The 115,343-nt window shown below is 43.9% G+C and carries 88 protein-coding genes, 8 tRNA genes, 3 rRNA genes and 1 pseudogene (2 of these 100 cut by a window edge); 35 read left to right on the top strand and 65 right to left on the bottom strand.

Features of this window, described 5'->3' with window-relative positions; genetic code table 11:
• The 14 genes and pseudogenes from EAE30_RS05865 to rfbB form a co-directional block, all read right to left on the bottom strand.
• Window positions 1–873: the 5' portion of a glycosyltransferase family 4 protein gene (locus EAE30_RS05865; RefSeq protein WP_123015144.1), read on the bottom strand. Its footprint begins 255 nt before the window's first position; 873 of the gene's 1,128 nt are visible here — the first part of the coding sequence; the start codon lies at window positions 871–873; its stop codon lies beyond the left edge, outside the window.
• Complete coding sequence (locus EAE30_RS05860) at window positions 870–2,138, bottom strand: hypothetical protein (RefSeq protein ID WP_123015143.1); 1,269 nt, start codon at window positions 2,136–2,138, stop codon at window positions 870–872. Before EAE30_RS05860 ends, EAE30_RS05865 begins: the two co-directional genes overlap by 4 nt.
• Window positions 2,139–2,626: 488 nt before the next feature.
• On the bottom strand, window positions 2,627–3,565 hold the full coding sequence (locus EAE30_RS05855; protein WP_123015142.1) for a hypothetical protein: 939 nt from the start codon (window positions 3,563–3,565) through the stop codon (window positions 2,627–2,629).
• Window positions 3,566–3,570: 5 nt separating this feature from the next.
• Complete coding sequence (locus EAE30_RS05850) at window positions 3,571–4,383, bottom strand: hypothetical protein (RefSeq protein WP_164711804.1); 813 nt, start codon at window positions 4,381–4,383, stop codon at window positions 3,571–3,573.
• Entirely contained in the window at window positions 4,380–5,654 is a 1,275-nt protein-coding gene (locus EAE30_RS05845; protein ID WP_123015140.1) for a lipopolysaccharide biosynthesis protein, read from the bottom strand. The genes EAE30_RS05850 and EAE30_RS05845 overlap by 4 nt, the downstream gene beginning before the upstream one ends.
• Before the next feature lie 60 nt (window positions 5,655–5,714).
• Window positions 5,715–7,886 carry a polysaccharide biosynthesis tyrosine autokinase gene (locus tag EAE30_RS05840; RefSeq protein ID WP_123015139.1) on the bottom strand — a complete coding sequence of 724 codons (2,172 nt, stop codon included), beginning with the start codon at window positions 7,884–7,886 and terminating at the stop codon, window positions 5,715–5,717.
• Window positions 7,887–7,902: 16 nt separating this feature from the next.
• Entirely contained in the window at window positions 7,903–8,343 is a 441-nt protein-coding gene (locus tag EAE30_RS05835; RefSeq protein WP_123015138.1) for an arsenate reductase/protein-tyrosine-phosphatase family protein, read from the bottom strand.
• A gap of 18 nt (window positions 8,344–8,361) precedes the next feature.
• A pseudogene (locus EAE30_RS05830) lies at window positions 8,362–9,513 on the bottom strand (polysaccharide export protein).
• Window positions 9,514–9,759: 246 nt separating this feature from the next.
• Window positions 9,760–10,707 (bottom strand): IS30 family transposase, encoded by a 948-nt coding sequence (locus EAE30_RS05825; RefSeq protein ID WP_123014135.1) that lies wholly within the window; start codon window positions 10,705–10,707, stop codon window positions 9,760–9,762.
• Between the two features lie 366 nt (window positions 10,708–11,073).
• On the bottom strand, window positions 11,074–12,021 hold the full coding sequence (locus EAE30_RS05820; protein WP_123014709.1) for an IS30 family transposase: 948 nt from the start codon (window positions 12,019–12,021) through the stop codon (window positions 11,074–11,076).
• 166 nt (window positions 12,022–12,187) lie between these two features.
• On the bottom strand, window positions 12,188–12,739 hold the full coding sequence (rfbC, locus tag EAE30_RS05815; RefSeq protein ID WP_123015137.1) for a dTDP-4-dehydrorhamnose 3,5-epimerase: 552 nt from the start codon (window positions 12,737–12,739) through the stop codon (window positions 12,188–12,190).
• Window positions 12,740–12,751: 12 nt separating this feature from the next.
• The gene (gene rfbD / locus EAE30_RS05810) at window positions 12,752–13,630 is read right to left on the bottom strand and encodes a dTDP-4-dehydrorhamnose reductase (RefSeq protein WP_123015136.1); all 879 of its coding nucleotides are present in this window, start codon (window positions 13,628–13,630) and stop codon (window positions 12,752–12,754) included.
• Window positions 13,627–14,517 carry a glucose-1-phosphate thymidylyltransferase RfbA gene (gene rfbA, locus EAE30_RS05805; protein ID WP_123015135.1) on the bottom strand — a complete coding sequence of 297 codons (891 nt, stop codon included), beginning with the start codon at window positions 14,515–14,517 and terminating at the stop codon, window positions 13,627–13,629. The genes rfbD and rfbA overlap by 4 nt, the downstream gene beginning before the upstream one ends.
• Window positions 14,518–14,532: 15 nt before the next feature.
• Entirely contained in the window at window positions 14,533–15,600 is a 1,068-nt protein-coding gene (gene rfbB / locus EAE30_RS05800) for a dTDP-glucose 4,6-dehydratase (RefSeq protein WP_123015134.1), read from the bottom strand.
• A 223-nt stretch (window positions 15,601–15,823) separates the two neighbouring features.
• On the opposite strand from rfbB, the gene EAE30_RS05795 reads away from it, so the two are divergent.
• From EAE30_RS05795 to EAE30_RS05765, 7 genes are all read left to right on the top strand, one after another.
• Window positions 15,824–16,771 carry an IS30 family transposase gene (locus tag EAE30_RS05795; protein WP_123015133.1) on the top strand — a complete coding sequence of 316 codons (948 nt, stop codon included), beginning with the start codon at window positions 15,824–15,826 and terminating at the stop codon, window positions 16,769–16,771.
• A gap of 194 nt (window positions 16,772–16,965) precedes the next feature.
• On the top strand, window positions 16,966–17,907 hold the full coding sequence (rfaD, locus tag EAE30_RS05790) for an ADP-glyceromanno-heptose 6-epimerase (RefSeq protein WP_123015132.1): 942 nt from the start codon (window positions 16,966–16,968) through the stop codon (window positions 17,905–17,907).
• Window positions 17,908–17,952: 45 nt separating this feature from the next.
• Window positions 17,953–19,119 (top strand): nucleotide sugar dehydrogenase, encoded by a 1,167-nt coding sequence (locus EAE30_RS05785; protein ID WP_123015131.1) that lies wholly within the window; start codon window positions 17,953–17,955, stop codon window positions 19,117–19,119.
• Window positions 19,120–19,358: 239 nt separating this feature from the next.
• Window positions 19,359–20,369, top strand: coding sequence for a lauroyl-Kdo(2)-lipid IV(A) myristoyltransferase (lpxM, locus tag EAE30_RS05780; protein WP_123015130.1), 1,011 nt, complete (start codon window positions 19,359–19,361; stop codon window positions 20,367–20,369).
• Window positions 20,362–21,384: a lipopolysaccharide heptosyltransferase II gene (gene waaF, locus EAE30_RS05775; protein WP_123015129.1), complete on the top strand. Its 1,023-nt coding sequence runs from the start codon at window positions 20,362–20,364 to the stop codon at window positions 21,382–21,384. The genes lpxM and waaF overlap by 8 nt, the downstream gene beginning before the upstream one ends.
• A complete protein-coding gene (locus EAE30_RS05770) occupies window positions 21,381–22,733 on the top strand; it encodes an O-antigen ligase family protein (protein WP_123015128.1) in 1,353 nt (450 codons plus the stop codon). The genes waaF and EAE30_RS05770 overlap by 4 nt, the downstream gene beginning before the upstream one ends.
• A complete protein-coding gene (locus tag EAE30_RS05765) occupies window positions 22,730–23,914 on the top strand; it encodes a glycosyltransferase (RefSeq protein ID WP_123015127.1) in 1,185 nt (394 codons plus the stop codon). Before EAE30_RS05770 ends, EAE30_RS05765 begins: the two co-directional genes overlap by 4 nt.
• A 58-nt stretch (window positions 23,915–23,972) precedes the next feature.
• Here the strand turns inward: EAE30_RS05765 and EAE30_RS05760 are convergent, their stop codons facing one another.
• The 3 genes from EAE30_RS05760 to EAE30_RS05750 form a co-directional block, all read right to left on the bottom strand.
• Window positions 23,973–25,271, bottom strand: a complete 1,299-nt coding sequence (locus EAE30_RS05760) for a PIG-L family deacetylase (RefSeq protein WP_123015126.1) — start codon at window positions 25,269–25,271, stop codon at window positions 23,973–23,975.
• Window positions 25,258–26,532, bottom strand: a complete 1,275-nt coding sequence (gene waaA / locus EAE30_RS05755) for a lipid IV(A) 3-deoxy-D-manno-octulosonic acid transferase (RefSeq protein ID WP_199287073.1) — start codon at window positions 26,530–26,532, stop codon at window positions 25,258–25,260. The genes EAE30_RS05760 and waaA overlap by 14 nt, the downstream gene beginning before the upstream one ends.
• 137 nt (window positions 26,533–26,669) lie before the next feature.
• Window positions 26,670–27,386, bottom strand: coding sequence for a 3-deoxy-D-manno-octulosonic acid kinase (locus EAE30_RS05750; RefSeq protein WP_199287072.1), 717 nt, complete (start codon window positions 27,384–27,386; stop codon window positions 26,670–26,672).
• Between the two features lie 312 nt (window positions 27,387–27,698).
• Here EAE30_RS05750 and EAE30_RS05745 point away from each other — a divergent pair, with 312 nt between their 5' ends.
• The 4 genes from EAE30_RS05745 (at window position 27,699) to coaD (ending at window position 31,124) form a co-directional block, all read left to right on the top strand.
• Window positions 27,699–28,754, top strand: coding sequence for a glycosyltransferase family 9 protein (locus EAE30_RS05745; protein WP_123015125.1), 1,056 nt, complete (start codon window positions 27,699–27,701; stop codon window positions 28,752–28,754).
• Between the two features lie 62 nt (window positions 28,755–28,816).
• Complete coding sequence (locus tag EAE30_RS05740; RefSeq protein WP_123015124.1) at window positions 28,817–29,599, top strand: glycosyltransferase family 2 protein; 783 nt, start codon at window positions 28,817–28,819, stop codon at window positions 29,597–29,599.
• Window positions 29,600–29,604: 5 nt separating this feature from the next.
• A complete protein-coding gene (locus EAE30_RS05735) occupies window positions 29,605–30,642 on the top strand; it encodes a glycosyltransferase family 4 protein (RefSeq protein ID WP_123017268.1) in 1,038 nt (345 codons plus the stop codon).
• Window positions 30,639–31,124: a pantetheine-phosphate adenylyltransferase gene (gene coaD, locus EAE30_RS05730; RefSeq protein WP_123015123.1), complete on the top strand. Its 486-nt coding sequence runs from the start codon at window positions 30,639–30,641 to the stop codon at window positions 31,122–31,124. Before EAE30_RS05735 ends, coaD begins: the two co-directional genes overlap by 4 nt.
• Before the next feature lie 102 nt (window positions 31,125–31,226).
• Here coaD and EAE30_RS05725 read toward each other — a convergent pair whose 3' ends face one another.
• The 7 genes from EAE30_RS05725 to radC (EAE30_RS05695) all read right to left on the bottom strand — a co-directional run bounded on the left by EAE30_RS05725 (window position 31,227) and on the right by radC (EAE30_RS05695) (window position 36,429).
• Window positions 31,227–32,294, bottom strand: coding sequence for a capsular polysaccharide synthesis protein (locus EAE30_RS05725; RefSeq protein ID WP_164711803.1), 1,068 nt, complete (start codon window positions 32,292–32,294; stop codon window positions 31,227–31,229).
• 55 nt (window positions 32,295–32,349) lie between these two features.
• Window positions 32,350–33,270: a glycosyltransferase family 8 protein gene (locus EAE30_RS05720; protein ID WP_123015121.1), complete on the bottom strand. Its 921-nt coding sequence runs from the start codon at window positions 33,268–33,270 to the stop codon at window positions 32,350–32,352.
• 71 nt (window positions 33,271–33,341) lie between these two features.
• On the bottom strand, window positions 33,342–34,151 hold the full coding sequence (gene mutM / locus EAE30_RS05715; RefSeq protein WP_123015120.1) for a bifunctional DNA-formamidopyrimidine glycosylase/DNA-(apurinic or apyrimidinic site) lyase: 810 nt from the start codon (window positions 34,149–34,151) through the stop codon (window positions 33,342–33,344).
• Between the two features lie 22 nt (window positions 34,152–34,173).
• Complete coding sequence (locus tag EAE30_RS05710) at window positions 34,174–34,683, bottom strand: hypothetical protein (protein ID WP_123015119.1); 510 nt, start codon at window positions 34,681–34,683, stop codon at window positions 34,174–34,176.
• Window positions 34,684–34,839: 156 nt separating this feature from the next.
• A complete protein-coding gene (gene rpmG / locus EAE30_RS05705) occupies window positions 34,840–35,007 on the bottom strand; it encodes a 50S ribosomal protein L33 (RefSeq protein WP_077313877.1) in 168 nt (55 codons plus the stop codon).
• A gap of 13 nt (window positions 35,008–35,020) precedes the next feature.
• Entirely contained in the window at window positions 35,021–35,257 is a 237-nt protein-coding gene (rpmB, locus tag EAE30_RS05700) for a 50S ribosomal protein L28 (protein ID WP_077313878.1), read from the bottom strand.
• 497 nt (window positions 35,258–35,754) lie between these two features.
• Window positions 35,755–36,429 (bottom strand): RadC family protein, encoded by a 675-nt coding sequence (gene radC / locus EAE30_RS05695; RefSeq protein WP_123015118.1) that lies wholly within the window; start codon window positions 36,427–36,429, stop codon window positions 35,755–35,757.
• 231 nt (window positions 36,430–36,660) lie between these two features.
• Here radC (EAE30_RS05695) and coaBC point away from each other — a divergent pair, with 231 nt between their 5' ends.
• The 3 genes from coaBC to lpxL all read left to right on the top strand — a co-directional run bounded on the left by coaBC (window position 36,661) and on the right by lpxL (window position 39,509).
• Window positions 36,661–37,860 (top strand): bifunctional phosphopantothenoylcysteine decarboxylase/phosphopantothenate--cysteine ligase CoaBC, encoded by a 1,200-nt coding sequence (coaBC, locus tag EAE30_RS05690; RefSeq protein ID WP_123015117.1) that lies wholly within the window; start codon window positions 36,661–36,663, stop codon window positions 37,858–37,860.
• Between the two features lie 99 nt (window positions 37,861–37,959).
• A complete protein-coding gene (slmA, locus tag EAE30_RS05685) occupies window positions 37,960–38,550 on the top strand; it encodes a nucleoid occlusion factor SlmA (protein WP_123015116.1) in 591 nt (196 codons plus the stop codon).
• A 5-nt stretch (window positions 38,551–38,555) separates the two neighbouring features.
• Window positions 38,556–39,509, top strand: a complete 954-nt coding sequence (lpxL, locus tag EAE30_RS05680) for an LpxL/LpxP family Kdo(2)-lipid IV(A) lauroyl/palmitoleoyl acyltransferase (protein ID WP_123015115.1) — start codon at window positions 38,556–38,558, stop codon at window positions 39,507–39,509.
• Between the two features lie 139 nt (window positions 39,510–39,648).
• Here the strand turns inward: lpxL and pyrE are convergent, their stop codons facing one another.
• Both pyrE and rph read right to left on the bottom strand, forming a co-directional pair.
• Window positions 39,649–40,296, bottom strand: a complete 648-nt coding sequence (gene pyrE, locus EAE30_RS05675; protein ID WP_123015114.1) for an orotate phosphoribosyltransferase — start codon at window positions 40,294–40,296, stop codon at window positions 39,649–39,651.
• Between the two features lie 134 nt (window positions 40,297–40,430).
• On the bottom strand, window positions 40,431–41,147 hold the full coding sequence (rph, locus tag EAE30_RS05670; RefSeq protein WP_123015113.1) for a ribonuclease PH: 717 nt from the start codon (window positions 41,145–41,147) through the stop codon (window positions 40,431–40,433).
• Window positions 41,148–41,352: 205 nt separating this feature from the next.
• On the opposite strand from rph, the gene EAE30_RS05665 reads away from it, so the two are divergent.
• Both EAE30_RS05665 and EAE30_RS05660 read left to right on the top strand, forming a co-directional pair.
• Window positions 41,353–42,219: a YicC/YloC family endoribonuclease gene (locus EAE30_RS05665; RefSeq protein WP_123015112.1), complete on the top strand. Its 867-nt coding sequence runs from the start codon at window positions 41,353–41,355 to the stop codon at window positions 42,217–42,219.
• A 203-nt stretch (window positions 42,220–42,422) separates the two neighbouring features.
• Entirely contained in the window at window positions 42,423–43,640 is a 1,218-nt protein-coding gene (locus EAE30_RS05660) for a tyrosine-type recombinase/integrase (RefSeq protein ID WP_086597672.1), read from the top strand.
• Between the two features lie 83 nt (window positions 43,641–43,723).
• Here the strand turns inward: EAE30_RS05660 and darG are convergent, their stop codons facing one another.
• The 9 genes from darG to EAE30_RS05615 all read right to left on the bottom strand — a co-directional run bounded on the left by darG (window position 43,724) and on the right by EAE30_RS05615 (window position 56,604).
• Complete coding sequence (gene darG, locus EAE30_RS05655) at window positions 43,724–44,791, bottom strand: type II toxin-antitoxin system antitoxin DNA ADP-ribosyl glycohydrolase DarG (protein WP_123015111.1); 1,068 nt, start codon at window positions 44,789–44,791, stop codon at window positions 43,724–43,726.
• An 8-nt stretch (window positions 44,792–44,799) separates the two neighbouring features.
• Window positions 44,800–45,408, bottom strand: coding sequence for a type II toxin-antitoxin system toxin DNA ADP-ribosyl transferase DarT (gene darT / locus EAE30_RS05650; protein WP_086597670.1), 609 nt, complete (start codon window positions 45,406–45,408; stop codon window positions 44,800–44,802).
• A 30-nt stretch (window positions 45,409–45,438) separates the two neighbouring features.
• Complete coding sequence (locus tag EAE30_RS05645) at window positions 45,439–48,186, bottom strand: phospholipase D-like domain-containing anti-phage protein (RefSeq protein ID WP_123015110.1); 2,748 nt, start codon at window positions 48,184–48,186, stop codon at window positions 45,439–45,441.
• 40 nt (window positions 48,187–48,226) lie between these two features.
• Window positions 48,227–51,229: an anti-phage-associated DUF1156 domain-containing protein gene (locus EAE30_RS05640; RefSeq protein ID WP_123015109.1), complete on the bottom strand. Its 3,003-nt coding sequence runs from the start codon at window positions 51,227–51,229 to the stop codon at window positions 48,227–48,229.
• Between the two features lie 98 nt (window positions 51,230–51,327).
• Window positions 51,328–52,410, bottom strand: a complete 1,083-nt coding sequence (locus EAE30_RS05635) for an anti-phage-associated DUF3780 domain-containing protein (RefSeq protein WP_123015108.1) — start codon at window positions 52,408–52,410, stop codon at window positions 51,328–51,330.
• 39 nt (window positions 52,411–52,449) lie between these two features.
• Window positions 52,450–55,575, bottom strand: a complete 3,126-nt coding sequence (locus tag EAE30_RS05630) for an anti-phage-associated DUF499 domain-containing protein (protein WP_123015107.1) — start codon at window positions 55,573–55,575, stop codon at window positions 52,450–52,452.
• Window positions 55,572–55,769: a type II toxin-antitoxin system antitoxin gene (locus EAE30_RS05625; protein WP_086597665.1), complete on the bottom strand. Its 198-nt coding sequence runs from the start codon at window positions 55,767–55,769 to the stop codon at window positions 55,572–55,574. The genes EAE30_RS05630 and EAE30_RS05625 overlap by 4 nt, the downstream gene beginning before the upstream one ends.
• Window positions 55,770–55,802: 33 nt before the next feature.
• Entirely contained in the window at window positions 55,803–56,006 is a 204-nt protein-coding gene (locus EAE30_RS05620; RefSeq protein WP_086597664.1) for a helix-turn-helix transcriptional regulator, read from the bottom strand.
• Between the two features lie 160 nt (window positions 56,007–56,166).
• A complete protein-coding gene (locus EAE30_RS05615) occupies window positions 56,167–56,604 on the bottom strand; it encodes an RNase H family protein (RefSeq protein WP_123015106.1) in 438 nt (145 codons plus the stop codon).
• Between the two features lie 228 nt (window positions 56,605–56,832).
• Between EAE30_RS05615 and radC (EAE30_RS05610) the strand changes: the two genes are divergently transcribed.
• The 5 genes from radC (EAE30_RS05610) to EAE30_RS05590 all read left to right on the top strand — a co-directional run bounded on the left by radC (EAE30_RS05610) (window position 56,833) and on the right by EAE30_RS05590 (window position 59,557).
• On the top strand, window positions 56,833–57,309 hold the full coding sequence (radC, locus tag EAE30_RS05610; RefSeq protein WP_123015105.1) for a RadC family protein: 477 nt from the start codon (window positions 56,833–56,835) through the stop codon (window positions 57,307–57,309).
• Window positions 57,306–57,731: a DUF2787 family protein gene (locus EAE30_RS05605; RefSeq protein ID WP_123015104.1), complete on the top strand. Its 426-nt coding sequence runs from the start codon at window positions 57,306–57,308 to the stop codon at window positions 57,729–57,731. The genes radC (EAE30_RS05610) and EAE30_RS05605 overlap by 4 nt, the downstream gene beginning before the upstream one ends.
• A 26-nt stretch (window positions 57,732–57,757) precedes the next feature.
• On the top strand, window positions 57,758–58,186 hold the full coding sequence (locus tag EAE30_RS05600; RefSeq protein ID WP_123015103.1) for a DUF2787 family protein: 429 nt from the start codon (window positions 57,758–57,760) through the stop codon (window positions 58,184–58,186).
• 208 nt (window positions 58,187–58,394) lie between these two features.
• A complete protein-coding gene (locus EAE30_RS05595; protein WP_123015102.1) occupies window positions 58,395–58,955 on the top strand; it encodes a tyrosine-type recombinase/integrase in 561 nt (186 codons plus the stop codon).
• A 101-nt stretch (window positions 58,956–59,056) separates the two neighbouring features.
• Entirely contained in the window at window positions 59,057–59,557 is a 501-nt protein-coding gene (locus EAE30_RS05590; protein ID WP_123015101.1) for a lecithin retinol acyltransferase family protein, read from the top strand.
• Window positions 59,558–59,613: 56 nt separating this feature from the next.
• Here the strand turns inward: EAE30_RS05590 and EAE30_RS05585 are convergent, their stop codons facing one another.
• A complete protein-coding gene (locus EAE30_RS05585; protein WP_123015100.1) occupies window positions 59,614–60,276 on the bottom strand; it encodes an inovirus Gp2 family protein in 663 nt (220 codons plus the stop codon).
• Window positions 60,277–60,676: 400 nt separating this feature from the next.
• Between EAE30_RS05585 and EAE30_RS05580 the strand changes: the two genes are divergently transcribed.
• Window positions 60,677–61,645, top strand: a complete 969-nt coding sequence (locus EAE30_RS05580; RefSeq protein WP_123015099.1) for a hypothetical protein — start codon at window positions 60,677–60,679, stop codon at window positions 61,643–61,645.
• A gap of 223 nt (window positions 61,646–61,868) precedes the next feature.
• Here EAE30_RS05580 and EAE30_RS05575 read toward each other — a convergent pair whose 3' ends face one another.
• The 3 genes from EAE30_RS05575 to EAE30_RS05565 all read right to left on the bottom strand — a co-directional run bounded on the left by EAE30_RS05575 (window position 61,869) and on the right by EAE30_RS05565 (window position 66,911).
• The gene (locus EAE30_RS05575) at window positions 61,869–63,761 is read right to left on the bottom strand and encodes an ATP-dependent nuclease (RefSeq protein ID WP_123015098.1); all 1,893 of its coding nucleotides are present in this window, start codon (window positions 63,759–63,761) and stop codon (window positions 61,869–61,871) included.
• 262 nt (window positions 63,762–64,023) lie between these two features.
• The gene (locus EAE30_RS05570; protein WP_123015097.1) at window positions 64,024–65,637 is read right to left on the bottom strand and encodes a TIGR02391 family protein; all 1,614 of its coding nucleotides are present in this window, start codon (window positions 65,635–65,637) and stop codon (window positions 64,024–64,026) included.
• A gap of 95 nt (window positions 65,638–65,732) precedes the next feature.
• Window positions 65,733–66,911: a DNA cytosine methyltransferase gene (locus EAE30_RS05565; RefSeq protein ID WP_123017267.1), complete on the bottom strand. Its 1,179-nt coding sequence runs from the start codon at window positions 66,909–66,911 to the stop codon at window positions 65,733–65,735.
• Window positions 66,912–67,864: 953 nt separating this feature from the next.
• On the opposite strand from EAE30_RS05565, the gene EAE30_RS05555 reads away from it, so the two are divergent.
• Both EAE30_RS05555 and EAE30_RS05550 read left to right on the top strand, forming a co-directional pair.
• Window positions 67,865–68,239: a diacylglycerol kinase gene (locus EAE30_RS05555; RefSeq protein WP_123015095.1), complete on the top strand. Its 375-nt coding sequence runs from the start codon at window positions 67,865–67,867 to the stop codon at window positions 68,237–68,239.
• Complete coding sequence (locus EAE30_RS05550) at window positions 68,227–70,179, top strand: LTA synthase family protein (RefSeq protein WP_123015094.1); 1,953 nt, start codon at window positions 68,227–68,229, stop codon at window positions 70,177–70,179. The genes EAE30_RS05555 and EAE30_RS05550 overlap by 13 nt, the downstream gene beginning before the upstream one ends.
• 76 nt (window positions 70,180–70,255) lie before the next feature.
• Here the strand turns inward: EAE30_RS05550 and EAE30_RS05545 are convergent, their stop codons facing one another.
• The 4 genes from EAE30_RS05545 to uvrD form a co-directional block, all read right to left on the bottom strand.
• Window positions 70,256–71,005, bottom strand: a complete 750-nt coding sequence (locus tag EAE30_RS05545; RefSeq protein ID WP_164711802.1) for an EAL domain-containing protein — start codon at window positions 71,003–71,005, stop codon at window positions 70,256–70,258.
• A 292-nt stretch (window positions 71,006–71,297) separates the two neighbouring features.
• Window positions 71,298–71,594, bottom strand: coding sequence for a DUF3630 family protein (locus EAE30_RS05540; protein ID WP_123015092.1), 297 nt, complete (start codon window positions 71,592–71,594; stop codon window positions 71,298–71,300).
• Window positions 71,587–73,425 carry an ATP-dependent DNA helicase RecQ gene (recQ, locus tag EAE30_RS05535; protein ID WP_123015091.1) on the bottom strand — a complete coding sequence of 613 codons (1,839 nt, stop codon included), beginning with the start codon at window positions 73,423–73,425 and terminating at the stop codon, window positions 71,587–71,589. Before recQ ends, EAE30_RS05540 begins: the two co-directional genes overlap by 8 nt.
• 1,060 nt (window positions 73,426–74,485) lie before the next feature.
• Window positions 74,486–76,660 (bottom strand): DNA helicase II, encoded by a 2,175-nt coding sequence (uvrD, locus tag EAE30_RS05525; protein WP_123015090.1) that lies wholly within the window; start codon window positions 76,658–76,660, stop codon window positions 74,486–74,488.
• 337 nt (window positions 76,661–76,997) lie between these two features.
• Between uvrD and EAE30_RS19135 the strand changes: the two genes are divergently transcribed.
• Complete coding sequence (locus EAE30_RS19135) at window positions 76,998–79,298, top strand: phosphatase PAP2 family protein (RefSeq protein WP_123015089.1); 2,301 nt, start codon at window positions 76,998–77,000, stop codon at window positions 79,296–79,298.
• A 94-nt stretch (window positions 79,299–79,392) separates the two neighbouring features.
• Here the strand turns inward: EAE30_RS19135 and prlC are convergent, their stop codons facing one another.
• The gene (gene prlC / locus EAE30_RS05515) at window positions 79,393–81,435 is read right to left on the bottom strand and encodes an oligopeptidase A (protein WP_123015088.1); all 2,043 of its coding nucleotides are present in this window, start codon (window positions 81,433–81,435) and stop codon (window positions 79,393–79,395) included.
• Between the two features lie 208 nt (window positions 81,436–81,643).
• Between prlC and EAE30_RS05510 the strand changes: the two genes are divergently transcribed.
• A complete protein-coding gene (locus tag EAE30_RS05510; protein ID WP_123015087.1) occupies window positions 81,644–82,480 on the top strand; it encodes a 23S rRNA (adenine(2030)-N(6))-methyltransferase RlmJ in 837 nt (278 codons plus the stop codon).
• A gap of 140 nt (window positions 82,481–82,620) precedes the next feature.
• Window positions 82,621–83,976, top strand: a complete 1,356-nt coding sequence (gene gorA, locus EAE30_RS05505) for a glutathione-disulfide reductase (RefSeq protein WP_123015086.1) — start codon at window positions 82,621–82,623, stop codon at window positions 83,974–83,976.
• A 60-nt stretch (window positions 83,977–84,036) separates the two neighbouring features.
• Here gorA and EAE30_RS05500 read toward each other — a convergent pair whose 3' ends face one another.
• Window positions 84,037–85,380, bottom strand: coding sequence for a sigma-54 interaction domain-containing protein (locus tag EAE30_RS05500; RefSeq protein ID WP_123015085.1), 1,344 nt, complete (start codon window positions 85,378–85,380; stop codon window positions 84,037–84,039).
• 397 nt (window positions 85,381–85,777) lie between these two features.
• Here EAE30_RS05500 and EAE30_RS05495 point away from each other — a divergent pair, with 397 nt between their 5' ends.
• The 3 genes from EAE30_RS05495 to EAE30_RS05485 all read left to right on the top strand — a co-directional run bounded on the left by EAE30_RS05495 (window position 85,778) and on the right by EAE30_RS05485 (window position 88,701).
• A complete protein-coding gene (locus tag EAE30_RS05495) occupies window positions 85,778–86,329 on the top strand; it encodes a BON domain-containing protein (protein ID WP_123015084.1) in 552 nt (183 codons plus the stop codon).
• Window positions 86,330–86,490: 161 nt separating this feature from the next.
• Complete coding sequence (locus tag EAE30_RS05490) at window positions 86,491–86,928, top strand: hemerythrin domain-containing protein (protein WP_123015083.1); 438 nt, start codon at window positions 86,491–86,493, stop codon at window positions 86,926–86,928.
• 126 nt (window positions 86,929–87,054) lie between these two features.
• Entirely contained in the window at window positions 87,055–88,701 is a 1,647-nt protein-coding gene (locus EAE30_RS05485) for a diacylglycerol kinase family protein (protein WP_123015082.1), read from the top strand.
• Between the two features lie 128 nt (window positions 88,702–88,829).
• Here the strand turns inward: EAE30_RS05485 and EAE30_RS05480 are convergent, their stop codons facing one another.
• A complete protein-coding gene (locus EAE30_RS05480) occupies window positions 88,830–89,228 on the bottom strand; it encodes a hypothetical protein (protein ID WP_123015081.1) in 399 nt (132 codons plus the stop codon).
• Window positions 89,229–90,074: 846 nt separating this feature from the next.
• Between EAE30_RS05480 and EAE30_RS05470 the strand changes: the two genes are divergently transcribed.
• Genes EAE30_RS05470 through EAE30_RS05460 form a run of 3 tightly spaced genes read left to right on the top strand, consistent with a single transcriptional unit; the run spans window position 90,075 to window position 95,841 of the window.
• Complete coding sequence (locus EAE30_RS05470; protein WP_123015079.1) at window positions 90,075–91,232, top strand: efflux RND transporter periplasmic adaptor subunit; 1,158 nt, start codon at window positions 90,075–90,077, stop codon at window positions 91,230–91,232.
• 12 nt (window positions 91,233–91,244) lie between these two features.
• Window positions 91,245–94,400, top strand: coding sequence for an efflux RND transporter permease subunit (locus EAE30_RS05465; protein WP_123015078.1), 3,156 nt, complete (start codon window positions 91,245–91,247; stop codon window positions 94,398–94,400).
• On the top strand, window positions 94,390–95,841 hold the full coding sequence (locus tag EAE30_RS05460) for an efflux transporter outer membrane subunit (protein ID WP_164711801.1): 1,452 nt from the start codon (window positions 94,390–94,392) through the stop codon (window positions 95,839–95,841). The genes EAE30_RS05465 and EAE30_RS05460 overlap by 11 nt, the downstream gene beginning before the upstream one ends.
• 95 nt (window positions 95,842–95,936) lie before the next feature.
• Here the strand turns inward: EAE30_RS05460 and EAE30_RS05455 are convergent, their stop codons facing one another.
• From EAE30_RS05455 to rep, 11 genes are all read right to left on the bottom strand, one after another.
• Window positions 95,937–96,836, bottom strand: coding sequence for an SPOR domain-containing protein (locus tag EAE30_RS05455; protein ID WP_241967711.1), 900 nt, complete (start codon window positions 96,834–96,836; stop codon window positions 95,937–95,939).
• A gap of 135 nt (window positions 96,837–96,971) precedes the next feature.
• A complete protein-coding gene (locus tag EAE30_RS05450; protein WP_123015075.1) occupies window positions 96,972–97,910 on the bottom strand; it encodes an ABC transporter permease in 939 nt (312 codons plus the stop codon).
• Window positions 97,911–97,912: 2 nt separating this feature from the next.
• On the bottom strand, window positions 97,913–98,890 hold the full coding sequence (locus EAE30_RS05445; protein WP_123015074.1) for an ABC transporter permease: 978 nt from the start codon (window positions 98,888–98,890) through the stop codon (window positions 97,913–97,915).
• A 157-nt stretch (window positions 98,891–99,047) separates the two neighbouring features.
• Complete coding sequence (locus EAE30_RS05440; RefSeq protein ID WP_123015073.1) at window positions 99,048–100,610, bottom strand: ABC transporter substrate-binding protein; 1,563 nt, start codon at window positions 100,608–100,610, stop codon at window positions 99,048–99,050.
• 64 nt (window positions 100,611–100,674) lie between these two features.
• Complete coding sequence (locus EAE30_RS05435; protein WP_123015072.1) at window positions 100,675–102,387, bottom strand: ABC transporter ATP-binding protein; 1,713 nt, start codon at window positions 102,385–102,387, stop codon at window positions 100,675–100,677.
• A gap of 597 nt (window positions 102,388–102,984) precedes the next feature.
• A tRNA-Pro gene (locus EAE30_RS05430) sits at window positions 102,985–103,061 on the bottom strand.
• Between the two features lie 49 nt (window positions 103,062–103,110).
• A tRNA-His gene (locus tag EAE30_RS05425) sits at window positions 103,111–103,186 on the bottom strand.
• A 71-nt stretch (window positions 103,187–103,257) separates the two neighbouring features.
• Window positions 103,258–103,334, bottom strand: a tRNA-Pro gene (locus tag EAE30_RS05420).
• Window positions 103,335–103,381: 47 nt separating this feature from the next.
• Window positions 103,382–103,457 (bottom strand) — tRNA-His (locus EAE30_RS05415).
• 33 nt (window positions 103,458–103,490) lie between these two features.
• Window positions 103,491–103,567 (bottom strand) — tRNA-Arg (locus EAE30_RS05410).
• Window positions 103,568–103,797: 230 nt separating this feature from the next.
• Window positions 103,798–105,813, bottom strand: coding sequence for a DNA helicase Rep (gene rep, locus EAE30_RS05405; RefSeq protein ID WP_123015071.1), 2,016 nt, complete (start codon window positions 105,811–105,813; stop codon window positions 103,798–103,800).
• A gap of 198 nt (window positions 105,814–106,011) precedes the next feature.
• Here rep and ubiK point away from each other — a divergent pair, with 198 nt between their 5' ends.
• Window positions 106,012–106,278, top strand: coding sequence for a ubiquinone biosynthesis accessory factor UbiK (gene ubiK / locus EAE30_RS05400; protein WP_123015070.1), 267 nt, complete (start codon window positions 106,012–106,014; stop codon window positions 106,276–106,278).
• A 90-nt stretch (window positions 106,279–106,368) separates the two neighbouring features.
• On the opposite strand, the gene ilvC is transcribed toward ubiK, so the two are convergent.
• Window positions 106,369–107,853, bottom strand: a complete 1,485-nt coding sequence (gene ilvC / locus EAE30_RS05395; RefSeq protein ID WP_123015069.1) for a ketol-acid reductoisomerase — start codon at window positions 107,851–107,853, stop codon at window positions 106,369–106,371.
• A gap of 139 nt (window positions 107,854–107,992) precedes the next feature.
• Between ilvC and ilvY the strand changes: the two genes are divergently transcribed.
• On the top strand, window positions 107,993–108,886 hold the full coding sequence (ilvY, locus tag EAE30_RS05390; protein WP_123015068.1) for an HTH-type transcriptional activator IlvY: 894 nt from the start codon (window positions 107,993–107,995) through the stop codon (window positions 108,884–108,886).
• 163 nt (window positions 108,887–109,049) lie between these two features.
• Here ilvY and EAE30_RS05385 read toward each other — a convergent pair whose 3' ends face one another.
• The 7 genes from EAE30_RS05385 to EAE30_RS05355 form a co-directional block, all read right to left on the bottom strand.
• On the bottom strand, window positions 109,050–110,588 hold the full coding sequence (locus EAE30_RS05385; protein ID WP_123017266.1) for a phospholipase D family protein: 1,539 nt from the start codon (window positions 110,586–110,588) through the stop codon (window positions 109,050–109,052).
• Window positions 110,589–111,009: 421 nt separating this feature from the next.
• A tRNA-Ser gene (locus EAE30_RS05380) sits at window positions 111,010–111,100 on the bottom strand.
• Window positions 111,101–111,146: 46 nt separating this feature from the next.
• Window positions 111,147–111,262 (bottom strand): 5S ribosomal RNA (gene rrf, locus EAE30_RS05375).
• A 131-nt stretch (window positions 111,263–111,393) separates the two neighbouring features.
• Window positions 111,394–114,285, bottom strand: a 23S ribosomal RNA gene (locus EAE30_RS05370).
• A gap of 344 nt (window positions 114,286–114,629) precedes the next feature.
• Window positions 114,630–114,705, bottom strand: a tRNA-Ala gene (locus EAE30_RS05365).
• A gap of 90 nt (window positions 114,706–114,795) precedes the next feature.
• A tRNA-Ile gene (locus EAE30_RS05360) sits at window positions 114,796–114,872 on the bottom strand.
• Window positions 114,873–114,941: 69 nt separating this feature from the next.
• A 16S ribosomal RNA gene (locus tag EAE30_RS05355) occupies window positions 114,942–115,343 on the bottom strand (it continues 1,142 nt past the right edge of the window).
• The 16S, 23S and 5S rRNA genes sit together here with 3 tRNA genes alongside, the layout of an rRNA operon.

The following is a 115,343-nucleotide window of genomic DNA, read 5'->3' as shown; positions in this document are numbered from 1 at the left end:
TAGCAGTACTTGTCCAAATGGTTCATATATAGATGATAGACAGAATACATCACATAACTGATAATACTTTTCTGGTGTTTTAGTTGATGGCTTTATAATAACTTTATTAGATACTGCGTATTCTTCTATAAGAGACTGATATTTTTCTTTTAAATATCCATCACCTACTAATAGTAGTGAAAAATCATCAGGTGTATATGACATCGCTTTAATTAAAACTTCAAAATTTTTCACATCGACAAATCGGCCTAAACCTAGTATATATTTTTTATCTACATCTAAACTTAGCTCTTCTCTTAATGCAATAATCTCTTCTTTATTTTTTTGAAAGAATCTTTTATCGTCTACACCAGGATTAATCTTTGTCATATGATAATTTGAACCAATTATACTTTCTATTTGTAATTTCATTGAATCACTAAATACAAATAACTCTGAACACCTAAATGCTAAACCTTGAATAGTCATATTAAAACGGTACTTTAGCTTTGATCTTAGTGATAGAGATTTCTCTCTAATATTTTGATATTTATATACACCAGGAACAATATATTTGATATTTTTAAACTTTAACAGTTTTAGTACAATAGCTAATACATGATGCCTACAAATTACTAGTTCATATTCATTCTCTAAACTTTTTATTAATCGATAAGCATTATAAACATATGTACCTCCTCCACTTGATTTATATCTATAAATATTAGCACCGAATAGTTTTTCAGCTGGTTCAGTCTCGATAGTTAAGGCAGTAACTATATCAACATGCCAACCTTCATTCGACAACTCTTCAGCAATGCTTCGGAGAGAATTTTCTACACCACCTATATTTGGATAAAATGATGTATTTAAAAGTAGAGCTTTTCTTTTCATGTTGTATTCTCTTCGTAATCTAAATTTATTCTTTCCTTAAAAGAATAATATATTGATATGCCTAAAGACAGAGCAAGTGTATTAACTAGTGCCCCCTTTGAAACTTCAATAGATAATGAGCTAATCTGTGTGAAAAACAATGATATTAACCATAATGGTGTGATCAATAAAAGATTACAATCATTATAGTGTTTTCGTTTTGTATATATATATAATTTATAAGAGTTAAATAAAACATATAAAAAACATAATCCTATAAATAATATACCTATAAATCCATATCGGTATAGAATAGTAACAAACCAAGATTCTAAAAGGACTCCTCTACCTAAACCCACACCAACAAAATAGTTGTTTTTTAATACGGTATTTAGAGTCATCATTACTTGATCTATACGTAGCTGTAACGTATTTGAATTACTAGTATCGTAGAAAAGGTCATATAACGTTCGAACTAAATTACCCGAATAATTTTCATTTAAATAAAGAATAAAGTCTAATAAATATGAATATATTATTGATATACAGCATAATAAAGAAATTAAGATAAATACTTTATTCTTTGCTTTTAACTGAAAAAACCAAAACATGAATATCACGCAGAATGCTGATGCAACTCCAGTCTTTGATTGAGCCATCACAATACAAAGTAATAATAATGATATATATAATGACTTGGAAAAGGTATTTTTAAAAGATGATTTTCCGACTAGAAATAATATCAAACAAAAGTTGTAAAAAAGTGCTGAGTAATATGGTAAGCCGAAAAATGTTACAGCTACATTGGTTATATCTTCTTTATTTGTGTTTTTATAAAGAAAATCAAATAAACCTGTTATAACTGGTGGCTTAGCTATCTCAATAATACTTGTTAAAAAACAAATTATTATAATAAACTTTAAACTTTTTATAATATTATATATTTTCTCTATCTCATTATAACGTAGTAACGTCATTGTCGAATAGAAAAACATAAATAGCATTATAGGTCTAAACAAACTCATCAAATCTGATAATGACTCTGCCGCTTCATATCCAAAAATATAAGTAAGTAAAATAAGAATTTGGTTTACAAAAAAATAGGTTAATATATTTCTTTGCCTATATAAAGTTAAATTTTTACTATAAATTAGCACAACAGTAAAGAAGAGTAAAACACCTAGTATATTTACATGAACTTGTGAATTATTCATTATAGATGGCAAAAGGGGGATAAATATTGAAAAATATAAATAGTAGTTTATTAGTTTATTTTTTTTAATCATTCTTACACACTTTTATACAGTATTGTCTATTATATCTTGATATCTTGATATCTTGATATCTTGATATCTTGATATCTTGATATCTTGATATCTTGATATCTATATTAGTTTTTCATAAAATAAAATAAAATAAAATAATTATTTTTATCATTCATAATTAGACATTAAAATTATTGATAACTTCACATAAAGTAATTATAATTTACAAATTTAATCGTCGAATAACTGATGTTTATATTAAGGAAAATTATAACTCCCTAAAAATTAATACTTAATGATACCTTTAAGAATGAATGTCGTCTAAAACTGATTTAATATATAAACATTATAACATATACACTTAATTATTTTCTAATCATTTATATCATAACTACTTCTGCTTCGACAAGGAAACATTAATTATATTAGTTAAAAATATAGCTATATCATCAATGATAAAATTATCATTGATGAATTTAGTTTTACTGACTATACATCCAGATTTTATATTATTTATTTTTATCTTGATTAATATTAACTAACACCTGTAACAAATTGACCTTTTCAAAGTAAGTAAGATCACTATTCAATAATAATTGTTCTAAATCTTTATTTATAAAGTCAAGGTCAATATCAGAATTAGTATATTTTCTAACTAAATCTCTCCATGCTATACCATTAACTACTTCATGCCAATTACACCAAGAACCTTGATATCCTTTAATAATACCAACTTTTTTCCCTATTTTGTGGTAAAGCCAAAAAGGAATTTGAATAAATGAGTTAACTACCCAAGAAAAATATGGCAATCGACCATCTCCATGTATTAACCATTTGCTAGGTAATAAAAATGGTTTCATTGCTCGATTAAATAGACGACGATTCAATTTCCATTCTGTTGGTACAGATGCACCGATTTTTATTACTGCATTCGACATGAAAGGTTCATAGCTTCTAAATAATCTTCTTGTACTATGATAATTACCAATTGCTACCCGCATCGTCGAAGGAAAAAGAACAAACCATTCATGTGCACTTTCATTTCGTAGCTCTTTTATTTTTTCAAACCGATACAGTCGTCTATTATTTACTTTTTCTAGTACTGAAGAAGAAACATAGTGTTTTTCTATCTTATCGGTCCTATTTTCATTCTTTATAAAAATTTCAGGAATAAAAGGAAAGCGACTCATACCTTTTATTTTCATTGAATACGGAGCTTTCAGTATTGAATCTGCCAAGTAGCCACCAAAAACAGCTGTATGTTTGGAAAGTTTATATATACGATCAAAGCCTAAACTATGAGCGTGAGAATATTGCTCTCCAGAGCCAACTAGTTTACTAGCTTCATCTATTATATCTAAATAATGGGTATCTTTTCTATAACCAATATTCATATCTATATCATATATATTAGCTACTTTTTGAGCGATTTTTCCTTCACGATTCATCCCATTTAAAAATGTATATCCGATTTTTTTAAACGCTTAGGAATTAATCCACTCAAAGCTCTAGAGTCTTCACCACCACTAACAAATTGTGCGACAGTATCCATATTTTCAGTCACTTTTTCTACATAGCTAGATATGCCTTTACTTAAATCATTGGCCGCATCATTAATAGACGTATACCTGTTCGTTTTTTCAGGAACCCAATAACAATCAGTATATTTTGTTTCACCAAAATGAGTTACTGAAGCAGGTTCCAGCTGATATATACCTTCAAAGGGTGTATACGGATATGTTATTGCACTATTAATAATAAAATCGGCTAACGATACTTCGTCATGATCGGAACTTTTATTAGATAAATCAGCAACACAATCAACGTGCGTTCCCAGATTATAGTGATTATCATATTCATAACTATATGTGGGAATGAAAGACATTAAATCTGTTACAACTTCAACTAACTCTAATTCTTTATCAATCAGTAAGATTGCAAAAGGACCACTAAGATCTTCATCCCACACAATACTCCCATCTACTTGCCAACGATGATAAATCTCTTTCGTCGCAATATTAGAATCTTGGCCAACTAAAAAGTCGTTATTCCTGAAGCATAACACAGGCCCACCAATAACTACTATTATATGTTTCTCTGTTTCATAAGGTCTAAAACCTAGATATTGATTATGACTAATTGCAAGTGATCCCCAGTCTCCATGCATTTCTTCGATTATGGGGGGATTTTCGCAATATATTGACTCTATTAGAGATGTTAAATCACCAAACGATTTTTTTCTTGATGAAAATATAAAATCACTCATGTTTTAGCCTTAGATTTCGTTATAGTATAGAATATGAGAAATATATTTAGTACTACTCCAGAACATGAAAATGCCGCAACAGCAAAAATATCGCTTTTGTATAGATAAAACCCTAAGCTTATTGCCGTAAAGCGCACGATAGCACTTACTATTTCGTATACTAGAAAAAATTTTTGCAGTCTTAGAGCAGCTAATGTTGATACAGCAGGCCTATTTATAAAAGAGAAGAACATTGCTAAAGATAGCCATTGAGAGTATTCACCAGCAATAATCCAATCAGCTCCAAAAACAAAAGAGAAAAGCCAAGGACCAAATAGAATAACTATAGAGAAGGGTATTAGACCGATAAAAAAAAGTGAACTCGTTGCTTGAATTAAGAGTTTAGATACATTTTTACCTTGGTTTATGGCACCGGTAACCTGCGGATAAAAAACATCTCCAACAGATTTACCTAACATTGAGGGAATTCCCATTATCATTCTCGATAATGCATAAAAACCAACTGATTTCGAGCCAAAAAAACTTGCAAGCATTAATGTTGGTAAACTTTGTGACAATGCATTTATAAATTGTTGTGGAGCTCTATAAAGTGGAAAATCTTTATATTTATAAGTAACACTCTTAAATTCGCTTTTATTTAAACTTATTTTTTTTATAAGTTTACTATTATTTCCACCTACGATAAATAATAGTGTCGCATATGTAAAGTAGCCTAAAGATGTAATAATAATTAATACAAAACCTGACGGAGAAAACCATCCAAAAAAAGTTTTTACAATATTTAAAAATAAGGATTGATAAACTGCAACTTGAGCAGTAATTCTAAATAGCTTATTTCTAATTAACCATTGTTCGAGAATCTGTTTTAAAGCTGAAAAAAATAGTGCTATAGGTATTATTATTAAATAATCTCTAAGATATTCTATATTAAGACTTCTTACTATATAATCAGAAAATACAATAATGAATAGCGCACTTGAAATCGATATTAATATTGATATGATTACACTTATCTTTGCTATATTTTCAGCTTCATTATCTTCTTTAGATAAGACGATAGCTATAGGATAAGATAATGCAGATATAGGAATTAACACGGTTAGTATCGCAGTAAATGTTCCGAGTAAGCCAAAAGATTCTACTCCATAGAGTCGGGTAATTACTGGTGAAAATAGCATGGTAATAGCCTGAGCACCAGCAGTACCCATAATCGCTAGAAGAATATTCTTTATAAATTTACTTTCTCGTATGAGATTTATTTTTTTTTTCATATTTTTTGTACTATATCAAATTACCGTTAGTAAATATCTGAATATATTAGTCTAGCTTCTCTATTTATCAGAATTATAGTTATAATTATAATATCCATAATAATTAGAAGCTTTTTTCTCTACAGCATTAAAAATAATACCTTTCACATATATACCAGACTGTTCAAAACGATTTTTTGCGACATCAAGTTCTTTAACTGTATTTTGACTAAAACGTGCGACCATTAATGTAGTTCCTGCTAAAGTACCAACAATACTTGGATCAGTCACGGCCAATACAGGAGGCGTATCGACAATAACCAAATCGTATTTGTTTGAAGCCCACATAAGCAGTTCTTTTAGTCGATTGTGCATTAAAAGCTCAGAAGGATTCGGTGGAACTTGTCCTCGAGTAATGACGTCTAAGTGCTCAATACTCGTAGATTTTACCACTTCTTCAATGGCCATCTTCCCACTAAGATAATCAGATAAACCATGCTGCCAGTTAAGACCAAACGCACTTTGTAAATAGCCTTTACGCATATCAGCATCAATAATTAATACTTTTTTACCCGTTTTAGAGTATACAGCGGCAAAATTTGTAGATACAAACGACTTACCGATATTGGGTGATGCTCCTGAAATCATCAGAATGTTGTTTTTTGCCTCCATCATGGCAAAGTGCAAACTTGTGCGTAGGCTGCGTAGAGCTTCAATTGCCAAATCGGCGGGATTTAATTCTGCGAGTAGTAACATTTCTTTACTGGAACGGCGACTTTTTCCATTTAACTTATTTGTCAATGTCAATTGCATTTCAGAGCGAGGAATACTGGCATAAACTGAAAGACCAAGTTCTTCAATATCATCCGGATTTTCCACCCCTTGATGTAAAGTTCTTTTTACAAAAAGACTAACAATGCCCATCAAAAAACCTAGAATTGTCGCAATGACCACAACTAAAGGCTTTTTCGGCTTAATAGGTTTAGGAAAAACTTGCGCATGGTCAACAATACGTACATTTCCAACTGTCCCAGCTTTTACCACACTCAGTTCTTCAATTTTATTCAGCAATTGCACATATATCTGTTGGTTAACCCTCACATCACGCTGTAAGCTTAAAATGCGTTTTTGCGTTTCCGGTAAGTTTTCAATCTTTTTATTCAGTTTGGCTTTTTCACCTAATAGGGTTTGGCGTTTATCCATTAGCGCTTTATACGCCGGGTGATCTTTGGTGTATTTTTGGCTGATCTCGGCTTCTTTAAAGGTTAATTCGTTGGGCTGGGCATCTAAGTTGACCATCACTTTCAGGGTTGATTCCGCTTCCATGGTTAAATCAACCGATTCACGCTGTTTACGGTAATTATTTAACTTGTTTTCTGAATCAATCAGCTTGGCTTTCAGTTGTGGTAACTTTTCTTTTAAAAAGTGAATACTTTGTTCCGCTTCCGCTGAATCACGCTCCACATTTTGTAAAAAATAACGTTGAGCAATATCATCAAGCAAAGCTTCAGAAAATGCTGGATTATCAGAGGAAAAGCTCAAACGGATAATTCCTGTTTTCTTTCCTTCTTCTTGTGCACCCAGATGAGATTTCAACCACTCGACTGCGTCAATCCGATTACGTTTCGAAATTGAAAACTCAAAGCCATCATCGGCTTGAATATCACTAATTTTCAGGGTAAATCCGTGCCCTGTACTGGTTACGCCTACATTGCCTTTAAGTAACACATTATCGTCTTCATCTACCAGCTCATAAGCACCTTTTTGTTGGTTAAGTACTTTAATGTGGTATTGATGGGGCTCTCGTTGATAACTGTCAGGAATATCAAATTGACTCACTTTGATTTTTTGTTCATCGCCAGTTAAACGAGCCCAGCCTTTTCCAATAATAGGGATATACTCCGGCTTAACTACGGTGGTTAAGTTAAACTTATCGACCGTGCCGCCTAACACCATACGGGATTTGATGAGTTCAATCTCGGTATCGGCAGTTAATTCAGAAGAAAACATATCGCCTAAGTTTTCACTGACCACAGAAGAGAAGCCGCCCGAACTTTTTTGTTCCACTTGAATCAGCGCATCCGATTGATAAATCGGTGTCGCCAGCAACGCATACGCCACGCCTATTAGCAAAAACAAACAGGTAATACTAACGATCACCCATTTGCCATCCAATAAGGTGCCAAACAATTGTCCTAAATCTATTTCGTCGTTGTCAGATGAGCTGACGGCTTTTGATCTTAAATCAGTCATAATTTATATCGTTGTATTAAAGTTTGGCTCGCCAAGCATCAGCCGCTTGAACAATCAATTGGTAGGCATAGTCAAAGGCTTCTTTGCTTTGACGGTATGGATCGGGGATATCTTTCTGGCCTATCCACTGGCCAAATAACATGGCTTTACCGCGCGCTTCCGGCGCTATTTCAGACAGCGCCGCTAAATGGCCTTTTTCCATCACTAAGATTAAATCGTATTGAGCACATAGTTCTGAGGTGAGCTGCTGCGATTGGTGCGAGGTAATATCCACACCATGCTCTTCGGCTACTTGCACAGCCATGGTATCGGCCGGTTTACCGACTAAGCCGCTGCGCTTGGACGCTATGCCTGCTGAGGCTATATTTTTATGCGGGAGTATGGTTTGCAAATAGCGCTCCCCAATGGGAGAGCGACAAATATTTCCAACACAAACCACAAGAATGTTATCAAACACGGTACTATCCTTATTGTGTTACGGCCAGTTTTTTAAACGCAACATGCCTTCAGTTAAGTTATTGAACCCACTGATGGTTGGTACCAACTGGCTGATAAGACGATTCTAGCGTGCTACCGGTGCGGTGGTCACGTACACCACATCGTAGGGTTTCAATTCAAACTCGGTGCCCATCACGAGGGCGGTCGCATCTTGCATATTGAGCTGATACACATCCGCTAATGGGGCATGGCTGCCTTTATGCTGCTTATTCGCAAGCCCAGTACTGCGGATCACAAACACGCCTGTGGCATCCGCTTGCGCTTCATTAATCCCACCAGAGCTCGCCAGTGCTTCAGTCAAGCTCATACCGGTGCGGTCAATTTTCACCACCTGTGGTTTATCCACGCTGCCCATAATGAACACTTTCTGTGCATCGTTACGCGGCACATGGATAATGTCGCCTTTGTGCAACAATCGGTTTTGGGTTAAATCGCCTTTTTGCACCAATGCATATAAGGATAAACGTTCTTCTTTACCCTGGTGGGTCAGTGTAACGTTGCGCCAATCCGCATCTTTGGTAATGCCACCCGCGCGGTTTATCGCATCCAGTAAGGTTAACGGAATATTCGAGATAGGCTGCGGGCCGGGTTTATTGACTTCTCCCGTCACGTAGGATTTTTGTGAGCGGAATGCGGCGATATTGACATCAACCTGCGGATCTTCAATGTACTTTTTAATACGCTCAGTAATCAGGGTACGGACTTGCGTGACCGTCAGCCCAGTGACTTTGAGTTTACCAATGTACGGATAAAAAATGGTGCCGTCAGAATGTACCCAGTTCCCCGCTTCTTCAGAACTTCGATAAGAACCAGCAGGAATGGTCAACTCAGGGTGATCCCAAATGGTCACGTTGAGCACGTCACCAGGGCCAATTTTGTATTGGTAGTCCGCTAGTTGTTTCTCTAGCCCAGCATTGGGTTGCGTGGTCGGGACCAGCTGATGATATTTCAGCTCATTAATGAGATTAGGAGTCAGTGGATACACATTGACACGAGAAGAGAGAGTATCGGCGCTATCGTCTGCGTCCCAAGCCATATTTTTATCGCTTGTCGGTAACGTAGAGCCGGGAATAGAACAGCCTGCAAGCGTGCAAGATGCTAAAATTACAGTGATTGCCTTGTTTAACACACCAACTTCCTAAATAGTAGAGAATACGTCCTTTCGTCCGCTCAGCTGTCAGCAAAGGGGCATACACCTCCCGCCACGAGCGTCGAGATAAGATATCGATAATTTCATCACCATGGCAAGAGATTTCTCTTTGCCAACTAAACGTTTGCTACATCTTAGCGTCAAATTTACAATTTGACGCTGACTCTTGTATCGGCACATGAGGTAAAACCCGAATTCAACTGCGAAGTGCGACACTCTCCAATATCAAGAAGCTAAAGCCATCTCCTCAAATATAATGGCTGCCTGCTTGAAGCCTAAACACTTTCTCGGACGGTAATTTATCCGCGATAAAGCGAACTCTATATCGATGTCCGTCACTGTCGTTAGATCGGTTCCTTTCTTCACATATTGCCTTAAAAGACCGTTCGCATTCTCATTAGCACCACGCTCCCAAGAACTGTACGGATGAGCAAAGTACACATCAGCCTTTAATTCTTTTGCGATGGTTTCATGACCTGCAAACTCTCGCCCGTTATCTGCCGTAATGGTATGGACATGTTTCTTATAGGGCTTCAGTAGCTCTATTGTCGCTTTGGTGACATCATCCGCTGACTTAGATGGCACTTTCTTTACCACGTAAAATCGAGTCTTACGCTCTAAAATAGTCACCATTGCACCTGTACCATGCTTACCTAGCACAGTGTCGATTTCCCAGTCACCAAACCGCTCCTTACTGTCAACGATGCTTGGTCTATCATCAATCGAAACGGCATTTTTTATCGCTGGAGCTTTCTCTTGTTTACCTCGGCGATACCGCTTATGACCTTGTCTCAAGTGACGATATAACTTACCGCCCAAGCGTTTATCTTGAGCAACAAAGCGATAGATCCACTCATGACTGACAGATGCACCAATTTTCGTTAATACATTAGAAATCTGCTCTGGACTCCAATCTGTTTCTAAAAGAAGGCGGATAAAATCGACACGTTCCTTTGGTATTCGGTATTTACGTGCTGTTTTGCGCTTTTTGGTAGACGACATCTGGGCTTCGTTAGGGCAATAATGCTCTCCCTTCCGACCGCGTTTAAGCTCACGGTATACCGTCGAGCGGTGGCACTGAACTGTTTTAGCTATTTCAGGAACCGAAATTCCCCGTTCCAAAAGAGCAGAAATCTGGTATCTTCTGCCTTCGGTCAACTGTTGATAATTCATGGTAGTACTGCTTGTTTCTTTGGCGAGAAGAGCGTACCACTTTCAGCAGTTGGCTTCCTCTTCTACATATTTCCATGAATGTCGCACTTATTATCTGAAATCGGGAAATAATAATGACATGAATATTAAGTCAAAAAATATATATTTCTTACTGTGCTCTGTCATTTAAATTTCATACTTTTATGTTTTTGACACGCTACCGCCGAAGGACACACGTCCCCATAAAAAATAGGCGTTCAAACTTGTTGCATCAAAACTAAAATAAGACGGCGCATGATAGCGTGGGCAAGTAAAAATGTGAAGGTGAATATGGTTATCATAGTGTCAGAACCCGAATTCAACTGCGAAGTGCGACACTCTCCAATATCAAGAAGCTAAAGCCATCTCCTCAAATATAATGGCTGCCTGCTTGAAGCCTAAACACTTTCTCGGACGGTAATTTATCCGCGATAAAGCGAACTCTATATCGATGTCCGTCACTGTCGTTAGATCGGTTCCTTTCTTCACATATTGCCTTAAAAGACCGTTCGCATTCTCATTAGCACCACGCTCCCAAGAACTGTACGGATGAGCAAAGTACACATCAGCCTTTAATTCTTTTGCGATGGTTTCATGACCTGCAAACTCTCGCCCGTTATCTGCCGTAATGGTATGGACATGTTTCTTATAGGGCTTCAGTAGCTCTATTGTCGCTTTGGTGACATCATCCGCTGACTTAGATGGCACTTTCTTTACCACGTAAAATCGAGTCTTACGCTCTAAAATAGTCACCATTGCACCTGTACCATGCTTACCTAGCACAGTGTCGATTTCCCAGTCACCAAACCGCTCCTTACTGTCAACGATGCTTGGTCTATCATCAATCGAAACGGCATTTTTTATCGCTGGAGCTTTCTCTTGTTTACCTCGGCGATACCGCTTATGACCTTGTCTCAAGTGACGATATAACTTACCGCCCAAGCGTTTATCTTGAGCAACAAAGCGATAGATCCACTCATGACTGACAGATGCACCAATTTTCGTTAATACATTAGAAATCTGCTCTGGACTCCAATCTGTTTCTAAAAGAAGGCGGATAAAATCGACACGTTCCTTTGGTATTCGGTATTTACGTGCTGTTTTGTGCTTTTTGGTAGACGACATCTGGGCTTCGTTAGGGCAATAATGCTCTCCCTTCCGACCGCGTTTAAGCTCACGGTATACCGTCGAGCGGTGGCACTGAACTGTTTTAGCTATTTCAGGAACCGAAATTCCCCGCTCCAAAAGAGCAGAAATCTGGTATCTTCTGCCTTCGGTCAACTGTTGATAATTCATGGTAGTACTGCTTGTTTCTTTGGCGAGAAGAGCGTACCACTTTCAGCAGTTGGCTTCCTCTTCTACATATTTCCATGAATGTCGCACTTATTATCTGAAATCGGGATATATCAAGTTTTTATTTTTATAGAAACTTGATAAAAAACTTAAAAATTTCATTTTAGACCTATAGATATACTGTCTCATCAAAATAAAGACCCTGACGATCTTTTTCTGAAATCACAAGAGTTGACTTATCCTCGACAGGCCAATCAATTTTAATGGTCTCATCGGCCCAATAAATTGATTTTTCAGCCTTAGGGTTATAATAATCCGTGCATTTATACACGAATTCCGCTTCCTCTGATGTGACGTAAAAGCCATGAGCAAAACCTTCCGGTACCCAGAGCTGTTTTTTATTTTCTTCTGATAAGTAGACACCAACCCATTGACCGTACGTCTTTGAGTTTTTTCTAATATCAACGGCAACGTCAAAGACTTCACCCGATATCACTCGGACCAATTTTCCCTGTGTATTTTCCGTTTGATAATGCAATCCTCTTAGGATCCCTTTCTTGGATTTTGAGTGATTATCTTGAACAAAAGTCGTTGGTTTACCTGTGACTAATTCTTCGAACTTTTTCTGTTGCCAGGTTTCCATGAAGAAACCCCGTTCATCGCCAAAAACCGCAGGTTCAATAATTTTGACGTCTGGTATGTCTGTATCAATAACATTCATAAGATTTATCTTTTAATGACAGTATTTATTAAGGTAATTTAATGCGTGTTGCCAGTTGCTCGCATCAATATCAAACTGTTGTTTTATTTTTTGTACGGAAAGTTTTGAGTTGGCTGGTCGTGTCGCTGGTGTCGGATACATCTCTGACGAAATTGCGGTAAGCTCTGGCCGTTGCGCTAATACACCTTGCTCTACTGCCGCATCAAAAATATGGTTAGCAAAATCAAACCAACTGACATGCGGAAGTCCAGAAAAATGATAAATACCAAACTCAACGGATTCATTCGTATTGATAGATTCGGCAACATTAATGAGAGCTGAAGCAATATCGCCTGCGTAAGTTGGCCCACCCCATTGATCAGAAACAATATTTAAAGCGCTACGCTCAGCACCAAGTCTTAGCATGGTTTTCACAAAGTTATTCCCATGTTCTCCAAATACCCAAGCTGTACGCAATATTATATGGCGTTCACAGTATTGCTCTATAGCCAACTCTCCGGCTAGTTTGCTCGAGCCATACACACCTTGTGGATCCGGTATGTCCGTCTCTTGATACTCGCCGTTTTGGGCACCCGAGAACACATAATCCGTTGAGATATGTAGTAGAGCAGCGCCTGCCGCTGACGCGGCTTGAGCCAAGTACTTGGCGCCATCTCGATTAATTAGATAGGCACTTTCTGAGTCGGTCTCCGCTTTATCTACGGCGGTATAAGCAGCCGCATTGATAATAATGTCTGGCTTAAACTCATCCATTCTATGAGCGATAGCCTCTGGTGAGGTAATATCAAGCTGATTACGATCTAGAGCGAGTATGGTGTGCTTTTTCTCTAATAACTGTTCAACCAAACACTGGCCGACTTGTCCTTGGCTACCCGTAACTAATACTCTCATGATTTTGAAGCCTTTTTTTGTCCTTCATCAACAAGCCTGAGTAGATACTGACCATAATCATTTTTTAGCATAGGCTGAGCGAGCTCAATCACTTGTTGATCGTTTAGCCAGCCGTTTCGCCAAGCGATTTCTTCTAGGCACGCAATTTTTAAACCTTGCACATGCTCGATCGTTTCAACAAATGCTGAGGCTTCCTGAAGGCTTTCATGCGTACCGGTATCTAACCAGGCAAACCCACGTCCGAGTAATTCGACATTTAAAGCATTCGCCTGCAAATACATCTCATTGAGTGCAGTAATCTCAAGCTCACCACGTTCAGAAGGCTCAACTGTTTTCGCTAACTCAACCACTTGATTATCATAAAAATACAATCCTGTGACTGCATAATCAGATTTCGGTTGAGAGGGCTTTTCTTCGATCGAAATGGCTTTCATATTGTGATCAAATTCAACCACACCAAAACGCTCTGGATCTTTGACTTGATAACCGAACACGGTTGCGCCTTGCTTTTGACTCGCTGCATTACGTAGAGTCTTACTAAAAGACTGACCATAAAAAATATTGTCACCTAAAACAAGACAAACACTATCACCATCAATAAAATTTTCACCAATAATAAAAGCTTGCGCCAATCCATCGGGACTCGGCTGAATGGCATACTCTAAATGAATACCAAGATCGTTACCGTCGCCCAGCAAACGTTTGAAGCTGTCGTTATCTTCAGGGGTTGTGATAATTAAAATATCTTTAATTCCCGCAAGCATTAACGTCGATAACGGATAATAAATCATCGGTTTGTTATAGATAGGTAATAACTGTTTTGAAACACCACGAGTGATTGGATATAAGCGAGTTCCAGAACCGCCAGCGAGTATAATGCCTTTCATAATACGGTTCCCATGTTAGTAATTATGTGCACCTAAGCGTTCACGGCTGTATGAGCCGTCAAGCACTCGGCTCCACCACTGACGATTATTTAAATACCATTGCACGGTTTTTCTCATTCCAGATTCAAACGTTTCTTGTGGAACCCATCCCAAGTCTTGGCTGATTTTCGTTGCATCAATGGCATAACGCACATCGTGTCCTGGGCGGTCCGCGACATAGGAAATCAAGTCACTGTAATGCGTAACGTTGGCAGGTTTTTCCGGGACCAACTCTTCAAGAAGTGTACAAATGGTTTTGACTACCTCAATATTGGCTTTTTCATTGTGCCCACCAATATTATAGGTCTCACCGATTTTTCCTTCTGTCGCCACGAGATATAGCGCTCTTGCGTGATCTTCCACATAGAGCCAGTCACGGATTTGCATGCCATCGCCATACACCGGTAATGGCTTACCTTCCAGTGCGTTGAGAATCATGAGAGGGATCAGTTTTTCAGGAAAGTGATAAGGCCCATAGTTATTCGAGCAATTGGTAACGAGTGTCGGTAATCCATAAGTGCGATTCCATGCTCTGACTAAATGGTCGCTAGAGGCTTTCGACGCTGAATAGGGACTGGAAGGTTGATAATTGGTGGTTTCTAAGAATAGATCACTGGTTCCTTCTAAATCGCCATATACCTCGTCGGTGGATATATGATGGAAACGAAATGCCTGCTTTTTCCTATCGTCTAATTGATTCCAATACTGGCGTGCCGCTTCAAGCAGCTGATACGTGCCTACAATATTGGTTTCAATAAAGGCTGCGGGACCATCAATAGAGCGATCAACATGTGACTCTGCGGCAAGATGCATTACCACATCAGGACAATGTTGTTCAAACACATGTTTTATTGCCGAACCATCACAGATATCAACTTGCTCAAAGTTATAACGTTTATTGCTGGTATAACCATGTAACGATTCGGTATTCCCAGCGTAGGTTAACTTATCCACGTTAACCACTTCATCCATTGTATTATCAATAATATGACGTATTACTGCTGAGCCGATAAACCCAGCCCCCCCAGTCACTAAAATTTTCATTTATTCATCCGCTTTCTTCGATGTCATTTCAATACTGATTCGACTATTTGAACCCATTTTATACTTATTAGGCACGCTACCGCCCAGACAGTTCAGGTAAACCTGTGCCTTAAAAAAACCCGATTTCAGATAATAAGTGCGACATTCATGGAAATATGTAGAAGAGGAAGCCAACTGCTGAAAGTGGTACGCTCTTCTCGCCAAAGAAACAAGCAGTACTACCATGAATTATCAACAGTTGACCGAAGGCAGAAGATACCAGATTTCTGCTCTTTTGGAACGGGGAATTTCGGTTCCTGAAATAGCTAAAACAGTTCAGTGCCACCGCTCGACGGTATACCGTGAGCTTAAACGCGGTCGGAAGGGAGAGCATTATTGCCCTAACGAAGCCCAGATGTCGTCTACCAAAAAGCGCAAAACAGCACGTAAATACCGAATACCAAAGGAACGTGTCGATTTTATCCGCCTTCTTTTAGAAACAGATTGGAGTCCAGAGCAGATTTCTAATGTATTAACGAAAATTGGTGCATCTGTCAGTCATGAGTGGATCTATCGCTTTGTTGCTCAAGATAAACGCTTGGGCGGTAAGTTATATCGTCACTTGAGACAAGGTCATAAGCGGTATCGCCGAGGTAAACAAGAGAAAGCTCCAGCGATAAAAAATGCCGTTTCGATTGATGATAGACCAAGCATCGTTGACAGTAAGGAGCGGTTTGGTGACTGGGAAATCGACACTGTGCTAGGTAAGCATGGTACAGGTGCAATGGTGACTATTTTAGAGCGTAAGACTCGATTTTACGTGGTAAAGAAAGTGCCATCTAAGTCAGCGGATGATGTCACCAAAGCGACAATAGAGCTACTGAAGCCCTATAAGAAACATGTCCATACCATTACGGCAGATAACGGGCGAGAGTTTGCAGGTCATGAAACCATCGCAAAAGAATTAAAGGCTGATGTGTACTTTGCTCATCCGTACAGTTCTTGGGAGCGTGGTGCTAGTGAGAATGCGAACGGTCTTTTAAGGCAATATGTGAAGAAAGGAACCGATCTAACGACAGTGACGGACATCGATATAGAGTTCGCTTTATCGCGGATAAATTACCGTCCGAGAAAGTGTTTAGGCTTCAAGCAGGCAGCCATTATATTTGAGGAGATGGCTTTAGCTTCTTGATATTGGAGAGTGTCGCACTTCGCAGTTGAATTCGGGAATGACATTTCTGGGTTTTATACAAGTAAACATTGTAGGCAATCTTAGGAAATTCGCTAACCATATGATTTTTTTAACTTCATTTTTGTGATTACATACTAATGATTAAGCTTTATAATAACATAAATAGTGGTAAAGATTGACTAAGGAATGAATACATGATTATCGTAACAGGCGGTGCTGGCATGATCGGCAGTAATATCATCAAAGCGCTCAACGATCGTGGTATCAACGACATACTTGTTGTGGATCACTTAAAAAATGGTCGCAAGTTCAAAAACTTGGTTGATTTAAATATCACCGACTACATGGACCGTGATGATTTTCTAACCCAAGTGATGGCCGGGGATGACTTTGGACCTATAGAGGCCGTTTTTCATGAAGGCGCTTGCTCAGCCACAACCGAGTGGGATGGCAAGTACATGATGCTCAATAACTATGAATATTCCAAAGAGCTGCTTCATTATTGCTTAGAACGTGAAATTCCTTTCTTATATGCTTCTTCAGCCGCTACATACGGCGATACCTCTACATTTATTGAAGAACCTTCTTATGAAGGTGCTCTGAATGTTTACGGCTATTCCAAACAGCAATTTGATAATTACGTACGTCGTCTATGGCAAGATGCCGCCGAGCATGGCGAAACGCTTTCTCAAATTACCGGATTTCGCTATTTCAACGTCTATGGTCCGCGAGAACAACATAAAGGTTCAATGGCTTCCGTTGCGTTTCATTTGAACAATCAAATGAACGCAGGCGAAAATCCGAAACTTTTTGCAGGAAGCGAACACTTTAAACGAGATTTCGTTTATGTTGGTGACGTCGCCTCAGTGAATCTGTGGTTTATGGACAATGGAGCCTCGGGGATTTATAACTGTGGAACGGGTAAAGCCGAGTCATTCGAAGAGGTCGCGAATGCCGTCATCCGTCATCATGGGCAAGGAAAAATTGAAACCATTCCTTTCCCCGAACACCTCAAAGGCGCTTATCAAGAATACACTCAAGCGGATCTCACGAAACTACGTGGCGCTGGCTGTGATATAAAATTTAAAACAGTGGCAGAAGGTGTTGCTGAATATATGACGATAATTAACAGTTAGTAAGTAGGATAGGTTTTAATTTTTTATTATTTATAAGGCTTATATATGAAAATTGCAGTTGCCGGCACAGGATACGTCGGTCTTTCCAATGCGATGTTACTTTCTCAACATAATGAAGTGGTTGCATTAGATATCATCGAAGAAAAAGTGGCGATGTTAAATCGCAAGCAGTCTCCGATTGTGGATGCTGAAATTGAACGTTTTTTAGCAACTAAAGAACTCAACTTTACTGCCACGATGGATAAACATCTTGCTTACCAAGATGCGGACTTTGTGATTATCGCAACTCCCACCGATTATGACCCAGAAACGAACTATTTCAACACTTCATCAGTTGAAGCCGTGATTCGTGATGTAATGGCAATTAATCCTCATGCGACTATGGTCATTAAGTCTACGGTTCCAGTCGGATACACTGCCGATATTTGCCGACAGTTTGAAACGCAAAACGTCATTTTTTCTCCCGAGTTTTTACGTGAAGGCAAAGCCTTATACGATAACCTACATCCTTCTCGTATTATCATCGGAGAGCAAAGTGAACGAGCCAAAACATTTGCGGCTTTGCTTGCTGAAGGAGCAGAAAAACAAGATATCGCGACTATCTTTACCAACTCGACTGAAGCCGAAGCGGTCAAATTGTTTTCTAATACATACCTTGCTATGCGCGTGGCATACTTCAACGAGCTTGACTCATATGCTGAAGTACATGGCTTGGATGCGCGTCAAATTATTGAAGGTGTCGGATTAGACCCACGCATTGGTAATCACTACAATAACCCGTCGTTTGGTTATGGCGGCTATTGCCTACCGAAAGATACTAAACAACTATTGGCCAATTACGAAAGTGTGCCCAATAACATTATTAACGCCATTGTCGATGCAAACCGTACTCGCAAAGACTTTGTCGCAAGTAGCATATTAAAACGTGAGCCAAAAGTGGTGGGAATTTATCGCTTAATCATGAAGTCTGGCTCAGATAACTTCCGAGCCTCATCCATACAAGGGATCATGAAGCGTCTAAAAGCAAAAGGCGTAGAAGTCATTGTCTATGAGCCTGTATTAGAAGACTCTCTTTTCTTTAACTCACGCGTAATTAAAGATATGGCGGCATTCAAACAAGAAGCCGATGTCATTGTCTCTAACCGCATGACGCAAGAGTTGGCTGATGTTGCTGACAAAGTATATACCCGTGACTTGTTTGGTAGTGACTAAATAACCATTATTGAAACCAATCGGTAGAGAAGTGACAAACGTCGCTTCTCTTTTTATGCCTCTGAGACGTGATGAGCGATGTCAGTGGTCAGTCCCACTCTAGCTTAGATCGAAAGACGAAGATTCCGCTATTTGTAGACTTGCACCAACCAAATAAAGATCTTTCCCCCTTCCTTCCTAATGTTACACTGCTATACTACACATTTGTTTTATTTTTATTCTTTTAGGTTTGAATATAGATGTCGACCTCTTCTCGTAACGATAACGATCCCAAAGCATATAACCCCACGTTAACTTGGCGTTTTTTCGCTCCACGTTATTGGGGCACTTGGTTAATGCTACTCGTTTGGATCCCTTTTTCTCTCCTTCCTCATGCATTTAGATATTGGCTTTCAGTGAAAGCGGCCAATAAAATGCTCAAAAAGCAACGTGGAACCATTTTAAATGCTCGTGCCAACTTGCAAGCCTGTTTCCCAGAGAAAAGTCTCACAGAACGCGAAGACATTCTGCATAACATGTTGGTGACGTCGGCCGTTTTTTTAACAGGGTTTGGTCTATTAACATTACGTAACCGCGAATGGCTCAAACAGCAATGTGATATCCGTGGGATGGAAAATCTGACCTCTTTACAAGAACAAGGTCAGAATGTCATTTTGCTCGTCCCACATTCTTGGACCATTGATATTCCAGCGATTTTGTTTGCATCAATGGATTTGCCCGTTGCCGCGATGGCGAAAAAACAGCGCAATGAAGTACTCGATTGGCTCATGCACCGTCAACGTGTGCAATACGGCGGCAAAGTGCATGAACGTAGTGATGGCGTGAAACCTTTCATAAAATCGGTCCGTGATGGGTATCTAGGCTATTATCTTCCCGATCAAGATCACGGAGCAGAAGCCAGTGTCTTTGTGGATTTTTTTGCTACAACCAAAGCAACACTGAAAGGGTTAGGCAAGCTCACCAAAGTCTCCCGCGCCGCGATTGTGCCCGTATTTGCCATGATTGATGCAAAAACAGGACGGTATACTGTCGATATTTACCCTGCTTTTGACCACTTCCCTAAGACAACTGAGGAAGAAGATGCCAGAACAATGAACCAATTCATTGAAACGGCAGTCTCAAAAAATCCAGAGCAATATATGTGGACGTTACGTTTATTAAAGACGCAACCTGATGGTGATAATGTTTACAAAAAAGCCAAACGACAATTGGCCGACAAAAATAATACAAACGGAAGCCACAATGAGTAAAGTGTTAATCATAGGCCCTTCTTGGGTGGGTGACATGGTGATGTCACAGTCACTGTTTAAGCGCCTGAAACAACAAGAACCGCATACTGAGATTGATGTGCTTGCCCCAGGGTGGTGTAAACCGCTCTTAGAGCGCATGCCTGAAGTTCGTCATGCGATTGAAATGCCAGTTGGGCACGGTAATTTTGGTTTAAAAACGCGCTATCAATTAGGCCGTAAGCTAGCCAAAGGGGGGTATGAGCGGGCTTATGTGATTCCTCGTTCCGCTAAATCGGCATTGGTGCCTTTATTTGCAGGAATACCTAAACGCATCGGCTGGAAAGGCGAAAGCCGCTATGGCCTTCTCAATGATATTCGCCCGAACCGTAAAGCCTTTCAATATATGGTGGAACGCTTAGTTGCGCTGGCACATCCGAAAAAAGAAATGGTGGATTCAAGCTCTCTTGGGGGCATTGATACCTTACCACGCCCCTCTTTAGTCATTGATCGCAAGGCGCAGCAGAGTGCTATTGAAAAATTTTCGCTCGCGACTGACAAACCGATTTTAGGCCTGTGCCCTGGTGCTGAATTTGGCCCATCCAAACAATGGCCAGTCGAACATTATGCGCAAGTCGCTCAATATGCCGTCAATAATGGTTATCAAGTATGGCTATTTGGCTCCGGCAAAGATACGCCGACCTGCGAAGCCATTAAACAATTAGTGGTCGAACAACAAGAGAACTTAAAAGTCTTAGCGGGACAAACATCACTCATTGAAGCAATCGACTTATTAGGAGCTTGCCGAACCGTCGTCAGTAACGACTCTGGCTTAATGCACGTCGCGGCAGCGGTGGGTTGCTATGTCATTGGGGTCTATGGCTCCACTTCCCCCAATTACACCCCGCCGCTTACTGACAAAGTAAGCATTGTTGGCACAGATATTGAATGTCGTCCGTGTTTTCAACGACAATGCCCACTTGGACACATGAGATGTCTGACTGAATTAAAACCGCAAAGAGTAATGCATCTATTATGAACACTTTTTCTACTGTATTTTTAGGTCAACGCTATCGCGCTATCATGTTGTTTGCTATTTTTGGCTACGTTTCATGTGCGATTGCATTTGAACATCTCTCGGATGCTTTTCGAGCTATCTTTATTCTCGGCTCTGTCGGCATACTCTATGTACATCGCAGTAGAATTTATCGCGACCCAGTTATCATTACACTCGCCTTAGCGTTAATTGTCTCAGTGCTCAGTTGGTGTAACAGTCTTTTTTATATTCCTGATTCAGCAAGAGCCATCCCCGAGCTCGATAAATTAGCCAGATTGTTTCTTTTCGTCTTTATTGCATATTGGTTAAAAGGGGAAAAGAAACTCATCTACATCCTGTTTTTTTGTTTTATTGTCAGTTTTATTCTTGGGATATGCATCAAATCCAATTTTATGCACTCTTTTGAAATGGGCATTTTTCATGATAAACGCGTTGATTTTAACATTAAAAATGCCCAATACACATCTATGTTCTCTGGCCTATGCTTAATCATTAGTATGTTTGCGCTGATACAGATCAAATATTACATCAAAGGCTATACGAATAACCTTTTGAAATATTCTGCTCCGGCACTGATGTGTTTAACTATGGCATTCTTTGCAATCATGGTTGTCATCACTCAATCAAGGATGGTGTTTGTCGGGTTACTGATGGTTATGGGGTTATTCCCACTTTTATACAAGGTAACATATACACACACCAAAGTTGCGACAGTGATTCTCTTCTATATCAGTGCTTTCTTGGCGGCCAGTATCGCTCTGTATGCTTCACTCCCCTTCATTATGCAACGATTCTCTCCCAAAGACATACAATCATTACAAGACATTATGCATCTAGATACCTCACATATCCCTATGTCCAGCATCGGTATCAGGCTAAATTCGTGGATTGAAGCGATTCCTTGGATTCAACGCCACCCTTTACTTGGCGTTGGCGTGCATGGCCCAGGTCTTGTCATATCTCAATCCCAAGTTTTTTCAGAACGAATCAATGAAAACTTTGCCACCATTAAAGGGTTACGTCACCTACATAGCTTCCATATGGATACGCTGGTCAGCTATGGCTTGTTCGGATTTATCGTGCTGAATTCGATATATATTACGGTTACTCGTCAACTATTTAAACTGCGTTCAACATTACCTAACGCAGAAAACTGGCTCATGCTAGCGTTATGTTTTGCGATTTACTGGTTCAGCATTAACTTTTTTGAATCGTTTAACTACAGAACCTACGGTGTCTTTGCTCATAACGTCATTTTGGGTGGTTTGTATTCATTTGTGTTAACGAAAAGGTTATTTGATAACGATAATCAGCGTAAGGCACTTACATGAGAATTGCCGTCGTCGTCAATAGCCTAAAAGTCGGAGGCATGGAACGTGTTGCCGTTAACTTAACCAACGCGTTTCACAAAGCGGGTCACCATGTGGAGCTGCTCTACTTAAAAAATCGACCCGTGGAACTGCAACCTGACGATCCGACGATTCCGATTCATTTGTTTGATGTGAAAAAGGATGTATTACGCACGGGGTTAGGGGCACTATGGATGGTGGCTTGTCGTATTGCCAATCTGTTTGCCCGTAAAAGCTACGCGCGATTGTTTGCCTATGCCGAATGTAGAGCCTTTGCGAAACGTCTGCAGCAATTAGAAAGCCGCAATGGCGCGGAATTTGATCTGATTGTGTTTCGTGGTCATGGTACTTTTGAGCATGTTTGGCCACTGCAAGATCCACGATTTGTGTTTGTCTGTGAAAGTGTTCAAGGAAAATACCACTATGGCCGCCTATCACAACGGGCTTTTCAAGGGATTTATGGGCACCGACAGATGGTGTGTATTTCACAGGGCGTGATGGATAACTTCCAAGCGATTACTCAACTGCATGGTATTACGCCACGCAGTGCGACCTTGATCAGCAACCCACTCGAATACGACCGCATCGCTGAGCAAAGCCAGGCGGATAAAAACAGCTTACATCCTAGGCCGTATATTTTAGGGTTGGGCCGTTTGAGTCCAATTAAAAATGTGCCGCTTTTGATTGAGGCCTATCACTTATTAGTCGAACGCTATGACATCCCACAGGATTTAGTCATCGTTGGTGAAGGCCGCGAGCGTGCTGCCATTGAGCATAAAATTTCACAGCTCGGCTTAGCGCATCGTGTTTTTCTTAAAGGCCAGCAAATGCCACCTTATCCTTGGTTTGCTCATGCAAACTTATTCACGTTAAGTTCAAAGTCTGAAGGCTTAGGCATGGTGCTGATTGAAGCACTGGCCTGCGGCGCTCCTGTCGCGGCAACACGCTGTCCTGGCGGAGTGACACAAATCATGCAAGGGCCCCTGAGCCATTTCTTGGCGGAGATGACGCCAGAGGCGTTAGCTCATGCTATGTACCAAGCCCTCACCACCCCGCGTGATGACATCTATCAAGCCGCAGTGCAATCATCCTTAGCCCAGTTCGATGGCCAGCGCATCGTACAAACGTATTTGGACACATTTACCTCAAAGCTCGTTAAGTAGCGACGTCCCTCATCGTTTTTCAAAAAAATAGGCCAGTGAACACTGGCCTATTTTTTGTTTATGACGTACGTGATGTCAGTAACTGCTCACGATAGTTATGACCGGATAGTACTGTAAAGACTTCAGCGGCTTTGATGTGTGTTTGAAAATACATGTGATTACCATAGTAGCGATAACCGTAACCATATCGCTTCTCATGCCACCAGCGTTTGATTTGCTTTTCTAGCGAAGCAGAAGCACGTAAGTCATGCATGGTATCAAATGCGACTACTTTCTCTTTTTGCTCTGCCAAGGATAAAGAGTAGCTATATACTTGCACTTGATGGAAATATTGATAAGGCTTATAGCACGGAGCTAATGCGGTCGTCGTATGCTCGGGGCCGTATGGAAAATCTTTGATGCCTTCCAAATGATTAACATACATTAACACGTTCTGAGGAACATAATCACTTTGCGCCATCGCAAGAGCGAGAGCGTGCGCCGCCGCTTTATGCTCAGGGTGAGGGTCAACCTCTGGGTCGGTCACCAGTACGGTCGTGGGTTGGATTCGCAACAATAGCTCTGATAGTTCATTGACCATCGCTTGTGGTGTATTGAGCTCCTCCCGATCATTGGACAAGCTCAAGACATTTAACCCGCGAAATGCGACTGGTGAGTAGCCTTTACCCGCGCCATGAATGATTGCATCATGTGGCGCATCATACAGCGTCTCTACGGTAATACCTGAATATCCCAAACAAACGAGTTGATCCGCGGGTACTTTGGCAAGCAGTGGCGTTGTCATGCTATTCCAGTGTCGAATGGTCGCTTTTCGAGGACATCCCGCTTCCATACTGTTATCCAAGTCTGGAATGTATTGTTTCGACATTTTCTGCAACGACTCACCGGCATACAAGGTCGCTATCCACACCTGCGAATGCCGGTGTTGGTACACACCGAAAGCCGCCAATTCCGCATCATCGGCATGTGGAGCAATGATCAATATCGGACCATGCGCCATCGGCGGCTCGCGAAACAGTAACAATGAGGCTTGCGAAGCCAAGGTACAATCATGAGTGAGACACTGGACCTCGTGTAAATTGGGTAATCCGGTTAGGTTGAGATAACGCTTACCACGTTGTTGAGCTTCAAAAAATTGCTCATGCTCACGCGCTTCAGGCTGCCAACCCGGTTGTCTCAGTTCCACCTTCCCCATTCTTTTATTACTGGTCGAGGTATAACTGACTTCCAGTAATACTGTCACTCGCGTGGTCTCTGGTAATAGATTTTCGTCGAAAGCAAGGTGACCAGAGGCGTCCAATGTCGCGGGGATATGCCAATCAGGCTGTAAAGGGTATTGGTAATCAAGCGTCTTCATTGGGAAACAATCCTGTTAATGTTCTATCAATCGCACCTCGATTATGCTGAACGACACGGTAAGCATGCTGACCACACTCAATGCGCTGCTCAGGGTGATCCAGCAAGTGAATCAAGGCTTCGGCAATACGTTCATGGGAGTCACACACTACGGTCGCCTGCGCGGCAATTAACTGCCCTGCAATATCACTAAAATTAAAATAACTCGGGCCGGTTAGCGTTGGCAAACTCAATGCCGCAGGTTCTAATAAATTATGTCCGCCCACTTTATCCCCGAGCAGACTTCCGCCCATAAAACACACATCACTCGCCGCTAATAATTGCATCATTTCCCCCATGGTATCGGCCAGATACACCTGAGATAACATTGCTCCCTTGTGATTGTCCGTGCGACGCTCATACGAGAGGCCATGCTCGGTAATTTCCCCGGCCACTGATTGAAATCGTTCCGGATGACGCGGCACCAAAATTAACAAAGCATCGGGACAACGCTTGAGTAGTAAACGGTGAGCCGCTAATACAATGGCATCTTCTCCTTGATGGGTACTGGCGGCAATCCACACCGGACGCTTCGCTCCCAGTCGGTAACGCAATTGTTTTCCCGCACGGATCACGCTGTCGGCGACCGTAATATCAAATTTGAGCGATCCGGTGACACTGAGTTGATCGGCACGAAAACCCAGCGCTTTAAATCGCTCGGCATCATCTTGATGCAAACAAAATATCTGATCGATATGGCGGGCGAGAAAAGCACCAATCGCGGGCAGCTTTTGATAACGTCCACAGGAGCGAGCAGAAAGGCGGGCATTAATGACCGCAATCGGCACTTGCATGCGATGTGTGATCGCTAAGGTATTTGGCCATAACTCGGTTTCCATAATGAGAAGTTGTGATGGCTGAATACGTCGAATAAAGCGTTTAATGGCCCAAGGAAAGTCCAACGGCATAAAACGGTGCTCAACCAACGGGCCTAATTTTTCCGCTTGCGCAGCGCCTGTGGTCGTGGTGGTAGTCATCACCACCTTAGTATGTGGATAACGCAGCTTGAGTGCTTTCACAAACGGCGTTGCACCAATCACTTCTCCCACCGATACCGTATGTAACCAAATCACAGGCTCTGATGTTTTTACTGGTTCACAATACCCAAAGTACTCAATCCAACGACGTCCAATATGTGGCTTATCACTGCGCTTTTTCAACAATGAGTACAAAAACAGGGGTGAGACAACCAAGATTAGTAAAGTATAAAAAGCACGAAACATAATGCGCGAGTGGTTAACCTTAATTAAGAACATTGCTGCCGAATTCTACGCGATTATGGTAAAAATCAGACAATGTTCAGCGAAAAATCACGAAATAAACACATAAGCGTTGCTATTTTATACAGCCGCCGTGTTTGCTATTGAGATACGGCCTGATAGCCATCCAGTAACCATGACCAGCATAGCTGTGGCCACGGAGTACTAAACTGTGGCTGCTCTTTAACAAATGAACGTTTTAAACGCTCTAAATTAGCACTCTTCCACTCGCCATGCTCAGAGGCAAACCCACATTTATCAAAATCGATGATCCAAACATCGTCTTGGTCATCAATGAGAATGTTATGAATATTCAAATCAGTATGATTGACATGAGCACGATGCATGCGGCCAATCATTTCGCCAATGCGTTGGTAGTGTTCTTGAGTTAACGAAGCATGGCGCAGAATGCCAACAAGATCCTGTGCATTTTGAATTTTTTCACTCAAGAGATCGGCACGATACCAAGGTCCACACTTTACCGCACGAGCCGCAATGGGTTTGGGCACATTCACATTCGCTTGTTGCAAAGCGTCTAGTAACACAAATTCTTGATGGCTGCGGGTACTTTGCCAATCGGTGAACCAATACTGATCTTTAACTAACTTACCAAATAATCCACCACGTCGATAATGGCGCAGCGCCGCTTCCATCGTGTCTAACTGCACAAACCACGTCGTGCCCCGCCCTTGAGCACTACCAGTAACCTTATTTTGCGCTTGCCAATAGCGGGGATCAAAGCAACGCCAAGGATCATCGTGCAGACGGTCGTCATCATACCAAATGGTTTGATTGGCTTGTTGAAGTTCTTTTATCACTGCGCTCACCTTGTATTAAGATCACTAATATCATCGACATTTAGGTATATCGGCAAGGATTTACCTGTGATTAGTTTACATTAATCTGCCAATGAAGATAATCTCTGTCGAGGATTAACGCTGCGTAGACATACGAACAACGGCCATTGCTTATCTCTCTCTTATTGCTTAAATAATAGTAGGATGAGATAGACGTAATGGCTTGCGCCCTCTACAATTCGTGTTCAAATAAGCTTGACCTCATGACGAAGTCAATCCGTCTGATTGATCGCGCGACTGACATACCCTAACCACTGGAGAAGAGAGTAGTTAATGACTCTATTTAATTCTGCCCCCCAATCACTGTGTATTTTACGACTCTCTGCGATTGGAGATGTATGTAATACCGTTGCAGCGGTTCAAGCAATCCAACAATATTGGCCTGACACCCATATCACTTGGATTACAGGGACGTTAGAAGCCAGTTTGATTGATGGTTTACCGGGTGTGGAAGTCATCGTCTTCGATAAAAAGCAAGGATGGCAGGGCTATCGTCAACTGTGGAAAACGCTCAAAGGCCGTCAATTTGATGCGCTTTTGCATATGCAATACGCATTACGAGCCAGTATTGCGACACTCGGAATTAACGCGCGTTATAAACTCGGCTTTGATGCCAAACGAAGCCAAGACTTCCAAACTTGGTTCACCAATGTCAAAGTGCCCTCGCCACCCGCACCGCATGTGCTTGATGGATTAATGGCATTCGGTCATACCCTTGGCATCCCTAGCAGTGAACCGACGTGGTCTATTCCTTATGACGATGCCGATGCACAATGGGCGCGAGCACAGCTCGATCAACAAAAGTACAATCTCGTGCTTGTACCTGGGGCCAGCAAGTCCTACAAAAATTGGACGGCAGAGGGCTATGCGCGTGTGATTGAATACGCGAAACAACAGGGCTGGCACGTGATTATTGCCGGCAGTCCCTCTCCCGTTGAAACTCGCCTAAGTGCGAGTATTACCGAGCAGTTGACGACGCCAGTGGCGAACGTGGTCGGCCAAAGTTCGATCAAACAAATGCTAGCATTACTGGATTACGCGGACATGGTGATTGCGCCAGATACTGGCCCTGCACATATGGCCAATGCCGTGAATACGCCCGTCATCGGCTTATATGCGCACCATAACCCGCAACGTACTGGTCCTTATCAATATCGACAATACGTGGTTTCTGCTTATGAAGCGGCGATTGCCGAAGAACACCAAAAACCGATCGCTGAGCTGGATTGGCGAACTCGGGTTAAAGATGAAACAGCCATGCAACGCATTACCGTTCCCGCGGTCATCGCCATGTTTGATAACGTCGTTGCAGACTTCAATTTATTATAAACTCGCACCAAGACTGTCACTCTACAGTGGTGCAGTAGTCCGCGAGCATAAGAGAGAAACGTATGATTACAGGTATTGTCATTACCCTGAACGAAGCGAACAACATTAAAGAATGCATCGAGTCATTACAGACCGTCTGTTCTGAAATCATTATTGTCGATTCTCAGAGTACCGATGACACACAGGCGATCGCTCAATCCATGGGCGCTAAAGTGGTTGAACAAGCCTACCTAGGCGATGGATTTCAAAAGAATGTTGGCCTTCCTCATGCCACCAATGATTGGGTATTAAGTATTGATGCTGATGAGCGCCTGACACCAGAAGCCATTGCCACGATACAAGCGCTGGATCTGGATAATACTCCTCATGATGGTTTTGCTTTCCGTCGTCGTAATCATATTGGTAGCCGCTGGGTTAAACAGTGTGGCTGGTATCCCGATTACTGTATTCGCCTCTATAACCGCCAGAAAACTCAGTTTTCACAGGTCAAACAGCACGCCTCTGTGCAAGCGAAAAACCCTAAAGAGCTCGACTGCGATCTCATCCACTACTCGTTTGAGAATTTAGGTCAATTGTTTGCCAAGCCTGGCCGTAATTTCAGTAGCCGTGCCGCCAAAATCATGTACCAGAAAGGTAAGCGTGCGAATGCATTTTCCCCCTTTTCTCATGGCTTAAATGCCTTCTTTCGTAAATACATCATGCAACGCGGCTTTCTCGGTGGTGTTGATGGTATGACGGTGGCGCTGAGCTCTGCCATTAATAGCTATCTAAAATACGCCAAGTTGCTTGAGTATCAACGCGATCCTAAAGTGCTTGAAAAAGAAGACTTCAATAAGATCTGGTAATGGTTATGAAAATTTGCCACGTGAACTTGGCCTCTGGCTACCACGGCGGAGAGAACCAAACTCTGCAGCTCATTAAACAGCAAGCCGCATTAGGTTATGAGCTGACGGTCGTGGCGAACCCCAAAAGTCCTTTCGTTGCAGCCGTACGTGCTTTGCCGTGTCGTGTGGTACTCGCCAACCACTACTTTGCGGCCCATGCCGCGTCCGTGACGGCCGACTGCGATCTCGTCCATGTTCATGAAGGCCGGGCGATTTATTGGGCGCTGATTCAGAAGCTACGCCATGGCGTTCCTTATATTGTGACCCGCCGAATCGACAACCCTCTCAAAAAGAAATGGCTCGCCAATATTGCGTACCGCAAAGCCAGTGCCGTTGTTGGGCTCAGTCGTGATATTGTCGCGAAAATTCAGCACGCCTACCCGCAGCTGTCACCGTATAAAATCCCGAGCTCGCCAGTGACGTATCCTATTGATGAGACGGAAGTGAACGATATTCGCAGCCGCTTTAAGCACCGTTTTCTCGTGATTCATGCCGCGAATATGCTGCAACATAAAGGGTTTGATGTCACTATTGCGGCCGCAAAAGCTCTGCAAGAGCAGAACGCCAACGTGCATTTTGCCTTGCTCGGTGACGGCAAAGCACGCGAGCAGTTAGAAACTCTGGCCGCTGGACTTACTAATGTGACGTTTTGCGGTAAGCAATCGAATATGGGCAGTTGGTTCGCCGCCGCCGATCTGCAAGTCCATCCCTCCTATACTGAGGGCTTGGGCTCCGTCATTTTAGAAGGGCTGAATAGCGGATTGCCTGTGATTGCAAGTCGCACGGGTGGCATTCCCGATATCATCGACGATCACGTCTCCGGGCTCCTTATTGAACCCGGCGATAGCCAAGGCCTCGCGACAGCCATCATGACTGTGCAAGCGAATCCTCAATTACGTGAGACTTTGTGTGCTGGGGCTCAGCAAAAACTCACCTCGTTTCGCATTGAACATACCGCGGAGCTTTATCAAAAAATTTACCAAGAGGTTAAGTCATCCTTATGATTAAAAAAGTGATTTACCCAGGTACCTTTGATCCACTGACCAACGGTCATCTCGACATAATACAACGCGCTGCTGCGTTGTTTGATGATGTGGTTGTCGGTGTTGCCGCCAGCCCCTCAAAGAATACGATGTTCACATTGGATGAACGTGTGGCTATGGCTCAACAAGCGGTCAATGACCTACCCAATGTGTCGATTAAAGGCTTTTCTGGCTTATTAATTGACTTTGTTAAAGATGAGCAAGCGGATATTTTAATTCGTGGGCTGCGCACCACCATCGACTTTGAGTACGAATTTGGGTTAACCAATATGTATCGCCGTTTTCAGCCCAAGTTAGAAAGTATCTTTTTAACTCCGACTGAAGAATTTATGTTTCTCTCTTCGTCGATTGTGCGCGAAGTGGCAATACATGGCGGTGATATTCGCGATTTTGTACCAAAATCTGTTGCCCGTGCAATCCAAGAAAAGTTGCAGCAGGCGTAACAATACGCACATAAGTGGCATTAAAAAAGCGCGCATCCCGTCTGGAATGCGCGCTTTTTCAGTAACTCACTGTTATTTATAAATAATAGCCAATTGTCACCGTTATGAGCGGCTTTCGACTTGCTGCATGCGCTTCATAAGCACAGCCTTACGCTGCTGAAACAAATTACTTTTCAAATACGACTCAATATACGTTTGCTTCGACACATACGCATTTTCAAACTCGCTAAACGGATCTTTCGTCAACGCATAGAGATTCGTCATCGCATTGGGTTCATCTTGGCGTAGATACATCGCGACTTGCGACTCAGACAGGTGACGTTTAATCGCTTCAAAAGAAAAATATCCCATGGAAAAATAAGGCATAAAACCAAACTTCTCGGCGCGTTCAGAAATTTCTGCCCCGAGTGGCCGATGCTGCTCTTCCTCAGTAAGTACTTTATTTAATAGTGGCACCTTACCGGAAATAAATAACGTCAGTTCGCGCGGTTTATTCAAATACTCAAGATATTGAGTAAGAATATCATTAATCACAGGCGATCCGGCTGGCACCGCAATAAACCACACTTCAATAGGGCGAGTCGGGTTATTCTTTTGTTTAAAGTTAAATATGCCACATGGCGCTAATGCTTGTGGTAACCAATCATTAAGCGGCGTCATACAAAAGGTTGTGGCATCGACCCACACGCCACCATAACGACTCAATAAGTACAGGCGCAGAATATCGGCTTTAATGGGTAATAAGCAACGTACTGAAGTGTTACGAAATGCCATATCAAAGTCCGCATCCACATACTCAGCGATATTCACGTTATTCAGTAAACGAACTTCGTAATCTGGATTCATTTTTTGCCAAGACTGCACGGCTAATTGTGTCACTTCAGGGGCGTTATCAAAACCGGAGTGCCAATACATCCAAATAATTTTAGGCAGTACTGGCGAATCATTGCTCTGTTTGGAATCACTGGTCTGTTTAGTTGGGGCTAATAACTGTTGTACAGCCTGTGCCGCAGCCTGTTTAATTTCCGCCTTATACTTCGCACTATGAAAGCTATGTTCCACATTGATGTCCGACAAGTGGTTATAGCATTTATTTAAAAATGCGCTTTTTTTACGTAGCTTGCCGAACTTACGGTCAAGGGATTTCATTAGCTTAGGAAATTTCATCATCACTCGTTTCATCATCGATTAGATAGGGTGTTTACATCTTCTAGCCATAGGTATTTCATTTAGGGCTTTTCGCGAAATACTGGGTTAGTTTACGGCGGCGTATAATCTTAGGCAGCTTTAACAACCGAGCAAATTTCCCCGCCCAATCAAGAGGCTCTCGTACTTGTGATGGCGTCATAGGCCAGTCTGTTAACGTTGAAAAATAAAGAAAAATATCTTGTAAGGGATGAGTACATTGCGCATGCCAAGGCTTAACTGAGCCAATAAAATGTATAATTGCAGGCTTGGCAATCACAGTCGATACCTCATGAGTATCTAAATAATCAAAGCCCTTATCATGGGCACTATAGATGGCAGGCTGCACATTCCAACGTAAGTTTAATTCTGTCCACTGATGACAATATAAATGGTTCAATGCATCTTGATCTAAATACTTTATATCATGGCTCGCATCACGTAGAAAACTCACCGCCCGATGTGAGACATCATCAGACTTCCATTTTAGAATATCAATTAGTAATACACCTGAATTAAAATAAGGTGACTCACGTTTAGCAAACGCGGTGGGGCTGCATAAATCACTCACCGCGCCCACTGCGTTTCCTTTTAAGTCACACCGCCACAATTTCGTTAAATCATCTAAAATCAGAAGATCACAATCTAGATAAATGACTTTTTCGCATGACTCTGGCAGATAGCGATCCATAAACAAACGCAATAAAGCACCGATACCAAATCGACCTAAATCAATATTGATCTCGGAAAAGAATGTCGTGTCTGCCTCATATATTGTGATTTGGCCGCCATAGCTCATCACGAGTGTTTCTAATTTCTCTTTGGTTTGAGACTCAAACTGTGGAGTAATAAGGTGAAAATGAAATTGCTCTGGTGTTTGAGTGTTTTCTAACGCCGACACGATAACCACCGCACAATAAGCGGCATAATTTTCATCAGAGCATAAAACGATATTAATCATAGAATGGAACTTTTAATTTTAAAATGGTAGTCAGTAAAAGTGCTTACAAACAAACGTAATAGAAGAATACTTCAACGCTGACATAAGCGACAGAAGAACGTATTTCTTTGCCCGATTTTTTGCTCGAGAATCACAGCACCGCACTCTGGGCACGGTTCGCCTTGTTTGCCATACACTTGTAGCTCTTGCGCAAAGTAGCCCGGCTTGCCATCGGCTTGGTTAAAGTCTTTCAGTGTGGTGCCACCTTGACGAATCGAGTGCGCTAATACGGCTTTAATCTTTTCAACCAACACTTGCCATTCTGCTAGTGTAAGTGAGTGAGCAGGCCTGATCGGTAATATCCGCGCCGCGAACAATGACTCGCTGGCATAAATATTTCCAACGCCGACGACATTCTTATTATCCATAATAAATGTCTTCACCGCGACTTGCCGTTTTTTGGCTTTCTCGAACATGGTTTGGGCGGTGAAGGCATCACTCAATGGTTCAGGACCTAGATGGGCCAGTACCGCAGGCGCCTCGCCCGGCTCATACCACAGCCAAGCACCAAAACGACGTGGATCGTTATAACGAAGTACGCGTCCATTCATCATAAAAAGATCCACATGATCATGTTTGGCTGGTGGTAACGCCGCATCCAATACACGCAATGAGCCTGACATACCAAGATGAATAAGCGCCGTCCCCACATCGGTTTCTAATAATAAATACTTCGCTCGCCGTTTAATATCACGGATAACTTGGCCTTCCAGCTTTTTGAGATCGTATGGAATGTCCCAACGAAGTTTTGGCGTGCGCACTTCAATCGCTTTGACGGTTTCACCGACTAAAAAAGGCGAGATCCCCTGACGGCTGACCTCTACCTCGGGTAATTCAGGCATGATAATTCCTTAATCAGGAGTTTTAAAACTCAACGGTAGATGGGTTGATTGCAGGCATAATGTAATCTTTCGCGACAGAAATCGCTACCCACTTGTTTTGCCAGTTTTGGAATAGCCAAAATTTCGCGGTGCGATAAAAAGTGATGCGTTGTGGCTCAACTTGATCGTCGTACCACACTTCGATCGTCGCAGGGTTACCTAACTGTGGGCTAAGTGATGTAAACGTGTTGTCATCAACCACGGTACCTTGCAGCGCTAACCAGCGTCGTGCGAGATTGCCGGCTGACATCGGCAGCTCAGCAGTTGAGTGCCATTGCCCTTGCTGATGCTGCAACGAAAAATGCGTGAAATTAATGGTCTTGACCGTTTTCTGGGGATTAAAAACGAACGGTGTAGTGGTCTCTTGCTGACTGGGTTCGGGAATCAGATAACTTTTGATGATCGTCGGCAAATTAAGCACACCAATAAACAAGATCACCAATAGAATCATTATGTTATTCCAGCGGCGACGTCGAGCTGGGGACACACGCATGCGAGGCTCCTTTACACAATGCAGCATCGGGGAAATGAGAATGCGACATTCTCGCTATCGTAAAGAGACTATAGCCAAGTGGCAGGGTTAAAGTCCAGATAATAAAAAACCCAACCGATAGGCTGGGTTTTTATAACACTGATGACAAAGCAAAAATTATTTGATTTTCGCTTCTTTGTAAGCAACGTGTTTACGGACAACTGGATCAAATTTCTTGATCTCAAATTTGCCTGGCATGTTGCGTTTGTTTTTGTCAGTAGTGTAGAAGTGACCAGTACCTGCAGAAGATACTAGACGGATTTTCTCACGAATGCCTTTAGCCATGGTTCAATTCCTCTTAAACGTTTTCGCCACGTGCACGGATATCACCAAGAACGGCTTCAATACCTTTCTTATCGATGATACGCATACCTTTAGCAGTTAGACGTAGTTTTACAAAACGTTTTTCGCTCTCTACCCAGAAACGATGAGTTTGTAGGTTCGGCAGAAAACGACGCTTAGTAGCATTTCGTGCGTGTGAACGGTTGTTACCCGCTACTGGACGCTTACCAGTTACTTGGCATACTCGGGACATGAATGTCTTCTCCAAATCGTTTCAGCTCGATATCAACCTTGCTTGCTGGCCGAACCTCAACTGAGGTAAAAACCAGTATGGTAAATCCATACAAGGCTATCAAAGGTCGCGCATTATACTAACTTGCCATGCATTGCTCAAGACCCGAACAGATCCTTTTTCAAGAAATCACTGATCTTTTTTCTCTGGCGAGCTGATTGGTGTTAAAAAATGTCTGCGAATAGTATCAGATTTTAGCCAACTAACAAGGGAAAAAGTGCTTATATGTTCAATACTAACCCTATGGTTGACCTTGAAAAGTTGTGTTTCATTCCACTTTTACGAATAAGCCCTTTGTTTTTAAAAATAAATGTAATTTTAGTCATCATAAGATTCTTGAAAAAAAAGAGTTAATTGCACACATTTTAGACACAGACTTGATTACAATGTCCCTCATCCTTCCTTTACTGGAACTCCCCTGACATGCACACACCCCAATATCTGTGTTATCGCATCGCTCACATCCATCCACGCTCAGCAAAAGAGACCACATCACCGTCACCAACAACAAAGTGATCCAGGACTCTTATATCCACGAGTCCAAGCGCGTCCTTTAAACGGACGGTAATACGACGATCCGCCTGACTGGGTTCTGCGATACCGGATGGATGGTTGTGGGCAAGAATGACGGCCGCGGCATTATGATGTAACGCACGCTTAACCACCTCGCGGGGATATACACTCGCCGCATCAATGGTGCCTTCAAACAACACTTCATCACGGATCACCCGATGCTGATTGTCTAAAAATAATAAATAAAAGGCTTCACGCTGCCGATCGCGCAATCGACTCGACAGGTACAATTTGGTTTGTTGAGGGCTAGTGAGTGCATCTCCTCGCTGTAGCGTTTCAGCTAAGTAGCGCTGCGACATTTCGAGTACCGCTTGTAATTGCACGTATTTGGCCATACCTAAGCCTTTCTGTTGGCAAAAATCCTGTTGGGAGGCAGAAAACAATGCCCGCAGCGATCCAAATTCTCGCAGTAATGTATCCGCCAACACCACAACGTTCATGCCAGTGATGCCGGTTCTTAAAAAAATAGCGAGGAGCTCCGCATCCGTCAGTGCTTGTGCGCCACGACAAATTAACTTTTCACGGGGTAATGATTCGATGGGTAAATTCTTTAATTTCATGGCGGTCTCCTCTTCATTGCCACCTTCATAAGGGAAGGGACCGAAGAGAGACAAGACTCGCGGACGCGGCTTTCGAGTTGGTTCACTGATCTCGTTGTTTTATCGGCAAAGTTATCATCGAATATCTGGAACTGACTTCCCTTTATTTTCCCTGAAACAGAATTAGCACTACTCTGACATATCTCAGGAGTTGTGCTAGCATAGCGACCATCTTTGTTGAGGAATTCCAGAATGCAAACATTAGCAGGAAAGAACATTCTGCTGGGTATCAGTGGCGGTATCGCTGCGTACAAATGTGCAGAACTGACCCGTCGCTTAATTGAGCGTGGTGCAGCCGTTCGCGTTGTGATGACCCAAGCAGCTGAAGCTTTTATCACCCCTTTAACCATGCAAGCCGTATCAGGACAGCCCGTCTCTGATAGCTTATTCGATCCTGCGGCAGAAGCTTCTATGGGGCATATTGAATTGGCGAAATGGGCGGATTTGGTTTTACTTGCGCCTGCAACGGCCGATCTGATAGCCCGTGTGAGTGCCGGTATGGGCAATGACTTATTATCAACGCTGGTGCTAGCGACCGATGCTCCAGTGGCGCTCGCCCCAGCAATGAATCAACAAATGTATCGAAATGTCGCGACACAAGAGAATATCGCAACATTAAAACGACGCGGCTTTGAACTGTGGGGCCCCGATGCCGGAGAACAAGCATGTGGCGATATTGGCCCGGGTCGCATGCTCGAACCGATGGCGATTGTTCATCACTGTGAGCAATTCTTTGGTCCCAAACCTTTACATGGTAAGCGAGTGCTACTCACCGCAGGGCCAACGCGTGAAGCCTTAGATCCCGTGCGCTATATTAGTAATCATAGCTCTGGAAAAATGGGGTTTGCCTTGGCTTCTGCCGCAGCAAAGCTTGGCGCTGATGTCACTCTCGTCACCGGACCTGTTTCGCTCCATACGCCAGCAGGAGTTACCCGGTTAGATGTCGAGAGTGCACGTGATATGCATGAGGTTGTAATGACGCATGCACAGCACCATGATGTGTTCATTGGGTGTGCCGCGGTTGCCGATTACCGTGCTCAGCACGTCTCTGAGCAGAAAATGAAAAAAACGGCAGAGAACGATTCGATGACCATCACCATGGTCAAAAATCCGGACATTGTCGCCTCAGTGGCAGCGCTTACTGAGCACCGTCCTTTTACTGTCGGCTTTGCGGCGGAAACTCAAGATGTCGCAGACTATGCGCGTAGCAAATTATTGAAAAAGAATCTGGATATGATTTGTGCGAATGATGTCTCGGTGGCTGGTCAAGGCTTCAACAGTGACGATAACGCATTAACAGTTTACTGGAATGATTGTGAGCACGCCTTGCCTTTAGCAAGTAAAAACCAACTTGCGCATTCCTTAATGCTATTAATTAATAAACTGCTTTAACAACTCCTCTGAAGATGTATGTCGGGCTTTCTTTTCTCAGAAAGCTCTCAGGGTGACGTATTTATAGAATATAGTGGAAAGTAAAAGGATAATGGAGTTATGGCTGCCACCAAGAAATCAAATCGTCGTGAAGAAATTTTGCAAGCGCTCGCAGAAATGCTGGAGTCTCACGAAGGCGCTTCTCGTATTACTACCGCCAAGCTCGCAAAGCAAGTTGGCGTCTCTGAAGCGGCACTGTATCGCCACTTTCCGAGCAAAGCACGGATGTTTGAAGGGCTTATCGAATTCATTGAAGATTCGTTGATGACCCGTATTAACATGATTTTGGAAGAAGAAAAAGATACGCTTAATCGACTGCGCTTGGTCATTCAGTTGCTGCTCGCTTTTTCAGAACGTAACCCTGGTTTGACAAGAATTCTCTCAGGCCATGCTTTAATGTTTGAAAATGAGCGCTTACGTGAGCGTATTAACCAGTTATATGAACGTATTGAAACGTCGCTACGCCAAGTCATTCGAGAGCGTAAAATTCGTGAAGGCAAAGCTTTCCCTGTTGATGATAATATTTTAGCCGCTCAGTTATTGGGACAAGTAGAAGGCAGTTTAAACCGTTTTGTACGATCTGATTTTAAACATCTGCCAACTGCGAACTTCGAGCAATACTGGGCTCTGTTAATAGCACAGATAAAGTAAACACTATGAAGCCACATTTAGACTTTGAAAAACCACCGTTTTCTCTTTCTCTTTTGCACCCTAAACATTGGGGAATTTGGCTCGGTTTTCTCAGCCTTGCCGTGATCGTTAACTTACTGCCTTATTCAGTATTATTAACGATTGGCCGCAGTTTAGGCAAAATTGCCATGCATTTTGGCAAAGGCCGCGTACATACGGCACGACGTAATTTAGAGCTCGCATTTCCGAGAATGACCAGCGAAGAAATCGATGCCTTTGTGCTAGAGAATTTTAAAAACACAGGCGCGGGCTTAGCAGAAACGGGCATTGCATGGTTTTGGCCAACATGGCGGTTCAAACGCCTTCTCGTCACGCATGATCTGCAACCGCTGCGTGAGTATGACAAGCAAGGACGCGGCGTACTGCTATGCTGTGTTCACGCTTTAAACTTAGAGATCACCGCACGTGCTTTTGCGATTTTAGGGTTACCCGGCTATGGCGTTTTTCGTCCACATACGAATCCTGCTTATAACTGGATCCAGTATTGGGGACGGTCGCATAACGGCAATTTATTAGTGGATCGCAAAGATTTAAAGAAGATGATTCGTGTGATGCGCGAAGGTCATCGTTTATTTTATCTGCCTGATCACGACTACGGACGTAAGAAAGCCGTGTATGTGCCGTTTTTTGCGGTAGAAGATGCCTGTACCACGATTGGTACCAGTATTTTGGCAAAAATGAGTCGCTGTGCCATCGTGATGGGCTCTGGATTTCGTAATCAGCAAGGTCGTTACGACATTATTGCCGATAAGGACGTGACAGAGACCTTCCCTCTAGACGACCAAGTTGCGGCGGGAGCCTTAATGAATCAGCACGTTGAAGAAGTGATTTTACGTGCTCCAGAGCAGTGGATGTGGTTACATCGCCGCTTTAAACATGAATCCGATCAGTCCGCAAAAGGGGCGCGCCGTTATCAATAACGGCTCTCGATACCAAACGGTTCAATCGCGAAGCCAATGGCTCGCCCTTCCTAAAAAACGGACAGTATGAAGCTCCCCTGTCGGGAGCTTCATTATCTCATCCACAAAATAAGCACTGCTAGCAGCGCCGGTATCTTACTTACGCCATCACACCATACTGTTGACGATAGGTTTTTACCGCCGCTAAATGTTGCGCGCTGTCACCACGTTCTTCTAGGAACGTCACCAAATCATTCAAACTGACAATCGAAATCACACGACAAGCAAAGTCTCGCTCCACTTCTTGAATCGCCGATAACTCACCACGGCCTTTTTCTTGGCGATCAATGGCCACGAGCACCCCCGCTAAATCGGCGCCATTTTGTTGAATGATCTGCATCGATTCTCGAATCGCGGTTCCCGCGGTAATCACATCATCGACTAACATGATACGCCCTTCTAGTGGGCTACCCACTAGGCTGCCGCCTTCCCCGTGATCTTTGGCTTCTTTACGGTTAAAACAATAAGGCATGTCGGTGTCATGATGGTCCGCCAGAGCCACGGCTGTCGTCGTGGCAATCGGAATACCTTTATACGCCGGACCAAATAGCACATCATAATCCATCCCTGAATCGGCCAATGCCGCCGCATAAAAGCGCCCTAGACGCGCTAAATCACGTCCGGTATTAAACAATCCAGCGTTAAAAAAATAAGGGCTTGTTCGTCCCGACTTCAACGTAAACTCACCAAACTTAAGGACTTCTTTCTCAAGGGCAAACTCAATAAACTCACGCTGGTACGCTTTCATTCTTTTCTCCTAGTCTCTCTTATCGTGACCGTGCTCGGTCGGGTATCATCCGGTAACTACCACGCCTCTCATTCCTTGCCGTGGTATAAAAAACGCAAAAAAATAGCCCCTAACTAGGAGCTATTTTTTAAAAACTAATCCATCAGGGACTCTTTTTGCACCTGAACAATATCGGCAATGCCTTTTTGCGCACTGGCCAACAATCGCAACAACTCATCATGACTGAACGGTTCGCCTTCTGCGGTGCCTTGTACCTCAATCATCTTGCCATCTTCTGTCATGACCACATTCATGTCGGTGTCGGCCTTCGAATCTTCAACATATTCTAAATCACATAAGACGTCTTCACCGAGAATACCAACCGATACCGCCGCCACATGCCCCTTCATTGGGTTTTTCTTCAATTTTCCTTGGGCAATCAATTGCGCAAACGCATCGGCCATCGCGACACTGGCTCCCGTAATTGACGCTGTACGAGTACCACCATCAGCCTGAATGACATCGCAATCGACCGTAATCATGATCTCGCCCATCACTTCTCTATCCACGACGGCACGTAAACTGCGAGCAATCAAACGTTGGATTTCCATCGTGCGTCCGCCTTGTTTGCCGCTGGCCGCTTCGCGACGAGTACGCGTGTGAGTGGCACGAGGTAACATACCGTACTCAGCGGTCACCCAACCTTTGCCTTGGCCTTTTAACCAACGCGGGACATTTTCTTCTACTGTGGCGTTACACAATACTTTGGTATTGCCAAACTCGACTAATACAGACCCTTCTGCATAAGCGGTGTAGTTGCGTGTAATTTTTATAGAACGTACTTGGTCCGCAGCGCGGTTATTTGGACGCATAATCTTGAGCCTTGCTTAGGTGAGAAGATAATGATTGGAAAAAGATTATAACGAAAATCGATTGCGCTTCCTACCCTAAGCCAACCAGCAATAAGAAAAGAGACTTGCAAACATGTCGTGCAACGCTGATTGATTTATCGGGAGTTATGGTACTATGTTGTCTGTTTGCAATAGCCTGAAAAGTTTAAGAGCTAAGGACACACTAATGATTTACAGCATGACAGCGTACGCACGCAAAGAAGTGAAAGGCGATTGGGGCAGCGCCGTATGGGAAATCCGTTCGGTGAACCAACGTTATTTGGAAACTTATTTCCGCCTCCCTGAGCAATTCCGCGGCCTTGAGCCTGTATTGCGTGAGCGTTTTCGTAAGCGTCTTGCTCGAGGAAAAGTCGAATGTCACTTACGCTTTGAAGCGAACCCAGCGGCACAAAGCGCATTGAACATTAATGAAACGCTCGCTCAGCAAGTGATTGAAGCGGCGAACAAAGTCATGCACATGACGGGCGAACCGAGCCGAGTCAGCCCATTTCAGATCATGCAATGGCCAGGCGTGATGGAAACGCCAGAGCAAGACATGGACGCCATTAACCAAGACTTGCTGAGCGGCTTTGATGATGCCATGACCGATTTTATCGCCGCTCGCGCCAGCGAAGGCGACAATATGAAAGCACTCATTGAACAGCGTCTAACGGCCATCAGTGAAGAAGTGGTGAAAGTTCGCACTCGCATGCCAGAAATTCTTGAATGGCAACGTGATCGCCTACGCGCTAAATTTGAAGAAGCCCAAGTCGAGCTCGATCCTTCGCGCGTTGAGCAAGAAATGATTTTACTCGCGCAAAAATCCGATGTTGCAGAAGAGTTAGACCGCCTAGACTCGCACGTAAAAGAAGCGACGAACGTTCTCAACAAAGGCGGCGCGTGCGGCCGTCGTCTTGACTTCATGATGCAAGAGTTTAACCGTGAATCCAACACACTCGCGTCGAAATCCATCAGCACCGACATCACCGCCTCTGGTGTTGAGCTCAAAGTCTTAATTGAGCAAATGAGAGAGCAGATCCAAAACATCGAATGATTTCCACACGCTTCCATATTGTTATTTAAGGCAATAAATATCAACAACTTAACTATGAGTTAATTCCATGCCGGTCCATAGAGAACCATCTTTAACCACCACCAGCTGGTGGTTAAAGTGGTGGGTATGTTACACTATCATCAGAGCATGGTGGTGGGTAAAGTAAGATTCCGCCGATTTAATGGATATGGAGTTAGGTTGGGATGTCTCAGTTAACAGTTAAGAAAGTGGAAGCATTAATTAGAGCTGGTGGGGATAAAACAAAGCGCTATGGTGATGGTGGTGGTTTGTATTTGGTTGTTCCCCATTCTGGCTATCCTAGTTGGATGTTGCGTTTCACATCGAACAAAAAGCGCCGCGAAATGACACTCGGTAAAGTTAGTGATATCTCTTTACGTGACGCCCGACTCCTCGCTGCCGAAAAAATGAAACAAGTCCGCGAAGGGTTTGATCCGCTCATACAACGAAAGCGCGCAGAGCAAGAAAAAATTAAAACCGTTAACGACTTGTTTTCAGACTGGTACCCATCCCTAGAAAAACGTTTAAAGCACCCTAACATTCCGAAACGTGTCTTCTTAAAAGATATTGCCCCTCATATCGGCGATATCCCTCTCGAGCAAGTCAACGCTCGTGATATTCGCACCACTATTAATGCCATTACTGCTGCCGGGAAACCCGCAATCGCGAATGACGCCCTTAACTATTGTAAACAACTGTTCAACCATGGAATGAAGCTCGACCTCATGCAAGGTAATCCTGCTTCTGCATTTACGGTTCGGGATGCTGGCGGTGTGGAAAAGAGCAGAGATAGAGCCTTAACTACCGAAGAGCTCAAGCAGTTTTTTAATACCGCTAAACAAAACCCGATGAGCTTTACCCGTGACAACTATTTAGCATGTGCCTTACTAGTGTGCTTAGGTGTACGTAAATCCGAGCTGTGCGAAGCCAAATGGGAAGAGTTTGATTTAGAAAAAGCAGTTTGGGAACTCCCAAAAGAACGCAGCAAAACCAATGTTGCTCTTACTATCCCTTTAGCGAAACCAGTATTAGAATGGTTTGAAGAACTGAAAGTGAGAAGCTTAGGCTCTGAGTATGTATTCCCTAGTCGCCGATCCAGTAAAAATCCACATATGGGGCCAGATACGCTTAATCGTGCGATTACCAAACTATTCGGGCATGAACCAGGTAAAAAGAAACAGCCGCCGAATCTTATGGGGGATATGCCTCACTTTACTGTTCATGATCTACGCCGTACGTGCCGCACTTTATTGGCACAACAAGGCACCCCCGGCCATGTGGCCGAAAGGTGCTTGAATCACAAGTTAAAAGGTGTTGAAGGGATTTATGACCGACATGATTATTTTGAAGAGCGGAGAGAGGCTTTAACTACGCTCGCAGCTAAAGTGCACAGATTTATTTAGTTGGTACGCCATACCTTAAAAATTTTATTTAACACTAATACAATTTAACAGAGAACAATAAGTCCTCTGTTAAATTGTGTGATTCATGAAGTAGGGGCTTTGTTATCAAGCCAACCTTGTTCTTTTAGTCTATTCCATGCTGCCAATATGTGCGCAGGTTTCATCTTTGCTTTTCTTGCATTCCAGCTTTGAACACCATGAACTACATCATCAGAACTCAAGTCTTTATCATTATATTCTTGGGTCGCCACCCAATGAACGGTAGAAAGCAACTCCATACCATTTTGAGATTCAAATCCTTCGATTAATTTAGCCACTTTATCAAAGCGCAGTTTGGTATCAATATGCCGCTCAAGATAATCAAGAGCCTCTGTGGCGGCATCTTCTCTGAGCTCTATCGGTGTCTCCGGTTTATTTAAACCGTCGGCATAACCAGATATAAAATGACCTTCCATTTTATCAAGCACATGACGAAGAACATCAGCATAAGGCCCATAATGGTGTTTCTGAAAGACGACCTTGTTTAATGGCTCACCAACAGCTGTTAGAAAGTAGACAAGCTTCTGTACTTCCAATAAAGATAAACGATAACCGAACCCTGTAGACACATAGCGCTCGATCAAACCAAGCACAGCGGCCCGACCAGCTGTCATAGCTGGTCGTTTAGTCCTATTTATCATAGCTTCGGCTTTCGGTGCTGCTTGTGGTGGATAGACTCGCCATTCAACATCAGGCATATCCACCAAATGCTTATTAATCAATTGATCTACTTGATGCCAAGGTAAGCCCCCTAAACCGCTGCCTAATGCTGGAATAGCTACCGATTTAAGGTCTAAACGCTTGACTTCTGCCTTCAAGCTATCCAAGCCTTGCTCAATAAATTCAAGCTTTGATTTCCCCTTCCAGTGCGCTTTGGTTGGAAAATTAATCACATAGTACGGTGCATTCATTGAGTTAAGAGATACCGATAATACTTGTCCTGTTACTAGAGATTTATCATCACAGGCTTTCTTATAAACTTTAAAGTTCTCAGGGAACGCTTTTTTAAACTGCAATGCCAAACCTTTACCCATCACTCCAACAGTATTGACGGTGTTAATAATAGCATCAGCTTGATCATGCAATATATTCCCTGTTTGATAAGTGATCATAGTAACCTCTAGTAATACCATTCAGGTCGAACAACGACCTCTGGCTTATGCTGCGCAACCTGGAGCAAAGCATTCACTTCATCTGCGATAGCTTGAGTTTTAACGCCAATTTGCTGGATGGTAATCCATTGTACAGATTCAAAGGCTAAAAACTCCGCTTGCTTTTCTTCTTTAAAGTCCTGCCAGTACTTCTCATTAATGATTCGTTGAATATCTAGTTCACCAATACGATCAAAGTCATCTATTTGTTCTGCGTAATCCAAATCAGCATGAATATCAGTAAAGAAACAATGTTGATTGCTCAATCGGATAGTGTCAGTGTCACTGATTAAGTGTAGCACCCTGTCCTGTCCACCTTGGAAGTCTGGATGCCCTTTGTAGATAACAAACAGCATCACAGAGCGAGGGCAAAAGTTAAAAGGTACATACTGACCAATGGTTCCACCTGCCGCTACATTAACAGGGCGAACAAGGCGCCGCTGTTTAATGTGACTGTAGCCAATATTCTGATTGACTAATCCCAGCTCAATTCGCTTAGAGTCAGACCATAAACATCCTTGCGCTAAGATGCTGCCAAGGTTATCGATATGCGTGATGTGCGACACTTTAACAGTCATTATCATCTCTTCTTACTGTAACACTATGACTCATTTTGTCTCACTCCAACCAGAAGTCATTAACTCACTAAAGTCTCTTCTTGATAAAACGTTAGAGCAATCTCGCCAATCTTTATCCGACGGTTCCATGGTGCTTGTATAACGAAGATCAAAGCCATTGGCTTTCTTTTGCGCGTCGATGTACTCGTCCATTTTTTCGCCCATCGACTCAATGTCTTCTATCCATTCATCTTTAATCGTATCTGGCAATGCGCCAAACAAGTTGTAACGATCCTGCATACGCTCAGATAGCTTGTCATATACCTTTTCATCAACAGTCTGCTCATTGACCAAATTAAGCATATCTACTTGCTCTCGAACTTGCCCAAAGCGCTTAATTCGACCTATTCTTTGTTCCAACTTGGTTGGGTTCCAAGGGAGATCAACATTTATGAGTGTACCTAACGTTTGAAGGTTCAACCCTTCACAAGCTGCATCTGTAGCTATCATTATTTCTAATTGATGCTCTGAGACCATTTTCTTTAAGGTCTCACGCTCAATATTAACGCTATCACCCTTTTGGTATAGACGACTTCTCCCTGCTCCAGCATATAAACCGACAGCTTGATGTGGGTATCGCTCCGCTAAAGAGTCTGCAACCCATTTTGCTGTGTCGTAGTACTGACTGAAAATAATAACTCCGTGCTTGAGCCAGCCCTCCTGTTCCAAGTAATGCAGTACAGCACGTAGTTTGGGATCTTCATCAACACTTTCTAAACTAGCAATCATTTGTTCAAGAACCGCTATCTCTTCTGGGCTTTCCGCTTTTAGTTCAATCAACTGCTCATCACTTTCTTCTTGAACGGTTCGTCCCTCAAGCAGCATTTTGGCTGTATTTAACCCGGCAACAATACTTGAACAAATACGCTGCTCCATGAGGTTTTTCATAAAACCACCACCTTTCCCGCTTTGCGAAAGCACTTTACCAAAATGTCGAGCTTCTGTGTAAGCCTGGCGAAACTCTTCACTAGTAATTAGCGCCTTACCCGTAAACAAACTGCCAAACTTATGCTCTTCTTTAGCAAGCTGTCTATCTGGGTGAACATGAACACCAATACGGGGGAGTAGATTTGCGTCCTCTAATGTCACACGTTTACGTAAAACGATATGACGAACAAATGGATTCTCTCGCTGGAAAAAACTAGCTCCAGCAATATCACGATCTAGCTCGTCTTCTAGGTAGTCCCTAGAGTCCTCAGATAGATCTGTTAATGGGTTTCTAATATCTGACTTTCGATTATTTAGTAGCTCAAGATCTTCGCGAATGGAGCGAATCAGTTTCCGCGAATGCTTCTCGTTGCTAGAATCAACCATAGGGAGCGGTGAACGTAACAGCTCCCATGCAAAACTAGGCGAGCTTACATGCTGCTCACCTGACAAAATAGGTAGTACTTCTTTTGGGCGATGCCACTTAGCTAAATCGTTCCCTAGCACAAAATTGCCGTCACCTTGATGCAATATGCCCATAAGGTCCCAAAGGTCTTCTGAACGAGTTTGAATGGGGGTCGCCGTACCCAAGAGTACATGATCGGAACGCGCAGCAACATCACGCATAAATGCAAGTAGATTATTAGGAGTACCCGCTTCCTTTCCAAAACCTTGTCGGCTGCGTGCCTTATGTGCTTCATCAAGAATCGTAAGACCAAACCTCAAACCTAGAAGATGCTCTTTCTCTAAAGACTCTTGCATCATCAACCCAGTAGAGACAATGCCAATACGCAGAGGGCACTTGGCGATAAACTCCTGACCTGAAGGCGATATCACTCGCTCATCCGAATCTATCCAAGCTTTTTTTTGTGTATGCCATCTGGCACAAGGAATACCTAGCTTGTCTATCATCTCTGTTTGCCACTGCTCACAGAGCGTGGCTGGTGCAAAAATAATTACGGGTTTACGCTTTTTGTTTTCTTTATCACTAAGAAGGCAAAGACTCAATGCAGCTGTCGCCATTGATAAAGTTTTACCTAACCCAACCTCATCAGCAATAAGCAAGCGTACAATGCCATGATTACGATAATGACGAATACACTCGGTAACAAAACCTTGTTGCCAGGGCCTTAGTGAAAAACCCTGACGATAAAGTGGTGACTCAATTAATGCTGCTGGTGCTACATCATCTTCATCATCAATCTCATCAAATATGATTTCACGACGATATCCACGGCGCTTAACCTCTCGTATTACTGCATCGGGCAGCTGGCGAGCAGCGTTCCACAGGTATTCAAACTCTTCTTCTATCCATGTAACCCCTTCAGGAGAGTCATCCTCCCAAAGGATCTCATAGTGCCTTTGCCAACCACTACTTGTTTCATTCATTGACCCCATGAAGCCCAGTTTTCGGCCATCCGCACACTCGATGACTCCAGCTTTACCATGTAGAAAGCCACACACACTGTCAGGTGCAACACGAATGACTTGCCCGTGCTTAGCTAAAAAGCTATCAAGTCTTAGATAACGGTCACGATTAAGCAGAGCTTCCGTCTCTATGTCTTGCTCATTCCAGCGCCCAATCATCTTAGACTCTCGAAGCTGAGCTACTTTCAAGTCGTCAGGGTGAATATCCACGTTACAGACGATTTTTACATCGGGGATCGCTTCAATAAGCTCATGAGCAACTTCAAATAAAGAACTGGTAAAGTAACCCGCTATGCGTTTATAGCTGCGGGCTCCTTTTAAGTGCTCAAGTAAAAAGCTGCTATCAAGCCGATGAGTTCGCGAAGAAAACCGTCTGATCGCCATATATTATCCCTCACACCATGAGTAATTCATCATTGATCGCTTAGTTTCCTAACGCTCGCATATTGCGTAAACGAGCACCCAGCACTTCCGCGACATCACGGGTGGTTTGCACCGGAGCTTTGCTTTCAATGAACTTAAGCATATCTATTAAGACCGGTCGAACTTCCATAAATTCAGGTAGTTCTTCCTGAAGGTGACTAATCACAGTTTGAGGTTCAGCTTCGGCTAATAGTTGCTGTAAACCTATAATTAACTGCCCCAACCATGTTGAACCTATCTCATTGCTTTCTGTTAAGTCACGAGATTCAAACTCTGGAATTCGTTTCAATTGAGCTTTGTTGGCAGCCATACTTCCCATTACACGAGTGTAATCTTCAACGCGGAATGCCTTAGCAAAGTTTTGATAGTTGTCTAGCTTGCCAGCTCCAGTGGTCTCAATATCCATCATTCTTAAGTAAAAACGTTGAATACCACTTAGCTTCTGCCAAGTGTCAGCGCTTAACCCTTCAGGCACTAAAAGGCTATTTGCAGCCTCTGCCGCTTGTTGAACGATTTCATCAACGACTGTTACTTCACCTTTAGTGCGGGGGCGTAGTGCGAATGTTGTTACGTCTTCACCACCAATGTGGGTATAAGATGTAAGCACTTTTAACGCTGCGGCATAACCTGCCATCTGTAAGTCAGAATCGTTAAATATTGGCTCACCCATCTTATCTTTCACTTCATCATTCAGATGCATCATTGTTTCGATCTGGTTTTTCACTTCAGCTCGAACTGCAGGGAGCAGACGTTGTTTAAACCCAGAATTCTCTCCCGCAGGGCGTTTACGTAACATCAAAATCACGGTGCCTTGAACATAGCCACCTTTCTTTAACTCAGTGCTTGTTTCTGTAGCAATATACCAAGCCCCTACAACTTGCAGCCCAGCCGCCCAGAATATACCAACCATATCTGACCATACGCCAGTATCTTGGTGGGTAAACATTACACACTGCATACCGTTGTCTGGCATATGATTTGCCATGGCTTTATACGCATTAACCATACCTTTACGGAAGTTATCACCTGCTCCCTTAATAGCAAGTGCTCGTCTAGAATCCCAGGTCCACTCATCGAATGGAGCTGGTGGGTTTTTGCGTAGCCATGCAATAAAATACTCTGTTATTTCATGATAATGTACAGCATCAGCATATGGTGGATCTGTCACATAAATATCATTAACAACGTCTACTTTATCTGCTTCATGGTTTTTTAATTGAATATCAATATCAGAAATCGGACTGTTAGCAAAACCGAAAGAGCGACCTGCTTCATGACTAGTAAAACAACGAGTTCCATAGTTATAGAAAGTATTTAGTGCTTGGTTATAGAAAACATTGTTCGTTTTTTCCCAGTGAATCATCCAGTTTGCAATTCTAGAGTTCCAATCCAATGACTTAGCGTTAAATATATAGTCCTCTGGCGTATTATTCTTAAAGTAAAGAGCGTACATCAACAAATGTCGAGCATTGAATAAATGATGCCAGTGTGTCCAACCTCGCTCTCGAATTGGTTGATCTGTATTGTAACCAGACTCAATAGCCATATCAGGAACGAGCCCCTCATGCTGCCATTTGACTATATTGTCAGAAACGAGCTGATTAACTTTTTGTTCTCGTTGGATATCCTCTTGTGATACACCTGTAAAGAACGTTTCTTGTCTCGATTGATCCAAGCTACTTTTTGTTATCCAGTGGATTGCATATAGGCGTTCTTGAAAAATATCATCACCACGCGGAGCGAAATCTTCTTTTTCCCACTTTCTCAGACGATTTTTATTAGTCCCGTCAGAATCTTTGTAGTCGCCTCGCAATGTTTTTATCGGGGTGCGGTAAGTTTTACCATCAAGCTCATAAACTAAAGCGCCCTCTCTGACTGTTCCTTCATTTGCTTGCTTCATCTCAGAAGCGGATACATTGCTAACAACTTCTATATCGAAACGCTTAACCTCATAGTTAGGGATCAATCTAGCTATGGTATTTTTTTGTTTAGAGATCACCCAAGTAGGAGACATAGGCACAAGCCAACCTGTCTCAGGACATTTTGTTTCTAAACAGTAAAGGTAGGCTTTTGCTCGGTTGCCATGTTCATCATGCTCTATCCCTAAAGCCGTGATTTCATCATCTACTGCTTTCGCAACTTCTTTCTGTTTGCTCTCAATTTCAGCCTTTCTTTCTGGTGATGCTCCAATAATGTTTAGAGCTCCCCAAGTTAGCATGAGAGCTATTGGGTTAAGGTCTGAAGCATACACATCGCAACCCAGACGCGCCGCTTCAAATGGTATCGAACCACCGCCGCTAAAAGTGTCAGCTACTCTTGGCTTATGCCCGTACCTTAATATACCTAGTTGCTCAACAAGTTCCTGATGAGAATTAGCTTCTATGCCTAAGTCTTTATAATGGCTATTTACTTTTGCCCATACGTGTTGTGTTAACCAAGCTTGATCGACTTCTTCAGGACGTTTACATAACAGTGATTTCTCTTCGTAGCCTTCAATAGTATCAAGATATAGAGCTAACAAACTGATTTTATCTTTTTCTTCGATATCACGTCGCCAACGCAGTTTTAAGCCCAACTCATCAGGGGATAGAGGAAAAATCAAAGAATCAACCTCACTAAAGCGCGTACTATCTACTTTTACATTGTGAGCAAAATAATCCCACGGATTATGAAGGCTTACTTTCTCTGCTATGTCTTTAGGTTTGATTGCGTTCTGAATTAAGGCTCTTTTGGCTAGACTCTCATTATCGAATGCCATCAACATCTCGAAGATTTCTAAGTCTTTCTCAGTATCATTTGTTTGTGGCAATAGGCTACCAAGTACAACTGAGCGTACCAAAATCAGAGGCTTACGGCCTTTCCAGTATGAGCCCAGTCCAGTTAGTGTCTGACCAAGGTTCGCTTTTCTTTCTTTTTGAGCTTCGAAAGAAACTTTTTGTGCAGGGAACACTGCTTCAATTAGCGCAGGAGCATCTTTTAATGCAAAGGGCGTTAGTTGTGCCATTTAGTTTTGTCTCCAAAAAGAGCGATATGTTAGAAAATCGCTCTATATTTATTTCGGTGGATTTAGGGACATAGATTTCTTATCACCCTACTGCGAATTTAGTTAGTTTTTTTGCCGTAACCCAACTCTTTGAGGCTGCGACCTTTTAAATCTCGCCAAGCATCCATGCCACTGCGAGGGTTCCCTGCAATCACACAAGCAGCCAAACTTGGACTTTTAAACGAGTAATCACATGTAAAGGAATACACCTCTCCGTCCTCCACCAGAACACCTTCGTCTAAAAGCTTCTGGCGTAATTCACGAATCGCAGGTCGTAACGATTTCGCCACAGCTACGTTTGCCGTCGAACCTTTTCCAACAACAAATTCGGGCTTACTCATATCACCAACTGGGTGACCACCAGCTTTAGCCTTCTTAGCCTCAAATAGGAATAGTACATCCTCCGCTAATGAACTCTCTTCTTTCAGTTCAGTAACGGGTAATGGAGTTTCCTCGTCTTGACCTACTGGATTTTCATTACCAGCCGGCAGCTCAGCTAAACTCTCAGCAGGCTTACGTGAGCTCTCATTAGCTGGTTGCAGGTTGTCCTCACTCTCGCCTTGAACCAATGAGTAACTTGGTGACACTTCACGAACTTGTTTGTCTTTTTCCAGCGACTCTGTCTGTACAATGTCACCAAGAGCGTGGCGCAGCGCAATACGCCAACCTACATCACGGTCATCCTTGTGGCCTGTACTCATTGCCGTCATACCAAATAACCACCAGCGCTCTTCAGGACGAAGGGCTAACCAGTTGCGAACAGCGACAGAGATATTTTCAGCGTCCATACCCTCTATCGCCCAAGCAAGTACACAAAGCTCTTTACCTAGCAAGCGGTCGACAACGTTCTCACCCACTTTCCATGAGCTTGGCTTTAGATCATAACTTTTCAAACGAGCATTAAACGCTCGCTGCACCTCTGCTCGTATTGCCGTCCAGCAAGAACGATCCAGCACTACACGCTCAATAACCGATAGCTCTTCGCTCTGAGCTTGCATGCCCAGATGCTCACTAATTTCAACTTTTCCACTATTCGCTTTTGGAATGATAACTTTAAAGTGATGAGGATCGCTGGAGGCTGGTACCCCAAAACCAAGCGTCGAATATTTAGGCGCATTTTGTTTTGCTGTTACCTTTGACATATTTTTCTCCTCATCACTGTTTACTTTACACATACAGGATTATTCTTCCTGCACCACATCACCAGGACGAAGCTCAATTCCTGCTAACTTAGCGAACTCTTTTGCTTCAAAACCGTTTTCAAACTCGATGCCATCTCTGACGTTAACCGTAACCGCTGCATCCGCCTCATTGAGTAGTTCTCTTAGACTGTTCACTGTTTTTTCGATCATGATCGCTGTAACTTGGCGTTCACCAAAGCGGATACCAACGGTGTTTTCACCTTCACCAATTTCGATCCTAACTCCTTTAAATTGAGTTGAAGCCTGATCTTTAAATCGATTAATAACTGAGAAAACCTTATCGGTAGTATCGAGTGATACACGCTTTGCACTATTGATTCTTGCTGGTTTAGTGTCGTCAATTTTTACAGTTTTATCGCCAACATGTGGAATAGAAAATTCCGCTGTTTTAGAAGCTTCACCTGATTTGGCGTACACTAATAATAACGTTGCATCCGAACCGATATCGAACGGCTTGTCATAAACGGAGCCATCTTTAGGGTTAGAACCATCCAACGTGTAAAACATGTCAGCATGTGGCGTACATTGCAGAGTAATTTTTCGTTTATCTGCTAACGCCTCAACCTGATGTCTTATCTTAAGATCCGCGACCCAACGAGTAGCCGCACCTGTCTCATACTTTCCACTTGGATCTCTCACTAAGAAATAGAGCGTACTTTCAGTTGTACTAAAGCTTTCGCTATCTTCAACTTGCGCGTCTGTCTCAAAAACCTCTGACTTAGTTGAGTAGTGAATTATCGGACTATCTCCAGCATTTCTTGGCGTTAAACTAAGCACTGACTCTCCAGTATCTGGATGTGTACTTAGTAACGAAACGTTGACGCTCGTCTTTTCTTTAGGGAATGGTCCTTTTTCAATGTAACCATCTTCACCTTGTCGCCAGCGACCTTGTTTGAGCGCTTCTGCTTTTAATGTATCCATACCGCTGTTACCAGGCATCCAAGGCCAAGCAGGATTGCACTTAGCTTTGCTTACTACATCTTTCCATGGAGTACGTCTATTTCCAGCACCTGACGGCCAAAGCTCAGCCTCTGCCATTGCAAAATACTGGGCAAAGTCTTCTTTGAGATCTGCTGCTAATTTATAGTTGGCACGAGGATCTGCCATTAACTTGTCAATTTGTACTTCAGCAGACTGCTCACCCTCGCCGATTTTTAATCCATTATCGATCGTCACTTTTAGCAAACGCTCGGAGCCATCTAACTCATCAATACCTGGGAAAAGAATCGTGTTATAAGATGCAGACAGTGCTTTGGCAAAACGCCCTTCAGCCTCTTCTAATCGATCTCTAGCTTCTTCGAATAATGTGTCACCAGATTTCAGCTTTTTGTTAATTAGCTCTAATGCATATAGTTCACGCAACCTTTCTTCAACAGCATCCGCCATGATGCTATCTTGTCCAGTGAGTACTAAAAGGTTGTTTTTCTCTTGCTGGAACTCAAAGAAGTTCATTAGCTCACTTGGTGGCACTTTACCATCAGGCTTTATAACGATGAGCGTGCGAGGGCCACTAAGCTTAAGCTCATCCATTCGAGGCAAAATTTGAACATCCTGGTAAGTACTGCGAGTGTTAGGTTGCAATATACCTTTCAAGCGATTGATCAACGCTTGGTCAATTTTAGGTTGTGGGATTTCTTTGGCGCTTCTTTCTATCTGGCGAGATAAGTTTTCTGTTTCCTTTATAAAGAAACGTTCGTCTTCACGGTGCAGATACCAGGCTTGTTCACGTAGTTTCTGGATAGCTTCTAAGAACTCATCTGCTTTACGGTTTGGAGCTGCTAAAAACTCAATAATTTCGCTTTCTGATAAACCGATACGTCCACCAACTGCTCGCGAGAGAGACGACGCTAATAAAAGAGTCATCAACTGAACTGCCGCATCATTGCTTTGTTCTGCATCGATAATTTCAGCGATTGCATCCCCTTTGTCTGCAATATCTCGTGTTATCGCCGGTACCAGCTTTGGAGAAATTCTCTCGATTTCATCTTTCACTTGCTCGTCATTTAAATCGAGGTGCTGAGTACCAATAAGAAACACATCATCGGTTTTTCTTTGCTCAACACTTTTCAGAAGTCGAGCAGTAAATTGCATCAAACCTCGCGTTTGACGAAAACCTTCATTCTCTTTGAACAGAGCAACTAGGTGTTTGAAAGAAGGGTGGAACGGGTATGTTTCTCGAATTTGCTCGGCTATCTGCTCAATGCTTGACGCAATAATGTAGCCGCCGTCTTCCGCTTTTTTGATTTGTTGTGCGTACTCTTCCGCAATGTCGTTGATTACTTGCTGACTAGGCATTTCATCAATAAGACGCTTTTTCAAAATCTCATAGATTTCATTACCCGATAATTGCACAGGGGTAATGGTCATTGATTGACGGCGAGTTTCTTGTTGCAGGTTAGATATAGAGTCTGCAAGTGCTTTTGTCTGTGCCTTATAACTGCCTGATAGGTTAGCCATAACGATACAGCAATTTGGTAGCTCTAAGGCTGCACTCATTAAAGTACTTAAGCTATAAACGACCATATCAGCTAACGTGCCGGAACCTAAAACCTGCGTACTAGCAACGTTCAAATAAGGAGGTAGCTCATCAATCATAATCAGAGTTGGTGTGTCTCCGATGATGTCTTTCCATTTCTGCTGATCAACTGGTTTAGGGCCATTAACCCAGTGCTCTCTAATTTGTTCTTCGGCACCAAGTTGTGTGCAGATATCACCCCAAATATAGTTGCTCGGGTTGTTTCGTCCATTAAAAGCAGCAATTCGAGCTTTGCCGAAATCTAAGCGACTACTAAGGCTTTCAGGTAATACAGTGGGCCTTAAATGAGCATGTTTGGCAAGTAGGCCTAGAGCGATCATCATGTGGGTTTTACCACCACCCATCGCTTGAGTTAATTCGAAAACGGCTTGATCCGATTTGCCAGACAAACGAAGCATACCTTCTCGGAAAAGTTGCTCCATACCGTGAGTCACGAAGTTTCGTGAAAAGAACTCACTTCCATCACCTTCATCAGTAATTAGATCCGCCAGGTTTTCAATCCCTTGGCTCATCCTGTAGTCCTGAATTACAGGGTTGAAACTACATGCCTGTTTAACCGTTTTAATCATTTCTTTAGCTCCTGACGCTGATCTAATTCTTGGTCGTTATCTATAGCTATACCGTTTTTTTCACAATGCTCGCGAATCATCACTTCAATCATATTTGCGATAGAGCGATGTTCAGCTTGAGCCGCTGTACGCAACGCTTCCTTTAAATTTGGTTCAACTCGTATGGTTAACGTTGCAGTTTTAGTAGTAGCCATTTTATACCCTGAATGCCTGCAAATGTACTGCGTTTAGAATACATCCTTAAACTCTTGATTGCACCCTTCCATTTTACTCATCATCCAATCTTCAACATCACTTTCAAGCCAAGCCTTACGCTTACCTGATACAGTGAAGTTTTTTGGAAACTCCCCATTTTTCATTAGCTCATAAATAGTGCTTTTGCATAGTGTTGTCTTAGTTGTCACTTGCTCTAAGTTAAGGAAATTCAACATTTTAAAACCTTGTTATGTAGTTCAACTCATAACAAAGGCCTCTGCGTTATTTTTTACTTTTCCTACTCGCCTACTCAGAGACTACAGCTAACAGTCCTGTACAGATCAGCACACAAAGATGAATCACTTGCTGGTAGTTCCAGCAAGTGATTCATTGTCTTTACAACAGACGCTTCGTCGCCAGGAGAGCGTATCTATAAGCGGCATCTTTCCCTGCTGAACAGGCAGCGACTTTCCTCACCTCAACACGCTTCTCCGCGCTTCTTTCATCCACCAGCCGCCAGAGCTCTGCATTAGCTATCGATTCTTTATTTGCTTTACGCCAATCTCGTCGCTTCCAGCCATCTAACCACTCATTAAAGCCCTTGACGCAATAATCGCTGCTTGAATAAATAATATCGCCATCTCTGGCATTCTCTAATCCAAAAGCAAGCGCTGATAGCTCTAGGTAAGCCCGGTCTTTGACATAGTCAACAGGATCCCAATCTTCACTATCAATACATCCATCAGCATCGAGTGCTATGTACGCAATACCACCAACAAGACGACCTCTTTGTTTTCTCACCATGGCCGCTTCTACATAAATTTCTATACTCATTGTCATACTTTCCAGAGACTAAAAAGCCGATACACTCTCTGATTCGGCTTTATTGTTAATAACTTGCTTTACAGCGATTCCTACATAACAACTGCAAGTCAGTTATTTTTTACCCGTCTCTGGGCACGTTTGCTTTCTATCCTCCAATTCCTAACAAGCCTGATTTAAAACCCTTTCAGATATATTTCATCAGTACGCATAACCAAACAGATAGTCTAAGGAGCCCTTATGCGTACCCCAAATACTGACCATGACTACCCCTTTGAGACTTCAGAACTCAATGAGCTGCTAGAGCGTGCAGCCGAAGCTCTAGCTACGAAATACAAACGTGAAGGCACGTTCACTAATCCAACCAATGTTAAAGAGTATTTAAAGCTCAAATTAGGAGCACATGAGCGTGAAGTGTTTGCCGTGATGTTTCTTGATAACCAACATCAATTGATCAGTTTTGAAGAGTTGTTCTTTGGCACGATTGACGCCGCTTCGATTTATCCACGTGAAGTATTGAAGACAGCACTAAACCACAACGCTGCCGCGGTGATTTTTGCCCACAACCATCCTTCCGGCATTGCTGAGCCTAGCCAAGCCGACAAACGCATTACTCAGCGACTTATCGACGCTCTAAAGCTCGTGGATATCCGTGTCTTAGACCACATCGTTGTTGGTGAAGACTGTGTCTCATTTGCTGAAAAGGGATTGATATGAGTGAGTTTATTATTTCCGGGCTTAATGATGAGCTCGTTACTCCAATGCATTGCTTTCTAGATGCCCTGCTATTGGACAGGACCATTCCTAATACAATTGAGCGTTTGGCGTTAAACATTCGCTCTCAAGAAACTGACCAACGATTTCAGCCCATTGAAATTCAACTAGAACGTACATCCAGTGATTCGCCATGGCAGCTTCGCTTTATCGCCACCTTTGATGTTGTCGTCACAGGCTCGCCACAAAAAGAGTTATCGCTGTATTTCAACTTCGCGGGTTGTTGGTTCTATCACCCTGATATTAAGCAGTGCAGCTTACAACGGCCGGAAGTACAAACCTTACTCGCCAGCTGGCTTAAAGCAATCACTCACTCGCTCATCGCACACTCTGCAATCTCAATCGACATTACCCCCATTCGCTAATCTCCATTTCCCTCAAAGAGGTCACTATGAATCAAGCTGCTAACCTGGCTATGTTCGCATGCAAGCGAGCCAAGCCTTCACACCAACTCAAAGACTTAATCAAACGCTCTATTCATGATGTTAATTACCGAGGGCGGCTAACTATCCGTTTTAAGGACACCAGTTACCATCCGAAAGACGGCGGGTTTCATCCTGTCTCTATCACCATCGATATTAAAGACAGCCATATTGCTATTAGTGAAATAATGGACCGCGTTTATGTGGGCGACGAAACACCGGAACTGGTTCCCGACCTGACTTTTGATTTTGCTAACAACGTCGCCTTCGCTCGATTTAGCGGCTGGCTGGGCATGCACCTACAAGAGACCACTGAGCTGTATGAAATGTGGGAGTGTAACTTTCTAGCTTATGTGGCAATGGACGCTTACAACCAAATTCAGATTAAGTGTGGCTAGTAACCAGAGCCAATCCACTTACCACCCCGGAACACTCCCCTCCGTAACCAATCATTCAACAAAACCATCAGCATAGAGCTGCACCGATGCCTGCTTCCCATATTGTTAAAACGGGAAGCTCTAATTCCTTATTAGACAAGGGATTCTTAATATCGTCGGCTCTGTGCTTCCCAAAACATCCTTCTACAGAAAAAAAAGGAAGCAGATTATGGCTGAGGTCCAAGCAATCAAAGATGATGACACCATACGCCTGATTGGTCATTTACTGAGTATTCGTTGTAATCCACAAATGGCCGATGTGTGGCATATCGGGTTAAACCTGGCACTGCGGATTTCTGATTTGTTATCGATCCGCTTTGAAGACATTCATGGTGACCGACTTATTATTCGTGAAAGTAAAACTGGCAAGCTGGCAAACATTCAGCTCAATACCAAAGCGCAGCAGCATATTGCTAGATTAAGGGAGCAACATCCCGACCACATCTACTTATTTCAATCCTACCGGTGCCAACAGTTGAAAAACAAACCACCCCAGCCAATCACGCGACGCGCCGTGTCTATGGCATTTCAACAAGTAGGCCAAGAGCTAAATATTGCGTTAGGTACTCACTCAATGAGAAAGACGCGAGGCTACTTTCTTTACCAATCTACAAAGGATATAGGCCGTGTCATGAAAATGCTTCGTCACACATCCGAGGGCGTCACGCTTCGCTATATCGGTATCACTCAAGATGAAGTCGATAAAGACTTTGTTTCTCTTGAGCTTTAAGCCTAGTCATTTCGTGAGGGGGCGGGATCGCTAATCCCTTATAAGCATTAGGCTCAGAGCCTTTTTGAGTTTCGCCATTATTACATTTGAGAGCAAATAAAATGAATCCATATCACCTAATAGGAACCTTTGTTTTAGATAGATTATCAAAAAGCTTAATCCAAAATTTATTCTGGAAAACTAATCACCCAATCAGAGGTAGCATTGTGTATTGCGATCTTGTATTTGGATATGCTGAACATTCAGGTGTCTATGTTGGAGGTGGCCGTATAATCCATCGGAATGGAAAAGGTCTTATCGAAGCCGTATCAATTCGTCAGTTTCTGGCTGATACTACAGCCATATCCATTTACGTGAGTTGCGATTCTTACGGCAATTCTACTGGCAGTGAATCTACCGCTCAAATTGCAGAAGCTATGCTTGGTATGCAAACAGACTATTCCTTGTTTAATAAAAACTGTCATCAGTTCTGTAGCTACTGTCTGAGCGGTGACCCCTTATCAAATACCTTCACATTGACTCAGCTTAAACGTGACTCTTGTACTCACATTCAAGCGAGTCAGTGGCGTGTATGGGACTTAATGCATCGTCACAAAGGATAAGGGGGATTTTCCCCCCCCTTTTTTTTTGCTTTCTGGATAAAGACCTTGGTTTGAACCTAACGAATACTTCGACCTATACAACGATTGTCTTCGCCGTAATGCTTCGTGGCATGTTTGGCAAAGTAACTGAGCCTACAAAACAAGTCGTTATACTCTTCAATAAAGCTCTTACTCTTTCGCTCAAGGACATAACATGCATTATCAGGGAAATGTACAAGGCGACGGATAGTATCAACATCACAGTTAAGTGCACTAGCCCAAGCACTGGTGATAGTCCATGCTAAAGAGCCTGTTTTTTTACTGTCACCCAGTCTCCAAAAACGATCCCTGTTCAATAGTAAAACAAAGTGATAATGGTCATGGGCCGATTTATCACGTTCTCTAACCCACACGAACCTCACGGTACAAGGATAGACTCTTGTCCCCTCTCTGCGAGCTTTCCGCTCATGAGCCTCCAGCTTGGCCTTTAATGATCTAATGAATCGAGTTGCTAAATCGGTACGGCGAATACTTAAGGAATCATTACCAAAAATTTCATCACGGCTAAGACAGTCAAAAGCATCAAGTTCTGGTTGATGAAGGTCAAACCTAACTGCAAATACACGTGGGTACTCATCGACAGCTTTATCCATAGGATTACGAATAGTATCCAGATAATCGCAGTTAAGATCATATGATGAGCCTAATGTGGGTAATCCTTGATATGTAGATTTTCTCATGAGTTGATACCTGTGTTGTTAATCTACAGGAATCTCTTCTCATATAATTTTTTACCTTATCTTCCTAACCTACTTAAGGTAGGTGTAGTTCTTATAACTAAATCCTTTAACCAAATATATTAACCATACCGTCACTTAAACTCGGCGTGTTACTCGGTCACAAACCAGTTCTGACAAAACTCCATCTGTCGCACAAAGCATGAAATTCACTCTCAAGTTATTCCTTTTCAAAGGTTATAATCACTTAAAGCCTAGAACACTCAATACCTTATTAAAAAATAGAACAACAAAAAAAACACTAAAAAATTACTATGTAATCAATGTTAAATGAAATGTTATTTGACATTAAATCACAATAAAAACATCATGAGAAAAATACGTAATTTTAAGAGGTTACTCGGTGGATACAGAAGACTTGTTACATGTCCACTCGTGGATAGAAGCTATGTTCTATGCATTGGAACTGGATAGCAGGTACGAAAATGAAGGGGGAATAAAAACCTTAATTGATGAATGTAGAACGCTAAAGAGAGCCAATAGAGTCCTAAATAAATCTGTTGAAAGGATAGAAAAGCAAACTCTTACGAAAATACCATTGAAAGAAATTGAGAATGATTTCTTTCAAGCTGAACGGCTACATGATGACGAGTTTTTACATCTAAAGACAAGTTATAGAGCTTGCGGGTTTGTTCTGACTTTTTTACTAAAAAACTCACTCGGAAACAAATCAGACGACGATAAGTATAATTTTTCCCCCTTGCAAAATGGAAGTATGCGACGTTGGCCAAGATCTCGAGATTATCTGAAAAACCCTGTTCCATTGAAGTTAAATATCCCACGTGACAGCTTGAGATCCCTAACAGAATTTAAATCACGATACCGATTGATAAGAAAGATATTTCTGAGAAGTAACATAAATCTAGAGGGCCAAGAGTACTTGATTGACTTAGTTAATGATCTTTGGCAAATGTGCTACTCCTCTTCGGAACATCGCAAGTTAGTCAAATGGTTTGACCAGAAGAATCCTAACCAGATTGAGTCATGCATCGATTATCTTTCTAAGAATACTCGGAGGTTTTCTTTACCTTGGAATCCCATATCAGAAAGTGAAAGCTATCATGCATTAATCGCTTATTTTGACTATTACCTCTTGATGTATCCATTGGAAACAGAACTAACCATCAGGAAGATGAAGGCATCTTGGAATCAGAAGAAGTTTCGCGAGAAAACGAAAGGCAAACGCCCCTACAGTGTTTCTATGACAGACCGTACTAAAACGCGGCTAACATGGCTAGTGGAGCAGGATGATTCGAACATTAGCGATGTGATCAAGAAACTCATCGATGAACGATATGAAAAGTTAAAATAATCCAACTGGTGGTTAAAGTGGTGGTTAAGACTCAACAATACGACCAAAAACAAATGGTAAACAAATGATAATTAACAAATAAATACAAAAAATCAATGTTTAGATCCAGAACATTGAATAACTCTCAAGATTGTAGTTTAAAAACTAAAATACAGTGACTTAGAAAAAACACCACCCACCACAGTATTCTTTAATGTGGTGGGTCAAATGATATTCACTAAAATCATACATGATTACAATATAAAATTGGTTGTATAGACAATATGCTTTGGATGAGCTCTTTGAATTCTATCCAACTCGGATGTTCTTTATCTCGCTGATGTAAGAAAATCATTTGAGTATCGAAAATTTTTCTAGCATCACTTTGAGCACCATGCAATGATTCGGTCAATCTAACAAATTTATCTTTATAATTTTTCTGAGGGAAGGTATTTTTTATAACGTCAATATTCATTAATCCGACATTATCGTTTTTAGCCATTTCCCAAATAAATTCTTCTGGCGTATCCACATTCATGAATGTAAATTTTTTATGATATATATCTAGAATTCTAAGTTTAAAATCAATTGCCTGTTGGTCATTAGAGGCATTCCCACCATTAAGTGGCAATTTGAAAGAGTCTCCAGAGATACCGATTTGAGACTTTAAAATTTCATCTAGGCAATTAAATGAAGACTCAGGTATATCATTAGCATAACGTTTAAGTTCTATACTCCCATTGTCTAATTCATCTTCGTACTGAGTTCTTTGTTCAATATTAATTGATTTACGCATGTCTCCATCCAATAAGACGATATCATCTGTATTTATCTGAGAAGCTGCGAAATGCACTAGAAGGTTATTCAACATTGTGTTGGCACCTCCGGGATAAGGAATAACGTCAAATGAACACAGAGACTCTTCATCGATCTCTGCTATAGCTTCAAGTACTAATTTTTTTGCTAGCTCATCTTCTACATAAACCTTCTTTTTACTAGAATTGTGTAAAGAAGAACCAAGACGAATGAATGCTTGTTCAGGTGAACAATTATTAAGTATTGAGTAAGAATCTGTAGTTTCTTCATATTGATACAATTTCACAGCTTTATCTGGCAGAGACTGAACAAAATGCTCAGAGTGTGTAGACATGATTACTTGGCAACTATTCTTTTGTATCGATGTGAGTAGTAATGTTCTAAGTTCAGTTTGTGCGCCTGGGTGCAATGAAACTTCGGGTTCATCTAGAAGAATTAAGGATTGAGGGGGAGCTCTCAATACTTTCACTACACAGTTAACAACGGAAACTTCACCACTACCAGCAACTGCTTCACTATATGAATCATCATTGTTAGTAAAGATAATTGAGTATCCATCGTTATTAAAAAAGTTATGTTTAACAATTTTAGCGCTGACATAGTATTTACCAAGTATCCGATTGGTCCATTCTAATTCTTTACTCGTTAATTCATCAATAGATTTCGTAGTACGTGTATGCCAAAACAGAGGGCTCCCATCGAAGTTGGTTATATGTCTATTTAGCTTCTCTGAGCGATAACGAAGGAAATCTTGAGGAGACTCTATGTTATCGCTTTTTGCGAATGTACCGAAGTAGAAAAACTTATCAAAAGCACTAAGTTCAGATCGAAAATCAATATATACAACATTCTTGACCATTTTTTTCCAACGAGTCTGATTTCTTAGATGTTCATGCTTTTTTTTGAACGTTGGCATAGGAGCCATTCCATCCGTTGTTCTCGGCCTTGCCGTTTCCCAATAGTCCGGATCGTTGTCACGCTTCCGTCTTAGTTGGACTATTTCGATATCATTTGGGTATCGTTCAGGCTTATATTTATAAATATATCGATGTGCTTCATCACCACTTTCCTTTATTGGATCGATTGCTGTAGAGAACCAATAATGAGCAACGTTATTTTTTGCTGGACAACCATATAAAGCTTGTAGCGTTGATGACTTGCCGGAACCATTTGGGCCAACGAGCACTGTGAATGGGTATTCAAAATTTATCTCTGAATTTTTTTTAAGTTTTTTAAAAAAAGGAAAGCGAATCTGCTTTATATAATTCGAGAAGGAATCGATACTTCGAGAGGATAGACTTTCAATTAGTTCTTGTGACATGATAACATTCTTAGTATTGATATATAACTTATATGCTAACCTATTTATTATTCTATATAAACATTTACAATATAAAAATTCATATAATTAGTGAGGTATTTCATAGCAAGTCCGCCCTGATTCACTCAGTGTATGCTGAAGAACTCTTAAAGATAAAAATGTAAAAAGGATGACTATTAAGCATCCTCTAAAAATCAAAACAATTTAAGGAACTTTGCTCATTAATGAACTTTAGCTAAATAAAAATAACGATTTCATCAACTTAACTATCCTCTTTTTCAATATCAATAGCATAGTCCAATCTAGTCGTTAAATATGATATTAAACTGAGTATATTCAAACAATCCAATTGAGAGAATGTTCCGGGAACTAAAGCGTCGAAAGGCGCATGATTCATTGGATTTCTAAAGCCAGCCATTACACCTCTTGTCATATGGCCTTGCCCTTCTTGGATATTCCATCCGCTATCAGTACTAATATCGGCAATTTTTATCTTGGGTGGCTTACTATTAAACACACTAGCGAGATCAGTTCCATCTTTATTCACACCACTCATTTTTCGCAATAACTGAGCGTAAATTTTAGTTCCCTGATCTGCTGCTTCTGCAAATTGATTATTAGAGTAGTAAGGTTGAATTCTCTCCCGAATCTCTTCATGGAGATGTCGCCAATGTAAGTCAGGGTATTCTGGAACAATCTCATAGAGAGCAGATATCACTGGTAAATACGTTTCTGAAACTTCTTCGCCTTTGGTCATAGTATCGACAATTTTCCGCAATGGTCTCCTAACATCCTTAGACATCGTAGAAAGCCATTTCTCTTTGTCAATACCAGTACTTACTGTGAACTCCTCATTTTTTTTGACTTCTCTTTTTTTTCGCCATTCACGCCCTACTTGCACAATTAGGTCGGATAAGAACGCCCTTAACTGTTCCATTTCAGGATGATCCCAATTAATAGCTTGCCGGTTAGTGGAAATTACATCTTCATCCAGCAGGTCAATAAAGTCAGCTTTTATCCACCCTGTTAAATACTGAAAGAAATGGCTTGATGTACTTGATGCAAAATATTCAGGTGCATTAACCAACTTTCCTCGAGAGAACAGAGTGATACCCCTTAGTCCTGAGCTAGGAGAAATGGGTGTTTTAGCGGTTATTAATCGAAGCTGGATCTTATCCCTATACATACTCTCTTGAGGGATAAGATCATTTTCATCCCAAGAGAATTGCTCTTCTATCTGTTTGTATTTTCTATCATTATCAACTAGTAATTCCTTACCATTTTTTGACTTTAAAACAATAGAAAATGAAGAGTCTATGATAAACATTTTTGACAAGCTGTCAGCGATACCTTCTAAGTCGAAAGGGGTTTTTCTTTTCAACTCCGACAGCTTTATTGTAGTTCCGTTCTCTTTACTCGTTTTTTCGTCGGATACCTCTATCTTAGGACTATAAACCCCATCAGCAGACAGTAGATTATCCCATTCAAGAACAAATCGATTGCGAAGCCCATCTTTAATAGTGTCTACAGTAATAACTTTAGCTAAACCAAATAAAGCTAACTTACCTAAGCCTTTCTTTCCAGTAGGTAGTCGTCCGTGCTTACGCGTCGGAACATCCCCATCAGAATTTCTACGGTTTCTACCAATAACTAAAAATTTAGTTTGAATATCATCTGAGCTCATTCCATACCCATCATCTTTGACCGTTATTGCTTTTGGGGTCTGATTTTGTTCATGGAAATTCAATTCAACCTTATCTGCATCCGCATCATATGCATTAGAAATAATCTCTCCCAGTGCAGGAGGTAAGGTCGAGTACATTTTTACGCCTAAATGTTCGATGGTTTTAGGATCAAATTTTAATTCATATGCCATGTCAACCTCTGAGGATGCGGATTAAACTGTATGTTTTACATACTAAAAGTTTATCTTATTGATAAGCAAGAAGGTCTACATTGTAGACCTTCTTATTATTCCATTCCATTCATAATGGCATTTATTAGAACTTCCGCAAGCATTGGGGGGACAGCATTACCGATCTGCTTAGCTTGATGAGTAGAACTACCTGTAAATATGAAATCATCTGGGAACGTTTGTAATCTAGCGGCATGCCTTAGCGTAATACCATGATTTCTCCAAGGATGGACAAAACGACCTTTAGATGGATTGTTACAACCCGTTGTTATAGTGTTTGATGGCTGATGTATCATCATCCTACCATAAACATCTTTATGGCCTGCATAACCATTGGCATGACAATCTAATTCAAACTCTGGGCCAGCATCGATACGACTTCCATTCAGTCTTGTATGTTGAAATCGAGTTTCCATTCTTTCTGATGGCTGCATGTGTATATTACACGGGTCATTTACACTGACTTCAGTACCAGACTCTAAACTAAACAGTAAATTTCTTGCTTCATCATCACTCATATTAGAGTGACTCCGAAAATGCTCTTCAATATATCGTTCCACTAGTTCTGGACTTAGAGGTTCGAAGACACACGATGAAGGCCTCCATGCTGCAGAACCATTCTGAACTTGCTTTGATACTGGTGAAAAATGGGTTTGTGTAGGAGGGAAAGATTTTGCATTGAATGCGATATCTCGTCTAATACCTAAGATAAAAGCTCTTTTCCTATTTTGTGGAACTCCATAGTCTTTTGTATTTAAAGTATCGCAGAATACGATGTTGTAATTATTCTCTTGCGCAAGTGCTAAAAATTTGTTCAAGTATTCCTTATGTCTTTCCCAAAAAAGACCTGACACATTTTCTACTAAGAAAGCTTTAGGTGCGAATGCCTCGACAAAATCAAAATACCTTAATAGTAAAAGATTACGTGGATCATCAACTCCGGCATTTCTAATACGATGACTAGAGAACCCCTGGCATGGTGGACCGCCTAAAATCAAAGACAACTCACCAGCGTTAATACCTAAAGAATCTCTTAAATTTTCAGGTTCTATCTGAAGGATATCCTCATTGAGTAAGCGAGTGTTTTGGCCTAGTCTTTCGATCATATTCAATCGATAGGTCTGAGCCGCAGACTTATCGAGTTCAATAGCGGCTAAGATATCTAGGCCTAAACGATGAGCCGATAAGCTGAAACCACCTGCACCAGCAAATAAATCGATAGCATTGTTCAAAATCACATCAACCTTAACCTATGTTATAAGCTGGCATATTCTACAGATTTATTACCAGATAACTAGCATCTAAAAAGCTAAAAAATCGACTATATATCACTTCACAAATGCTTCATCTAGCTGCTTATATAGACTCAATGACTTATCAGATTCAGTTTTTATGTTTTCATACAGACTATTCGCTATCACTCTTATCGCATGCTTTTCTTTATCATTCAGTTTCGGATAAGCAAACCTCTCAAAGTTATCAAGGATCACCTTTTTTCTTATCTCAAACTTATCAAGTTCATTTCTATTCTGACATACTTTCAGTAAATGCTCTTCCCAAGAGCAATACATGTTCTCGTTATTTTTAAATCGGGTATTACAAAATTTACAACAAGGAACCGTGTTACCTGGATGGTGTAATCCGTATTCAGTGCGATTGAACATGAAAACATGCTCCACTTGCAACTGATGGCTTTCCTCACCACAGTATGCACACCTAGAATTGAAATGTTCATTTTTTATCGACAACCACAGACCTTTGCCTTTCCCACTTCCAGTATTGAAAGAATGTCCAAGATTAATAATCCTCAAGCTTTTCGTTATGAAAAATTAAAAATTTATAATAAATTCAAATATATAACCATAAATAGTGGGTTTCTGAAACTTTAAACATCAACGAAGAAAAAAGGTCAAGTTCACTTCTGTAAAGTTTGCAGCCCTTCATTACCATTTGCCTAATTGCAAATTACATATATAAATCTACCGAGTTCACATAAATCATACATTTAGGTGGTGTAGACGTCTTGAATGTATAAGTTTTAATAGTATGCGGTTTTTTGCTCGTGATGAACATTCTATAGGGCATCAAGGTGATATTGACCGTTGTGATGAAACGGCTGGATAGGCATTCCTATTCATTCCCTGCCGTCATTCGCTAACCATAATCTTACGTATAGAGCTGATGAATCATGAAAGAAGACCTCATCATCAAACGCACCGGCCTGCACCGGATTCTGTATAGTTTTGTCCATAGCTTTAATGGACTCAAGTGGCTTTGCCAAAATGAAGCGGCGTTTAAACAAGAGATATTGCTATTTGTCCCTCTCACCATTGTCGCTTTCTGGCTTGAGTTACCAGCCATACAAACATTATTCGTCATCCTGAGTATGGTCTTCGTCTTAATAGCCGAAATGATCAATACCGCTATCGAAGTGATGATTGATCGCGTTGGATTGGAGTATCACTTATTATCAGGGGTGGCAAAAAACATAGGTTCCGCACTTGTCCTTGTCAGCTTCCTTTGTTCACTATCCGTTTGGGGAACCGTGTTATGGCTACATTAATGCCTCGTCATAAAGCCAGCGTGCTAAAAGCTGGTGTGTTGCAACCGTTACTGTGCTTTTTTCTTATTGATTTGCTTCTGCTTAGCCTATCGCGGCTAATACTCTCACTCTGGCAAAGCGAGCGGGTGTTTGCACACAGTGGTCAATATGCTCACATTTTTATCGGTGGCCTGCGCATCGATCTCTCTTCATTAGGGTATCTTTTTGCGCCTGCCTTGTTGCTGGTTATTATCGCGACCCTTATCCGCCTTCCTCAATACTTACGTTTGCCACTCAAACTGTATCTTGTCGGGGGAAGCCTTCTCATTCTTTTCTTTGAGCTCATCACCCCGACGTTTATCTTAGAATACGATTTACGCCCAAACCGCTTATTTCTCGATTACTTAATTTACCCCAAAGAAGTCTCCTCGATGCTCTTTGCCGGGTATAAAACCGAGATTGTGCTGGTGCTCGCTGCGCTTTTGATCTCAGGGTGGGTATTCGCCAAACTGTTTGATCGTGTTTGGCGCAGTGAGAGCAAAGGGGTGTTCTTTCGACAAATTACCATGCAATTCGTCCTCACATGCTTGCTTGTCTTGGCAGCGCGAGGCACGTTAGAACATCGCCCTATCAATCCTGCGTTAGTGGCTTTTTCAACGGATCATTTATTAAATGATCTGAGTTTAAACTCGGCTTATTCTGTCGCCTTTGCGTGGAAACAAGCAAAAGATGAAAAATCGAGTGCAGATTACTACGGGCCCATGAAGCAAGAGGTTCTGCTCAAGCTCATTCACAGTACGATGCAAAATAAAGAGGCCACATATACTGATGCAACGGCCCCCACCAAAACAATGCATACCTCGAGTTTCCCTGGGCGTAAAAAAAATCTCGTCATTTTGCTGCAAGAGAGCTTAGGCGCTCGATATGTGGGCAAGCTTGGTGGGCTACCGCTAACGCCTAATCTTGATAAGATCATGGACGAAGGCTGGAACTTCACGCAGTTGTACGCCACGGGAACCCGGTCGGTGCGCGGCATTGAAGCGGTAGTCACTGGGTTTACGCCAACGCCAGCACGCTCGGTGGTGAAATTAGGTAAGTCTCAACAAAATTTCTTTACGCTCGCCAGTTTTCTCGGTCAGCGCGGCTACCATACTCAATTTATTTATGGCGGTGAGGCCCACTTTGATAATATGAAGACGTTTTTCTTAGGGAATGGTTTTCAAGATATTGTCGAAGGCAGTGACTTTGCCAATATCAACTTTTTAGGCTCTTGGGGCGCCTCAGATGGCGATTTATATACCCAAGCCGATCGCGAGTTCACGCAACTCCATCAACAAGGCAAGCCCTTCTTTAGTTTGGTTTTTACCTCATCGAATCATTCTCCGTATGATTATCCAGATGGCACCATCACTCCTTACGATCATCCCAAGCAGACTCGGAATAATGCCGCCAAGTACTCGGATTACGCTCTGGGCGAATTTGTCAAAAAAGCCAAACAATCGGACTATTGGAAAGATACTATCTTCGTCGTCGTCGCGGATCACGACTCGCGCGTTCAGGGTGCGAACTTAGTCCCAGTGCGCCACTTCCATATCCCTGCGGTTATTTTTGGTCATGACGTCCCGCATCAAGTAGAAAACCGACTGGCTAGCCAAATCGATCTGGGACCAACACTCCTGTCCCTGATTGGTGCATCCGGCGCGCACCCTATGATAGGTAACGATTTCACAAAACCAATGTCCGAGTCGCAACCTAGAGCAATGCTGCAATATGATAAAAACTTTGCTTACTTAAAAGGCAATAAAGCGATCATTTTTCAGCCTGAGAAAGCGCCACTGACGTTCTTACTTCAGGATGAGAAGTTAATACCTAGCCAACCCGATGCGGCATTAACACAAGAAGCCCACGCTTATGCCAACTTCGGTAGTATGGCGTATCAGCAAGGCTGGTATTCTCAATAATTGTCCAAAAAAAAGGCCAACGGATTATGGAGTTACCCCATAAAAGTTGGCCTTTTCTTACTTTACTGAGAGCGTATTAGGCGGAAGCTTTACAGCCCACATACTGATAAGCCTCTTGGCTATATAGTGGATAAGAATAGTAAATCCCTTGTGAACTGAGCGCATGCGTTTGCGAGAATGCATGTTGAGGTTCGCTGTTCACGCCGTCCATGATCACGGTCGACACATAGGTGGGTAATTTTTCAAGTACCGAGCATTTTTTCGGGTTGTGCATCAAATACTCCGAAAACTCGGGCGCGAGCTTGATCCCTTCCCATTCTCTGAGCTTTAAATACTGATTATGGGTGGATTGACGGGCATCGTAATTGTCCAACCATAATTCCACCCCCGCTTTTTGTAATTGGCGAACATGACGAACCAACTGAGGTATTTGCGCCTCATCGAGGTCATAGCCATCTAATTCAAGCACTAAATGAGGCATGCTAAGCGACATTATTTTGTTGAAAAACTCTGCGTCATTGAGATCGCTCATATCCACATTCACACTCACCCGACACTGCGTTGTTTGAATGCATTGGATAGCAAATTTGATTTGTTGGAGAACTAACGATCTTATGCAATCGATATCATTATGTAGAAAAAAATTGCTGGCGTAATAGTCTTCACCCGCATTAAATTGCATTTCAGGTAAACATTCAAAGCCACATAACGCTTGATTATTGTTGTTAAAAATCGGTTGGAAGGTGGGTGTAAAAGACACGAGTAAAACACCGTCCGGACTTAGCACATCGCAGCGCTCACCTCTTCGTTCAATGACGTTTTTCATAATAGTTGCTTTGCTTTTTGTTCTCTTACCTAACATGACCCACAAGAATAGAATGACGCCCAAATAGATGCTAAAAGCATTCTAAGGACACCTTTCTCTGTGAGGACGAATACTAACAGACTGACACGGAATCAACATACTTGATAAGGTGATTAGATACATTTTCCGGCATACCGTTCCATAAAATACGGATAATTAGTTATATTTTCGTTGCTAAGGTGAAGTAATGAGAATTATTCGTAAAATTACCAATAAAATGGCGTAAGCGGGGAGCAACGCCGTGAACGTCGCGTTAACCAGCAAGCAGTGTCGCAATAAAACGAATCACCGCTTGGTCTTCATCACCAGACAGGGTTTCTAGCCAAATTGTCTCACTGTAATGTTCGGCTTTTAACAACAAAAGGCTGCCTTCAAAATCCACCAGCCATGTATGCAAATCCGCATCCATCTGGCGTTCTTTCACTGTGGCAGACAACAACGTCACCAGCTCTTCACCGATGGCGGCAAAGGAATCAAAATCCCAGGTTGGGGTATGAATTAATAGCTTCCCTTGAGAGAGAAGCGCGCTATCCACTGTAAACTCAGCCATGATTGGTTAAGTGCTCCTGAATTAAGTCGAGGAAGGCATCGGCGTATTTATCCAACTTACGTTGACCAACACCGTTGACCGCTAACATCTCTCCGTAAGAAGTCGGCAACATTTCAGCCATTTCAATCAATGTGGCATCGTTAAAGACCACATAAGGTGGCAGCTCTTCTTCATCGGCAATACTTTTACGTAAATGACGCAGTTTCGAAAATAACTTCTTATCGTAGTTCTTACTCGATAATTTATCGGCTTTGGCAGAACGCGATGCAGTATCTAAACGTGGTACGGCCAATTCCAGTTCCATATCACCACGCAGCAACGGCCTCGCTTCTTCGGTGAGCTGTAAGGTCGAGTTACGAGTAATATTTTGATGTAATAATCCCTTGTGGATCAATTGACGAAAAATACTGACCCAATAGTCATGGCTATGGTCACGTCCGAGCCCATAGGTGGATATTTTATCGTGGCCATTCTCGCGGATACGAATGTTTTGCATCCCTCGGAGAACTTCAACAATATAACTCACCCCAAAGCTTTGATTCACTCGATAAACGCAAGATAACGCTTTGCGTGCCTCTTCCGTGGCATCAAAACGTTTCGGTGGGTCCAAGCACACATCACAGTTACCACACGGCGTATCGCGATATTCGCCAAAGTAATTTAATAACACTTGTCGACGGCAGGTTTGCGCTTCCGCAAAGCTGTTCATCGCATTGAGCTTATGTGCCTCGACGTGTTTTTGCGGCCCGTCTTCTTTCTCATCTAACATCCGGCGTAACCAGTTGATGTCTGATGGATCGTATAACATCACCGCCTCAGCCGGTAACCCATCACGGCCCGCTCGACCGGTTTCCTGATAATAAGATTCAATGTTGCGCGGGATATCAAAATGCAAGACAAACCGCACATTGGGCTTGTTGATGCCCATACCAAAGGCAACGGTGGCGACGACAATTTGCACATCATCACGCTGAAAGGCCTCTTGCACCCAAGCGCGCTCATCAGTTTCCATCCCCGCATGATAGCCGGCGGCACGAATATGATTATTGCAAAGCTTCTCCGTCACCATTTCTACTTTCTTACGGCTACCGCAATAAATGATGCCACACTGACCGCGTTGCGTGGTCGTGATATAGCGCACGACTTGCGCCACGGGCTTATGCTTTTCCATTAAGGTATAACGAATATTCGGGCGGTCGAAGCTGCCTAAGTAAACATGAGGGTCGACCAGACTTAAGCGACTCAATATATCACTGCGTGTAGCATTATCGGCTGTTGCGGTCAACGCCATCATTGGCACATGCTGAAAGCGTTGCTTGAGTTGCCCTAACGCAGCATATTCGCGGCGAAAGTCGTGTCCCCACTGTGAAATACAATGCGCTTCATCCACCGCGATCATCGCGATATTCATGGTATCAAGGCGGTCAATAAAGTCGTTGGTCAAGACTCGTTCCGGTGACACATACAACAGCTTCAGTTCGCCTGTGTGGATACGGCTATACACCCCCTGCAACTCTTCACGGGTCATCGTCGAGTTCACACACTCTGCAGACACACCATTGGCTTTTAATTGGTCAACTTGATCTTTCATCAATGAAATCAGAGGAGAAATGACCAAAGTGATGCCATCCATCACCAATGCGGGAATTTGATAACATAATGACTTCCCACCACCAGTCGGCATGATCACCAAACTATCTTGACCAGCCATCGCTGCCTCAATCACCTCTTGCTGACCGACACGGAATGCCTGGTAACCAAATACGTTACGCAGTACAGACTGTGGAGTCATCGGGGTATCAGATTGTTCGGCAGTTAAAGTAGCAGTCATGCGGATCTCATTCATGGGGAAGTCGATAAGTCGCCTACGTGGGCAGTCGCTCATTAGACCGCACATTGTAGAGGGGTTCGCTGGCGAATAAAACCGCAAAATTCACATCAGTATTCCTGTCCGTGTCATTTCACGATATTGGGGATTGTGTTTTCATTGCGACATCGTCAATCCCAAACACATTTTCCAATCTGGTCTTAATAGCACACGTGAAACTTCACACAATAAAATGCAATAATTATGCATATACATTACATGTGTGATTTAGATCTCCTTTGGTTATTATCTATACTCCTAACGGGTATTACTCCATGGTAGTAAATAGAGCCGATCACCTATTACCTTTGTGAGAGATCTCTTACACACCTAGTAGGACATATCTCTTTCTACGTGGGATTACAGATAATAAATATACATAAGTTATTGATATTTAATAGATGGTCGGTTATTTGAGCATTTTTTTATGAATAATCCGCTTCTCCCTCCATTGTCGAAAATTTCCAAATGAGTAATATGAATTCCGTCGACAGGGAGTCGGTAGGAAATGGATAAAGACCAAGGATTTGGGTCATCTTCAGGACGAAGATTTGGTTGTTCAGGATGAATAATCAGCACGGATAGCAAAGCGGACATTGAACGGACGCAACTCGTTACTAGGATGGTAACGACAAAGGAATGACAATAGGATCACCTCTGGGATGAGGAAGGAATAAACATCAGGAAGATGTTAAGGACACCGCTCAGGGAACAAGTGATGAGAGCTAACTCGGATAGTTAGTGGACCAGGACAGGTCAAGGACACCGCTAGGATGGCGATGAAAGGATTACGCTGACGGATGCAGCGCACTTATCAAGGAATTGATGCAGGGAGCATTCTTAGTAGCTGGATTGCTGCAAGTAAGACTATAACCCCGATGGGCTTTTGCCCTCGGGGTTTTTCTTTTTTCTCATCTCACCATTAGTGATTCCGACAAGCACTTGAGTCTTCTCTTCTGGCTCGATGAGAAGGGGCAGCGGCAACGCCGCCAAAGTCAGCGCAGCGATGCCAGCAATAATGCTCTTACATTTTTTCTAATTTGGCGTAAGCAGTCACTAACCACTTAATCCCTTCACCATTAAAGGCGACTTGTACTCGGCTTTGCGGACCGCTGCCTTCAAAGTTGATGATGGTGCCTTCACCAAACTTAGGATGAGAAACGCGCGCTCCCAAGGTAAAGCCCGTTTCATTAAAGTTTTCTTTCACCGCGGTTTGGCTAAAGCGTCCAGTATTGGTGGGGCGCGTGACTTGTGCCTTCATCCGCACTTCATCTAAGCACGCCTCAGGCAGCTCACGAATGAATCGCGACTGTTTATGATATTTATCTTGCCCATATAAACGCCGCATCTCCGCATAAGTGATATACAGCTTCTGCATCGCACGGGTCATGCCGACGTAGCACAAACGGCGCTCTTCTTCCAAACGCCCCGCTTCTTCTGCCGACATTTGACTTGGGAACATGCCTTCTTCAACGCCAACCATAAAGACTAGCGGGAACTCTAAGCCTTTCGCACTGTGCAACGTCATAAGCTGCACGGCATCATCAAACTCATCAGCCTGACCTTCACCGGCTTCTAGCGCGGCATGCGTGAGAAAGGCGGTCAGCAATGACATGTCTTCTGCCTCTTCTGGCATCACAAATTGCCGTGTCGCCGTGACCAATTCTTCCAAGTTCTCAATGCGCGCTTTCGACTTTTCCCCCTTCTCTTGCTCATACATGGTGTATAACCCAGAGGTGTGAATAACGTGATTGGTTTGCTCATGCAGGGGTAACTCGTGCGTATCATCTTCCAGCGCGTTGATCAGCTCAACAAAACGGCTTAACGCTGATGACGCTCGCCCGGTCAGCACTTTCTCATTCAGTAACGCCATGCTGGCATCCCACATCGTACAGCCACGATCGCGAGCGGCAAAACGAATGGTTTCGAGTGTTTTGTCACCTAAGCCTCGCGTTGGCGTGTTCACCACACGTTCAAACGCCGCATCATCATTCCGATTAGACATCAAACGCAAATAACTCAGGACATCTTTCACTTCTAACCGATCGAAGAAGCGCATGCCCCCATAGATACGATACGGTAAACTGGCTTGCAGCAGAGATTCTTCCAGCACACGAGATTGCGCATTGTTACGATATAAAATCGCCGTGTCAGAGAGCGAGCCACCTTGTTCGTGCCATTCTTTGATTTTATTGACCACAAACCGAGATTCATCAATCTCGTTGAACGCCGAATACACCGAAATGAGCTCTCCCGCTTGGCCATCGGTCCACAGCTTTTTGCCCATTCGCTCGGTATTATTAGAAATCAACGAGTTGGATGCTTCCAGAATCGTGCCTGTCGAGCGATAGTTTTGTTCCAAACGAATGGTTTTCACGCTAGGAAATTCCAGAGTGAATTTCTCTATATTTTCCACTTTAGCGCCACGCCACCCATAAATAGATTGGTCATCATCACCGACAATCATCACATGGGCATCAGGCCCAGCCATAATGCGCAGCCAAGCATACTGAATGTTGTTGGTATCTTGGAACTCATCCACCAAAATGTGTTTAAAACGCGCTTGGTAGTGTTCACGGATATATTTGTTGTCTCGCAATAACTCTAAGCTGCGCAGCAAAATCTCCGCAAAATCGACCAAGCCGGCGCGGTCACACGCATCTTGATATGTGGAATACAATTTAAGGTAGGTTTGTGTCACGGGATCATGGTAAGCATCAATGTGCGAAGGACGAAGCCCCTCATCTTTTTTGCCGTTAATCCACCATGAGACTTGTTTCGGCTGCCACTGCTTTTCATCAAGATTTTGCGCTTTGATGATGCGGCGCAGTAGGCGCTGCTGATCATCAGAATCAATAATTTGAAAATCTTCCGGTAACTTAGCATCCAGGTAGTGAGCACGCAGAATTCGGTGACAAATCCCATGGAACGTGCCATTCCACATGCCGGATGAACTGCCCATCATCAATTCGTCAATCCGCCCGCGCATTTCTCGCGCCGCCTTGTTAGTAAAGGTGACGGACATAATCGAAAACGGAGACGCTTGCTCCACTGACATTAACCACGCAATACGATGCACTAGCACTCGGGTTTTGCCACTGCCGGCCCCCGCCAATACGAGCAGATTTTCCAACGGTGCCGCAACCGCTTCACGTTGTTTATCGTTTAAACCGTCGAGTAAAAGAGAGGGATCAATCATGGCTAAGCTACTGGTTATTTATACATAGAGAGAAGATTATAACCCTAAACCTCATCAAGATGCTTCCCTAGTGACCAATTTCTTTACAGGATGCGCACTTTTTAACCAACCACAACTCGCAATCACGCCCAACACCCGGCTCTATAACAAAGCCGTATGACACTAGGGTTTCTAAAAAATTATATTATTAAACAGAGAGTTAAAAATAAAACTTGTGCTGTATTTTATGTCATCGTCACGCTGACGTCATAAAACCTTGCTACCGTCTGAGCGTCTGAACAATCAGACCCCATAAGTGTCCCCAACATCCTATTATTTTTGCAAGGAACGCACGCTCATGCTATTAAATTTTTCCGCTCGCTATGTGACGATCACCGCGCTGGCTTGTGTCATTACCGCTTGTCACGATGAGGCGACTCACTCAATCCCCGACGCGCCTCAAGCGACGATAGGCACACACATCATTCCTATACCGACCTTATCCGGCGAAGACGTCGCGGTGGTGGATGGCCAACTGCCAATCAATAACGATAACCGCGTCGCACGCGCCTACGTAGAAACTTACAGTCCGATTCTGCAAATTTTGCGCGGCTTTGATGAGATTTGGTACCAAGGTGACAATACTTGGGCGAACTTTGCCGACGCCGATGTGTTTAATAGTCCCTCAAATACACAAGGTGCCCCAACAGCACAAGGTGGCGCCTCAAAGAGCACTCAGCATGTCCTCAAACGTCTCTTTAATCACACCCAAGTTCGTAATCAAAAAGTGTGGCATGAAAACTTTGATTATGTTCGTACGCTCACGCGTCAAGGTCAAAGCCAACCTGATGTGGATCGCAATAATAAGTCCGCCATGGCATTGGCGTATCTCGATGATCAACGTGAAAAAGGGTTCAGCATTACATCGGGATTAGGTCCGCTCGCCAAACTCTACCGTGATGGCGCGAATTCCACTTCGCCCTTTTCTGTCGATGCTAACGGCACGGTCTCTCTCAATAATCACACCATGGATATTGTAAAGAACACCTATCAAAAAGGGCTAGCCAACGGTACCAATTACGGAACAACAGAAAAAGATGGCCAAACCACGCCGTTAAACAACGTGGTGTTATTGCTCAATGACATCAGTGCCTACGGCGCATCCACCGAAGCGCCCAAATATCACTTTGCCTCTCCTCGCCCATGGCGACTCAATCAAGATTACTCAGTAGCCAGCTACGATAAGGTCAGCGATTTGACGCAATATGCTTGCTTAAATGCTGATGGCAGCGTCAATGGCTACAAATACTATGACAAACCCAATCAGCCGCTGACGACGCCAATGAAAGGCCTGCTTTGCGCGGCTCGTACAATTTATACCGAAGATGATCCCGCCAATAACCCCGGCCACTACAAAGATCAGAGCTTTGCGACGCAGGATGCGCTTAGCAATGGTGACCCGTGGATTTCTGGCCGCGCCAAAGATGGCGCTTTCCCGAGTGGACATACCACAGAGGCTTATGACCGCGGTCTGGGGTTGGCGTATGCCATTCCACAACGTTTCCAAGAAATGGTTGCCCGAGCCGGTGACTTAGGCGAAAACCGCATTGTTGCCTCCATGCACTCACCTCTTGATGTGATCGGTGGGCGTATTATGGGGCTGGCCGTGACCGCCGCGACCTTATACGATTCTGGAAACCAAACGGCCAAAGCTGCCGCCGTCGCTCAGGCGGAACAGTATTTTGAGCAAAACATGCCGAGTGATTACGACTCTGTCAACGCGTTTGCCCACTGCACCACGGATGAAGAGCAACCGTGTGACGCACAAGATGCTTACGCCGATCATCAAGCCATGAAAGAGAAATATCGTGCTTATATGACCTATGGATTCAGTCCGCTTGATAAAGCGAGCAAAGCGCCTGAAGTGCCTAAAGGTGCGGAAGTCTTGTTAGAAACTCGTCTGCCTTATCTCACTGCTCCGCAACGCCGTGCAGTATTAGCCTCCACCGAGATCGGTTCTAACTACCCGGTTATCGATCAATCCCGTGGTTGGGGACGCATTAACTTAGTCGATGCCGCCGATGGTTACGGCGCGTTTAACGGTGATGTTGATGTCTACATGGATGCTAGTAAAGGCGGTTTTTATGCTGCAGACCGCTGGCGCAATAATATTTCAGGCCAAGGTATGCTACATAAATCAGGAACAGGCAAGCTTAGCTTAGAAGGCGAGAATACCTATCAAGGTGGCACATTACTTGATGGCGGTACGTTAGTGGCGGTATCAAGCTCAGCCTTTGGTAGCAACACGCTGTATCAAAATGACGGTACGGTGCAAGTGTCTATTCGTGGTGGCGACCAAGAGACGAGCAAAGGCACACTCAATGTGTCAGATTACGTGATAAAAGACGGCAGCTTAGCGTTAGATTTAACGCATAACGCACGTCTTTCTGCGCAAAATAGCATCTTTATTCAAGGCGGTACGTTAGAGTTAACGGTGCCAAGCATCACGACAACCACTCGTTATAAAGTGCTCAATGCAGACTATATTGAAGGACAATTTCGTCAAGTGGTCGCGCAAGATGCCTCGGGCAATCGCTATGAGGCCTCGCTGAATTATTCAGACAATACGGTAACGGTGACAGTGCAGCCTAACGCTTAATAACACACGACACCAACCGCAACTAAAAGCCGCAACTAAAAGCCCCGCTGTAATAGCGGGGCTTTTTATTCACTCACGGCGTAGCATCACACTCTTAAGCGGCAATCCCAGCATGACGCAACAATGCATCAATTTCTGGCTCACGGCCACGGAAGCGTTTGAATAGTTCCATTGGCTCTTCACTGCCGCCGCGCTCGAGAATGTTTTCAAGGAAGCTTTGTCCAGTCTCTTGGTTAAAGATGCCCTCTTCTTCAAAGCGAGAAAACGCATCGGAAGACAGCACTTCGGCCCATAGGTAGCTGTAGTAACCCGCACTGTAACCACCAGCAAAGATATGACCGAACCCGTGTGGGAAGCGATTCCATTCCACACTTGGCAATACGGCGACGCGTTTTTTCACCTCTGCGAGGGTTTCTAATACGCGGGGTCCCGCTTCTGGGTCGTATTGTGTATGCAGAGTAAAATCAAACAAAGCGAACTCCAACTGACGCAAAATACCCATCGCTGAATGGTAGTTTTTCGCTGCGAGCATTTTATCTAACATCGCTTTCGGCAGAGGTTCGCCCGTTTCATAGTGACCAGAAATGAACGCCAGCGCTTCTTCTTCCCAACACCAGTTTTCTAAAAACTGGCTTGGAAGCTCAACGGCATCCCACGCAACCCCATTGATTCCAGAGACGGCCCCTTCATCCACTTGCGTGAGCATGTGATGGATGCCGTGTCCGGTTTCATGGAACAGTGTCACGACTTCATCGTGAGTAAACAGCGCCGGTTTATCACCGACCGGACGATTAAAGTTACAGGTTAAATACGCCACTGGCGTTTGCAATTCACCGTTGGTTTTCACTCGGCGTACACGACATTCATCCATCCAAGCACCACCACGCTTGTGCTCGCGTGCGTACAAGTCGAGATAGAAGCTACCTCGTAATTGTTCTTTGCTATCAAAGATATTAAAGAAGCGCACGGATTCATGCCAAGTATCGATGCCTTGCTGTTCCACGACCTTCATGTTGAAGACGCGTTGCAACACAGTAAATAACCCATTTACCACTTTGTGCTCTGGGAAGTAAGGACGCAGTTGCTCATCAGAGATTTCAAATTGCTTCTGCTTGAGTTTTTCACTGTAATAGCCCACATCCCACAGTTGCAGCTCTTTCACACCATACTCTTGCTCAGCAAACTGACGCAATTCTTCGACTTCACGCTCCCCTTGAGGCTTCACTTTGTCCGCCATCTCATTGAGGAATGTCATGACTTGGTCGGGGGTTTTCGCCATTTTCGTCGCTAGCGATTTTTCGCTGTAGGAGTTAAAGCCCAGCAAACGCGCGATTTCATGACGCAGTTTTAATTCTTCAGCCATGATCTCCGTGTTATCCCACTGACCCGCATGCGGGCCACGATCGGACGCACGCGTCACATACGCTTCGTACATTTCTTGGCGCAAGGCTTGGTTATCACAATACGTCAACACTGGCAGGTAAGAGGGAATATCCAAGGTCAATAAATACCCGTCCAATCCTTTTGCTTCGGCGGCGGCCTTGGCGGAGGCGAGCGCGGATTCAGGCATACCAGCCAACTCTGCGTCATCGGTGATCTGCTTGCTCCACCCCATGGTGGCATCTAAGACATTATTTGAGAATGTCGAACTCAGCTCAGAAAGGCGCTTACTGATCTCACCGTAACGCTTTTGCTCAGCAGCCGGTAAGCCAATGCCCGATAGCTCAAAACTGCGTAACGCATCGGTAATGGTTTTTTTCTGGGCCGTGGTTAAGGTCGCAAACTCCTCACTGGCTTTAATGGTTTGATACGCTTGAAACAGACCTTTATGCTGCCCCACCCAAGTACCAAACTCTGACAATAATGGTAAGCAGCTTTCGTACGCTTCACGCATCGCTTCATTATTGACGACAGAATTCATATGACTGACCGGAGACCACACTTGGCTCAAACGATCATCCACTTCTTCGATAGGGACAATTACGCTGTCCCATGTTGGGGTTGGGTTATCGGCTAAAACCTGGTCTATCGTTTGACGACATTCGCTGATGCAGTGCTCGATAGCCGGCTTGACATGCTCAGGTCGTATGTCAGAAAACGGAGGGAGGTCCGTAAAAGTAAGAAGTGGATTTGACATCTGATATTCCTTTTTATGAAAACGAGGTGCAATGAGCAACCGTTGTTAGTCCTTAAATGTAGGTGACCCGTCTCTTTTTCAACATGCAAGACAGGAACAAGGACAAATTTCTATTCTGCTTACCGTTGTGACTCATCACGGTTTTTCAGTATATAATCGAATCAGGCTAACCATCAATAACCGTAGGTCGCGGTTTCGAGAGTGTATTTTGTTAAGTTATCGACACAGTTTTCATGCAGGAAATCATGCAGACGTAGTGAAACATATCGTAGAAAGTCTGATCATTTCGTCCCTTAAGAATAAAGACAAACCGTTTGTCTATCACGACACACATTCTGGCGTCGGTCGCTACGATTTAACCCATGAGTGGTCAGAAAAAACCGGGGAATACAAACAAGGGATTGCTCGTTTATGGCAACAAGATTTACCGGCCGAGGTTAACGACTACCTAGCGACCGTCGCAGCAATCAACGACAGCGATGAACTGCGTTACTACCCAGGTTCGCCACGCGTTGCACGCGCCCTATTGCGCCCGCAAGATCGCATGGTCCTGACAGAGCTGCACCCGAGCGATCATCCCTTGTTAGAACAAGAGTTCCAGCGCGATCGCCAAGTCAGTATTTTTAAAGAAGATGGGTTTGCCCGCTTAAAAGCCAGTTTACCGCCCAAAGAGCGACGCGGATTGGTGTTGATTGACCCGCCTTATGAGCTCGCCAAAGAATATCGTGATGTCGTCAAAGCGATTGCGCAAAGCTATAAGCGTTGGGCAACCGGCATCTATGCCATTTGGTATCCTGTGGTCAATCGCTGTGATATTGAAGATATGATCGAAGGTCTGGAAGCACTTGGCATTCGCAAGATTCTACAAATTGAATTGGGTGTCTCACCAGACACCTCGGAACGAGGCATGACCGCCTCTGGCATGATAGTCATTAATCCACCATGGAAGCTGGCCAGCCAGATGGAAACCATTTTACCGATTCTAAAAGAAAAAATTGCGCCAGCCACAGGGCATCATAAGGTGGAATGGATTGTTCCTGAGTAGTAGAGTAAAGAAAAGTAATTAGCTCGAGACTTGAGTTCATGGGATCTATCCCAATCTCATAATTAATGATAACCATAACGATCTTGCGAAAAGTCTCGTGACTGACAGGCTGAGATTGACCGAAACAAATGGAGAAAGTAATGGCAACACATTTTGATTATATCTGTATTGGCGGCGGCAGCGGTGGGATTGCCTCTGCAAACCGTGCGGCCATGCATGGCGCCAAAGTCGCGCTGATTGAAGCCCAAGATTTAGGCGGCACCTGCGTGAACGTCGGTTGTGTACCCAAAAAAGTTATGTGGCATGGTGCTCAAGTCGCTGAAGCACTGAATCTCTATGCGGCGGACTATGGGTTCGACGTCAATGTGAATAATTTCAACTGGGCCAAACTGGTTGAGAATCGTCAGGCCTACATTGGCCGTATCCACCAATCTTATGATCGTGTCCTCGGCAATAATGACGTCAGCGTGATTCGTGGCTTTGCTAAGTTTGTCGATGAGAAAACGGTTGAAGTCAACGGTGAACATTACACCGCTGACCATATTCTGATTGCTGTTGGGGGCCGCCCAAGCATTCCTAACATCCCTGGCGCTGAGCATGGCATTGATTCAAACGGCTTCTTCGAACTCGACGCTCAACCTAAGCGCGTTGCCGTTGTCGGTGCCGGTTATATTGCTGTAGAAATCGCTGGCGTTCTCAATGCGCTAGGGACAGAAACGCACCTCTTCTGCCGCAAAGAGTCGCCATTGCGTTCGTTTGATCCGATGGTGGTGGAAACATTAGTGGAAGTCATGGAAGCGGAAGGTCCAACACTCCATACGCACAGTGTTCCTAAAGAAGTGGTAAAAGAGCAAGACGGCAGCGTGACGCTGCACCTAGAAAACGGTCAATCACACAATGTAGACACGTTAATCTGGGCAATCGGCCGTCACCCTGCGACAGACGCCATTAATCTATCGGCAACGGGCGTTGCGACCAATAAACAGGGCTTCATCAAGGTGGATGCTTACCAAAATACTTCAGTAAAAGGCATCTACTGTGTCGGTGACATCATAGAAGGGGGCATTGAGCTCACGCCTATCGCCGTGAAATCGGGTCGTTTGCTTTCTGAGCGCCTCTTCAATGGTCAAACTGACGCGAAACTGGACTACAACTTAGTCCCAACAGTGGTCTTTAGCCACCCACCGATTGGCACGATTGGTCTTACCGAGCCAGAAGCCATCGCCGAGTATGGCGAAGCGAATGTCAAAGTGTACACCTCAAGCTTTACCGCTATGTACACCGCTGTCACGCAACATCGTCAGCCTTGTCGTATGAAGCTGGTTTGTGCTGGCGACGATGAGAAAGTCGTGGGTCTCCATGGTATTGGCTTTACTGTGGATGAAATGATCCAAGGTTTTGCTGTCGCCATGAAGATGGGCGCAACCAAAGCCGATTTTGATGCGGTCGTGGCTATCCACCCAACAGGCTCTGAAGAGTTTGTGACGATGCGATAAGCGATGAGTTAGTAAGGAAAAGAGCACTGCATCAGAGTCAGTGCTCTTTTTTTATGGGCGTTATTTCTCTTGGTATTTTTCGAGTTTGTTATACAGGGTTTTCACGCTGATCCCGAGTTCCTGAGCGGACTCCGTTTTATTGCCTGCATTCTCTTCCAGTGTATTGAAGATCGCGGCCTTTTCTAAATCTTCTAGAGAAACGCCAGCAGGAACCAAATCTTCGATACTGGTGCCGGTTTCTAGTGGCGGCGTATCGAATATCAAGTGCTCATCTCGGATAACATCATCAGCTATAATAAATGCACGCTCAATACTGTGTTTGAGCTCTCGCACATTACCCGGCCAATCGTGTAATGCGATTTTTTGCAGCGCTGAATCAAGAATGGTCTTGGTTTTGTCTTCATTGGCATTACGGTGAGAAATAAAGTGTTTCGCCAACCCAACAATATCCTCTCCTCGTTCTCGCAACGGAGGAATCGCTAACGGAAAATGTGATAACCGAAAAAAGAGATCTTCTCGTAGAAACTGTTCTTCAATCGCGACTTTCGGATCTCGGTTCGTCGCAGCGACAATACGCACATCAGCCATATGAACGGTTTGCCCGCCCACAGGACGATATTCACCGGTTTCCAGTACACGTAACAATTTCACTTGATGCTCAATGGGCATCTCCGTGATTTCATCTAAAAATAATGTGCCGCCTTCCGCCTGCTTAAACACGCCTTGATGGGTTTTATTCGCCCCAGTAAAGGCACCTTTTTCATAACCAAACAATTCACTGTCCACCAAGTTTGGACTGATAGCGCCACAGTTAATCGCAATAAACGGTTGTTGTTTACGTTCGCTGGCTAAATGAATGGTCTGCGCCACCAGCTCTTTGCCGGAACCGCTTTCCCCAGTAATGAGGACATTCGCGTCGATTCTGGCGACTCGACGAATCATACGATACAGCTGATGCATGGGCGCTGAAGAGCCCACCAATAAACCAAATTGATCCAGTTCACTGCTGAACACCTTACGGCCTTGAGCGTGTTTGCTTTGATAATACTGGCTAATTTCACTTAGGGTATCCACAAAAATGGCGATATCAACCGGCTTTCGGTAGTGGAAAATCGCCCCTAAGTTCACCAGTTTATCCAAGTGCTCATTTGGAACACCCGAGCTAATAACCACCCAGTCCATATCGTAAATACCGTCGAGCCCCGACAGACGTTGGTAATCTGCATCCGTAAAATGATCCACTTCAACAATGGCCACGTCTGGCTTGATCTCCAGAAAACGGCTGACCCAATCATCGGCAATCGCGATATCATGCTGACGAAATTTGTTCAGTGCTTGGCAGGAGGTGATAGCCTCTTTGAGTAATGGATCTTGTACTCGTGAAAACAGGGTTGGCAACGACATACAAATGTCCTCTCGACTATGACAGAAACAATGTACGTGGATTAGTTTATGTATACAAGACTAAATATCGTCACCATAACGGCAACGGTTCACACCATAATAACGAAGATAAATCCTCTTTCTCCCCGCCTCTCATCGCAGCCTCGTCTTGAGACAGATGCCAAGGCCTCCCGCAACGCATCCTCGTAGTTAGTTCGCGTCTCTTTGTGATGGCACGACTCGACGACCCCATCACTGCTTAAAAATTACATTTCGCCTATGTAAATAATTCATGCTTGTGCTTGATTGACTCCCCTCACAACGAAAGAAAAACAACTTAATATAATAAAAACAATAAGTTAAAAAGTTGGCATGTGACTTGCTCTCATATATGTAACGCTAATAAAGGAGAGTTATTATGAAAAACATCGCAGCCAAAATTGTACTAGCGTCAGTTCTTGCGACTTCTTCTACCGCCGCCCTAGCTAATGACAAATGGGAAAATAAATCCATGGATGCATGGCTAGATGGGAAAGCGGAAGCGACACTGTTACTCAATAAAAATCTTAACTCTTTTGATATCAACACTGATGTTGATCATCAAGTTGTTACCCTGACAGGTTCCGTTGATAGTGACCTTGAAAAATCCTTGGCAGGCGAACTCGTGTCTGGATTGGATGGTGTGAAAAAAGTGGACAACAAACTGACTATCGTGAAAAAAGGCAACCAGAAAACAGATTCAAAAACACTGGCTTCCCTGACTGACTCAAAAATCACGACTATAGTTAAAACACGTTTACTGATGGATACCAATGTCAGTGGTACTGATATTGATGTCACCACTAACGACAACACTGTCACTCTGAAAGGGACCGTGAAATCCGATGCAGAGCATGATCTCGCGCTTGCCATCGCTAAAAACACCGATGATGTGAAGAAAGTCGTTGATGAGCTTAAAGTAAAATCATAATCCCACTTTAAGCTAGCGAACCTCCGATGGTGGGAGGTTCGCTGTCTGCTGATGTAGAACACCCAGACGATAGGCTTTAAACCACACACCATCATGTACCACAGAATAAAACCGCTCGCTCAACGCTCGATTGCGGATGAACGAGGAATAAGGAGTCGAAAATGAAAAACATATTTGATGTACTAAAAGAGAGTCATGAAAAGCAGCGCCTTTTACTCGATACTCTGATGGAAACGTCGGGAGACTCCCCTGCTCGTAAAGAATTTTACCAAAACTTAAAAGATGAACTTGAACAACATTCTGCGGCTGAAGAACGTTTTTTCTATGCGCCACTCATCGACAGTGATAAGACGATCGAACTGTCTCGTCACGGGATTGCAGAGCACCACGAATTCGATAAGCTCATGGCACAACTTGATGAAACTGATATGAGCTCCCCCGCTTGGTTGAGCCTGATGAAAACCTTGCGTCACAAAGTCTTACACCATCTTGAAGATGAAGAGCAGAATTTCTTCCAACTTGCTGGTAAAGTGATGACAGACAATCAAAAAGTCACACTCGCGGATGGTTATGTAGAAGAAATGACCAATGCCAGTTAATCACAGTTTGCAGTGCTTTCGTGTCCATTCGGCACGAAAGTTTCTTCAATAGAAGGGGGATCTCGTAGAGCAACATGTAGCGCTTCCCCCGACCAAAAATGTCCCCATTAAAGGCAAGGAAGGCAGATGTTTATCATCAAATATTATGTTCTTGGTGCTCTAATCAGTTTATTGGCCGCAATTTACACACCTCAGGTCATCATCAGCCTACTGCTCTTTTGGGTATCCTTTTCGCTACTATTGGTCAGCATCGCTTACGTTTTTGATATCCCCTCCATCTTTAGAAAAAGTCAAGATGGTAAAATTACTTGGTGGGTACGCTGGGCATTCATTCCCTTTTTATTAGGAGCCAAAGCCTACAATGCTTGGGAAAGAAGAAACGATAAAGTCCCACCGATTCAGCAAGTCAGCGATAATCTGTATCTGTCCCGCCGCTTATTTCAAAGCGACTTAGACTTTCTTGAATCGAATGACATCTCTTGCATTGTCGATGTAACCGCAGAGTTTGCCGGTCTCGAAAGTGCAATGACAGACAAACACTTTCAGTACCTTTCCATTCCGGTATTAGACCATAAAGCCCCAACGCTAGAACGACTGCGCCATGCTATCAACTGGATTGATACGCAGATTTCATGCTCACGTTCCGTGGTTGTACACTGCGCACTGGGACGTGGACGTTCTGTGTTCGTTGTCGCTGCGTATCTGCTCAGTAAAGATCCGTCACTGACGGTTGACGCTGTCATGAAAAAAATCAATGACGTGCGCAGTACAGCAAGATTGAACAAGTCACAGCTAAAAACCTTACAGGCGATCAGCGAACAAGGCGTTCTGGATCTCAGCCAACCGACGTGGATGGTCGTCAATCCAGTGGCCGGAGCGGGAAAATGGGCAGAAAACGAACAGCACCTTATTCGTAAGCTCACGCAAATGTACCCTCTCAACATCCACCAAACCCGTGAAGATTTGAGTGCCAAACAACTGACACAACAAGCCAAAGACCATGGCGCAAAGCAAATCATCGTCAGCGGTGGGGATGGCACCGTGACGGAAGTGGCCAGCCAATTGATTGAGACCGACATTCAACTCGGTATCGTCCCTTTAGGAACGGCCAATACCTTGTGCCATGTGCTGTATGGGATTGGCGCGAAATGGTCGCCGGTGGAAAGAGCCTGTGAAGTCTTGCTGTCTGGTCACTGCCAGCGCATCGATACCGCCAAATGCAATGATCAACTTATCCTGTTAGTTCTGGGCATTGGTCTTGAGCAGAAAATGATCGAGCATGCTCAGCGAGAAGAGAAGAATGCCTTAGGACAATTGGCGTATTTGACCGGCTTCTTTAACGCGGTCGTATCAGAAGAGACGCAAACCTTGACGGTGTCAATGGATGACCAGTCGCTAGAACATGAGCACAATGACGCGCAAACGCTCGATGTACATAGCTTTGTCGTGGCCAATACCGCACCATTTAGCACCGTCTTGGCGCAAGGTGGGGGAGCTCCGCAGCCTGATGATGGCAAACTGCACATCACCTATCTAGACGGCACGACCTCTTTAGGTCGCCGCCTTTTCGCGTTATCGGATTTAACATTAACCAGTGTCGGAGCGCAGGATAAGGCGAAACGCTTTAAATACACGACGGCTCAGCATGTCACGATTTCTTCGGACACAAACATCGAATACGTCATTGATGGGGAGCTTTATTCTGACAAGAAGCTGGTTATTTCCCTGCAACCGAGTTCATTAAACGTCTTTGTTCCTGAAGCAAAAGCATAACTTCTCATTAAGAATCGGCTAACGGTGAGTAAACGGCTAAGGTGCGATCTGATGTCGACGGCGCGGGCTACGTGTTCTTTTCGCATCCTGCCAAGAACCGCGACGCCCTCACCCACAAGGAAGTCGCATTACTCCCCTTGTGGTAAGTGCTTTTGCAGTTCATCGTTCTCGACTTGTAACGCGGCTAACCAGTAGGAAACCAATGCGGTGAGATGAGTGTCATCAATGGTTTTTAGGAGTGACTTTACCTCATCCAACAACCGCTTATTCATGGCATGCATTTCTGTATAGTCCGCAAAACTCGCCAATCTCTGCTTACAGGCCGCCTCTTTGATAAGTGGCTCCCCATCTTGATCGAGAAATACCATCGCCATTTTTTTGATCATCACTTTTTCTATCTTCACAAATCGATGGGCTGATCTGGCCAACATCCGATGGGATGATGCATGGACAAGAGACACACACCGTTGCTGGTGATGTGCCATTTTTACCAGTAGCTCTCTAACTCGATTGGTATCCAATGTCATACTCAGACCCCTTCTCCGTGTATTCAGGTATTCACGTGCGCGCTGAGCACGCGTGTGTTCTGTTGCTTGATGCGAATTTTTCGCGACGGATGACGTGACTGGTCGATAAAACACACACAGTCTTTCCTTCGGTTGTAGGTTTAGTGATTGCAGGTTTAGTGCCAAGGAGTGACTTCTATTATTTATCAATTGGTTATGACAATTTTCGTGTTAAATTCAGTGAAGGGAGAGACGTTCATAAGAAAAAATTACAATCAGGGGCGTCAAACTTGGAAAGAATTACACAGATGAAGAAAGGCCCACTGGCGTAACCCATCGCATTACAAAAAGACGTGAAATAAATGGCACTTATCTGGCTCATGGATAGCCAAACAGCGAGAGCGCCTAATACAAGAGCATGAGACCAACCATACGGCGTTCGCACTGCAATTCCTCCGATCCATCGCACAGTCTTGTCCCCTGTCTTTTCCTTTATCCAGCATTTATCGAATACCGTATAAAGCTTCCCCATTCCCGTGTGGTTGCTGTATATTAGATATTGCCGATACAATACATTTTAGCGCTAAAAAAATGTACAGAAGTCCGGTTAATATCTTGATAAATCTACTTCACAGGTTATGCTGGGTAGGAGCTCAAAGGAATAGATACACGAGCATAGTTTCATGACGGACAAGGAGTGTTAACCGCACATTAACCCCATCATGCGCTACAATTTTGCGATTATATCCACATTTTCAATTTACCGAACTTTAGCTTTCGGTGCTTCGTTTGCTTGATTGGTTGAGATGTCTCTCTTTATAGCCAACGGAAACGAGCACTCAAATACTTGTTATCAGGAGATAAGCTATGACAAAAGTCTTGCCTAAATACCGCAACACTATGATAGCCATAGGCTTAGCGGTGGCATTGACAGGTTGTGATAAAGAGGCGTCGAAGCCTAACAATCAACCACCCCAAGCAGTCACAGTAGACACGGTTACTATCCATCCACAATCAGTAGAAATCACCGATCAGCTACCTGGCAGAACCAGTGCTTACCGAATTGCTGAAGTTCGTCCGCAAGTGGAAGGTATCATTACCAAGCGTTTATTTGTAGAAGGAAGTAAGGTGAATAAGGGCGATGTGCTTTATCAAATCGACCCAGCGACTTACGAAGCCAAACTTGCCAGCGCTAAGGCCGATCTTGCCTCTGCGGAAGCCACATTACAACGTTCCAAATTACAAGCGACACGTTACGAAGGTTTGGTTAAAAATCGAGCAATCAGTCAACAAGATTACGAAGATGCGATGGCAACATACCGCGCCAATCAAGCCGCAGTGATGGCAGCTAAGGCAGCAGTAAAAACGGCCCAAATCAATCTGGATTACACCAAAATCAAAGCCCCTATTTCTGGTCGTATTGGCAAATCCAACTTTACAGAAGGTGCATTGGTTACCGCCAATCAAGCGAATTACCTCGCCACCATTCAACAACTCGATCCGCTGTATGTCGACTTATCTCAGCCAAGTAGCACCATGATGAAACTGCGTCAACGTGCTCAAGAGAAAGCCAATAACACAGGGCAACCCGCCAATAAATTGAGTGGTATCACCGTCACGCTCGATGATGGCACCAAAATCGCTCAGAAGGCCACCTTGCAGTTTGCCGATGTGTCCGTGAATGAGTCGACCGGTACCGTCAACATTCGTGCGCTACTACCAAACCCGGATGACACGCTATTACCTGGCTTGTTTGTCCGTGCGACGGTTCCAGTCGACAGTAAAGCGAAAGCCTTCTTGGTGCCGCAACCGGCAGTGACACGCGATCCTCAAGGTCAAGCACACGTGTTTGTTGTGGATGATAAAAACAAGGTGGTTGATCGCATTATAACCACTGAGCGCATGCTTGGTTCTAACTGGATAGTAACCGATGGGCTTAAAGACGGTGACCAAATCATTACCACCGGACTTCAATCTATCCACCCAGGTACCCTAGTGGCGCCTAAGAAAAAAGACAAAAAATAGGGACTCTGTTTTATGGCTCGTTTCTTTATCGATAGGCCCATATTTGCTTGGGTTATCGCAATCATAATCATGCTCGCGGGGATTTTGTCGATCAAGATCTTACCGATTGAGCAGTATCCGTCTATTGCACCACCGTCGGTGACCATCTCTGGTCAATACACAGGGGCATCGGCAAAAACCGTTGAAAGCAGTGTAACGCAGGTGATTGAGCAGAACATGAATGGTATTGATGACCTGCTTTATATGTCATCAAGCAGTTCTTCTGCTGGTCAATTCCAAGTTCAACTGACCTTCGCAACTGGCGCGGATCCAGACATCGCACAGGTACAAGTGCAGAATAAATTGAGTACGGTGGAAGCCAGCCTTCCGGACGCCGTGGTCAACTATGGTGTTACCGTTGCCAAATCGTCAGACAGTTTCTTAATGGTGGTCGGTTTTATCTCCAAAGATGACTCGATGAACAACTATGAACTTTCGGACTACGTGGTTTCGAACGTTAAAGACCCTCTGAGTCGTGTGGAAGGTGTGGGCGATGTTCAGGTATTTGGTGCCCAGCACTCAATGCGTATCTGGCTAAACCCAAACAAATTGAACAAGTTCAACTTAACACCGAATGATGTCTCAACCGCAATTTCAATGCAGAACACGCAAGTTTCCGTAGGCTCACTCGGTGGCACACCAGCACAACCCGGCACACAACTGACCGCTACGATCACAGCACAAGGCCGTTTAAGTACGGTGGATGAATTTAAAAACATCTTACTGAAAGTGCAAAAAGATGGGTCTCAAGTACGTGTCAAAGATGTCGCTCGAGTGGAAATCGGGGGTGAAAGCTACAGCACCATCGCTCGTTACAACGGTAAGTTCTCTAGCGGTATAGCCGTTAAGCTTGCCAGTGGAGCCAATGCGCTGGATACCGCCAAAGCGGTGAAAGCGAAAATGCATGAGTTGCAGCAGTTCTTCCCGAAAACCATGGAAGTGAATTACCCGTACGACACGACTCCGTTTGTTAAAATCTCGATTGAAGAAGTGGTACATACGCTGATCGAAGCGGTGGTGCTGGTGTTCATCGTGATGTACGTGTTCCTACAAAACTTTAGAGCGACGTTAATTCCAACCATCGCCGTGCCTGTGGTTCTTTTAGGTACATTTGGCGTCATGGCCGGATTTGGTTATTCCATTAACACACTCACCATGTTTGGTTTAGTACTGGCCATCGGGTTGCTGGTGGATGATGCCATCGTCGTGGTCGAAAACGTCGAGCGGGTTATGGAAGAAGACGGCTTATCACCGTTACACGCCACCCGCAAATCCATGAAGCAGATTACCGGCGCTTTGGTGGGTATTGCCCTAGTATTGAGTGCGGTATTTGTACCGATGGCCTTCTTTGGCGGCGCATCGGGCGAAATTTATCGTCAGTTCTCAGTCACGATCGTCTCGGCAATGATTTTGTCTGTGCTTGTGGCGATGGTATTAACGCCAGCCTTGTGTGCCACCATTCTAAAACCGCGTAAGAAAGGCGAGCAACACATTACCAAAGGCCCCTTTGCATGGTTCAACAATAGCTTTAATGCTGGAACAGCACGTTACCAACGTTATGTCTCGACCAGCCTTGGCCAAAAACTGCGCTATGTGGTTATCTATATCATCATTGTTGCGGGTCTTGCTTTTGCTTGGAACCGCTTGCCGGCCTCTTTCCTTCCGGAAGAAGACCAAGGTATCGTACTGGCGATGATCAACCTGCCTACCGGTGCAACCATTGAACGGACTGAAGCCGTCAACAAGAAAGTGGAAAACTACTTTAAGCAACAAGAAAAAGACAGTGTGGATTCCGTCTTTACGATTGCTGGGTTCAGTTTTGCGGGGCAAGGACAAAACATGGGCTTAGCGTTTGTTAAGTTGAAAGACTGGAGCGAACGCCCGAATCCTTCGCAATCTGCGCAAGCGATCATCGGCCGAGCCTTTGGGTATTTCTCAACCATCAAAGAAGCTCAGGTGTTCCCGTTCAACATGCCAGCCGTTCCGAGTTTAGGTACAGCAAACGGGTTTGATGCGTATTTAGTTGACCGTGGTAACTTAGGCCACGAGAAGCTTTTACAAGCACGTAACCAGTTACTGGGCATGGCATCGCAAGATCCGATTCTCACCGGTGTTCGTCCAAATGGTATGGAAGACGGTCCACAGTTCCGTATCGACATCGACTATGAGAAAGCCATGGCGATGGGCGTTTCCGTTACCGATATTAACTCAATGCTATCCACGGCATGGGGGTCAACGTACGTCAACGACTTCATCGATAATGGACGTATTAAGAAAGTGTATGTTCAAGCAGACGCGCCATTCCGTATGGACCCAGAAAACCTAGAGCTGTGGCATGTCCGTAACAGCAATGGTGAAATGGTGCCATTTGGTGCCTTTGCCAGTTATCACTGGACTTATGGCTCGCCACGTCTAGAGCGTTTCAACGGCAGTTCATCCATGAACATTCAAGGTTCTGCGGCCGCCGGTTACAGCTCAGGCGAAGCGATGGCAGAAATCGAGAAACTAGTGAGCAAGCTGCCTGATGGCATTGGTGTTCAGTGGGGCGGCGTCTCTTTCCAAGAACGTCAGTCATCGGCACAAGCGGGCTTCCTGTACGGTATCTCGTTACTTATCGTATTCTTGTCGCTAGCCGCGTTGTACGAAAGCTGGAGTGTTCCGTTCTCCGTCATCTTAGTGGTGCCTTTGGGTATCTTAGGTGCGGTATTAGCGGCAACCTTTAAAGGTCTGTCAAATGACGTGTATTTCCAAGTGGGCCTATTGACAACCATTGGTCTATCAGCGAAAAACGCGATCCTCATTGTTGAGTTTGCCAAAGAGCTCTATGACCAAGGTTACGATATTACCAAAGCCACGGTTGAAGCGGCTCGCATGCGTTTACGACCGATTATGATGACATCGTTCGCCTTTATCCTCGGCGTACTTCCCCTCGCGTTAAGTACCGGTGCAGGTGCGGCAAGCCGTAATGCGATCGGTTGGGGGGTCGCTGGCGGTATGCTATCAGCAACGATCTTATCCATCTTCTTTGTCCCTGTCTTCTTTGTCATGGTGATGCGCCTATTTGGCACAAAACGACATTACATAGAGCCGGACATTGATGAGACACAGGAGAACAGTGATGACAAGTAAACTATTACCATTACTGATTGCAGCCGCGCTAAGCGGCTGCAGCATGGCCCCAGATTACCACCAGCCTGATACCCAATCTGAGCATCAAGGCTGGACAGAAGCGTCTGCTCGTCAGAATTTGGAAACGGCGATTCCACACTGGCGCAGTTTTATGGCGGACAAGCATCTGCAAGAATTGATTGATGCCGCATTGCAAAACAATAAGGATTTAAAACAAACGATCCTTAAAGTCGCGCAAACCAAAGCACAGTATCGCATTCAAGATTCCAATCGTTATCCAGGTTTGGATGTTAACGGAGCTTATTCACGCACGTTAACACCAGAAACGGCAACGCCAAACAACCGTAAACAGTACGCGACATCCAGTCAGTTGGGTGTTGGTGTCACGAGCTACGAGTTAGATCTGTTTGGCCGAGTGAAAAGCTTGAGTGATGAAGCCATGCAAAGCTACTTGGCTTCGGACGAGAACCGCCGCAGCGCTGTGATTGCTTTGGTGTCACAAGTCGCCTCTGCCTACATCAAACTCATTACCGATCAAGAGCTCCTAAGCTTGACCCAAGATACCGTCAAAGCTTATAGCCAAACATTAGAGTTGGTAAAAACTCGATATGATGCGGGCTACAGTGACGCGCTGACCTTAGCGCAAAGTAAGACAGCACTCTACAGTGCGAGAGCGAATGCAGCGAAGTACAAACTTTCCGTCGCGCAGCAAAAAAACATGCTCCGCCAGCTTGTGGGAGCACCGATTGGTTTCGCGACTAAAGATCGCTTACCGATAGAAGATGGCAAGATGCTCGCAGAACTGAAAGTGGGCAGTTCTTCCAAGCTGATTTTAAACCGTCCTGATATTCTCGCGGCTGAACATACATTGAAAGCCGATAATGCCAATATTGGCGCGGCTCGTGCGGCCTTTTTCCCACAAATCCAGCTGACTGCTGGGGCGGGAACAATGAGCAACTCTCTGGATGATTTATTTAGCTCGAACTCAGGATATTGGTCATTTGCCCCATCGATTACCTTACCCATTTTCAACTGGGGTAAAACATCGGCCAATCTCGATGTCGCGAAAATCAAAAAACAATCGTCGGTGATTGCTTATGAGGCCGCTATCGAAACTGGCTTTAAAGAAGTCTCTGATGCGTTACTCGGTCAAGAGTACTATATGGAGCAATGGAAAGCGCAACAAGCTAACTTGGATGCCAACAAAGATTATTATGAACTCGCGAAAATGCGTTACAAACAAGGGAATGATAGCTATATCGATCTTTTGGACGCGCAACGTTCATTCTTTAGCGCACGAGAAAGCGAACTGTCGTCTCACCTCAACTTGCTGACCAGTCGGATTAGTCTGTTCAAAGCACTAGGGGGGGGGTGGTCCGCTGCAGACCAAAAATCCACATCCGTTGATGAAGCCGTTAAATCGGTGGAAGAGATGAAATAACGCCAGGCGCCCAGTAACAAAAAGCCCGCTAACGATAGTCGCTAGCGGGCTTTCTTTTGGCCTTTTCATGTTCATGGGTCACACCATGCGAACCATTACACTGAGTGCACACACACCACATTGAGTAATGCGCTACCTTTTAGGGCATTCGTATTACCATTAGTAAATAGCCCTTTCTTATGCCATCCCCAATACGGCAGATTCATTGGCCACTGATTCTTATCCATCACGTTCGCGGCTAACAATTGTTGCCACTCTTCTGTGGTCACCAAGCGCATGCGAATGTTGCTACACATGTGTTCCGCTTTATCATAACTCAAGCGAATCCATGGCTGATTTCTATCCATATAAAACTGAGTCTCTTTTTCCGAAACGTAAGGAATCACATACTCGAGTTTTCCTACTTGAACGCGGCGTCTTATCTCAACATTCAGCGTTTTTTTCGGCTTAGGTTGCTGGCGCTCAACCACCACCCGTTTCGCCGTCACGGGCTCTTCGGCTAGAAATTTCATTCGTTTATGGCGAGTAGATACGACGGCTTTCGTCGGTGTCACTACGTTACTTGCTTTCTTCACATCACGGATAAACGCTTTTTGATAACCAGGCAATTGCCGCACTCGTAACATGTCTTGATGGGCTTTATTGTAGTCGGTATAGGGGCCAATCAAACATCGGGTTGCTTTCCCTTCTGGTTTTAGCCAGACATCCGTGGTGATTTTTTGATATAACGGCTTCGCAGCATCAACGGACAAACCTTTCCTCATCAATCCACATTGAATCCAAAAATGCGAATGGGTTTGCTTTGGCTTGCGATCCCCCCATAACCCTTGCCCTATCGGGCAACGACTATCCAGTACAGGCAAATGATTGGCGCTCGGTTGGGTGGCGTCACATAAGAAATCTTGCGCGTTCACAGTAAACGATGAAAACGATGTTGCGAGTAGCAATAAACTGAGTAGGCAGCAGCGTGATGTATATTGAGGCCGGCGTTCCATTATAATCTCCATTCTATCCCGCGATTCATTGGCGGCAAGTATTAGCCTTTTAGTAATGAATGCAAAAAAAGAGCCGTAAGTGATACTTACGACTCTAGTTTAGTTAGTTTTTGACTATAAAATCAATCAATTCGCTCAGCCTTTATATAATTTGGGATTAAATACATCTCTGAGCCAGTCTCCGAGCAAGTTAATCACTAAAACTAAAATAACCAGAACAATCCCAGGGAAAGCGGTAATCCACCAAGAACCAGAGAAAATATAAGTGAAACCAATATTAATCAGTGACCCTAACGACGGTTGATCCACGGGCAAGCCCAAACCAAGAAACGACAATGCCGCTTCTGACATGATCGCGTTGGCCACCTGTACGGTAGAAATGACCAAGATCGGAGAAAGACAGTTAGGGAGAATGTGGCGAAACATAATTCGTAGAGAACCGAACCCCATGACGCGAGCGGCTTCGACATATTCTTTTTCACGCTCGGCGAGTACGGAGGCGCGAATGGTCCGTGCATACTGCGGCCATTCAGCAAAACCAATGATGAAGACCAACATGATCACCGCATATTCACCATACAACTGACCACCAAAACTGGCTTTAAAAATCGCCGAAACAATGATCGCCACCATCATGGTAGAAAACGATAATTGCACATCCGCAACACGCATCAAAAAGTTATCAATGCGCCCACCAAAGTAGCCTGAGCACAATCCAACAATGGTTCCAATCAATAACTGTAACCCGACCGCTAAAAAGCCGATGGTCAATGACAAGCGAGAGCCATACAAAATGGTCGATAGAATATCGCGACCTTGGTCATCCGTCCCCAAAAGGAAATCAGGGCTGCCATCCATCATCCACGCAGGTGGCAATTCAGAGTCCATGATATCAATTGACGACAAGTCATAGGGATTATATGGCGCAATCAATGGCGCAAATAACGCCGCCAATAAGCACACAATAAAGACAGCAAAACTCAGCATTGCGACTTTATCATTGAGGAAATAATACAAAAAATCCGATTGTTTAAAGCGTTCCCAACGCGAAGGAACCGTTGATACTGTCGCCATGATTACGCTCCTTTGCCTGTTAAGTTGACGGTTGGGTTAATGAGTCCATACAACAAATCAATCACCGTATTGGTAACAACAAAGATCAAGCCAACGATAATCACATAAGCCGTAATCAAAGGGGTATCCACACGGTTGACTGCATCAAGGAATAAGAACCCGGTTCCCGGCCACTGGAAAACCGTCTCGGTTAAAATGGTATAAGCCACCATCAAACCTATTTGTACCCCACCCACGGTTAATACTGGCAGCATGGTATTTTTCAATGCATGTTTAAAATGCACTTTCTTTAAAGGTAAGCCCTTAGCTTTCGCAAATTTGATGTACTCAGAGCTAAGCACTTCGAGCATTTCCGAGCGAACCAAACGAATAAACAGTGGCAGCATAATTGAGGCCAGTGACACACAAGGCAGAACTAAATGCGCTAAGCCATCAAGTGTGAAATAACCCGATTGCCAGCCCAGTACATTCACCGTTTCTCCCCTGCCATAGGACGGCAGCCAACCAAGTTCTATCGAAAACACATACATTAATAGAATGGCCGTGAGGAAAACCGGAATGGAAATACCAATGCTGCTGCCCGCCATGATGACTTTCGTTAGCCATCGCTTAGGATGAATCGCGGCATACACGCCGAGTGGAATGGATAACACGATAATAATGACCGAGGCTCCAAATACGAGCTCTAACGTGGCCACCAGCTTTTCTAAAATAATGTCTAATGCGGGGCGCTTAAACGTATATGACATCCCCAAATCACCATGTAAAGCACCGGTAAGGAACCGCGTATATTTGGTGATAAACGGGTCATTAAGCCCTAAATCATCACGTAATTGTTGACGCTCAGCTTGAGATACCGACTGCCCCACCAACTCTCTCAATGGATCGCCTAGATTATCCTGAATGGCAAACGCCACTAGACTGATCACAAACATGACTATCAGTGCCTGAAACAGGCGCTTGACCAGAAACGAAACCATTCCTTGCCCCTTTACTATCCATGACGGTTTATCGCATTATCATCTGCGATAAATCCCTATCCTCAGCCTAAAAGACGTGCTTAGGTGGGCTGATGTCACGCTAAGCACAGAAATAGTCAATCAGGTACCGCGTGAAGCGGCACCTGAATGTTTATCATTATTTATTTTCTTTAACGACCAAATCACCAAAGTATGGTTGGTTCATTGGGTTCACGATCGACTCAATCTGTAGTGCATTTTTTGATGCCCACGACAAGTTTTCCCAGTGCATTGGCACAAAGGCCGCATCGTTATACAGCAAAGCTTCCACTTCTTTTAACTGCTGTGCGCGTTTCGCTTGGTCCGTTTCAACATTCGATTTTTCGATCAGTTCGTCTACTTTTGGATTAGAGTAATGACCACAGTTATATTGACCTTTACCGGTTTTTTCATTGCGGGTCATCGTCAAAAATTCTGTGTAGTTGGCGGAATCTTGGGTATCTGACTGCCAACCGATCATCATCATGTCTGCTGAACACTTATCAAACTCTGGCCAGTACTGCGCCTTCGGCATGGTTTTTAAGCTCACTTTGATGCCAATTTTAGACAACATCGCAGAGGTTGCTTGGGCAATCTTGGCATCATTCACATAACGGTTATTCGGCGCCATCATCGTCAACGAGAAGCCATTTTCATACCCGGCTTCTTTCATTAGCTGTTTGGCTTTTTTCAGATCGTAACGAGGTTTTAAATCGCTGTTATGACCTATGTAAGAAGCTGGACTTTGCTGGCTGGCTGTCGTCGCGAAGCCACGCATGATTTTTTTCACGATACCATCATTGTTAATCGCATAGACGATGGCTTGACGCACACGCTTATCTTTCAATGCTGGGTTCGATTGTTCATTCATTTGGAATGTGATGATGCGATCACTTGGCAAAGTGACGAGTTTCACACCTGAAGTGGTTTTTACGCGGCGCTGATCATTCGGCGCCACTGGCGCAATCATGTCCACATCGCCCGATAGCAATGCCGCAACACGCGTTGCGTTTTCTTTGATTGGCACGAGGGTTAAGTCTTCCACATTCCCTTTCGACGCTTTATCCCAGTAGTTATCAAAACGATGGAATTCGGTTTTCACACCTTGCTCACGAAAACCCACGGTAAACGGTCCCGTTCCTGATTCGTTGGTCGACGCAAAAGAGTTACCATGTTTTTGAATGACACTTTTATCTCGACCATCTTCGGTGGTCCCTGTATAGAACTTGCTGTCCATCACAAAGAGATACGTGGCATTTTGTAGCACGAGTGGGTACGGCCCCGTTGCCACCAAATCAACGGTATAGTCATCGACTTTTACCGCTTCTTTGTAGGGTTCAAAGATGCCTTTAAAGTCTTGTGAGCGTTTTAAACGCTTAAACGTCCACACCACATCGTCAGCCGTGAATTTATTACCAGAGTGGAAAGTCACACCTTTACGCAGATGAAAACGCATTGTCGTATCATTGATGCGCTCCCAGCTCGTCGCCAAACGTGGTTCAAACGTCATATCTTGTTTGTGACGCACTAGTGGGTCAAACACCATATGGGAAAGCTGTAGCGTACCACCAGAGAGTTGTTCTTCTGGATCAAGGGAAACCGGATCAGCGTCATACGCCACGGTAATATTGGCCGCGATGGCAGAGAAACTCAGACCTGCGGTCATTAGAGCGAGAGCGATCTTACTCTTCATTGTGTTCATGCATATCTCCTTATGCGGGGGTTGTGTTCCTAATTAGGGTTCAACATCACCTTTCGGTGATGCGTTAAGCAATATCAGCGCGTAATCCCGTAAATTCAGGCATTAGGGAAATCAGTTGCTGACTGTATGGATGAGTTGGCTGAGTAAACAGTTGTTCGGTGGGCGCCACTTCAAGCAAAGTGCCTTTTTGCATCACGCCAACGCGATCGCAGACTTGGCGAATCACCGGTAGGTCATGGCTAATAAACAGCATGGTCAAATCCAACTCTTGCTGTAAATCTTTCAATAAGTTGAGGATTTGAGCCTGTACCGACACATCTAAAGCCGACGTGGGTTCATCACAAATTAATAAGCGTGGACGTGTCGCTAACGCGCGAGCGATAGAAATACGCTGGCGCTGCCCGCCTGAGAACTCATGAGGATACTTCAGACCAGCTAAACGCCCTAAGCCGACATGATCCAGCAAGTCCTCAACCACTTGGCGCGTTTGTGATTCATTCTCCGTCAACCGGTGAAAGCGAATCGGTTCGGCAACGATGTCGAACACCTTCATGCGCGGGTTCATAGACGTGTAGGGGTTTTGAAAGACCATCTGCATTTGACGGCGGAACGGACGGCGTTCTTTTTCTGAGGACAATTGCGTTAAATTGATGCCTTCGAAGGTTACATTGCCCGAATTCGGCTGATATAACCCAGCAATGACTCGCGCAATGGTCGATTTACCGGATCCAGATTCACCCACTAATCCAAAGGTTTCGCCTTCTTTGATGTCAAAGCTGACATCATTCGACGCCACCACATATTCACGCTGTTTGGGAAAAAGTGACGGTTTAGTGGTAAAGCGTAAATGCACATTTTCCACCCGTAAAAGTGGCCCGGTGTAATCTCGCTGAATTTCTCGCTGGCCGAGCCAGTGATGTTGAATATCGATGTGCTTCTGCGGCTCTTGCGCCGCTTCGATGTAACTGACCAAAGGGAAACGGTCAAGCTTGATGTCGGAACGAGGAACCGCAGAAATTAGGCTACGAGTATAAGGATGTTCCGGTTCGCCCAACACTTTGGCCGTCTCACCGATTTCGACCAATTCACCTCGATACATCACGGCCACCCGATCCGTGACGTTCGATACCACTCCCATGTCATGGGTAACCAACATGCACCCGACATTGTGCTGCTCACACAAATCGCGGATTAAATTGAGAATTTGGTCTTGAATCGACACATCCAGCGCGGTGGTCGGCTCATCGGCGATGATCAAATCGGGCTCCCCCGCCAACGCAATCGCGATCACGACACGTTGTCGCATACCACCTGAGAATTGGTGAGGGTATTGTTTTAAACGGTTTTCAGGCTGAGGGATACCCACTTGATTTAATAAGCTCAGTGCGCGCTCGTACGCTTCTTTATCACTGACCTTCATATTGGCATGAATGGTTTCTTTTAACTGCTGCTCAACCGTAAAAAGCGGGTTAAGAGACGTCATTGGGTCTTGAAAGATAAACCCGATATTCGAGCCTCGAACTTTGCGCATCGACTCACTATCAAGCCCAGAAATTTCTTGGCCATCAAGGAGAACTTGCCCCCCTGCCACATGGCCAGGAGGACTCAACAAATCAATAATGGCATTTCCGACGGTTGATTTACCGGCCCCAGATTCCCCCACTACTCCTAGGATTTCACCACGTTCGATCGAGAGTGATAAATCTTTCACAGCGGTAAACACGCCATGACGGGATGGGTATTCAATACGAAGATTACGAACTTCTAAAAGCGACATTTAAACCAGACCTCTACTGCTTGGACAGTGTTTCCCTGTCTGATGGACTGAACATTATTCCTGCTTGCGCTGTCCAGCCATACGATGAATCCATTCTGATCAGCATCTTATGCTGACTTTATTCGTTCATCAATTTGGCAAATATATTAGTAAAAAGCAACAATCGTAGAATAAAAAATCAAAGCTTGTCGCTAAAAAAGCCATTTATGCGTTTTGAGTGTATAAATAATAAGAGGGCAAAAAATTCATACCAATCCAATAAGTAACCAAAAATCAGAGAATTAAACTATTACTCAAACAATTTACAGTCGTAAATATAGAGAAAAGACGCTATGAATTCCAGAAAACGCTTTATACATTCAGTAACAGTTTATTAGGAATTTTCTGCTCTGACAGCAGGTAATAGTGTTGAGAAAGTCATCATGAGTCGACGAAATCTCCCCATCTATAAACAGAGAGAATAAAAATAAAGGCTACTTTAGCAAAAGATAGAATACGTATCATCAGAAGAGGCGAGATAGAGAGGCAAGAGCATGGCTCACTTTCAATGCTGCAAACGTAAAAAAGCCCCAGCATATCTGCTGAGGCTTTAATAGATGGTCGGTGAAGAGGGATTCGAACCCCCGACCCTCTGGTCCCAAACCAGATGCGCTACCAAACTGCGCTATTCACCGACGAATCTTGTTGTATAAATAAACGAATCGCGTTTATTTATTGAATAAATGGGGTGGCTAACGAGGTTCGAACTCGCGACAACCGGAATCACAATCCGGGACTCTACCAACTGAGCTATAGCCACCATCAAATTTTGCAATAACCGACTGTTTGCCGTTATTAGACCCCGCTATTTGTAGCGAAATCTCGAAATAGTGGTCGGTGAAGAGGGATTCGAACCCCCGACCCTCTGGTCCCAAACCAGATGCGCTACCAAACTGCGCTATTCACCGACTTTGCATTTACTTTTTAGCCAACCATGAGTTTACCAAAAAATAAATGGGGTGGCTAACGAGGTTCGAACTCGCGACAACCGGAATCACAATCCGGGACTCTACCAACTGAGCTATAGCCACCATAATTTTTTCTACCGATAAACCTTCGGACAATGGTGCGCCCGAAAGGATTCGAACCTTCGACCTTTGGCTCCGGAGGCCAACGCTCTATCCAGCTGAGCTACGGGCGCATGCCCTATCGGCGGAGAGGAATAATACGGATATCCCCCTATGCCGTCTAGTACTTTTTTCAACTTTTTTTGCCAACTGACGGGTTTTTCGTCAATAAGCGTCATATCTCAGCATAAATTTACTTTTCGCAAGGTTTTCGTTCAACCTAACCGCCGAAACTTATCCTGTATCGTGTTGAATTGGGCATGAGTAAAAATACGCTATTCAAGGCGTTAAGTAAATCATTTCACTACTTTTTAAACATTGCCCTCAAATTAGCGATGTGAGCTTGTCCTTTCTCCATCCGTTCCTCTTGAGATACCGGCTTTTTTTTCACTTCCCACTCAATATCGTCAAAAGGCAATTCATCCAAAAAACGGCTCTGAGTTGGTTTGATCAATTCGCCGTATTGGCGACGCTCTTTACACACCGTAAAAGTCAGCTCGCGCTGCGCCCGGGTAATTCCAACGTACATTAAGCGTCGTTCTTCATCCACATTATCTTCATCGACGCTAGTTTGATGGGGCAAAATCCCTTCTTCTGCGCCCATGAGGTAGACATAAGGAAACTCGAGGCCTTTGGAGGCGTGCAGCGTCATCAGTTGCACAGCATCGCTATCATCGTTTTCTTGGTCTCGCTCCATCATATCCCGTAATGTGAGGCGCTGTACGACTTCCTTAAGTGTTTTCTCTTCTTGGTCGGGGTTTTCCCCTTTCAGATCGTTGGTAATCCATGTGTAGAGATCTGAGACGTTTTTCATTCTCATTTCTGCCGCTTTGGGACTCGCCGATGTCTCGTGCAACCAATCTTCATAATGAATATCTCGCACCAGTGAGCGAACCGCCTCAACGGAGTCTCCGCGTTCGGCATTATCAGCGATCGTCACAAGCCATTGCGTGAATCGACGGAGATTCTCTAGTCCACGACCCGATAAGTGTTGCTCTAAGCCCATTTCGAAACTGGCGGCAAATAAACTTTTGCCTCGCATATTCGAGTAAGTGCCAAGTTTTTCCAAGGTCACCGGCCCGATTTCACGACGAGGCGTATTCACAATACGTAAAAAGGCATTGTCGTCATCAGGGTTCACAAGCATCCGTAGATACGCCATGATATCTTTAATTTCCGAACGCGCGAAAAATGACGTCCCCCCAGAGATCTTATAGGGAACCCGGTTTTGCATTAAACTTTTTTCCAGCAGACGTGACTGGTGATTACCACGATATAACACCGCATACTGACGATACTCCGTCCGATTGAGGAACTTATGCGCAATGATCTCTGCGGTGATTCTTTCGGCTTCATGATCTTCGTTTTTCGCCATTAATACTTTGAGCTTTTCGCCATCAGGAATCTCAGAGAACAACGTTTTTTCATACACGTGCGGATTATTGGCGATCAAAATATTGGCCGCGCGTAAAATACGGCTGGTTGAACGATAATTCTGTTCCAGCTTAATCAAACGCAGATCAGGATAGTCTTCGCCAAGTAAGACCAAATTCTGCGGTTTGGCCCCACGCCAAGAATAGATGGATTGATCATCATCCCCCACCACCGTCACCCGGCCGCGCTCTCCCACAATTAAGCGAACAAGCTCATATTGACTGGTGTTGGTATCTTGATACTCATCGACGAGTAAATAGCGAATACGAGTTTGCCATTTCAAGCGAACGTCGTCATTGTCACGCAATAACTTGACCGGCATCAGTATCAAGTCATCAAAATCGAGCGCGTTATAGGCCTGCATTTGTGCCTGATACATCTCATAACAGAAGGCAAATAACTGTTGTTGTTCACCTTGCGCCTGCGCTTTGGCTTGCTCAGGGGTCAGCATGTCGTTTTTCCAATTGGAAATGGTACTCAACAGTTGACGGAGCAGATCTTTATCCCCATCGATTTGCTTTTCTGTCAGCTCTTTTAACAGGGCAAGTTGGTCTTGATCGTCAAAAAGAGAGAAGCCCGCTTTCAGCCCAAGATGCTTGTATTCACGACGAATGATATTTAAACCCAGCGTGTGAAAGGTCGACACTAATAAGCCTTTCGATTCCGATTTGCCTAAGGTTTGCGCAACCCGCTCTTTCATTTCTCGTGCGGCTTTATTGGTGAAGGTAACGGCAGCAATGTTACGAGCTTTATAACCACAATGCTGAACCAAATACGCAATTTTGTTGGTGATCACACGTGTCTTACCAGAGCCCGCTCCCGCAAGGACTAGGCAAGGTCCAGAGACAAATTTAACGGCTGCGTCTTGACTAGGGTTCAGCTTCATAATGCTCTCTTTGATCGAAATAAGGCTGCTTATGATAATGGCTTAAGGGGCGGTATACCAATTCATCTGTAAGAAATTTTTGCTCTCTCATCGTCCAAAGGCGCTAAGTGCTTTATAACTCGGTTTTTTAAACGATAAGGACGACTTTCATGTATAAATTGCATAGAATGGAATGAGTACAGGATAGGAGTATCGACCATGTTTGATTCAAAAAAATTAGAGCAACTTGCTAAACAGATTCATGATTCAATGCCACAACCCGTTAAAGAGTTAGGAGCGGATGTTGATAGTAAAGTACGTCAAGTGATCCAAGGACAACTCGGAAAACTCGATGTTGTCAGTCGTGAAGAGTTTGATGTTCAAACTCAAGTCCTACTGCGTACTCGTCAGAAACTGACAGAAATGGAACAGAAAATTGCAGATATTGAAGCGAAATTAAGCGATAAAAACGACACCGCTGAATAACAATATTTTGATTTCATAAAAAAGGCTTGGTCGAACGGTGACCAAGCCTTTTATTTTACGATGTTATATTTGCTTTATTTTAACCAGACACTAGTCGCCAACAGCGATGCGTTTCATGTCTTTCATGTAACCACGTAGTTTGGCACCCACCGCTTCTACTGGATGTGTGCGAAGTACATGATTCACTTCAATCAGGCGAGAATTATCCACCTGAATCGAATCTGATTTTAAACCTTTACCAATGACGTCAGTGGAGACGTTCGGCATAAATTTCTCACGTAGCAACGGTGTGGCGACATTGGCGAATAGATAGTTGCCGTATTCTGCGGTATCAGAAATCACGACGTTCATTTCGTATAGACGCTTACGCGCTACCGTGTTAGCAATCAATGGCAATTCATGCAGTGACTCATAGTAAGCCGATTCATCAATCACGCCCGAAGCGGTCATGGCTTCAAATGCCAGCTCGATACCCGCACGGATCATCGCAACCATTAGGATGCCATTATCAAAGTATTCCTGCTCACTGATTTTTACCTCTGAATCTGGGTAGTTTTCAAATCCAGTATCCGCGGTTTCTTCACGCCAGCGTAATAGGTCAGCATCATCATTGTCCCAATCCGCCATCATTGTGCTGGAGAAATGGCCTGAGATGATGTCATCCATGTGTTTGTTGTACAGTGGGCGCATCAACTCTTTCAGTTCTTCAGACAGGTCAAACGCTTTCAGTTTCGCTGGGTTTGATAAGCGATCCATCATGTGAGTGATGCCACCAAACTTCAGTGCTTCGGTAATGGTTTCCCATCCGTACTGAAGTAACTTACCGGCATAACCAGGTTCGATACCATCAGCCACCATTTTTTCGTAACACACAATAGAACCCGCTTGTAGCATGCCACAAAGAATGGTTTGCTCGCCCATTAGGTCGGATTTTACTTCTGCAACAAACGATGACTCTAGACAGCCAGCACGATGACCGCCCGTCGCGGCCGCCCACGCTTTTGCGATGTCTAAACCGTCACCCTTAGGATCGTTATCTGGGTGCACCGCGATTAAGGTCGGCACACCAAAGCCACGTTTATATTCTTCACGAACTTCGGTGCCTGGACACTTAGGTGCCACCATGACAACCGTGATGTCTTTACGGATTTGCATACCGACTTCAACAATGTTGAAACCGTGTGAGTAACCTAAAGCGGCTCCCTCTTTCATCAACGGCATCACTGACTCAATCACATTACTGTGTTGCTTGTCCGGTGTCAGGTTGACGACGAGATCCGCTTGAGGAATTAATTCTTCGTAAGTACCGACCGCAAAACCATTGTCTTTCGCATTTTTATAAGACTGACGCTGGGCAGAGATCGCAGATTCACGTAACGCGTAGGATACATCTAATCCAGAATCACGCATGTTCAGACCTTGGTTGAGGCCTTGAGCACCACATCCGACGATGACGACCTTTTTACCTTTCAGATAGTCAGCTTCTGTCGAAAATTCTTCACGTGCCATAAAACGACAACGGCCTAACTGATCCAGTTTCTCACGTAGATTCAAGGTATTAAAATAGTTCGCCATGATAGATGCTCCTTCGATACATTCCTTCGGCGGTGCGCAACATTGGGCACCGAATAAATTTATACTAATCCACCTTTTCGATTGCTTAAAGTGATATATTCACAACTAGTTATTGCAATAAGTGCAACATGGAAAAACTATGAATATTAAGACTCTTACGCTGTTTCTCCATTTATGCGACAGTAAAAATTTCAGTCAGACTGCAGCGACATTACATATCAGCCCCTCCGCGCTCAGTCGACAGATCCAAAAACTCGAGCAAGACATTGGCCATAGCTTATTTATTCGCGATAACCGGCGTGTCGCACTGACCCCTACTGGATATCAGCTCAAACCTATCGCTCAACGTATGGTTGAAGAATGGCAAGGCTTCCAGCAAAGCATTCACCGCCATGAGGATGAGCTACAGGGCGAAATACGCTTATTCTGTTCCGTTACAGCCAGCTATAGTCATTTACCAGAACTGCTTGATGCTGTCCGTCAGAAATATCCCTATATCGAGTTCAACATTCTGACCGGGGATCCAGCGCTAGCAATCAGTAAAGTGTTAAACGATGAGGTTGATATTGCCATTTCAGCTATGCCTGACCCACTGCCTTCACGCGTCGAGTTTTGTACGATTAGCGAATTACCCTTGTCATTTATTGGCCCATCAGAACTCAATGGGTTTGTGGAAGAAGTTCAAAAAAGCCAACCGGATTGGAGTCAAATACCGTTTATTTTGCCGCAAACGGGGACAGCGCGTACGCGCGCCAATGAGTGGTTTAAGAAAATGGGAATTAAACCCAATATCTATGCGCAGATATCAGGGAACGAAGCGTTAGTGAGTATGGTTGCTCTCGGGTGTGGCATTGGATTAGTGCCAGATGTGGTATTGAATAACAGCCCAGTCAGAGACAAAGTGCAGCGCTTACCGATCACACCGATCAAACCTTTCAAGCTTGGTGTGTGTTGCCAGCGTTCACAGCTTCACAACCCACTCGTGCATGCCTTATGGCAAGTGGTCACCAAACACAGCAGTCTGGTGACTTAGTTGGTCACCCCGTAGGCGAACTCAGCTTCTGGCGAGTAATCACTCACTCATCTAAAAAGGAGCAATATAACGGCCCCTATCATTCATTGCTAAGGTGAGTCGTCATAAGAATCCAACCGCAACGCAATGGCTCGTCGCCTTAGGAAAAGGTAATGGCAACATGCTAAAGGATATTTTTCGGAACCACTCTGCGTAGCTTCACACCAATTCGTTTAGAGAGTCGAACTTTACTATCAGGGTTAAAATCTCGGGTGACCTGCCATGCATTTTGGGTTTCCATTTCTTTTAACATGGAAGCTTGCACATCTTGTGTCATTTTAGGCGAATCAATGATCGTAATGCTCTCAGTATTTAAATTCGCGCTTCTCGGATCAAAATTATAAGTCCCAATCACCGTAATACGATCATCAATGGTCATGGTTTTCGCATGAAGACCAAATATCGGCATGGTTGGTAAGCGTTTATACATACTTTCTGACATGACCCTCTGCCTAATTTTCGCATCCGGTCTAAATTCATATATCTGAACACCAGTATCTAGCAATGCGGCTCGGTTCCGTTGATACCCACTAAACGCTTCTAAATTATCATTCGACGCCAAACTGTTGGTAAGAATTTTTATAGTGATGCCGCGATTCACCAATTTACGTAGAAATGCTCTATCTTTCTTGGTGGTCACCAAATACGGTGTTTGTATTACAATATTATGCTTGGCGTTTTCCGCCAGCTCGACTAATTTATCTTTCGTGAGACTGCCACCGCTGAGAAAATGCTTGTGGTCATTCTTGCCCGGGATATCGGCAACGTATTCAACATGATCGAGAAATAAGAACTTCCCTTGTTTCATAAGACGATGAAAAGTCTCAGGCACCTCTTCAATCTCTTGTCTCACCTCTAAATTGAAGTTATCAGGATTACACGCATAGGAGTGTAAGCGAGAAAATTCAGGGCTTCCTTCATACGGCTGATGGCCAACAAGCTTTTCGACAGAAACACTGAGCTTACTTTGCCAATATTGTTCAAAAGAGGTTTCTACTGAGTGAACGGCTTTACCAGCTAGGAATACATCTCTGTCTCTAAAGTTATAGTCATGATCGAAACCAAAGTATTCATCGGCAATATTGCGTCCACCGGTAATGGCGATCTGTTGATCAACCAGAAAGACTTTATTATGCATTCGCTGATTCAAACCATGAAAATCGGTCACGAGTGTGGTCAGCTTTTGAAGAATATTCTTACCAATATTGGCGTTAGGATTATAGATTTTAATCTCGATATTCGGGTGGGCCGCTAACATTAGAAGCTCATCTCCGCGAGCTTCCAACATAATATCATCCACTAAAACTCGAACTTTGACCCCGCGCTCTGCGGCCCGAACTAAATAATCTGTCGCAATCAAACCAACATTATCGATAGAAAAGATAAAATATTGTACGTCGATAGATTTCTCTGCACGTTCAGCCAACCAAGCACGAGACATCATAGCTTCGGCGCCTTGCTCAAGAACATACACACCCGTTTTATCCTGCATTTCGGATGCAAAAGGCTGAGTAAACTGAGATAACGTCTGGGTCGGTCTCTTTAATGACACACCACAATAATCGTGGTCATATAAAGGCACACTGTCTGGTGCTGAAGAACAGCCAGCGATACACAGAAAAACAGAATATAAAATAATATTGATGCAGGTTTTCTTCGACATAAATAAATACAACAAGGAAATATGTTGGTAATGGAGGTCAGTAACATACTCCATTGAACACATATTGTCACTGTTACTCATTTTTTTAAGCGCTATATCGCTAGACCGATCTCATCATCACGTCTTTATTTAAAAATAAAAGATAACCCTGTTAATGGTCTTTACTCAAAAGGTGGACGGTGATTGCGCGTATTTGAAATGAAGGAGCAGGACAAACGCCGTTTATACATTCAATGTACCTTTCTTAAAAACTGGACGGTGCAGGGAAATAGAAGACATAACACATATAAAGCGTCATGGCATAGTCGAAGCAAATACTGGGCGTGACTCATTTGTATTGATCAATATTTTTGTATTGACCAATATTCAAATGATAGAAATAAAAAAAGCCCGCTGATGATTCAGCGGGCTTTTTCAATAGTGGCGGAGAGATAGGGATTTGAACCCTAGAACCGCTATTAACGGTTGCCGGTTTTCAAGACCGGTGCTTTCGACCACTCAGCCATCTCTCCACAAATTGTCGATTTACAGTTATAAAACTATAAATCCATATTTAAAGCTTGGCGATGACCTACTCTCACATGGGGAAGCCCCACACTACCATCGGCGCTATTTCGTTTCACTTCTGAGTTCGGCATGGGTTCAGGTGGTTCCAAAATGCTATGGTCGCCAAGCAAATTCTTTATGACTACCGCTTACGCGATACTCATGCAATCTGGAAAGCTGTTTTTATAACTTCTTACAAAGCCGTTCTCACACACTCAAGTACTCATTTGAGTCCGTTACAAAACCTTTTTGGTGTTGTATGGTTAAGCCTCACGGGCGATTAGTACAGGTTAGCTCAACGCCTCACAACGCTTACACACCCTGCCTATCAACGTTCTAGTCTCGAACAACCCTTTAGGACGCTTAAAGCGCCAGGGAGAACTCATCTCAAGGCTCGCTTCCCGCTTAGATGCTTTCAGCGGTTATCGATCCCGAACTTAGCTACCGGGCAATGCGTCTGGCGACACAACCCGAACACCAGAGGTTCGTCCACTCCGGTCCTCTCGTACTAGGAGCAGCCCCTTTCAATTCTCCAACGCCCACGGCAGATAGGGACCGAACTGTCTCACGACGTTCTAAACCCAGCTCGCGTACCACTTTAAATGGCGAACAGCCATACCCTTGGGACCGACTTCAGCCCCAGGATGTGATGAGCCGACATCGAGGTGCCAAACACCGCCGTCGATATGAACTCTTGGGCGGTATCAGCCTGTTATCCCCGGAGTACCTTTTATCCGTTGAGCGATGGCCCTTCCATTCAGAACCACCGGATCACTATGACCTGCTTTCGCACCTGCTCGAATTGTCATTCTCGCAGTTAAGCGGGCTTATGCCATTGCACTAACCTCACGATGTCCAACCGTGATTAGCCCACCTTCGTGCTCCTCCGTTACTCTTTGGGAGGAGACCGCCCCAGTCAAACTACCCACCAGGCACTGTCCTCATTCCCGATAAGGGAACCAAGTTAGAACATCAAAACTACAAGGGTGGTATTTCAAGGACGGCTCCATACAAACTAGCGTCTGCATATCAAAGCCTCCCACCTATCCTACACATGTAGGTTCAATGTTCAGTGCCAAGCTGTAGTAAAGGTTCACGGGGTCTTTCCGTCTAGCCGCGGGTACACTGCATCTTCACAGCGATTTCAATTTCACTGAGTCTCGGGTGGAGACAGCGTGGCCATCATTACGCCATTCGTGCAGGTCGGAACTTACCCGACAAGGAATTTCGCTACCTTAGGACCGTTATAGTTACGGCCGCCGTTTACCGGGGCTTCGATCAAGAGCGTCGACCGAAGTCTAACCCCATCAATTAACCTTCCGGCACCGGGCAGGCGTCACACCGTATACGTCATCTTACGATTTTGCACAGTGCTGTGTTTTTAATAAACAGTTGCAGCCACCTGGTATCTGCGACTCTTTTCGGCTCCAAGAGCCAGTCTCTTCACCTATATAGAGCGTACCTTCTCCCGAAGTTACGGTACCATTTTGCCTAGTTCCTTCACCCGAGTTCTCTCAAGCGCCTTGGTATTCTCTACCCGACCACCTGTGTCGGTTTGGGGTACGATTCCTTACAATCTGAAGCTTAGAGGCTTTTCCTGGAAGCATGGCATCAATGACTTCACACCCTTAGGTGCTCGACGTCGTGTCTCAGCCTTAAGAGTATCCGGATTTACCTAAATACTCAGCCTACGCACTTGAACCTGGACAACCATCGCCAGGCCCACCTAGCCTTCTCCGTCCCCCCATCGCAATTGTAAGAAGTACGGGAATATTAACCCGTTTCCCATCGACTACGCTTTTCAGCCTCGCCTTAGGGGTCGACTTACCCTGCCCCGATTAACGTTGGACAGGAACCCTTGGTCTTCCGGCGTGGGGGTTTTTCACCCCCATTATCGTTACTCATGTCAGCATTCGCACTTCTGATACCTCCAGCAGACTTCTCAATCCACCTTCAACGGCTTACAGAACGCTCCCCTACCCAATGCGATAAATCGCATTGCCGCAGCTTCGGTTTATTACTTAGCCCCGTTACATCTTCCGCGCAGGCCGACTCGACTAGTGAGCTATTACGCTTTCTTTAAATGATGGCTGCTTCTAAGCCAACATCCTAGCTGTCTGAGCCTTCCCACATCGTTTCCCACTTAGTAATAATTTGGGACCTTAGCTGGCGGTCTGGGTTGTTTCCCTCTCCACGACGGACGTTAGCACCCGCCGTGTGTCTCCCGGATAGTACTTACTGGTATTCGGAGTTTGCAAAGAGTTGGTAAGTCGGGATGACCCCCTAGTCTTAACAGTGCTCTACCCCCAGTAGTATTCGTCCGAGGCGCTACCTAAATAGCTTTCGGGGAGAACCAGCTATCTCCGAGTTTGATTGGCCTTTCACCCCTAGCCACAAGTCATCCGCTAATTTTTCAACATTAGTCGGTTCGGTCCTCCAATTGATGTTACTCAATCTTCAACCTGCCCATGGCTAGATCACTCGGTTTCGGGTCTATATCCAGAGACTGTGCGCCCAGTTAAGACTCGGTTTCCCTACGGCTCCCCTAAACGGTTAACCTTGCCACTGAATATAAGTCGCTGACCCATTATACAAAAGGTACGCAGTCACCCCACAAAGGAGGCTCCTACTGCTTGTACGTACACGGTTTCAGGTTCTATTTCACTCCCCTCACAGGGGTTCTTTTCGCCTTTCCCTCACGGTACTGGTTCACTATCGGTCAGTCAGGAGTATTTAGCCTTGGAGGATGGTCCCCCCATATTCAGACAGGATATCACGTGTCCCGCCTTACTCGATTTCACCACAAATACGTTGCCGGTTACGGGGCTATCACCCTGTATCGCGTGCCTTTCCAGACACTTCACCTGACGCATAAATGGCTTAAGGGCTAATCCGGTTTCGCTCGCCGCTACTTCCAGAATCTCGGTTGATTTCTTTTCCTCGGGGTACTTAGATGTTTCAGTTCTCCCGGTTCGCCTCATTAACCTATGTATTCAGTTAATGATACCTGCTTATGCAGGTGGGTTTCCCCATTCGGACATCGTAGACTCAAGTGGCTCTTACTGCCTCATCTACGCTTATCGCAAGTTAGTACGTCCTTCATCGCCTCTGACTGCCAAGGCATCCACCGTGTACGCTTAGTCACTTAACCATACAACCCAAAAAAGTTTTGGATTGATGAATCAAATCACCAAGGTTTGTCTGCATAACTCTTTGCTTTCACTTTGAAAAGTGAAGACAAAAAGGACATGTTGCAGACTCGATATTGCCGGACTCAATTTTGAATATTCACTGAAAAACAGTGAATCCAAGAACACTTGAATGTGTTTTTGTTTGTCTGACCGTTCTATTAAAAGACAATCAGACAATTGAGAACTTTTACAAATACTCTTCTAAAAGAGTATTTTGTCAGCTTTCCAAATTGTTAAAGAGCAATGTGTATCTTTTTACAAAGACACCATTTTTAAGAACACTGCACAGCAATATGCTTAAAGATGGTGGAGCTATGCGGGATCGAACCGCAGACCTCCTGCGTGCAAGGCAGGCGCTCTCCCAGCTGAGCTATAGCCCCATCTTGGTGGAAATTTTCAGGAACTAGGCGTTTATTGAGGACGTGTAGTTCGCTACACGACGAAATAAACAACGCCGTTACTGGAAATTTTGGTGGGTCTGAGTGGACTTGAACCACCGACCTCCCGCTTATCAGGCGAGCGCTCTAACCAGCTGAGCTACAGACCCACTAAGGTGCTCTTAACGTTCTAAACCGTATCAATCTGTGTGAACACTCATCGCAATAATCATTCGTAGTAAGGAGGTGATCCAGCGCCAGGTTCCCCTAGCGCTACCTTGTTACGACTTCACCCCAGTCATGAACCACAAAGTGGCAAGCGTCCCCCCGAAGGTTAAACTACCTGCTTCTTTTGCAGCCCACTCCCATGGTGTGACGGGCGGTGTGTACAAGGCCCGGGAACGTATTCACCGTGGCATTCTGATCCACGATTACTAGCGATTCCGACTTCATGGAGTCGAGTTGCAGACTCCAATCCGGACTACGACGCACTTTTTGGGATTCGCTCACTTTCGCAAGTTGGCTGCCCTCTGTATGCGCCATTGTAGCACGTGTGTAGCCCTACTCGTAAGGGCCATGATGACTTGACGTCGTCCCCACCTTCCTCCGGTTTATCACCGGCAGTCTCCCTGAAGTTCCCA

It is taken from the genome of Vibrio zhugei (assembly GCF_003716875.1).
Taxonomy (GTDB): Bacteria; Pseudomonadota; Gammaproteobacteria; order Enterobacterales; family Vibrionaceae; genus Vibrio; species Vibrio zhugei.
The sequence above is the reverse complement of the archived record's forward strand: the minus strand, read 5'-3'. Positions and strand labels throughout refer to the sequence as shown.

What these genes read in the sequence shown, in the direction of transcription:
- EAE30_RS05860 (WP_123015143.1), bottom strand. Translation starts at nt 2,138, where the DNA reads ATGATTAAAAAAAATAAACTAATAAACTACTATTTATATTTTTCAATA.
- EAE30_RS05855 (WP_123015142.1), bottom strand. Translation starts at nt 3,565, where the DNA reads ATGAATCGTGAAGGAAAAATCGCTCAAAAAGTAGCTAATATATATGAT.
- EAE30_RS05850 (WP_164711804.1), bottom strand. Translation starts at nt 4,383, where the DNA reads ATGAGTGATTTTATATTTTCATCAAGAAAAAAATCGTTTGGTGATTTA.
- EAE30_RS05845 (WP_123015140.1), bottom strand. Translation starts at nt 5,654, where the DNA reads ATGAAAAAAAAAATAAATCTCATACGAGAAAGTAAATTTATAAAGAAT.
- EAE30_RS05840 (WP_123015139.1), bottom strand. Translation starts at nt 7,886, where the DNA reads ATGACTGATTTAAGATCAAAAGCCGTCAGCTCATCTGACAACGACGAA.
- EAE30_RS05825 (WP_123014135.1), bottom strand. Translation starts at nt 10,707, where the DNA reads ATGAATTATCAACAGTTGACCGAAGGCAGAAGATACCAGATTTCTGCT.
- EAE30_RS05820 (WP_123014709.1), bottom strand. Translation starts at nt 12,021, where the DNA reads ATGAATTATCAACAGTTGACCGAAGGCAGAAGATACCAGATTTCTGCT.
- rfbC (WP_123015137.1), bottom strand. Translation starts at nt 12,739, where the DNA reads ATGAATGTTATTGATACAGACATACCAGACGTCAAAATTATTGAACCT.
- rfbD (WP_123015136.1), bottom strand. Translation starts at nt 13,630, where the DNA reads ATGAGAGTATTAGTTACGGGTAGCCAAGGACAAGTCGGCCAGTGTTTG.
- rfbA (WP_123015135.1), bottom strand. Translation starts at nt 14,517, where the DNA reads ATGAAAGGCATTATACTCGCTGGCGGTTCTGGAACTCGCTTATATCCA.
- rfbB (WP_123015134.1), bottom strand. Translation starts at nt 15,600, where the DNA reads ATGAAAATTTTAGTGACTGGGGGGGCTGGGTTTATCGGCTCAGCAGTA.
- EAE30_RS05795 (WP_123015133.1), top strand. Translation starts at nt 15,824, where the DNA reads ATGAATTATCAACAGTTGACCGAAGGCAGAAGATACCAGATTTCTGCT.
- rfaD (WP_123015132.1), top strand. Translation starts at nt 16,966, where the DNA reads ATGATTATCGTAACAGGCGGTGCTGGCATGATCGGCAGTAATATCATC.
- EAE30_RS05785 (WP_123015131.1), top strand. Translation starts at nt 17,953, where the DNA reads ATGAAAATTGCAGTTGCCGGCACAGGATACGTCGGTCTTTCCAATGCG.
- lpxM (WP_123015130.1), top strand. Translation starts at nt 19,359, where the DNA reads ATGTCGACCTCTTCTCGTAACGATAACGATCCCAAAGCATATAACCCC.
- waaF (WP_123015129.1), top strand. Translation starts at nt 20,362, where the DNA reads ATGAGTAAAGTGTTAATCATAGGCCCTTCTTGGGTGGGTGACATGGTG.
- EAE30_RS05770 (WP_123015128.1), top strand. Translation starts at nt 21,381, where the DNA reads ATGAACACTTTTTCTACTGTATTTTTAGGTCAACGCTATCGCGCTATC.
- EAE30_RS05765 (WP_123015127.1), top strand. Translation starts at nt 22,730, where the DNA reads ATGAGAATTGCCGTCGTCGTCAATAGCCTAAAAGTCGGAGGCATGGAA.
- EAE30_RS05760 (WP_123015126.1), bottom strand. Translation starts at nt 25,271, where the DNA reads ATGAAGACGCTTGATTACCAATACCCTTTACAGCCTGATTGGCATATC.
- waaA (WP_199287073.1), bottom strand. Translation starts at nt 26,532, where the DNA reads ATGTTTCGTGCTTTTTATACTTTACTAATCTTGGTTGTCTCACCCCTG.
- EAE30_RS05745 (WP_123015125.1), top strand. Translation starts at nt 27,699, where the DNA reads ATGACTCTATTTAATTCTGCCCCCCAATCACTGTGTATTTTACGACTC.
- EAE30_RS05740 (WP_123015124.1), top strand. Translation starts at nt 28,817, where the DNA reads ATGATTACAGGTATTGTCATTACCCTGAACGAAGCGAACAACATTAAA.
- EAE30_RS05735 (WP_123017268.1), top strand. Translation starts at nt 29,605, where the DNA reads ATGAAAATTTGCCACGTGAACTTGGCCTCTGGCTACCACGGCGGAGAG.
- coaD (WP_123015123.1), top strand. Translation starts at nt 30,639, where the DNA reads ATGATTAAAAAAGTGATTTACCCAGGTACCTTTGATCCACTGACCAAC.
- EAE30_RS05725 (WP_164711803.1), bottom strand. Translation starts at nt 32,294, where the DNA reads ATGATGAAATTTCCTAAGCTAATGAAATCCCTTGACCGTAAGTTCGGC.
- EAE30_RS05720 (WP_123015121.1), bottom strand. Translation starts at nt 33,270, where the DNA reads ATGATTAATATCGTTTTATGCTCTGATGAAAATTATGCCGCTTATTGT.
- mutM (WP_123015120.1), bottom strand. Translation starts at nt 34,151, where the DNA reads ATGCCTGAATTACCCGAGGTAGAGGTCAGCCGTCAGGGGATCTCGCCT.
- EAE30_RS05710 (WP_123015119.1), bottom strand. Translation starts at nt 34,683, where the DNA reads ATGCGTGTGTCCCCAGCTCGACGTCGCCGCTGGAATAACATAATGATT.
- rpmG (WP_077313877.1), bottom strand. Translation starts at nt 35,007, where the DNA reads ATGGCTAAAGGCATTCGTGAGAAAATCCGTCTAGTATCTTCTGCAGGT.
- rpmB (WP_077313878.1), bottom strand. Translation starts at nt 35,257, where the DNA reads ATGTCCCGAGTATGCCAAGTAACTGGTAAGCGTCCAGTAGCGGGTAAC.
- radC (WP_123015118.1), bottom strand. Translation starts at nt 36,429, where the DNA reads ATGAAATTAAAGAATTTACCCATCGAATCATTACCCCGTGAAAAGTTA.
- coaBC (WP_123015117.1), top strand. Translation starts at nt 36,661, where the DNA reads ATGCAAACATTAGCAGGAAAGAACATTCTGCTGGGTATCAGTGGCGGT.
- slmA (WP_123015116.1), top strand. Translation starts at nt 37,960, where the DNA reads ATGGCTGCCACCAAGAAATCAAATCGTCGTGAAGAAATTTTGCAAGCG.
- lpxL (WP_123015115.1), top strand. Translation starts at nt 38,556, where the DNA reads ATGAAGCCACATTTAGACTTTGAAAAACCACCGTTTTCTCTTTCTCTT.
- pyrE (WP_123015114.1), bottom strand. Translation starts at nt 40,296, where the DNA reads ATGAAAGCGTACCAGCGTGAGTTTATTGAGTTTGCCCTTGAGAAAGAA.
- rph (WP_123015113.1), bottom strand. Translation starts at nt 41,147, where the DNA reads ATGCGTCCAAATAACCGCGCTGCGGACCAAGTACGTTCTATAAAAATT.
- EAE30_RS05665 (WP_123015112.1), top strand. Translation starts at nt 41,353, where the DNA reads ATGATTTACAGCATGACAGCGTACGCACGCAAAGAAGTGAAAGGCGAT.
- EAE30_RS05660 (WP_086597672.1), top strand. Translation starts at nt 42,423, where the DNA reads ATGTCTCAGTTAACAGTTAAGAAAGTGGAAGCATTAATTAGAGCTGGT.
- darG (WP_123015111.1), bottom strand. Translation starts at nt 44,791, where the DNA reads ATGATCACTTATCAAACAGGGAATATATTGCATGATCAAGCTGATGCT.
- darT (WP_086597670.1), bottom strand. Translation starts at nt 45,408, where the DNA reads ATGACTGTTAAAGTGTCGCACATCACGCATATCGATAACCTTGGCAGC.
- EAE30_RS05645 (WP_123015110.1), bottom strand. Translation starts at nt 48,186, where the DNA reads ATGGCGATCAGACGGTTTTCTTCGCGAACTCATCGGCTTGATAGCAGC.
- EAE30_RS05640 (WP_123015109.1), bottom strand. Translation starts at nt 51,229, where the DNA reads ATGGCACAACTAACGCCCTTTGCATTAAAAGATGCTCCTGCGCTAATT.
- EAE30_RS05635 (WP_123015108.1), bottom strand. Translation starts at nt 52,410, where the DNA reads ATGTCAAAGGTAACAGCAAAACAAAATGCGCCTAAATATTCGACGCTT.
- EAE30_RS05630 (WP_123015107.1), bottom strand. Translation starts at nt 55,575, where the DNA reads ATGATTAAAACGGTTAAACAGGCATGTAGTTTCAACCCTGTAATTCAG.
- EAE30_RS05625 (WP_086597665.1), bottom strand. Translation starts at nt 55,769, where the DNA reads ATGGCTACTACTAAAACTGCAACGTTAACCATACGAGTTGAACCAAAT.
- EAE30_RS05620 (WP_086597664.1), bottom strand. Translation starts at nt 56,006, where the DNA reads ATGTTGAATTTCCTTAACTTAGAGCAAGTGACAACTAAGACAACACTA.
- EAE30_RS05615 (WP_123015106.1), bottom strand. Translation starts at nt 56,604, where the DNA reads ATGAGTATAGAAATTTATGTAGAAGCGGCCATGGTGAGAAAACAAAGA.
- radC (WP_123015105.1), top strand. Translation starts at nt 56,833, where the DNA reads ATGCGTACCCCAAATACTGACCATGACTACCCCTTTGAGACTTCAGAA.
- EAE30_RS05605 (WP_123015104.1), top strand. Translation starts at nt 57,306, where the DNA reads ATGAGTGAGTTTATTATTTCCGGGCTTAATGATGAGCTCGTTACTCCA.
- EAE30_RS05600 (WP_123015103.1), top strand. Translation starts at nt 57,758, where the DNA reads ATGAATCAAGCTGCTAACCTGGCTATGTTCGCATGCAAGCGAGCCAAG.
- EAE30_RS05595 (WP_123015102.1), top strand. Translation starts at nt 58,395, where the DNA reads ATGGCTGAGGTCCAAGCAATCAAAGATGATGACACCATACGCCTGATT.
- EAE30_RS05590 (WP_123015101.1), top strand. Translation starts at nt 59,057, where the DNA reads ATGAATCCATATCACCTAATAGGAACCTTTGTTTTAGATAGATTATCA.
- EAE30_RS05585 (WP_123015100.1), bottom strand. Translation starts at nt 60,276, where the DNA reads ATGAGAAAATCTACATATCAAGGATTACCCACATTAGGCTCATCATAT.
- EAE30_RS05575 (WP_123015098.1), bottom strand. Translation starts at nt 63,761, where the DNA reads ATGTCACAAGAACTAATTGAAAGTCTATCCTCTCGAAGTATCGATTCC.
- EAE30_RS05570 (WP_123015097.1), bottom strand. Translation starts at nt 65,637, where the DNA reads ATGGCATATGAATTAAAATTTGATCCTAAAACCATCGAACATTTAGGC.
- EAE30_RS05555 (WP_123015095.1), top strand. Translation starts at nt 67,865, where the DNA reads ATGAAAGAAGACCTCATCATCAAACGCACCGGCCTGCACCGGATTCTG.
- EAE30_RS05550 (WP_123015094.1), top strand. Translation starts at nt 68,227, where the DNA reads ATGGCTACATTAATGCCTCGTCATAAAGCCAGCGTGCTAAAAGCTGGT.
- EAE30_RS05545 (WP_164711802.1), bottom strand. Translation starts at nt 71,005, where the DNA reads ATGAAAAACGTCATTGAACGAAGAGGTGAGCGCTGCGATGTGCTAAGT.
- EAE30_RS05540 (WP_123015092.1), bottom strand. Translation starts at nt 71,594, where the DNA reads ATGGCTGAGTTTACAGTGGATAGCGCGCTTCTCTCTCAAGGGAAGCTA.
- recQ (WP_123015091.1), bottom strand. Translation starts at nt 73,425, where the DNA reads ATGACTGCTACTTTAACTGCCGAACAATCTGATACCCCGATGACTCCA.
- uvrD (WP_123015090.1), bottom strand. Translation starts at nt 76,660, where the DNA reads ATGATTGATCCCTCTCTTTTACTCGACGGTTTAAACGATAAACAACGT.
- EAE30_RS19135 (WP_123015089.1), top strand. Translation starts at nt 76,998, where the DNA reads ATGCTATTAAATTTTTCCGCTCGCTATGTGACGATCACCGCGCTGGCT.
- prlC (WP_123015088.1), bottom strand. Translation starts at nt 81,435, where the DNA reads ATGTCAAATCCACTTCTTACTTTTACGGACCTCCCTCCGTTTTCTGAC.
- gorA (WP_123015086.1), top strand. Translation starts at nt 82,621, where the DNA reads ATGGCAACACATTTTGATTATATCTGTATTGGCGGCGGCAGCGGTGGG.
- EAE30_RS05500 (WP_123015085.1), bottom strand. Translation starts at nt 85,380, where the DNA reads ATGTCGTTGCCAACCCTGTTTTCACGAGTACAAGATCCATTACTCAAA.
- EAE30_RS05495 (WP_123015084.1), top strand. Translation starts at nt 85,778, where the DNA reads ATGAAAAACATCGCAGCCAAAATTGTACTAGCGTCAGTTCTTGCGACT.
- EAE30_RS05490 (WP_123015083.1), top strand. Translation starts at nt 86,491, where the DNA reads ATGAAAAACATATTTGATGTACTAAAAGAGAGTCATGAAAAGCAGCGC.
- EAE30_RS05485 (WP_123015082.1), top strand. Translation starts at nt 87,055, where the DNA reads ATGTTTATCATCAAATATTATGTTCTTGGTGCTCTAATCAGTTTATTG.
- EAE30_RS05480 (WP_123015081.1), bottom strand. Translation starts at nt 89,228, where the DNA reads ATGACATTGGATACCAATCGAGTTAGAGAGCTACTGGTAAAAATGGCA.
- EAE30_RS05470 (WP_123015079.1), top strand. Translation starts at nt 90,075, where the DNA reads ATGACAAAAGTCTTGCCTAAATACCGCAACACTATGATAGCCATAGGC.
- EAE30_RS05465 (WP_123015078.1), top strand. Translation starts at nt 91,245, where the DNA reads ATGGCTCGTTTCTTTATCGATAGGCCCATATTTGCTTGGGTTATCGCA.
- EAE30_RS05460 (WP_164711801.1), top strand. Translation starts at nt 94,390, where the DNA reads ATGACAAGTAAACTATTACCATTACTGATTGCAGCCGCGCTAAGCGGC.
- EAE30_RS05455 (WP_241967711.1), bottom strand. Translation starts at nt 96,836, where the DNA reads ATGGAACGCCGGCCTCAATATACATCACGCTGCTGCCTACTCAGTTTA.
- EAE30_RS05450 (WP_123015075.1), bottom strand. Translation starts at nt 97,910, where the DNA reads ATGGCGACAGTATCAACGGTTCCTTCGCGTTGGGAACGCTTTAAACAA.
- EAE30_RS05445 (WP_123015074.1), bottom strand. Translation starts at nt 98,890, where the DNA reads ATGGTTTCGTTTCTGGTCAAGCGCCTGTTTCAGGCACTGATAGTCATG.
- EAE30_RS05440 (WP_123015073.1), bottom strand. Translation starts at nt 100,610, where the DNA reads ATGAACACAATGAAGAGTAAGATCGCTCTCGCTCTAATGACCGCAGGT.
- EAE30_RS05435 (WP_123015072.1), bottom strand. Translation starts at nt 102,387, where the DNA reads ATGTCGCTTTTAGAAGTTCGTAATCTTCGTATTGAATACCCATCCCGT.
- rep (WP_123015071.1), bottom strand. Translation starts at nt 105,813, where the DNA reads ATGAAGCTGAACCCTAGTCAAGACGCAGCCGTTAAATTTGTCTCTGGA.
- ubiK (WP_123015070.1), top strand. Translation starts at nt 106,012, where the DNA reads ATGTTTGATTCAAAAAAATTAGAGCAACTTGCTAAACAGATTCATGAT.
- ilvC (WP_123015069.1), bottom strand. Translation starts at nt 107,853, where the DNA reads ATGGCGAACTATTTTAATACCTTGAATCTACGTGAGAAACTGGATCAG.
- ilvY (WP_123015068.1), top strand. Translation starts at nt 107,993, where the DNA reads ATGAATATTAAGACTCTTACGCTGTTTCTCCATTTATGCGACAGTAAA.
- EAE30_RS05385 (WP_123017266.1), bottom strand. Translation starts at nt 110,588, where the DNA reads ATGTCGAAGAAAACCTGCATCAATATTATTTTATATTCTGTTTTTCTG.